Source organism: Paraoerskovia marina (assembly GCF_900105445.1).
Lineage (GTDB): Bacteria > Actinomycetota > Actinomycetes > Actinomycetales > Cellulomonadaceae > Paraoerskovia > Paraoerskovia marina.
Genome location: NZ_LT629776.1, coordinates 1,423,746 through 1,539,088 on the forward strand (window position 1 = coordinate 1,423,746; position 115,343 = coordinate 1,539,088).

Consider the following 115,343-nt stretch of genomic DNA (forward strand, 5'->3'; position numbering starts at 1 on the left):
GCCGACACCCGCGAGAAGTTCTTCGACGTGCGCAAGCGCGCCTTCAAGTTCCCGCCGCTCGGCGACCGTGCCCAGCTCGTGTGCATCCCGACGTCGTCGGGCACCGGCTCCGAGGTGACGCCGTTCGCGGTGATCTCCGACCCGGCCACCGGCTTCAAGTACCCGCTGGCGGACTACGCGCTCACGCCGTCGGTGGCCATCATCGACCCCGTGCTGACGCAGACCATGCCGGCCAAGCTCGCCGCGGACTCCGGCTTCGACGCCCTGACGCACGCGACCGAGGCGTTCGTCTCCGTCTACGCCAACGACTTCACCGACGGCCTGTGCCTGCAGGCCATCAAGATGGTCTTCGAGCACATCGAGACGTCGGTGACGGTCGGCGGTGACGCCACGCTCGCCCGCGAGAAGATGCACAACGCCGCGACGATCGCCGGGATGGCGTTCGCCAACGCGATGCTCGGGATGGTGCACGCCATGGCGCACACCGTCGGGTCGACGTACAACCTCGTGCACGGGCGGACCAACGCCGTCCTTCTGCCGCACGTGATCCGCTACAACGGCGAGATCCCGGCGAAGGCCACGAGCTGGCCCAAGGCCGAGCGGTACGTCGCGCCGGAGCGCTACCAGGAGATCGCCCGCCACCTCGGCCTGCCAGCGTCCACGCCGGACGAGGCGGTCGAGTCCTACGCCCGGGCGGTGGAGGTGCTGCGCTCGAAGGTGGGGATCGAGGCGAGCTTCCGCGAGCAGGGTGTCGACGAGAAGGCGTTCAAGTCGAACCTCGACATGCTGTCCCTGCGGTCGTTCGAGGACCAGTGCGCCCCGGCGAACCCGCGCATCCCGCTGCTCGAGGACATCAAAGACATCCTCGTCGCGGCGTACGACGGGACGTCGCGGGTGGCGGTCCGCGAGGCCCGCAAGGGTTCGGCCGCGACGACCGAGGAGGCGCAGCCGACCCCGGCGAAGAAGAAGTGACGCGATAGCTTCCGCCCACCCGGCGGAAACGGGCGGCCCGGCCGCCCGTCGCGGCCCGACGACGTTCACCCCCCTTCGGCGTCGTCGGGCCGTTCGCGTACCCACGGACGGGTCCTCGACGGCGGACACCGTGCGGCGTATGTCCGGCGGTCGCGCGATGATGGGTCCGTGAGCGAGACGACGAACCCCGCACCGGAACCCGCCGACGGCACGGACGGCGCACAGATGCTCGACGAGCAGTCGGCGCAGCGTCGCTGGGCCGAGCTCGTGGCTCAGGTGGAGGCCGACCAGCGGGCGTACTACGAGGACGACGCACCGACGTCGTCCGACGCGGCGTACGACGCACGCATGCGCGAGCTCGAGGAGCTCGAGACAGCGCATCCGGGCCTCGCGACGCCCGAGTCTCCCACCCAGCGGGTGGGCGGGCAGGTGGCCGCCGGGTTCGCCCCCGTCGAGCATCGCGAGCGGATGCTCTCGCTCGACAACGCGTTCTCCACCGAGGACCTGGCGGCGTGGGCGGTGCGGGTGCACCGTGAGCTGCAGATGGACGACGACGCGCGGGTCGAGTACCTGTGCGAGGTCAAGATCGACGGTCTCGCCATCGCGCTCACGTACGAGAAGGGCCGCCTCGTCCGCGGGGTCACGCGGGGCGACGGTCGGGTCGGCGAGGACGTCACCGCGAACGTCCGCACGATCGCGGGGATCCCGCACCAGCTCGCCGGTGACCCCGGTGGACATCCCGACGTCATCGAGATCCGGGGTGAGATCTTCCTCGGCGTCGACGACTTCGCGGCGCTGAACGAGTCGCTGGTGGCCGCCGGGAACGAGCCGTACGCCAACCCGCGCAACACCGCCGCCGGGTCCCTGCGGCAGAAGGACCCCGCCGTCACGGCGTCCCGCAACCTGCAGATGTACGCGCACGGGGTCGGCGCCGTGCAGTGGGACGCCGGGGACCACGCCGAGCTGGACCGTCAGTCCGCCGCGTACGAGCTCTTCGCCACGTGGGGTGTCCCGGTCTCGCCGCACAACCGCGTCGTCGCCGGGCTCGACGGCGTGAACGAGATGATCGAGCACTACCGGGAGCACCGCCACGACATCGAGCACGAGCTCGACGGCATCGTCGTCAAGGTCGACGAGCTCGCCCACCAGCGCCGGCTCGGGGCGACGAGTCGAGCGCCCCGCTGGGCCATCGCCTACAAGTACCCGCCCGAAGAGGTCAACACCCGTCTGCTGGCCATCCAGATCGGTGTCGGCCGGACCGGGCGCGCCACGCCGTACGCCGTCATGGAGCCGGTCAAGGTCGCGGGCAGCACGGTGCGGCAGGCCACCCTCCACAACCAGGACGTCGTGCGGGCCAAGGGCGTCCGGATCGGCGACGTGGTCGTCCTGCGCAAGGCCGGCGACGTCATCCCGGAGATCCTCGGGCCCGTCGCTGCGCTCGCGGACGACGGGTACCCGCGCGAGGACTTCGTGATGCCGACCGAGTGCCCCGAGTGCGGGACGCCCCTGCGCGCGATGAAGGAGGGCGACGTCGACCTGCGCTGCCCCAACGCCGAGTCCTGCCCGGCCCAGGTGCGCGGACGGGTCGAGCACATCGGCTCGCGGGGAGGTCTCGACATCGAGGCGCTCGGCGAGGTCACGGCCGCGGCCCTGACCCAGCCCCTCGAACCGGCAGAGCCGCCCCTACGCACCGAGGCCGGCCTCTTCGACCTCACCGTCGACCAGCTCGCCCCCATCAAGGTCGTGGTCCGCGACCCGGAGACCGGGCTGCCGCGGCCGTACGAGGGCGTCGGCGAGTCGGCCGAGATCACGATCGCCGACGGGTCGACCCTGGAGGTCAAGGTCGCGCGTCCCTTCCAGAAGAGGCGCAGGCTCTCCAAGGCCGCCGAGACCGCGGCCGTCGAGGCGGGGGAGTCGCTGTACGAGGCCTCGGCGCAGGCGCAGACGCTGATCGACGAGCTCCAGAAGGCCAAGGAGAAGGACCTCTGGCGCGTCCTGGTCAGCCTCAACATCCGGCACGTGGGCCCCGTCGCCGCCCGGGCGCTCGCCGGCTGGTTCGGTTCGGTCGACGCGATCCGGGCTGCTTCCCTCGACGAGCTCGCCGCCGTCGAGGGGGTCGGTCCGACGATCGCCGAGCAGGTGACGGCATGGTTCGAGGTGGGGTGGCACCGGGACATCGTCGACGCCTGGGCGACGGCCGGTGTGAACATGGCGGAGGAGCGAGACGAGTCGACGCCACGCACGCTCGAGGGGGTGACCGTCGTCGTCACCGGGTCGCTGGAGAACTACTCCCGGGACGGGGCCAAGGAGGCGATCATCGCGCGCGGCGGCAAGGCCTCGGGGTCGGTGTCCAAGAAGACGGACTTCGTCGTGGTCGGGGAGAACGCCGGGTCCAAGGAGGCCAAGGCACGCGACCTCGGCCTGACGATCCTCGACGAGGACGGGTTCGCCACGCTCCTCGACGGCGGGCCGTCGGCCCTCGGGTAGGCGGGTGGGTCTGACCAGCGCTCCTCGACGTGCAGCGTGCGGATATTCCGTCACTATTGTGATATGAGCCACCCACCTCGCCTTCTCCGTGCCGTGGTTCTTCGGCGCGTCGCCACCGCCGCCGCACTCAGCCTCGCGCTCGTGGGGCTCGTCCCGGCACCCGCGGCGCTCGCTGCGCCAGGACTCGCCGTCTCGAAGTCGGCGGCGGGCGAGGTGCTCGCCGGGGAACCGATCACGTACACGCTGACGGCGACGAACGACGGCTCGGGAGCAGCGGAGTTCAACGGGAGCTTTCGGGACGAGCTCGCACCCGGGCTGACGTACGTCCCCGGGTCGACCACGCCCGAGGATCTCGGCGACCCGATTGTCGCCACGGACGCCTCGACGGGCCAGCAGACTCTCACCTGGGCCGACGTCGACGACGTGCTCCCCGGCAGCTCGGTCACGATCACGTTCCAGGTGCAGCCGGACCCCGCGGTGTACCCGGCGGGCTCCGTCGTCGCCAACAGCGGCGAGGTGTACACCAGCGAGGACCCGTTCGTCTCCCCGGAGTTCGATGCCGACGGCAACGTCGTCGGCGGTACGTCGGACGCGACGGCCGCTTCACCGTCGACCGCGACGACCGTGACGGGCCTCGTCATCTCCAAGGGGGAGCCCAGTCCCGAGGGTGAGCTCCTGCGGGGCGTCCACGACAACGTGACCGAGTACACGGTCACCGTACGGAGCGCGCCGGCCGCGGGCAGCGAGAACGTGGTCGTGGTCGACCACCTGCCCGCGAACCTCGAGTACCTCGGCTGTGACGGCGGCCCCGACAACACCACCGGCGGCGAGGAGTACCCGGGCTCGGGCCCGCTCGTCCCGCCCGCGCTGTCTCCCTGTGTCGAGCCCGACTCCGTCACCACGGTGATCGACCCGAGCGGGCTTCCTGGCGGTGTCTACACCCGCGTCGAGTGGCAGATTCCGGCGATCGACGCCGGTACCGAGCTTGAGCTCCACTATGCGGCGGGGGTCCCGTTGCGGGAGAACGTCCTGTGGACGGCGGACCCCGCTCCGGAGTCGACGGCGAACCTGGACAACAACACGGGCCCGTCCACGAGGGAGACGGACGCCGAGGCGACCGCGACGAACCTGGTCTCCGTCGAGGGCGACTACCTGGGCGACGTCGCACCGGGTGGCGCGACGAGGCTGGGCGACACTGCGACCGAGACCGTCACGGTCGAGGACGTCCGGATGCGCAAGACGGTGGAGCCCGAGGACTTCACCGCCGGTGAGATCGGCACGTACACGATCGTGATCGACTCCAGCGAGTACGTCTCCGCCGATCCGATCGTCGTGGAGGACGTCGTGCCTGACGGTCTGTGTCCGCTCGGGGACGCCGGGACGAACTACGCCGGCGGTGTCGCCGACTGCGAAGGTGCTGCGACGACGGCACCGTCGACGCCGTACGACTCGGTGGAGCAAAACGCCGACGGGACGTTCGACGTCTCGTTCGCGCCGACGACGCTGGCGGAGAACGACACGCTCACCATCACCTACCAGGTCAGGATGCTCCCCGCCTACCTCGGCACAGGGGTGCCCACGGCGGCTGGCGACTCGTTCACGAACTCTGTCGAGCTGACGGCCACGACGACCCCGGTCGCCGGGACCGGCGAGTCGGGCGAGCAGCAGGTGGCGGACGAGTCCGAGGTGACCATGGCCGCGAGCGGCTTGACGCTGACGAAGACGATGCTCGGCCGCGCCGACTCGGGAGGCGTCTGCTCGACGGATCTGGGTGACTATGCCGAACCGGACGACGTCGACGCGGACCAGCGTGAGTTCCGGCTCGGCGACCGGATCTGCTACGGCCTGCGCGTCCAGTTCTCCGACGAGGCCCAGACCCGGAACGCCGAGCTCGCCGACCTCTTCCCCGCCGGGCAGTCGTACGTCGCCGGGTCGGCGACCCCGGGCGACGGGAACACGGTCGTCGACTACTCCGAGACCGCCGCGCCGGACGGGTCGAAGGTCGTCTTCCTCGTCGGTGAAGAGAGGGACGGAGCGCGATTCGTCGATCGGGGAGCCGTGTTCGAGATCGTGCTGCAGGCGGAGGTGACGACGCCGGCGCCCGGGCCCGGGACGCTCGACGCACCGAACCTGCTCAAGGGGCGGAGCGAGGCGACGGACGGCACGTCGACGACGATTCGCGACAAGGCCGTCGTCCAGATCGACCCGGTTCCTCCCGTCGGCGTCGTCAAGGGGGTCGAGGCGGTGGATGACCCGGCCACCGGTCCCAACGGCCCTGGGTCGGACGTCGACGGATCCGAGGTCGCGGCAGGGTCTGTCGTGACGTTCCGCGTCGACGTGACCCACGAGGGCGTTTCGGGCGGACCCGACGGCTACCCTGTCGGGGCGTTCTCGGTCTGGGACGTGCTCGAGACCGGGATCCGGTGTGTCGACGTCTCGAACGTGGTCCCGGACCCGACGATCGCCGGAACGCCGACCGTCACCTGCACCGACCCGGGCGATTCCGCCCACCCGGATTTCGCGGGTTCTGACTCGTGGAGCCTGCTGCGCGTCGAGTATCCCGTCGACCCGTCGAGCCCTGCGGACCAGCTGGTGGAGCCCGGTGAGACCGTGACCACCCTGTACGACGTGACGATCCCCGACGACGCGGGGGCCGGTCAGCGCTACGACGACACGGCGTACGTCGGGTCCTTCGTCTCGGAGACCAACGTCGACGACTCGTTGGAGGTCCTCTACCCGCAGGAGAACGTCGACCTGTCGGTCGAGGAGGGCGACCAGACCGCACCGTCGGCGTCGGACGGCTCGAACGTCGTCGTCCCGGGGGTCGAGGTCGAGAAGTCGGCCACGACGTCCATCGAGGAGACGAACAACGACCTTCCCTCCCAGGCCACCGTCGGCGAGGAGGTCACGTACGCGTACCGAGCGGTCGTGCCGGCCAACACGACGGTGTACGAGGCTGACCTGCAGGACACTCTTCCGTCGGGTCTCGTGCCGACGGGTGACGCCACGCTCGCGTTCTTCCCCGATGCGGACGGCGACGCCACCGCGCCGGTCCCGGCACCGGTCACGATCGACCCCGCGACGGGGACCGTCGACTTCGGCGACGCCTACCAGAACGCGACGGACGCGGACCAGGCGTTCGAGGTGACGGTCACGGTGCTCGTGACGGACGAGGCGCTCACGGCGTCCCAGAACGGCGTCCCGGTCACGAACACCGCCCGGTTCAGGAGCCTGGAGACGGCGGGTGGCGCAGCCCTGCCCGCCGTCACGGACGACGCACAGGTCGAGCTCCGTCAGCCCCGGCCCACGGTCGAGAAGTCGAACAGCTCCCTCGGGCCCGTGCCGGGTGGCGAGGAGCTCACGTTCACGGTGGTCGCGGGCAACGACGCGACGAGCGCCAACGGCGTGCCGCGGCCGCCTCTGCACGACGGCTTCGTCGTCGACTGCCTCCCGGCCGAGCTGATCTTCGTCGCGTTCCTGGACCCTGCCGGCACCGCGAGCCCGGGGGACGGGGCCAACGGGTGCCCCGTGGGCACCACCCGGCTCGTCTGGTCGGTGGGCACGATCGAGCCCGGAGCGGCGGTCGAGCTCTCCTACACGGCCGTGCTCACCGACGACGCCGTCGCGGGGGCTACCTACACGAACACGGTCGCCTTCTCCGCGGGCACGCTCGACGACGGCAAGTCCGACCCGTTCGCCCCGGACAACCCGGACGAGCGGACCGCGACGGTCACGGACACGTCGAGCGTGACGGTCGCGGGCGCGGGGATCACGAAGACCGTGTCACCGTCGCAGGCCACGATCGGGGAGCGGTTCACCTGGCGGGTCACCGTCGAGGTACCGCCCAACACCTCGTACTACGACGCCGCGATCGTCGACCAGATTCCGGCAGGGATCGACCAGATCGAGCTGGTGCGGGCACTGTGCACGGAGATCGGCCCCGACGGGATCACGTTCTGCGACCTGCGGGGAACTCCGTTGCCCAGCGTCGAGAACGCCGACGGGTCCACCACGGCGGCGTGGTCGTTCGGCGACGTCCTCGGATCAGCCGCGGAGCGCCGGATCACCGTCGTCTACCGCGGTCGACTGGCCGACGAGGACGGCCTGAGCGCCGGTGACCAGGTGGTCAACGACGCCTCGACGGCCTGGAACCTGGACGCCGACGACCCGGACCCCGTCGACGCGAACGGCCCCTTCACGGAGACGGGTCAGACCGCCACCGCGACGGCGTCGGTCGTCGAGCCGGAGATGTCGATCACCAAGTCTGTGAGCAACACCGCGCCCGATCCCACCGAGGAGTTCACCTACACCCTCACTCTGAGCAACGCCGACGGCCCGACCGTGAGCGACGCACACAGCGGGACCGTCGTCGACACGGTCCCGGACGGCGTCGTCGTCGACCCGGCATCGATCACCGCAGGCGGCGAGCTGACGGGAGCAGACCCCGTCAACGGCGGAGGGACGATCACGTGGACACCGTCCGACCTCGCGGGCCCGCTCGGCCCCGGTCAGACGGCGGACCTCCAGTACACCGCCGTCCTCGCGCCCAGCGTCACCCTGACGGGGGACGCCCTGACGAACGAGGCGGCGCTCGAGTCGTACTTCAGCCTGGGGATCGAGGACGAGGGAGGCCGCCAGTACGTCGGCCCGACGACGGACGCCGACGTCGCCCCTGACTTTCCCGAGCTCGACGTCGCCAAGTCCCCGGTCTCCGAGTCGCCGGCGTACATCGGCGAACCGTTCACGTGGAGCGTGACGGTGACGAACGTCGGCGACGCGACGGCGTTCGGAGTCGATGCGGAGGACACCATCCCGTCCGGATGGGACTTCGTCGAAGGAAGCCTGCAGCTCACGGTCGACGACGGTGCGTACCTCGGGGACGTCGAGCCTGACTTCGACGGCGACACGGTCCGCTACGAGGACGTGGCGACGTTGCCGCCCGGGACGAGCGTCACAGCGACCTACGAGCTGGTCCCGACGCCCGACGTCGTGCCGAACGTCGGCAGCGACGTGCCGCAGGTCAACACGGTGGCCGTGACCGGGGAGGACGAGTCCGGCGCTCCGGGCAACGCGGTGGGGCCGTACGAGGCAGATGCATCCGGCGAGACCTATATCGCCAGTGCCGACCTGGTCGCGACCAAGACTCATGACGAGCCTGTCGTGGCGGGCGAGCCGCTGACATGGACCGTCGAGGTGTCGAACGCCGGCCCGGACACGGCTGTCGGGCCGTTCACGGTGCTCGACTCCTTGCCGGACGAGGTCGAGACGGCCGCGGCGACCGGCGACGGGTGGACGTGCCAGACCGATCTGACCACGGAGCCGGCGTCGATCCTCTGCGACCGTGACGTGCCGGGCGAGCTTCTGGCGGTCGGTGAGAGCCTTCCGCCCCTCACGGTCGAGACCGACGTGCCCGCGGACGTGGTCGAGGGCACGGACCTGGTCAACGAGGTGTTCGTCGACTCCCGGACCTACGACCCGGAGGAGGAGAACAACACGGCCACCGATGTCGCGACGGTCTCGGCGGTCGCCGATCTGGAGATCGACAAGGCCCACGCAGGCGACCTCACCGCGGGCACCCTCGGAACGTGGACGGTCGACGTCACTAACCTGGGGCCCTCGGACTCGCAGCCCGTGATCGTCGTCGAGGACACGCTCCCCGCTGGCGTGACGTTCGACAGTGCGACAGGAGACGGGTGGGAGTGCTCGGGTACAGGCCGGGACGTGCGCTGCGAGCGGGACAGCGTCCTGCCTGCGGCCTCGGTGGCACCGCAGATCACGGTGGTCGGGCAGATCGACGAAGCCGCAACCGGCAGCCTCGAGAACACGGCGACCGTGACCCCGACGACGTCGGACCCTGACGGGACGAACAACACCGCGACGGACACCGCCGATCTGCTGACCTCCGCCGATCTGGTGATCGAGAAGTCGCACGAGGGCTCGTTCGTCGCGGGCAGCCAGGGCACCTACACCTTCACGGTCGTGAACGCCGGTCCGTCGACGGCAGCTGCCCCGGTGACCGTCACGGACACGCTCCCGGACGGTCTGCAGTACAGCGCGTCCGGTGGTGGAGAGGGCTCGTGGACCTGCTCCTCCTCGCCTGGGACGGACGGGCTCGACGAGGTCGAGTGCGTCCTCGACGGCGACCTTCCCGTCGGCGCGGAGGTCTCTGTGGACGTCACGGTCGACGTCGACCCCGATCTCGGCGCAGGTGAGTTCGTCAACAGTGCCACCGTCGACTCGTCGACCCCTGACCCGAACGAGGTGAACAACACCGACGTCGACGACACGCAGTACGACTCCGAGGCCGACCTCGCGGTCGTGAAGTCGCACGAGGGTGACGCCGTGGCCGGCACGGAACTCACCTGGACCGTGCAGGTGGAGAACCGCGGGCCGTCCAGCACGGAGGGCCCCCTGACCGTCGCGGACGCGCTGCCCGACGGCGTGACCCTGGTGTCCGCGGGCGGTCCCGGTTGGGGATGTGACGAGAATCCCGAGGCGTTCGTCACGTGCACGAGCGACGAGTCGTTGGCCGCCGGGTCGGACGACAGTCCGACGCTCGCGGAGCCCATCGAGATCACCGTGCTCGTCCTGCCCGACGCGGGACCGTCCACGCTCGAGAACAGGGCAAGCGTCGACGGTGTACTGCCGGACCCTGACGTCACCAACAACACGGACCTCGACCCGGTGACCGTCATCGACGTGACAGATCTGTCCCTGTCGAAGAGCGTCGACGGCCCGGACGAGGTCGTCGCGGGCACGCGTGTCACCTACGAGCTCGAGGTCTCGAACCTCGGACCGTCGGACGCCGACACCGTGCTCGTCGCCGACTACCTGCCGATCGGCATGACACCCGTCTCGGCCACGGGCGAGGGCTGGCGCTGCGTGACGACGGGCCGTAGCTTCGTCTGCCGTACCGACACGATCGCGGCTCCCGTGCCCCCGGCCGATCCGTCGTCGACGACGATCGAGGTCGTCGCGTCGGTCGACTCGGCGATCCCGGCCGGGACCTCGCTCGTCAACACGGCGGGGGTCCAGACGGCGACGTCCGAGGACGATCTGACGAACAACGACGACGACGCGTCCGTCACCGTCGTGGCGTCGGCCGATCTCAGTCTCGTCAAGTCCCACGACGTGGCTCTCGACCCGGCGGTCGCCGGCACCGAGGCGTCGTTCACGATCGACGTCGCGAACGCCGGCCCGTCGGACGCGCAGGGACCGGTCACGGTGACCGACACTCTGCCCGACGGACTGTCCTTCGTCGGCGCGACGGGGCCGTGGGCCTGCGCCGCGAGCGCGGACGGTGCCGAGGTCACGTGTGTGCTCGACGACGACGCCGGTGTGGTCGCCGGGGGGTCTGCGCCGACGCTCGAGGTCGTCGTGGCCGTCGCCGACGACGCAGAGCCGGGCGACTACGTCAACACGGCGACCGTGACCTCCGAGACCGCCGACCTCGACGAGAGTGACAACACGGACACCGACACGGTGCCGGTGGAGCGCCGTGCGGACCTCTCGATCAGCAAGACGCACGACGGCGAGGCGCGGGTCGGTGACGAGCTGACGTTCGAGGTGCTCGTCGCCAACGCGGGGCCGTCCGTCGCGCAGGACGTGACCGTCAGCGACCCGCTGCCGACAGGGGCCTCCTTCGTCGCCGCCGAGGGGGAGGGGTGGGAATGTGCCGAGGTCGAGGGGACGGTCGACTGCTCGTACGTCGGCTCCGGCGACGGGGCTCTTCTCGACCCGGGCGCGACCGCTCCGCCGATCGTCGTGACCGTGGTGCTGGACGCGGAGGCCTATCCGGAGCTCGTCAACGTCGCGACCGCGGCCACTGTGACGCCGGAGCTCGACCTCGACGACAACACGGCGTCCGACACCGTCGACGTCCCGCCCGAGGTGGACCTTGCCGTGGCGAAGAGCCATGACGCCGACTTCGTCGTCGGGGAGCAGGGGGCATGGATGATCACCGTCACGAACCTCGGCCCCACACCCGACCCCGGGCCCGTCGTCGTCACCGACACGTTGCCCGACGGGGTGCAGCTCGTCTCGGCCGAGGGCGACACGGTCGCATGCGAGGCGGACGGGCAGGTGGTGTCGTGCGCCGTCGACGGTGAGCTGGCCGTCGACGACGTCGCCACGATCACCCTGGTGGTCGAGGTGCTGCCCGACGCGTATCCGAGCGTCACCAACGGGGTCACCGTGGAATCGCCGTCCGAGGACGTCGACCTCTCGAACAACTCCGCGACGGACGACGCTCCGGTCGTACCGCGCTCGGTGCTCGACATCTCCAAGATCGTGGTCGGCGAGCCCGACGAGCAGGCGACGTTCTCGATCGTCGTCACGAACGAGGGGCCGAACGCCACCACGGCGCCCGTCGTCGTGACGGACACGATGCCCGACGGGCTGGCCCTCGTGTCAGCCTCGGGGGAGGGCTGGGAGTGCGGTACCGGCGGTGCGACGGCGACCTGTACCTACGCCGACCCGCTCGACGTCGGCGACCGGACACCTCCGATCACGGTCGTGGCGGTTGTCGAGGCGAGCGCAGGAGCTGAGGTGACGAACGTGGCGGCAGCCACGGGCGGAGAGCCGGACGGCGCGTGCCCGGACTGCGATCCGGTCACGGACGACGCGACGTTCACCGTGCCGATCCCGGGTGAGCAGCTGCCGGTGACGGGTGCAGAGGTGCTGCAGCTAGCGCTGCTCGCACTGCTCCTGCTGGCGGCGGGTGCCGCGACGGTGGCGACGACCCGGTCTCGCCCCTCGAGCCGCTAGACCCGTCGGGCCGCGCGCTACGCCGTGCGCGCGGCCCAGAGCATCCCGCGCTCGATGATCGTCCTGACCTCGGGAATCTCCAGCTCTGCCGGACTGTGGCCGATCGTGCAGGCGAACACGTGCCCGCGACCCCAGCTTCTCGTCCAGACGGCCGGGACGGTGACGGGCGAGTGCCACGGCGAGTCCTCGCGCGGCACGTGCGTGGTCGTGGCGAGGACGTCGCTCGCACCGTCGCTGAGCACCCAGTACTGCTCACTGGTGATGGAGATCTGGGAGACGCCCTCGACGATCGGGTGGTCGGACCGGTCGGGGCTGATCTCGACGGTGTGCTCGATGAAGTCGTCGGGGTGAGCGACGAACTGCGCTCCGATCAGGTGCTGGTAGTCGGTCGCGTTGCGGAAGGCGTCGATGAGCCCGCCGTGCCAGCCGGCGAGCCCGGCGCCGTTCTCGACGGCGACGCGCAGTCCGTGCATCTCGTCGGCCAGGATCTCGCCGATGCTCCAGCACTGGACGATCAGGTCGACCGTGCTCATGTACGGCTCGTCCGCATAGACCTCGAGCGAGTCCTCGACCTGGACGTCGAACCCGTGGGCGCGAAGGAACGGGATGAAGAGGTCGGTGGACTCGACGGGGGCGTGGCCCTCCCAGCCGCCGCGGACGACGAGGGCGCGTCGTGTGGTCATGATGCCTCCGACCTCTCGGCAATGAGCGCTTCGACGGCGGACGCCGCCAGGATCTGATCGGTCACCATAGCCGCTGCGCCGATGACTCCGGCCTGGCCCCCCGTGTGGCTCGTGGTGATTCGCAGGTGCTGGGTGGCGAGGGGCAGCGACCGTTGGTAGATCACCTCGCGGATGCCCGCGATGAGGTGCTCGCCGGCCTCCGCGAGGACCCCGCCGACGACGATTCGCGCGGGGTTGAGCAGACTCACGGACGAGGCGAGGACGGCACCGATGTCACGGCCCGCCTGGCGGACCGCCTGGCCGGCGAGCACGTCGCCCGCGCGGACGAGCGCGACGACGTCCGCGGCGGTGGCCGCCTCGGTCCCGGCGTCGCGGAGGCGGGCCGCGATCGCGTGCCCGCCGGCGAGCGCCTCGAGGCAGCCGGTGTTGCCGCAGCGGCACGGGACGGCGTCGGCACCGGGGACGGCGATGTGCCCGATGTCGCCGGCGGCACCCTGGGCGCCGCGTCGGAGCAGGCCGTCCATCACGATGCCCGCGCCGATGCCGGTCGCGACCTTGACGAAGAGGAGGTCCTGCTCGGTGGGGAACGTCGTCCGGTGCTCCCCGAGGGTCATGATGTTGACGTCGTTGTCGACGAGCACGGGCACGGGCAGGTACGTGTGGAGCCGCCCGGGCACGTCGACGTCGTCCCAGCCCGGCATGATCGGCGGGTTCACCGGCCGGCCGCGGGTGTGGTCGACGGGGCCGGGGAGTCCCAGGCCGAGGCCGACGACCTCGTTCACGCGACGCCCGGCGGTCGCGACCAGCTTCTCGGACGTCTCGGCGACCCAGGCGAGCACCGGGTCCGGCCCGTCCGTGATCGCGAGGGGGGCGCTGGTCTCGGCGAGGACGGTCGCGGCGAGGTCGGTGACCGCGAGCCGCGCGTGCGTCGCGCCGAGGTCGATGCCGAGGACGACCCGTGCGGTCGGGTCGAAGGCGAAGTTCGACGGCGGTCGCCCGCCGGTGCTCGTGGACTCACCCGCGGGGGCGAGGAGTCCGAGAGAGACCAGGGCGTCGATGCGGGCGGCGATCGTCGACCGCGACTGCCCGGTCTCGGTGACCAGCCCCGCGCGCGTGCGAGGGACGCCGTCGCGAAACAGCTGGAACATCTCGCCGGCGCCCGTCGGGCGCGGCGGGAACTTCTTCAGCCCTTCCATGAGCACAGTGAATCACGCAACCTTCCGGACGTCGCCACGGTTCTTCAGCGTGACGAGCGTCACGGCTTGGTAACGATGCAAAAGTACCGCATCTTTTGATTGACGAACAGCAGAAGTCACTCTACGTTCGTCATATGGTCACCGCAGACCCCACAGCACCGATGCTGCAGATGCACGGAATCGTGAAGACGTTCCCGGGAGCACGAGCTCTCGACGGCGTCGACCTCGAGGTCCGTCCCGGTGAGGTTCACTGCCTCCTCGGCCAGAACGGCGCCGGAAAGTCCACGCTCATCAAAGTCCTCGCCGGAGCCCACCAACCGAACGAGGGCACGATCCTCGTCGACGGCGAGCCGATCACGATCACAGACCCGGTCACCGCGCTCGGGTATGGCATTGCGACGATGTATCAGGAGCTCGACGTCGTCGACGGACTCTCCGTGGCCGAGAACATCTATCTCGGTCACGAGCTCGCCCGAGGGGGCTTCACCCAGAGGCGGTCCCTGACCCGCCGCACCCGAGAGCTCCTGGAGCGTCTCGGGCACGGCGACCTCTCGCCGCACGCCGAGGTGGGCAACCTCTCGGCCGCCGGCAAGCAGATCGTCTCGATGGCCCGGGCACTCTCGCACGACGCCCGCGTGATCGTCATGGACGAGCCGTCGGCCGTCCTCGACTCCGGCGAGGTGGAGAACCTCTTCCGCGTCGTCCGGGAGCTCACCTCGCAGGGCGTCGCCATCATCTACATCTCTCACCGTCTCGAGGAGATCCGCGAGATCGGCGACCGGATCACCGTCCTCAAGGACGGCAGCACGGTCGCCACGAACCTCGAGGTCGCCGACACCCCGACCGCCGAGCTGATCCGCCTGATGACCGGCAAGGCCGTCGACAACACGTTCCCGGAGCTTCCGGGGGTCCCTGCCGGGGCCGAGCCCCTGCTCGAGGTCGAGAACCTCGAGCTCGCGGACACCTTCTCGGACGTCTCGTTCACCGTGCGAGAGGGCGAGGTCGTGGGCCTCGCAGGGCTCGTCGGCGCCGGCCGCTCGGAGATCCTCGAGACCATCTACGGCGCACGCCGGGCCACCGGCGGCACGGTCCGCGTGGGCGGCAGCCCGCTGCGCACGGGGTCCGTGCCTCGCGCCGTGCGCGCCGGGATCGGTCTGTGCCCGGAGGAGCGCAAGTCGCAGGGCCTCATCCTCGACGAGGCCGTCTACCGCAACATCACGCTGCCGAACTTCGACCGGTTCGCGTCCGGCGGGTTCCTCAACGAGTCGGCCGAGCGGGCGGCGGCCGAGGAGCAGGTGGTCGCGCTCGACGTCCGCCCCACCGACGTCGACCGCACCGTCCGCACCCTCTCCGGTGGCAACCAGCAGAAGGCGATCCTCGGCCGCTGGCTCGTCCAGGGCTGCCGCGTCCTTCTCCTCGATGAGCCCACCCGGGGCGTCGACGTGGGCGCGCGTGCCGAGATCTACGCACTGATCCGCTCCCTCGCGGACGCCGGGGCCGCCGTCGTGGTCGTCTCCAGCGAGATCGAGGAGGTGCTCGGCCTCGCCGACCGCGTCCTCGTCGTCTCGGAGGGACGGATCGTCCACGAAGGCCCCTCGTCATCGATCGACGAGCACGGCGTGCTCGACCTTGTCATGGAAGGAAGTGCCGCATGAGCGGTCAGCAGGAGACCGGACAGGCGGTCTCGGAGACAGAGCAGACGGCGCCCGAGCAGGCTCCGGACGAGACGAGCTCGGGCCACGGCGGCGGGCGCTCGGCCCTGCTGCAAGGATCGATGGGGCGCAACGCAGGACTCGTCCTCGCGCTCCTCGCGCTCGGGGCCGTCGGGTACATCACGGCCGGGGACCGGTTCCTCAACGTCGACAACTTCATGACCATCCTGCGGCTCGCCGCCGTCATCGGCGTCCTCAGCATCGGCATGACCTTCGTGATCACCGGTGGCGGTATCGACCTCTCGGTCGGGTCCGTCATGGGACTGTCCACGGTCTGGGCGTCGACGCTCGCCACCCAGACGATGGCAGAGGACACGCACTGGATCGTCATGGTCCTGACAGCGCTGGCCGTCGGCACGGCCGCCGGGCTGGTCAACGGCGTGCTGATCGCCTACGGCAAGGTCGTCGCGTTCATCGCGACCCTCGCGATGATGGTCGCGGCCCGCGGGCTGGCGGAGATGATCTCGAACCGCCAGACGCAGATCGTCGACGTCGACGGATTCCTCGACTTCTTCCGCGCCGACGTGCTCGGCGTCCCGGTGCTCGTGTGGATGTTCGCCCTCGTCGCCGTCGTCGGCTGGGTGCTGCTCAACCGCACGACGTTCGGCCGCCGCACCGTCGCCGTCGGCGGCAACCCCGAGGCCGCACGGCTCGCCGGCATCAAGGTCCAGCGCCACACCATGTACCTCTACGGGCTCGCCGGATTCACCGCCGGGATCGCCGCCGTGATGATGCTCGCCCGGACCACGGCCGGCACCTCGACCCACGGTCAGCTCTACGAGCTCGACGCCATCGCGGCGGTCGTCGTCGGAGGCACCCTTCTCGCCGGCGGACGCGGCACGATCGTCGGCACCGTCCTCGGGGTCCTGATCTTCACGATGCTCACCAACGTCTTCACCCAGAACAACATGTCCATCTCGGCACAGGCCGTGGCCAAGGGCGTCATCATCGTCGTCGCGGTCCTCCTGCAGCAGCGGTTCGCCGAGCGGAGCAAGCGAAAAGCCTGACCCGCGGGCAGCGCGCCCGCACCAACCCACCACCACACGCTGGACGAATCAAGGGAGATCTCATGTCCGCACGCACCACCACCCGCCGTCGTATCGGTGCCTTCGCCGCCGCGACCGCCGCCACGGCGCTCCTCCTGTCGGGCTGCACCTCGAACGAGCCAGCCGACGAGGGCGACGACTCCGAGGCCAGCTCGGAGGAGGCCGCACCGGTCTCCGCCAACGACGACCTGGGCGACGACGTCGTCATCGGGTTCTCGGCCCCGGCCGCCGACCACGGCTGGATGGGCGCCATCACCAAGAACGCGATCGCGATGGCCGACTCGTTCGACGACGTCGAGCTGCGCCAGGCCGAGGCGACGAACGACGTGAACCTGCAGATCAGCCAGATCGAGCAGTTCATCAACGAGGGCGTCGACGCCATCGTCCTGCTGCCGTTCGACGGCGCAGCGCTCACCGAGGTCGCCATCAAGGCCATGGACGCGGGGATCCCCGTGATCAACGTCGACCGCGAGTTCTCCAGCCCGTTCGCCGCCCGCACCACCGTGCTCGGCGACAACTACGGCATGGGCGTCAGCGCCGGCACGTACATCTGCGAGCAGCTCGGGGACAACCCCGACGCCGTCGTCGCCGAGATCGCCGGCATCGACTCGCTGCCGCTGACCCAGGACCGCAGCCAGGGCTTCGAGGACGCGCTCGCCGAGTGCGGGCTCGACGTCGACAACCGCGTCGCCGCGGACTTCACCGTCCAGGGCGGCGAGTCGGCGACCTCCAACCTGCTGCAGGCCGCACCCGAGATCGACGCGATCTGGAACCACGACGACGACCAGGGTGTCGGCGTCATGGCCGCGATCGAGAACGCCGGGCGTGACGAGTTCTTCATGGTCGGCGGCGCCGGCTCCAAGAACGTCATGGAGGACATCCAGGCGGGCGACACCGTCCTGCAGGCCACGGTCGTCTACCCGTCCACGCAGGCCGGTGACGGCATCGAGCTCGCCCGCCTCATCGCGCAGAACAAGACGATGAGCGACCTCGAGACCGTCGGTGTCCCGCGCCAGGTCCAGCTCTTCGCCCCCGTCGTGACCGCGGACAACGTCGACGAGTACCTGCCGACCGCGTTCGAGTCCTGAGCCGACGACCCTCGACCGGCGGGGAGCCTGGCTCCCCGCCGGTCCGGCTCGCACAACTTCGACGAAAGGACCTTCACATGGGTGACGCACCCGCACGGCTCGGCGTCGGCATGGTCGGCTACTCGTTCATGGGCGCCGCGCACTCGCAGGCATGGCGCACCGCTCCCCGCTTCTTCGACCTCCCGCTCCGTCCGTCGATGACGGCGCTCGCTGGGCGCAACCGTGACAACGTCACGGTTGCGGCCGACAAGCTGGGCTGGGACTCCGTCGAGACCGACTGGCGCACGCTGCTGACCCGGGACGACGTCGACCTGATCGACATCTGCACGCCGGGTGACACGCACGCCGAGATCGCGATCGCCGCCCTCGACGCGGGCAAGCACGTCCTGTGCGAGAAGCCCCTCGCCAACTCGGTCGCCGAGGCCGAGGAGATGGTGGCGGCGGCCGAGCGTGCCGCCGCCCGCGGCGTCCTGTCGATGGTGGGCTTCACCTACCGCCGGGTTCCCGCGATCCAGCTCGCACGTCAGCTGGTGGCCGACGGACGGATCGGCACGGTCCGCCACGTGCGCGCGCAGTACCTGCAGGACTGGCTCTCCGACGCGTCGGCGCCGCTGTCGTGGCGGATGGACAAGGACAAGGCCGGCTCGGGCGCTCTGGGAGACATCGGCGCACACATCATCGACCTCACGCAGTTCATCACCGGCGAGTCGGTCACGGGGGTCTCGGGCATGCTCGAGACGTTCGTGTCGGAGCGTCCTGTCGCCACGGAGTTCGCCGGTCTCGCCGGCAAGGGCGGCGACGAGGTCGGCCCGGTCACCGTCGACGACGCCGCGTGCTTCCTGGCCCGGATGTCGGGCGGTGGGGTCGGTGTCTTCGAGGCGACGAGGTTCGCCCAGGGCCGCAAGAACGCCATCCGCATCGAGATCAACGGGTCCAGGGGATCCGTGGCCTTCGACTTCGAGGACATGAACGTCCTGCACTTCTTCGACGCCGAGGAGCCTGCCGCGACGGCGGGGTTCCGACGGATCGTCGTCACCGAGGCCGACCACGCGTACATCGCGTCCTGGTGGCCGCCGGGCCACGCCCTCGGATACGAGCACGCCTTCACGCACCAGGTCGTCGACCTCGTGGGGGCGGTCGCGGCCGGGGAGCAGCCCGCGCCGTCGTTCGCCGACGGCCTGGCCGTCCAGAAGGTCCTCGACGCAGTCGAGCGCAGCGCCGAGAAGGGCGCCTGGCTCGACGTCTGAGCTCGCGGGCCCAGCCCGTGAACCCTGGTGCGGGGCCGACCGGCCCCGCACCGGTGGTGGCATCCGCCACCACACCGGGACCCCGACGTCCGGGCCGACGTGCGGGTCACTGCGGAGCGCATCGTCATAGCACCACCCAACCGGACCGAAGGAGTTCCTGGTGAGTACAGTGCTCAGAGCACGCTCGCGGACGCTCAGGCGCAGCCTCGCTGCGGCTGTCGCGACCGCGGTCGCACTTCCGCTCTCGGTCGTCGGCGCCCTTGGCGCGCAGGCCGACGAGACAGCTGAACCGATCGTGGAGGCCGTCGACGCGTTCGACGTCATGGTCTTCTCCAAGACGGCGGGCTTCCGCCACGGGTCGATCCCGACCGGGATCGCCGCCATCGAGCAGCTCGGTGAGGACAACGGCTTCACCGTGACGGCGACGGAGGACGCCGGCGCCTTCACCGAGGAGAACCTCGAGCAGTACGAGGCGGTCGTCTTCCTCTCGACGACGGGCGACGTCCTCGACGAGACGCAGCAGGCCGCGTTCGAGGCGTACATCGAGAACGGTGGAGGCTACGCGGGGATCCACGCCGCGTCGGACACCGAGTACGACTGGCCCTGGTACGGCGAGCTCGTCGGTGCCTACTTCGCGGGCCACCCCGCCCAGCAGGACGCGACCATCAAGGTTCACGACCACGCCCACGAGTCCACCGACCACCTGCCCGAGCGGTGGGACCGCTTTGACGAGTGGTACAACTTCCGCGAGGACCCGACCGACGACGTCCACGTGCTCGCCTCGCTCGACGAGTCGACGTACAACCCGGGTGGTACCGCGATGGGTGCCGAGCACCCGATCGCCTGGTGCCAGGCTTTCGACGGCGGGCGCTCCTGGTACACCGGAGGCGGTCACACCGACGCCTCGTTCGCCGAGCCCGACTTCCTCGAGCATCTGCTCGGCGGCATCCAGACCGCCGCGGGCGTCGTGGACAGCGACTGCTCCGCGACCCAGAGCGCCAGCTACGAGGCCGTCCCGCTGGACGACGACACGTCGAACCCGATGATGCTCGACGTCGCCCCCGACGGCACCGTGCTGTACGTGGAACGTGACGGTCGAGTTCGAGTCATCGACCCGGAGACGAACGTGACGACGACGGCGCTGACGCTCGCCGTCACGCAGTCGAACGAGGACGGGCTCACCGGCATCGTGCTCGACCCTGACTTCGGCGACAACGGGTGGGTGTACCTGTTCTGGTCCCCCCGTGACGTGGGTGACGTGGGGCCGCACAACCAGGTCTCACGCTTCACCTATGCCGACGGTTCGATCGACGCCGCCACCGAGGAGAAGGTCCTGACCATCCCGACGCAGCGGGACACCTGCTGCCACGCGGGCGGCGACATGACCTTCGACTCCGCCGGAAACATGTATATCGCCACGGGCGACAACACGAATCCCTTCGAGTCGGCGGGCTACACCCCGATCGACGAGCGCTCCGGTCGCAAGAACTACGACTCGCAGCGCACGTCGGCCAACTCGAACGACCTGCGCGGCAAGATCCTGCGCATCACGCCGCAGGATGACGGCTCGTACACGGTCCCTGAGGGCAACATGTTCGCCCCTGGAACCGAGGACACGCTTCCCGAGATCTACGCGATGGGCTTCCGTAACCCCTTCCGGATCGGCGTGGACCCGCAGACCGATGCCGTGCATGTCGCGGACTACGGTCCTGACGCGGGCTCGGCGAGCGCGTCGCGCGGGCCGGCCGGGACGGTCGAGTGGAACGTGGTGAGCGAGCCGGGCTTCTACGGCTGGCCCTACTGCACGGGCTCGAACAACGACTACGTCGACTACGACTTCGCCACCGGACAGTCCGGCGAGGCCTTTGACTGCGACGCGGGCGTCGTCAACGACTCCCCGAACAACACCGGCATTCAGCAGCTGCCCGGTGCTATCGAGGCGGAGGTCTGGTACGGCTACGCCACGAACCCGCTGTTCCCCGAGATCGGCGGCGGCGGCGCACCGATGGGCGGGCCCGTCTACGAGTTCGACGCCGACCTCGACTCGGCCGTGAAGTGGCCCGAGTACTGGGACGGCAAGGCGTTCTTCGGTGAGTGGAACCAGGGCAAGATGTACTCGTTCCAGCTCACGGGCGACGACCGCGACGACCTCGTGGACATCAACCGTGTACTCCCGGGGATCTTCGACCCGAGTGCCGGCTTCGATCGTCCGATGGACTGGGAGTTCGGCCCGGATGGCGCCATGTACATGGTCGACTGGGGCTCCGGCTTCGGCGGGAACAACGACTCGTCGGGAATCTTCAAGGTCAACTATGTCCAGGGCGACGCGGCTCCGATCGCGCGTGCGTCCGCCGACGTCACCAGCGGCGCAGCACCGCTGACCGTCCAGTTCTCTTCCGAGGGGACCCGTCACCCCGACGGCGACCCGATCACCCTGGAGTGGACGTTCGGTGACGGCTCGGAGCCGAGCTCCGACGCCAACCCGACGCATGTCTACACGGAGAACGGGTCCTATACGGCCCAGCTGACGGCGACCGACAACGACGGCCTCGCAGGGGTCGCCAACGTGACGGTCGTCGTGGGCAACGAGGCGCCGACGGTCTCGATCACCTTCCCGGAGAACGGCGGGTTCTTCGAGTGGGGCGACCAGGTCGCCTATGAGATCGCCGTCGACGACCCGGACGGTGACGTGGACTGTGCCGACGTGCGCCTGTTCACGTCGCTGGGCCACGACTCGCACGCGCATCCGTTCGACGAGCTCAGCGGTTGCGAGGGTGTCATCCAGACGGCACGCGACGAGGGCCACGGCATCGAGTCGAACATCTTCTGGGTGATCGAGGCGACGTACGCCGACGACGGTGGAGACGCGGGTGTCCCGCTCTCCGCGAACGACCTTCAGGTGCTGCAGCCCAAGCTCGTGCAGGCGGAGTTCTTCACCTCGACGGGTCGGCTCGCGGGTTCGACGAGCGGCGGCGACGCCGGCGTCGTGACCGAGGAGACCGGTGACTCCGCCGGCGGTGGGCAGAACATCGGCTTCATCGAGACCGACGACTGGTGGGCCTACGAGCCCGTCAGCCTGACGAACGTCGACGGACTCTCCGTCCGCGCGGCCTCCGGCGCGGGTGGCGGCGACGTCTCGGTGCGCTGGGACGCACCGGACGGTCCCGAGATCGGGACGTTCACCGTGCCCGACACCGGTGACTGGCAGGTCTACGAGGACGTTCCGGTACCACTCACGGACGTGCCCTCGGGCTCGGGGTCGCTGCACTTCGTGCTGCTCTCTGGTGGCATCAACGTCAACTGGTTCGAGATCGACGGACGTGGTGTCACGGCGAACGAGCGTCCTGACGTCACGCTCGATGCGACGCCGCTGGAGGGTCTCGCACCGCTCACGGTCACCGCGTCGGCCACGGCGACCGACCCCGACGGTGCCGCCGAGGACCTCGTCTACGCCTGGGACCTCGGTCTTGGCGACGGGTTCGTCGACGGTTCGCCCGAGCTCGAGCACACGTACACGGAACCGGGCACGTACCGGCTCCAGGTGCGGGTGACCGACGCGGGTGGTGCCTACGCGGTCGAGTACGTGACCGTGACGGTGACACAGGAGACCGTCGAGCCGACCCAGTGCTTCCAGGGTCGCTCTGACGACTTCCTCGGGACGGAGATCGATCCGGACCGCTGGACCGTCCAGGACCAGGACCAGAACCTGTCGGTCTCGGACGGGATCTTGACGATCCCGGCGTCGACGACCGACTTCTACGGAACCGGGAACGTCACGGTGCCGAACCTGGTGCTTCAGGACCTGGAGGACGGTGCGTTCACCGCCACCGCGAAGGTGACGATCCCGGCGAACGCGCAGTACCAGCAGGCCGGTCTCGTGATCTACGGCGATGCGGACAACTACGCGAAGATGGTCATCCAGGGTCGCTCCAACCCCGGTGACCCGGCGACGCGCATCTTCCAGTTCGTCCGTGAGGAGGCTGGTGCTCCGAACGAGGTCGCCGAGTCCAACACGGCGGCGCTGGGGGCGGCATACCCGTCTACGGTGTACGTGCGGTTCGCGAGCTCTGACGGCTCCGACCTGACAGCGTCGTACTCGGCGAACGGCGTGGACTTCACGCAGATGCCGCAGACGAAGTCGCTCGACGGCATCGTCGACCCGCGCATCGGGCTCGTCTCGCTCGCGGGCACGGGGTCTGTCGCTCCGGTCGTGGACGCCGAGTTCGACTGGTTCCACATCACGCCGGACGACTCGGCCTCCGCGACCGGGCCTGACGACGAGTTCGAGGGATCGTCCCTCGACACGTGCCGGTGGACCGGCATCGTCCGCGAGGACCCGGAGGGCTATCGAGTCGCGAATGGTTCGCTGGAGATCGACACGTCGCCCACCGACATCTATCAGGGTGGCAACACGGACGTGCCGAACATCATCCTCCAGGACCAGCCGGAGGGTGACTGGACCGTCGAGACCGTCGTCGACGGCTCGCAGTTCGCTGAGCAGTACCAGCAGGGCGGTCTGATCCTTTATGAGGACGACGACAACTACGTCAAGCTGGACTACGTCACCGACAACGCCGCGGGTTCGCCCGTAGCAGGCCGGATCGAGCTGCGGTCCGAGGTCGCAGGTGCGATCGTAAACCCGCAGCCTGGGGCGACCAATCTGTCGGGCGACGTCTGGTTCCTGCGCCTCACCAAGGAAGGGACGACCTTCACCGGTTCGTACTCGACCGACGGCGAGACGTGGGAGTCGCTCGGCGACTCCGTCGAGAACACTGCGGTGGCCGACGCGAAGGTGGGCCTCTTCGCCCTCGGCGCGTCCGAGTCCACGTCCGTGACGGCGTCGTTCGACCACTTCCGCGTGGTCGGCGACGAGGTCGCCGAGCCGCTCACCGTGACCGGGTCGATCGACCCGGCCACGCCGGACGGTGAGGACGGGGCGTACACGGGCCCGGTCACGGTCTCGATCGACACGACCGGCGGCCCTGAGGGTGAGCTCGTGTACCGCGAGTACAACCTCGACGGCGCAGGCTGGGCCGAGTACACGGCTCCGGTCGAGGTCTCCGATCCGGGGGAGCACACCGTCCAGGTGCGCGCCTCGGCCGGCGACCAGAACGTCGACGGTGCGGATCTGGTGTTCACCATCGCGGACACCGACCCGGTCGTCATGGAGGCCACCCCGGCCGCCACGGTCACCCAGTCCGCGTGCACCGTTGTCGACGGTGCGTTCGACAAGGTGAACGGTGCGGTCGTCGGAACCACCATGGACGGCGTGGCTCGCTACGTCGTCAAGGACGCAGCCGACACGAGTCGGAACGTCCGCGCAGGCGACATGGCTCCGGGCGACTATCTGATCCGCGCATACCCGGCTGAGGGCTACACCCTCGTCCCGGGCGACGGGTGGACGGAGATCTTCCAGGGACGTCTCGAGCTCGCGGTGACCATCGACGCGTTCGACTGCCCGACGGCGACCCCCGTGGTCACCGTCACGCAGCCGACGTGCGAGGTCGACGAGGACGGCGAGAACGTCCGCGCCGGTGGCTCGCTCACCGGCGAGTCGGTCGAGGGCGTCAAGGGCTACGTGGTCCACAACTGGGTGGACGGGGACCTGAACGACGGCAAGCCGTCGGACCTCCAGGACCTTGCTCCCGGCCAGTACCACGTCATCGCGACGCCGGACGCCGACCACCTGCTCGACGTGGACGGCGACTGGAAGATGAGCCCCTCCGGCAAGGCCACCCTGGTGGTGACCATCGACGGGTATGGCTGCGACCGTGTCCCGGCCGTGGACCTCGTCCAGCCGAGCTGTGAGGCCGACGGGACGACGACCGGTGCGCTGAGCCCGGTCGACGTCTCCGGCGTCAAGGGCTACGTCTTCCACAACTGGGTGGACGGCAAGGCCGACGGCAAGCCCGCCGACCTGGGCGCACTCGCGCCGGGTCAGTACCGGGTGATCGCCACGCCGGACGCCGGGACCGAGCTCGAGGTCGAGGGTGACTGGACCCTGAGCCCCTCGGGCAAGGCGGTCGTCATCGTGACCGTCGCGGGGGTGACCTGCGGCTGACTGACCGCGGGGGCCGGGCGTCGGACGCCCGGCCCCCGCATCACCTGCCACCGGGACGTAGCCGGGGTGCCGCGACGCGGTCCCGGCCCGGGGACGGCCGTCGTGGCCGGCACTTCTCGGTGGTATCGCCGGCCTCGCGGTCGGCACCCTCGGCGCAGGACGGTGCGCTCCGCTCCTGCGCCGAGGCCCTGAACACTGACGAACGAGGAGATCTACTGATGAGCACCCAGAGCGTCGCCGCCGGGAGTCCGGCGGTCGCGGTCGGCACGGTCGGCCCGCGGTGGGCATGGCGCGCGTTCGCCCTCCTGGTCACGGCCGTGCTGGCCGTCGCCTGGGCCGCGTCGCCCGCACATGCCCACGGCGGCGACCTCCAGGTCGACATCGGGACGGACGGCGCGGGCGGGATCGACGCCGCCGTCAGCTGGGCGGCCGACGGCCACCCCGTGGAGGAGACGGTCGACCTGATCGTCACCGCCGTGTCGGACGACGGCACCGAGGTCGGCCCGGTCCAGCTGCAGTCCGCGTCCGAGGGCGTGGGCTGGTACAAGTCTGAGCCGGGACTGCTCGGTGAGGGGCACTGGGTCCTGACCTCCGTGGCGACCGTCCCGGCGGAATACTCGGGGACGACCGAGATCGACGTCGCCCCGGTCGTGACGCCAGAGCCTGAAGAGCCGGCACCCGGCCCCGAGACCGAGCTGGCCGCGGACACCTCCGACTCGGCTGCGACCGGGGAGACCGGTAGCGGCACGTCGTGGGGCTGGGTCGCGGTCGGCGTCGCCGCGGTCGTCGCTCTCCTCGCGGTGGGTGCGGTCGTCCTCCTGCGCCGTCGCACGAACGAGTAAGACACCAGAGATCCACCGAGGGAAGGAACGACAATGACTCGACCTATCAGCCTGTTCACCGGCCAGTGGGCCGACCTGCCGCTGGAGGAGGTCGCCGGACTTGCCGCGGGATGGGGGTACGACGGACTGGAGCTCGCCTGCTGGGGAGACCACCTCGACGTCTCGCGCTGGGACGACGACGAGTACGTCCAGGGCCGTCTCGACCTGATGGACCGCCACGGCCTGAAGATCGTGGCGATCTCGAACCACCTGACGGGGCAGGCCGTCTGCGATGACCCGATCGACCGGAGGCATGAGGAGATCCTGTCGCCGGAGGTCTGGGGCGACGGAGATCCGGAGGGCGTTCGCCGACGTGCCGCAGAGGCGCTCAAGGACACGGGTCGGATGGCCGCGAAGCTCGGCGTCAAGACCGTCGTCGGGTTCACCGGGTCGTCGATCTGGAAGACGCTCGCGATGTTCCCGCCCGTCCCGGCGGACATGATCGAGGCCGGCTACCAGGACTTCGCCGACCGGTGGAACCCGATCCTCGACGTCTACGAGGAGGTGGGAGTGCGGTTCGCCCTCGAGGTTCACCCGAGCGAGATCGCCTACGACTACTGGACCGCCAAGCGCACGCTCGAGGCGATCGGACACCGCAGCTCGTTCGGACTCAACTGGGACCCCAGCCACATGGTGTGGCAGGACCTCGACCCCGTCGCGTTCCTCTGGGACTTCCAGGACCACATCTTCCACGTGCACTGCAAGGACACGAAGAAGCGGCTGAACGGGCGCAACGGACGCCTCGGGTCACACCTCGAGTGGGCCGACCCCCGTCGCGGCTGGGACTTCATCTCCACCGGTCACGGCGACGTGCCGTGGGAGGACGCCTTCCGGATGCTCAACGCGATCGGCTACGACGGTCCGTTGTCGGTCGAGTGGGAGGACGCCGGGATGGACCGTCTCGTCGGCGCACCCGAGGGGCTGGAGTTCGTCCGACGCCTCGCGTTCGACGCTCCGGACGCGGCCTTTGACTCGGCCTTCTCGAGCAAGGAGTAAGCGGCCCTCGCCTCCGGCGAGCACGGCAGCCCCACGCGGTCAGTCCAGACGCGTGGGGCTGCCGTCGTCCCGCACCATCACGACGTCCTGATGCGTCTCGCCACCGACGACGTACTCGCGGTGCCCGACGACGTCGAACCCGCCTCGCGCGTAGAACGACTGCGCGCGATGGTTCTCGTGGTTGGTCCCGAGCCAGACGGGGCCGGTCGCGAGCCGCCGGCCGGCGGTGAGAGCCGACATGAGCAGCGTGCTCGCGACCCCGACCCCCTGAGCGTCCGGGTGAACGTAGATCTTGGACAGCTCGACGTCGGCGAGCGGCCGCCCTGCGGGATCCAGGACCGGGCACGGTCCGAGACCCATGAGCGCGTATCCGAGCAGACCGTGCGCTCCGTCGCCCTCGACGACGTACAGCTCGTGCCGCTGACTCCGGATCCAGGCCGCCATCGAGTCGATCCCCAGCTCGGTCTCGACATGACGCTGGACCGCGACGGGGTCCGCCCCGGGCGGGCAGGCCAGGGGGAACGTGAGCGCCGCGAGTGCTGTCAGCGGGACGAGGTCGAGGTCGGTGGCCGCGCGTGTCCTGGCATCCATGGGTCGAGGGTAGTTCGGGCCGGCCCGCGCCGTCCCCGGAGAGGTGGTGGGGGTCACGTCGGGGGGATTTGGTGGTTCGTTGTTCCGGCTGTAATGTTCTGGATGTCAGCCCGACAGGGAGACACGGACAGGAGCTCTTCGGGGCGGATGGCCGGTCCCGGGTGCTGATACCCCTGGTTTCTGAGTCTGGTTGGGTTGTGCCTTGTGTGCGGCTGGCTGGAAGGGGGGCTGGACGCGCGAGATCGGGTCTGGTAGGTTGGAGAGGTTGCCCCGGGTTCGGGTCGCTGAGGTTCGGCGGGTCGGGACGGTGCGTGCTGGTTGTTTGAGAACTCAACAGTGTGCTTGATAGTCAATGCCAAAGTTTTATCTCCTGGCTGGTGACTGTGGCTGCCCGTTCGGGTGGTTTCGGTTGGTGGTTGGGGGTCTTTGGACAACAGTTTTTGAAAACGTTAGTTTTCGAATCTGATTGCCAGATTAATGAGGCCGCGCATCGTTTGGTGTGTGGTGCTTCGTATGGTTGTTTGCTGGCTGGCTCCTTGTGGGTTGGTTGGTTGACGTTGATCATTTACGGAGAGTTTGATCCTGGCTCAGGACGAACGCTGGCGGCGTGCTTAACACATGCAAGTCGAACGGTGAAGCCCAGCTTGCTGGGTGGATCAGTGGCGAACGGGTGAGTAACACGTGAGGAACCTGCCCCTGACTTCGGGATAAGCCTTGGAAACGGGGTCTAATACCGGATATGACACCTTCTCGCATGGGATGGGTGTGGAAAGATTTATCGGTTGGGGATGGTCTCGCGGCCTATCAGCTTGTTGGTGGGGTAATGGCTCACCAAGGCGACGACGGGTAGCCGGCCTGAGAGGGCGACCGGCCACACTGGGACTGAGACACGGCCCAGACTCCTACGGGAGGCAGCAGTGGGGAATATTGCACAATGGGCGCAAGCCTGATGCAGCGACGCCGCGTGAGGGATGAAGGCCTTCGGGTTGTAAACCTCTTTCAGCAGGGAAGAAGCGCAAGTGACGGTACCTGCAGAAGAAGCGCCGGCTAACTACGTGCCAGCAGCCGCGGTAATACGTAGGGCGCAAGCGTTGTCCGGAATTATTGGGCGTAAAGAGCTCGTAGGCGGTTTGTCGCGTCTGGTGTGAAAACTCAAGGCTCAACCTTGGGCGTGCATCGGGTACGGGCAGACTAGAGTGCGGTAGGGGTGACTGGAATTCCTGGTGTAGCGGTGGAATGCGCAGATATCAGGAGGAACACCGATGGCGAAGGCAGGTCACTGGGCCGCAACTGACGCTGAGGAGCGAAAGCATGGGGAGCGAACAGGATTAGATACCCTGGTAGTCCATGCCGTAAACGTTGGGCACTAGGTGTGGGGCTCATTCCACGAGTTCCGTGCCGCAGCAAACGCATTAAGTGCCCCGCCTGGGGAGTACGGCCGCAAGGCTAAAACTCAAAGGAATTGACGGGGGCCCGCACAAGCGGCGGAGCATGCGGATTAATTCGATGCAACGCGAAGAACCTTACCAAGGCTTGACATATACGAGAATCTGCTGGAGACAGCAGCCTCTTTGGACACTCGTATACAGGTGGTGCATGGTTGTCGTCAGCTCGTGTCGTGAGATGTTGGGTTAAGTCCCGCAACGAGCGCAACCCTCGTCCTATGTTGCCAGCACGTGATGGTGGGGACTCATAGGAGACTGCCGGGGTCAACTCGGAGGAAGGTGGGGATGACGTCAAATCATCATGCCCCTTATGTCTTGGGCTTCACGCATGCTACAATGGCCGGTACAAAGGGCTGCGATACCGCAAGGTGGAGCGAATCCCAAAAAGCCGGTCTCAGTTCGGATTGGGGTCTGCAACTCGACCCCATGAAGTCGGAGTCGCTAGTAATCGCAGATCAGCAACGCTGCGGTGAATACGTTCCCGGGCCTTGTACACACCGCCCGTCAAGTCACGAAAGTCGGTAACACCCGAAGCCGGTGGCCTAACCCTTGTGGAGGGAGCCGTCGAAGGTGGGACTGGCGATTGGGACTAAGTCGTAACAAGGTAGCCGTACCGGAAGGTGCGGCTGGATCACCTCCTTTCTAAGGAGCTTTTCTCCCCCCGGTTGGGGGGCAGAGGCCATGGCTCACACCGTTCGCGTGTGGGGGTGGTTGCTCAAGGGTGGAACATTGACGAAGTCGACTAGTTGTCGTGTTGGTGCGAGTACGCCTGGTTGCCGGCCCCTGTTGGGGTTGGTGGTGGGTTGGAAAGTGTTGGTGCGGTGGGTGGTTGGCGTAGAGCACACTGTTGGGTCCCCAGATCATCAGCTCGTTTGGCGGGTTGGTTGTTTGGATACGGGTCACCACGACAGCACACTTTGGTGTGTCGGTAGGGTGGGATCGTCCGTTGCTTGAGAACTGCATAGTGGACGCGAGCATCTTTGAATTAATCGAAGATCTAACGATCTTTGGTTTCTGCAATTTTGTTGTTTTGTTGAAGTTTTTAAGGGCACAGGGTGAATGCCTTGGCACTAGGAGCCGAAGAAGGACGTTGTAGCCTGCGATAAGCCTCGGGGAGTTGGCAAACGAACCGTGATCCGAGGATGTCCGAATGGGGAAACCCCGCCACAGTCATGTGTGGTGACCCGCACCTGAATATATAGGGTGTGTGGAGGGAACGCCGGGAAGTGAAACATCTCAGTACCGGCAGGAAGAGATATTCCGTGAGTAGTGGCGAGCGAAAGCGGATGAGGCCAAACCGTTCGTGTGTGATAGCTGTCAGGCGTTGCACGTTCGGGGTTGTGGGACCTTTCGGATCTGACTGACATCAGGTCAAGGAGTAAGAAAGTCGCGTGATAGTCGAAGGGCATTGAAAGGCCCGGCACAGAGGGTGCAACCCCCGTAGACGAAATCGCGTGGCCTCCTGAAGGGGATCCCAAGTAGCACGGGGCCCGAGAAATCCCGTGTGAATCCGGCAAGACCACTTGCTAAGCCTAAATACTACCTAGTGACCGATAGCGGACAAGTACCGTGAGGGAAAGGTGAAAAGTACCCCGGGAGGGGAGTGAAATAGTACCTGAAACCGTGTGCCTACAATCCGTCGGAGCCTCCCTAGCAGGGGTGACGGCGTGCCTTTTGAAGAATGAGCCTGCGAGTTAGTGCTCAGTGGCGAGGTTAACCCGTGTGGGGAAGCCGTAGCGAAAGCGAGTCCGAATAGGGCGACCATAGTCGCTGGGTCTAGACCCGAAGCGAAGTGATCTAGCCATGGGCAGGTTGAAGCGCGGGTAAGACCGCGTGGAGGACCGAACCCACCAGGGTTGAAAACCTGGGGGATGACCTGTGGTTAGGGGTGAAAGGCCAATCAAACTTCGTGATAGCTGGTTCTCCCCGAAATGCATTTAGGTGCAGCGTCACGTGTTTCTTACCGGAGGTAGAGCTACTGGATGGCTAATGGGCCTCACCAGGTTACTGACGTCAGCCAAACTCCGAATGCCGGTAAGTGAGAGCGTGGCAGTGAGACTGCGGGGGATAAGCTCCGTAGTCGAGAGGGAAACAGCCCAGACCACCAGCTAAGGCCCCTAAGCGTGTGCTAAGTGGGAAAGGATGTGGAGTTGCACAGACAACCAGGAGGTTGGCTTAGAAGCAGCCACCCTTGAAAGAGTGCGTAATAGCTCACTGGTCAAGTGATTCCGCGCCGACAATGTAGCGGGGCTCAAGTACACCGCCGAAGCTGTGGCATTCACACATTCGCCAGGCCTTCGTGGTCCAGGCGTGTGGATGGGTAGGGGAGCGTCGTGTGGGCAGTGAAGTCGCGGAGGAATCCAGCGGTGGAGCCCACACGAGTGAGAATGCAGGCATGAGTAGCGAAAGACGGGTGAGAAACCCGTCCGCCGAATGATCAAGGGTTCCAGGGCCAGGCTAATCCGCCCTGGGTAAGTCGGGACCTAAGGCGAGGCCGACAGGCGTAGTCGATGGACAAGGAGTTGATATTCTCCTACCGGCGAAGAACCGCCCATACCGAACTGAGTGATGCTAACCGCCCAAACCTCCACACCGACCCTTCGGGGTCATCGTGGCGGGGCGCGCGGGACCCGAGCTCGTACTAGGTAAGCGTATTAACAGGGGTGACGCAGGAAGGTAGTTGCGCGTGGCGATGGTTGTCCACGTCTAAGGTCGTAGGGTGTCCGGTAGGCAAATCCGCCGGGCGTGAGCCTGAGAACTGATGGTGAGCACGTATGTGCGAAAGCGATGATCCTATGCTGCCAAGAAAAGCCTCGACGCGAGGTTCTAGCCGCCCGTACCCCAAACCGACTCAGGTGATCAGGTAGAGAATACTAAGGCGATCGAGAGAATCGTGGTTAAGGAACTCGGCAAAATGCCCCCGTAACTTCGGGAGAAGGGGGGCCTGAAACGTCAACCCACTAGCTGGGCGAAGCGTGGAGGGCCGCAGAGACCAGGGAGAAGCGACTGTTTACTAAAAACACAGGTCCGTGCTAAGTCGCAAGACGATGTATACGGACTGACGCCTGCCCGGTGCTGGAAGGTTAAGAGGACGGGTCAGCACTTCGGTGCGAAGCTCAGAATTTAAGCCCCAGTAAACGGCGGTGGTAACTATAACCATCCTAAGGTAGCGAAATTCCTTGTCGGGTAAGTTCCGACCTGCACGAATGGCGTAACGACTTCTCCGCTGTCTCAACCGCGAACTCGGCGAAATTGCACTACGAGTAAAGATGCTCGTTACGCGCAGCAGGACGGAAAGACCCCGGGACCTTTACTATAGCTTGATATTGGTGTTCGGTGCGGCTTGTGTAGGATAGGTGGGAGACTGTGAAACCCGTGCGCCAGCACGGGCGGAGTCAACGTTGAAATACCACTCTGGTCGCTCTGGATTCCTAACCTCGGTCCGTAATCCGGATCAGGGACAGTGTCTGGTGGGTAGTTTAACTGGGGCGGTTGCCTCCCAAAATGTAACGGAGGCGCTCAAAGGTTCCCTCAGCCTGGTTGGCAATCAGGTGTCGAGTGCAAGTGCACAAGGGAGCTTGACTGTGAGACTGACAAGTCGAGCAGGGACGAAAGTCGGAACTAGTGATCCGGCGGTGGCTTGTGGAAGCGCCGTCGCTCAACGGATAAAAGGTACCCCGGGGATAACAGGCTGATCTTGCCCAAGAGTCCATATCGACGGCATGGTTTGGCACCTCGATGTCGGCTCGTCGCATCCTGGGGCTGGAGTAGGTCCCAAGGGTTGGGCTGTTCGCCCATTAAAGCGGTACGCGAGCTGGGTTTAGAACGTCGTGAGACAGTTCGGTCCCTATCCGCTGCGCGCGCAGGAAACTTGAGAAGGGCTGTCCCTAGTACGAGAGGACCGGGACGGACGAACCTCTGGTATGCCAGTTGTCACGCCAGTGGCACGGCTGGTTAGCTACGTTCGGAAGGGATAACCGCTGAAAGCATCTAAGCGGGAAGCCTGCTTCAAGATGAGGTTTCCACACCCCACGGGGTGGAAGGCACCCAGCCAGAACACTGGGTCGATAGGCCGGACGTGGAAGGCAGGACTAAAGACTGCCGCAGCTGACCGGTACTAATCAGCCAACAACTTCACAACCCAACACTTCAATGCTTGCGTCCACTATGCGGTTCCCGAGACACGGGCACCACCAACCCCCACCCGCACACACGCGGACAACCCGGGGGAAGGAAACCCAACATCTCCATAGAGTTACGGCGGTCACAGCGAAGGGGAAACGCCCGGTCCCATTCCGAACCCGGAAGCTAAGCCCTTCAGCGCCGATGGTACTGCCCTGGGAACGGGGTGGGAGAGTAGGACACCGCCGGACAACCATTCACCAAAGGCCCACCCCAACCGGGGTGGGCCTTTGGCATACCCCCACGCCGTCATCTTGGTGGTGCCCGATGCTCTAGGCTCGAGCGGTCGATCGCCCCCAGAGGAGAGTCTGCATGCCCACACATGCCCGCCCGTCGGACCGTGGCCCGCGCCGCGCCGGCTCGGTTGCTTTGAACGTCGTCCGTGGCGGCCTGATGGGGACTGCTGAGACCGTCCCGGGAGTCAGTGGCGGCACGATCGCGCTGATGGTGGGTGTGTACGAGGATCTTCTGACCTCGGCCGGTCACCTGCTCTCGGGACTGCGGATCGCCGCGACCGACGGAGTCCGTGGCCGCGGCCTCGACAGGGCGCGAGAAGACCTCGACCGTGTCCGCTGGGACATCCTCCTTCCGCTCGGCGTCGGCATGGCGATCGCGCTTGTCGTGATGTCAGGAGTGATGGAGGAGGTCGTCACCGAGCACCCCTTCGAGATGAACGCACTCTTCTTCGGTCTGGTGCTCGCCTCGCTCTGGGTGCCGTACTCTTTGTCCGCCGCAGCGGAACCACGCCCCCGGGGCCGTTCCCGTTGGAGCTGGAAGGACGGAGCAGCCGCTGTCGCGGGAGCCGTCGTCGCGCTCGTCGTCGTCGGTCTGCCGGCGGGGGAGGTCGAGCCGACCCCCGTCGTCATCGTCGTCTCGGCGTTCATCGCCGTCACCGCACTGGTTCTCCCAGGACTGTCGGGTTCTTTCCTGCTGCTGACGATGGGGCTGTACGAGTCGACCCTCGGGGCGGTCAACGATCGCGATCTCGGCTACCTCGCACTCTTCGCGCTCGGGGCCGTCCTCGGGCTGGCGTCGATCGTGAAGCTCCTTCAGTGGCTGCTGGAGCACCGTCGACGCGTCACGCTCGCCGTCCTGACAGGTGTCATGGCGGGCAGTCTCCGTGCACTCTGGCCGTGGCAGGACGACGACCGCGGCCTGCAGGCGCCGTCAGAGGACCTCGGAACGGCTGTCGCCTTCGCGGCCGCCGGCTTCGTGGTCGTCGTCGCGCTCATCGTCCTCGAGCGTGTCATCGTCGCCCGGACCGCGTCCACGAGCTGACGCTCCGCCTGGCCGGCGATCGACCGGACAGGCTCTCTCACGCCTCACCCGGGTGGCGAGCGCCCACAGGAGGAGGGCCACCGAGCCGACTGCCAGGATCGGCTGTACGGGCTCAAACCATGCGGCGGCGCCGCTGTACCCGAGCGCCAGCAGCACGAGCTTGTCGCAGACCGGGCACCCGACGGCGAAGAAGGTCACGGTGGCGCCGACCAGACCGCGGCGGTCGGCGGTTCCGTCGACGGCCGGTGGGGGGAGCGACGTAGGTGGCGGCCAACAGTCCGGTGAGCGTCGCACTGGCCACGAGCGCGGGCCACACCCACGACGTCGGAGGGATCTCCCGTCCGAACCACGGCGTGTCGATCAGGTCGGTCGGTATGCCGATCACGAGGACGGTGAGGAGTGCGGTCGCGGTCGCGGTCCACCACCGGCGCGCCGACCACGAAGCAACCTCTCTCCACAGTGGCGGAGACGGCGAGGTGAGCGTGGTCGTGGCCTTGGGGTCCATCGCGCCAGGGTACCCCCTGGGGTATACGGGCAGGAAGTGCTCGACCGGTCGTCGTGGTGTCGCGGGCACGCCCTAGACTGTTCTCATGTCCACCATCTCCCGTGACGAGGTCGCGCGCGTCGCGGCGCTCGCCCGCATCGACCTGAGCCCCGACGAGGTGACGCGCCTGGCCGGTGAGCTCGACGTCATCGTCGACGCGATCGCCCAGGTCAGTGCGGTCGCGACGCCCGAGGTTCCCGCGACGAGCCACCCCCTGCCCCTGACGAACGTCTACCGCGAGGACGTGCCCGAGCCGGCGCTTCCGGTCGAGGACGTGCTGGCGGGTGCCCCCGAGGCGCTCGACGGCCGTTTCCTCGTCCCGCAGATCCTGGGGGAGGACTGATGACCGACCTGACGCGTCTGACGGCCGCGGAGATGGCCGCACGTCTGTCGGCGGGGACCGTGACGAGCGTCGATCTGACGCAGGCACACCTGGATCGCATCGCCGCGGTCGACGGTGACGTCCACGCCTACCTCCACGTCAACGCCGAGGAGGCTCTCACCACCGCCCGCGACGTCGACGCACGTCGTGCCGCGGGCGAGGACCTGCACCCGCTCGCCGGGGTGCCGATCGCGATCAAGGACGTCGTCGTCACGCAGGGCATCCCGACGACCGCTGGCTCGAAGATCCTCGAGGGCTGGGTTCCGCCCTACGACGCGACGCTCGTCGAGCGCGTCCGTGCCGCCGGCATGCCGATCCTGGGCAAGACGAACATGGACGAGTTCGCCATGGGGTCCTCGACCGAGCACTCGGCCTACGGGCCGACGCGCAACCCCTGGGACCTCACCCGGATCCCGGGCGGTTCGGGCGGGGGTTCGGCGGCCGCGGTCGCCGCTTTCGCGGCGCCGCTCGCCGTGGGCACCGACACCGGTGGGTCGATCCGTCAGCCTGGTGCGGTCACCGGGACGGTCGGTGTGAAGCCGACCTACGGGGGCATCTCGCGCTACGGGCTCATCGCCATGGCGTCGTCGCTCGACCAGGCAGGGCCGGTCACCCGGACGGTGCTCGACTCCGCGCTGCTGCACGAGCTGCTCGGCGGTCACGACCCGCGCGACTCGACCTCCATCCCCGAGGCCGTCCCGCCGGTCGTCGACGCCGCACGCCAGGGCGCGTCGGGCGACCTCGCCGGGGTGCGGATCGGCGTCGTGAAGGAGCTGAGCGGAGACGGCTACCAGGCCGGTGTCAGTGCGCGCTTCGAGGAGTCGCTCGAGGTGCTGCGCGGTCTGGGCGCAGAGATCGTCGAGGTCTCGTGCCCGAACTTCGAGTACGCGCTCGGCGCGTACTACCTGATCATGCCGGCGGAGGCGTCGAGCAACCTCGCGAAGTTCGACGGCATGCGGTTCGGTCTGCGGGTCGAGCCCGACGAGGGGCCCGTCACGGCCGAACGTGTCATGTCGGCGACTCGTGGCGCCGGGTTCGGCGACGAGGTCAAGCGCCGCGTCATCCTGGGTACCTATGCGCTCTCGGCGGGCTACTACGACGCGTACTACGGCAGCGCGCAGAAGGTCCGCACCCTGATCCAGCGGGACTTCGACGCGGCGTTCGAGCAGGTCGACGTCCTGGTCTCGCCGACGGCACCGACCACGGCGTTCGAGCTGGGTTCCAAGCTCGACGACCCGCTGGCGATGTACCTGAACGACATCGCGACGATCCCCGCCAACCTCGCAGGGGTTCCGGGCATGTCGCTGCCGAACGGCGTGTCCGACGACGGGCTCCCGGTCGGATTCCAGATCCTCGCACCCGCGAAGCAGGACCACCGGATGTACCGGGTCGGAGCCGCGCTGGAGACGGCGTTGGAGAAGTCATGGGGTGGCCCGCTCCTTGAGCAGGCCCCCGAGCTGGAGGAGAAGGCATGAGCGCCGCAGTTGATCTCGTTCCGTTCGAGGAGGCGCTGAAGCGCTACGACCCGGTCATCGGGCTCGAGGTGCACGTCGAGCTCGGAACTCGCACGAAGATGTTCTGCCCGGCGGAGGTCGAGTTCGGTGGTGAGCCGAACACCCAGGTCACCCCGGTCTCGCTCGGCCTTCCCGGCGCGCTCCCGGTCGTGAACCGGACCGCGGTCGAGTCGGCGATCAAGATCGGTCTCGCGCTCAACTGCCAGATCGCCGAGAGTTGCCGGTTCGCGCGGAAGAACTACTTCTACCCGGACAACCCGAAGAACTTCCAGACGTCGCAGTACGACGAGCCGATCGCCTTCGACGGCTGGCTGGACGTCGAGCTGGAGGACGGAGAGATCTTCCGCGTGGAGATCGAGCGCGCGCACATGGAGGAGGACGCGGGCAAGAACACGCACGTCGGTGGGACGGGCGGCCGGATCCAGGGCGCCGAGTACTCGCTCGTCGACTACAACCGTGCCGGCATCCCGCTCGTCGAGATCGTGACGCGGCCCATCACGGGCGCGGGGGAGCGGGCGCCCGAGGTCGCGCGAGCCTACGTGCACGCGTTGCGCGACATCTTCCGGACGCTCGACGTCTCGGAGGCGCGGATGGAGCGCGGCAACGTACGTGCGGACGTCAACCTGTCGCTGCGCCCCACGCCCGACTCCCCGTTGGGCACCCGGACCGAGACCAAGAACGTCAACTCGTTCCGCTCGATCGAGCGCGCGGTGCGCTACGAGGTGTCGCGCCAGGCGGCCGTGCTGGACACGTCGGGCACGATCGTCCAGGAGACGCGCCACTGGCACGAGGACACCTCGAGCACTTCGTCGGGACGTCCCAAGTCGGACGCCGAGGACTACCGCTACTTCCCGGAGCCCGACCTGGTCCCCGTCGCGCCGAGCCGCGACTGGGTCGAAGAGCTGCGGGCAGCTCTGCCCGAGCTGCCCGCCGAGCGACGTCGTCGGCTCCACGCCGAGTGGGGATACGCCGATGCAGAGATGCGTGACGTCGTCAACGCGGGAGCGCTCGATCTGATCGAGGCGACCGTGGCCGCCGGGACGAGTGCCGCCGGCGCCCGCAAGTGGTGGATGGGTGAGCTCGCCCGCAAGGCCAAGTCCGACGAGGTCGAGCTGGCCGACCTGCCCGTGACCCCGGCGCAGATCTCCGAGCTGCAGGGACTCGTCGACTCGGGTCGGATCAACGACAAGCTGGCCCGGCAGGCGCTCGAGGGCGTCCTCGCCGGCGAGGGTGACCCGACCGCCGTGGTCCAGGCCCGGGGGCTCGAGGTCGTCTCGGACGACGGTCCGCTCCTCGAGGCGATCGACGCCGCGCTCGCCGCGCAGCCGGACATCGCCGACAAGATCCGTGGTGGCAACCTCGGACCGGTGGGGGCGATCATCGGTGCCGTGATGAAGGCGACGCGCGGCCAGGCAGACGCGGGCCGCGTGCGCGAGCTCGTCCTCGAACGAGTGAGCTGAACGGACGATGAGGGGAGTCGCGGTATGACACGGGGGCCTTCGGTGCAGGCGGAGATGGTTCGTCTCCGGCCGATCGAACCGCGAGACGCCGATCGCATGTGGGAGTCCGTCCAGGACCCCGACACGATGCGCCAGACCGGGCGGACACGAGTCTTTGAGCGCCAGGAGATCGACTCTTGGTGCGCCGAGGTCTCGGACATGCCCGGTCGGTTCGACTGGGCGATCACGCCCGGGGCCATCCGGGACGGCGAGCCGGTCAGTGACGAGATGATCGGCGAGATCACCCTCGACAAGATCGACGAGGACGTCCGGTCCGCGAACATCCACATGCTGATGCTCCCGAACTACCGTGGGCGCGGGTACGGCAGCGAGGCGATCTATCAGGTGCTGAAGTTCGCGTTCTCCCCCGAGGGGGCGGACCTGCACCGGGTGGGTCTCGACGTCCTCGCGATCAACCCGCGCGCCGTGATGCTGTACGAGAGCCTCGGATTCCGCGAGGAGGGGCGACTACGCGACGCGTACCGGGACGGTGACGGGTGGTGCGACGGCATCGTCATGAGCATCCTCTCGGATGAGTTCGACGCCATGGAGTAGGCGCAGGGACCGGTCCGCCTGCTACCCGTCGCGCCGTGCGAAGTCCTCGAGCGTCCGTTCGCGCTCGTGCGCGTGGTCGACCATGCGTTCGGGGTAGGCCGGAAGGGCCGGGTCCGGGGCCGCGAACAGGTCGTCCGGAACCTTCCACGGCTCGTGGGCCGACTTCCCGGAGAGGTGGCGCAGCTCGGGGACCCATCGCCGCACGTACGTGCCGTCCGGGTCGAACTTCAGCCCCTGGGTCACGGGGTTGAACACCCGGAAGTACGGGGCGGCGTCCCGCCCGGTGCCGGCGACCCACTGCCAGTTGAGCTGGTTCTGCGCGACGTCGCCGTCGACGAGGTGCCGCATGAAGTGCTCTGCTCCGCGCTGCCACCGCACGTGCAGGTCCTTGACCAGGAACGAGGCCACGACCATGCGGAGCCGGTTGTGCATGCGTCCGGTCGCGAGGAGCTCGCGCATCCCGGCGTCGACGAACGGGAACCCGGTGGTGCCGGTGGCCCAGCGTTCGAGGGCCTCCGACTCCTCGGTTCCCGTGGCCCACGCGTCGTCCGGCACGACACGCTTGAGCGAGCGCGTGCGGGCCGACGGGTGGTGGAACAGGACGTCGGCGTGGAAGTCGCGCCACGCGAGCTGCCGGCGATATGCCGCGACCACCTCCGGAGGAGCAGTGTTCGCGTCGAGCTGCGCGAGATCCCGGAGCATCGTGCGCGGGTGGATCTCGCCCCACTTCAGCGCGGTCGAGAGCCCCGACGTCGCACGACCCGGGACGTCGCGGTCCTCGACGTAGTGGACGAGCTCGTCGGCGAGGAAGTCGTGCCACCGTCCGAGGGCGGCCTTCTCGCCGGCCGGGGGAAGATCCGCAGAGGTCTCGGGCGGCTCGGGCAGCGGGTCGCTGCGCACGTCGGCCCACGGGGAGTCCTGGGGAGCGGCGGCCGGGGCGCGCCACCCGTGATCGAGCCAGGCACGGTGGAACGGTGTGAAGACCTGATACGGGTCGCCGTCGGACTTGCGCACGCGTCCGGGGGAGACGGCATAGGGCGACCCGACCGGGCGGAGCTCGGCCCGAAGGTCGCCGAGGCGCGCTGCGACCTGCTCGTCCCGACGCCGTCCGTACGGTTCGAGGGCCGCGGTCACGTACACCGCCTCGGCGTCGAGCTCGGCGACGAGGGCGGGGACCACCTCGGAGGGGTCGCCCAGGCGGACGACGAGCGCGCCGCCGAGAGCCTCGTCCAGCCGGGCGAGGCTTCGGGCGAGGTGCGAGCGGCGCGGTACCCCGGCCGTCGCCCAGAGCGCGGGATCGAGGACGAAGAGCGGGACGACGTCGGACGCCGCGTCACGGGCTGCGTCCGACGCCGCGGCGAGGGCAGGGTTGTCCGCGACACGCAGGTCTCGACGGAACCAGTGCAACGTCGTCATGCGGTCACGGTACGGCCTCCACGCGAACCTCACAGAAGTCTCGCGCGACGTGCCCTCAGCGCCCGCGCAGTCGCCTCACAGGAATGGCATGATCGCCTTCATGACGGACGACCGCCCCGCGCGAGGCACGACCGGCGCGGAGCCGGACGAGCCGACTTTCTTCGGCCACCCCCGTGGTCTGATGACGCTGTTCACCACGGAGATGTGGGAGCGGTTCAGCTACTACGGGATGCGCGCCATCCTGCTGTACTACCTCACGGACACGGCGGCGAACGGCGGCCTCGGGCTCGACGACGCCACCGGCCTCGCGTTCGTGTCGATCTACGGCACCTCGGTGTACCTGCTGACGATCGTGGGCGGGTGGCTCGCGGACCGCGTCATCGGTGCACGGCGTGCCGTCCTGTACGGCGGTGTGATCATCGCGGCGGGCCACGTCCTGCTGACCATCCCCGGGGTCGGGTTCTCGATGTCGGGAATCGCGTTCGTCGCGCTCGGCACGGGTCTGCTCAAGCCGAACGTCTCGTCGATGGTCGGCGACCTCTACGCGCGCGACGACGACCGCCGCAACGCCGCGTTCACGATCTTCTACATGGGGATCAACATCGGCTCCCTGACGGCGCCGTTCCTCGTCGGCTGGGTGCGCGAGTGGGGCGGGTACCACGCCGGGTTCTCGGTCGCCGCGATCGGCATGGCCATCGCGCTCGTCTTCTACGTCGCCGGCGGAAGGCTACTGCGCGACGCCGGGAAGGACGTCCCGAACCCGATCACCCGTGACGAGGCGCCCGCGCTGGTCCGCGGTGGGCTCCTGCTCCTGCTGGCCGTCGCCGTCGCGATGCTCCTGGGGACGTGGGCAGGTGGTGGCTGGTCGATCGACGCGTTCATCGACGGGATGTCGTACCTCGCGTTCGCCGCGCCGATCTTCTACCTGACGCTGATGTACCGCTCGCCGAAGGTCGAGGACTACGAGCGGCCGCGAGTCCTCGCATACGTCCCGCTGTTCGTCGCCGCCACGTTTTTCTGGATGATCTTCGAGCAGGCGGCGACCACGCTGTCGGAGTTCGCCAAGGACAGCACCGACCTGACGTTCCTCGGCACCGAGGTGAACCCGGAGTTCTTCCAGTCGGTCAATCCCGCGAGCATCATCATCCTCGCCCCGTTGTTCGCGTGGTTCTGGAAGAAGACCAAGGACCAGCCCCCGACGGCCTACAAGTTCGTCATCGGCCTGACCTTCGCGGGACTCTCGTTCCTCTGGCTGGCCGGGGTCATCGTGGTCATGGACGGGGCTGACGCCCCGGCCTGGACGCTGGCGATGGTGTACGTGATCCAGACCCTCGGCGAGCTGTGCCTGTCTCCGGTGGGTCTGGCCGCGACGACCCTGCTCGCGCCGAAGGCGTTCCGCAACCAGGCGATGGCGCTCTGGTTCCTTGCGCCGGCGGCGGGCCAGGCGATCACCGCCCAGCTCGTCCAGGCGACCGAGGGGGCGAGCCAGGTCGCGTACTTCGGGTGGACCGGACTTGTCGCGGTCGGTGTCGCCGTCGTGCTGCTCTTCCTCTCGCCGTGGATCACGCGACACATCCGGCACGCCGATGCGCTGGAGGCCAAGCGGTCCGACGGTGGCGACGAGGCTCCGTCCGCTTTGTGAGCGCAGTGTCCGCCGAATGGCGAGACGGACGTAGGCTCTGCGAGCCGTCGCACGACGGACCCGTACGTCAAAGGAGTTCACCCATGAGCCGCCCTCTGCGCTCTCGGACGTCCACCCACGGTCGCAACATGGCCGGTGCTCGCGCGCTCTGGCGCGCGACCGGCACCGGTGCCGACGACTTCGGCAAACCGATCGTCGCCATCGCGAACTCCTACACGCAGTTCGTCCCGGGGCACGTACACCTCAAGGACATGGGCGACCTGGTCGCCGGAGCCGTCCGCGAGGCCGGCGGCGTCGCGAAGGAGTTCAACACGATCGCCGTCGACGACGGCATCGCGATGGGGCACGCAGGCATGCTGTACTCCCTGCCCAGCCGTGACCTGATCGCCGACTCCGTGGAGTACATGGTCAACGCGCACTGCGCCGACGCGCTCGTCTGCATCTCCAACTGCGACAAGATCACCCCGGGGATGCTCAACGCGGCGCTGCGGCTGAACATCCCCGTCGTGTTCGTCTCGGGAGGCCCGATGGAGGCCGGCAAGGCCGTCGTGGCGGACGGCGTCGCGCGGACGCCGCTGAACCTGGTCAACGCGATCAACTACGCGGCCGACGAGGGCGTCAGCGACGAGGCGCTCGCGCAGGTCGAGGAGAACGCGTGCCCGACGTGCGGCTCGTGCTCGGGGATGTTCACCGCGAACTCGATGAACTGCCTGACCGAGGCTCTCGGGCTCTCCCTGCCCGGGAACGGTTCGACGCTGGCGACCCACGCGGCCCGCAAGGAGCTGTTCCTCGAGGCCGGTCGCACCGTCGTCGACCTGGCCCGTCGGTACTACGACGACGAGGACGACACCGCGTCGCCCCGGGGGATCGCGACGAAGGCGGCGTTCGAGAACGCGATGGCGCTCGACGTCGCGATGGGCGGTTCGACGAACACGGTGCTCCACGTGCTGGCCGCGGCGCAGGAGGGTGAGGTCGACTTCGACCTCACGGACATCGAGCGCATCAGCCGTCAGGTGCCCTGCCTCTCGAAGGTCGCGCCGAACCACCCGAGCTTCCACATGGAGGACGTCCACCGTGCCGGAGGGATCCCGGCGCTGCTGGGCGAGCTCGACCGGGGCGGTCTGCTCAACCGCGACGTGACCTCGATCCACACCCCGACCCTCGGCGCCTGGCTCGACGACTGGGACGTGCGGGGCGGCAAGGCCACGGACCGCGCGGTCGAGCTCTTCCACGCGGCACCGGGTGGTGTGCGGACCACGCAGGCGTTCTCGACGACGAACCGCTGGGAGAGCCTCGACACCGATGCCGCCGAAGGCTGCATCCACGACGTCGAGCACGCCTACACGGTCGACGGAGGGCTCGCGGTGCTACGCGGGAACCTCGCCGAGGACGGCGCCGTGTTCAAGACCGCGGGGGTCGACCCCGACGTCTTCCACTTCACCGGCCGCGCCCTGGTCTGCGAGTCGCAGGACGAGGCCGTCGACAAGATCCTCCGCAAGGAGGTGAAGCCCGGTCACGTCGTCGTGGTGCGCTACGAGGGACCTGCCGGGGGGCCAGGCATGCAGGAGATGCTCTACCCGACGTCGTTCATCAAGGGTCGCGGACTCGGCAAGGTCTGTGCCCTCATCACGGACGGCCGGTTCTCGGGAGGGTCGTCGGGGATCTCCGTCGGACACGTCTCGCCCGAGGCCGCGGCGGGCGGGGTGATCGGCCTGGTCGAGGACGGTGACGAGATCGAGATCGACGTCGACACGCGCGCGATCCGCCTGAACGTGCCCGACGACGTCATCGCCGAACGGCGCGCCAAGATGGAGGCCTCCGAACGGCCGTGGCAGCCCGTCGACCGCGACCGGTACGTCTCCCCGGCGCTGCGGGCCTACGCCGCGATGGCGACGTCCGCCGACAAGGGTGCGGTCCGCGACGTGTCCAGGCTTCCCCAGCGGTAGCGGCACGGTTCGCCCAGTGAGACGGCCCCGGACGCGTATGGCGTTCGGGGCCGTCCCGGTCCACACTCGAACGATGAGCACACCGGACATCAAGCCACGATCCAGGCAGGTCACCGACGGGATCGAGGCCACGGCCTCGCGAGGAATGCTCCGGGCCGTGGGCATGGGCGACGACGACTGGGTCAAGCCGCAGATCGGCGTCGCGAGCTCGTGGAACGAGATCACCCCGTGCAACCTCTCGCTCGACCGGCTCGCCAAGGCCGTGAAGGAGGGCGTGCACGGCGGGGGTGGGTATCCGCTCGAGTTCGGCACGATCTCGGTCTCCGACGGTATCTCGATGGGGCACGAGGGTATGCACTTCTCCCTCGTGAGCCGCGAGGTGATCGCGGACTCGGTCGAGACCGTGATGCAGGCGGAGCGTCTCGACGGCTCCGTGCTCCTCGCCGGTTGCGACAAGTCGCTCCCGGGCATGCTCATGGCGGCCGCCCGACTCGACCTCTCGAGCGTCTTCCTCTATGCCGGCTCGATCATGCCGGGCTGGGTCAAGCTCGAGGACGGCACCGAGAAGGACGTCACGCTGATCGACGCCTTCGAGGCCGTGGGAGCCTGCTCGCGCGGACTCATGAGCAAGGGCGACCTCGACCGGATCGAGCGCGCGATCTGCCCGGGGGAGGGCGCCTGTGGCGGCATGTACACGGCCAACACGATGGCCTCGGTCGCCGAGGCGATGGGCATGTCGCTCCCCGGTTCCGCAGCACCGCCGTCGGCCGACCGACGCCGCGACGCGTTCGCCCGTGCGTCGGGGGAGGCCGTGGTCGAGCTTCTCCGCCGTGGCATCACGGCCCGCGACATCATGACGAAGGAGGCGTTCGAGAACGCGATCGCCGTCGTGATGGCCTTCGGGGGCTCGACGAACGCCGTGCTCCACCTGCTCGCCATCGCCAATGAGGCCGAGGTGGAGCTGACCCTCGCCGACTTCGACCGGGTCGCCGCCAAGGTCCCGCACCTCGGTGACCTCAAGCCGTTCGGTCGGTACGTGATGAACGACGTCGACCGTATCGGCGGGGTCCCGGTGGTGATGAAGGCCCTGCTCGACGCCGGGCTGCTGCACGGTGACTGTCTCACCGTCACGGGCCGGACCGTCGCCGAGAACCTCGCCGACGTCGCACCGCCCGACCCCGACGGCAAGATCCTGCGCGCACTCGACGACCCGATCCACGCGACCGGCGGGATCACGATCCTGCACGGCTCGCTCGCCCCGGACGGTGCCGTCGTGAAGTCGGCCGGGTTCGACGAAGACGTCTTCGAGGGCACCGCCCGGGTCTTCGAGCGCGAACGCGCGGCGCTGGACGCGCTGGAGGACGGGACGATCACCGACGGCGACGTCGTGGTCATCCGGTACGAGGGCCCGAAGGGCGGACCCGGGATGCGGGAGATGCTGGCGATCACCGGAGCGATCAAGGGCGCGGGGCTCGGGAAGTCCGTCCTGCTCCTGACCGACGGAAGGTTCTCGGGCGGGACGACGGGGCTCTGCGTCGGGCACGTGGCGCCCGAGGCGGTCGACGCCGGCCCGATCGCGTTCGTCCGGGACGGAGACCGGATCCGGCTCGACGTCGCGAGCAAGACGCTCGACCTGCTGGTGGACGAGTCCGAGCTCGAGGCTCGCCGCGAGGGCTGGGCGCCGCTCGGCCACGGGTACACGCGCGGGGTGCTCGCCAAGTACTCGCGGCTCGTGCAGTCGGCCTCGACCGGCGCCGTCCTGATGTAGCGGGTGTCACCGGGCTGGTGCACCCTGGCCCCATGGCGGACACGGCGGACACGGCAGACGGACGGATGACGTCCGAGACGTTCTTGGCGGAGGTGGGTACGCCTAACTGGAGCGTCGTCGACGGTCGTGCCCGGGCGGTCTTCGCCACGGGGACGTTCGCGACCGGACTGCACTTCGTCGCGCTCGTCGGGGAGAGGGCAGAGGCCGCGGGACACCACCCCGATCTCGAGCTCCGCTACCCCGAGGTCGTCGTCAGCCTCGTGACGCACGACGTCGGCGGGCTGACCACGAAGGACGTCCGGCTCGCGCAGGAGATCTCCACCGTGGCGGCAGGCCTCGGGATCCAGGCGCGCGCGGCCGGGGCATCTGCCGTCCCGCCCTCGCCGGCCGAAACGTAGATTCCCGACACCTCCGCCGATTTCCTCCCCTATGCTCTCGTCAGCGCCAGGGGGCGCTGACGGAAGATGTCAGGAGGCAGTGTGGCCAACGATCTAGCGATCGAGACCCGGGGACTACGGAAGACCTATCGGAGCCGTCGGGGTGCGTCGGTCGGGGTGCGCAGCCTCGACCTCGAGGTCCCGGTCGGCGGTGTCCACGGGTTCCTCGGGCCGAACGGCTCCGGGAAGACGACCACGATCCGCATGCTGCTCGGGCTGGTGCGTGCCGACGAGGGCGAGATGCGGATCTTCGGGCACGAGGTGCCCGACCGGCTCCCCGCTGTCGTCCGGCGCATCGGCGCGATCGTCGAGCACCCGAAGTTCTACCCGGCGTTCACGGGGCGCAAGAACCTGCAGATCCTGGCGACGGGCATCGGCGTGCCGGTCCGACGCGTCGACGAGGTGCTCGACAGCGTCGGTCTCGGTGACCGGGGCAAGGACGCGTTCCGCAAGTACTCGCTGGGCATGAAGCAGCGGCTCGCGATCGCCGCGACGCTCCTGAAGGACCCGGACCTCCTGATCTTCGACGAGCCGACGAACGGGCTCGACCCCGCGGGGATCCGCGAGATCCGAGAGACCATGCGGGCGCTCGCGGTCGAGGGGAAGACGGTGCTGGTCTCGAGCCACATCCTCGCGGAGGTCGAGCAGGTCGCGGACACGGTGTCGATCGTCTCCGAGGGGACGATCGTCTCGCAGGGGCGCGTCGCAGACCTGCTCAGCAGTCGCACCGCGGCGACCGCACGCGTCCTGGTCGCCGACCCGGCTCGCGCGCTCAACATCCTTCAGGACGCCGGGTTCGTCGTTCGCGGCGACGGCGAGGCCCTGATCGTCGAGGGCGTGGAGAACCCGGCCGACGTCACCCGGACGCTCGCGCTGCAGGGCAGCTACGTCTCGGCGCTCGTCCCGCACAAGGCGGACCTCGAGTCGGTGTTCCTCGAGCTGACCGGCACGGCTGAGCGACAGTCCGGCGAGCCGACCGAGGGGGTGGCCCGATGAGGCTGCTGCGAGCAGAGTCGATGCGCTTCTGGGCGCGGACCCTGATCCGGTGGGCCATGGTGGCAGGACTCGTCGTGGCGGGCCTGGTCGTGCTCGGCTCCTGGACCACGTCCACGCCACCGCCCGACGAGGTCCAGGCGTCGATGCAGGCTGACTTCGACGCCTCCGTGAAGGACTGGGAGGACAACGGCGAGACGTACGTCGCGGACTGTCTCGCGGCCGAAAAGGCGGACGCAGAGGAGCTCGGCGAACCGCTCGACTACGAGTGCGACGAGATGGGTCCGCCCGTATGGGCGGACTACGCGTACTTCGCGACCTTCGCGGGCGAGGGGCTGTCCACGGTGCAGCTCAGTCTGCTCCTCGTCGCGCTGCTCACCCTCGGTGTCGGAGTTACCTTCGTCTCCGCGGAGCACACCTCCGGCGCGATCGGGAACTGGCTGACGTTCGAGCCTCGACGCTCCCGCGTCTACTGGTCGAAGGTCGTGGCCGCAGTCCTCGGCGTCGTGCCCGTCACGGTCGTCATGGTGGGGCTGATCGCCGGAGGCTCGCTGTGGGCGTACGACCACCACGGGGCGCTCGGGCGGTTCGACCTCGACCAGGACCTGCGGCCCTACCTCGAGATGTGGGCCCGTTCCGCGGCGCTCGCGCTCGGACTCGCGGCGTCGGGTGCCGCCCTCGGTTCGCTCCTGCGGCACACGGCGATCGTGATCGGCGTGGTTGCGGGCTGGGCGATCCTCGTCGAGGCCGTCGCGGCGAACGTGTTTGACGCGATCAAGCCATGGACGCTCGTCACCTCGATGAACGCCTGGATCCAGGGAGGGACGGCGGTCTACGTCACCGAGTGCGACGCGACCGACGACAGCGGCATGCTCTGCGACTGGGTCGAGCACCCCGTCTCGCAGACCCAGGGTGGACTGATCCTGACCGCGGTGGTCGTCGCTCTCGTCCTGGTCTCCTGGCTCGTCTTCCGACGGCGCGACGTCGCCTGACCGGTCTCAACCTCGGGCCGGGTGTTCCACGATGTGGGACACCCGGCTCGCCAGGTGACATTCAGAGGGCGGCGGCGTAACGTGTGCGCTGTGCAGACGAACATTCTCGTAGTACTTACTGGGCGCGCAGGCTGAAGCCACCACTCAGGTTTCGTCAGCGCGCTCACCCCTCGAAGAACCCAGTCCGGGTACGAGGGGTTTTTTCATGTCATCACCGAGGGAGATACCGATGGGACAGGTCCCGCACCCCGCACCTCCGCGGTCCGGCGCGCCGTCGCCCGCAGCTTTCGCGAAGCCCGCAGCGCAGCGCGCACGGACCGCCCCGGCACCACTGACGAGCGGAGGCGCCTCCGTGCCGGCCGAGTCGGTCACCGGCGCCCAGTCGATCGTCCGGTCGCTCGAGGAGGTCGGGGCCGACGTCGTCTTCGGCATCCCCGGCGGTGCGATCCTCCCGACCTACGACCCGCTGATGGACTCCTCGCGGATCCGCCACATCCTGGTGCGTCACGAGCAGGGCGGTGGGCACGCGGCGTCCGGCTATGCACACGCCACCGGCAAGGTGGGCGTCACGATGGCGACCTCCGGACCCGGGGCGACGAACCTCGTGACACCGATCGCCGACGCGAACATGGACTCGATCCCGCTCGTGGCCATCACCGGTCAGGTCGCGGCGTCGTCGATCGGCACCGACGCGTTCCAGGAGGCCGACATCGTCGGCATCACCCTCCCGATCACCAAGCACAACTACCTGGTGACGGACCCGGCGGACATTCCGCGCACCATCGCGGAGGCCTTCCACATCGCCCGGTCCGGCCGTCCAGGTCCGGTCCTCGTCGACATCGCGAAGTCCGCGATGCAGGCGCAGACCACGTTCTCGTGGCCGCAGGACCTGAACCTCCCGGGCTACCACCCGGTGACCAAGCCGCACGCGAAGCAGATCAAGGAGGCCGCCCGCCTCCTCGCGACGGCCCGCCGGCCGGTGCTCTACGTCGGCGGCGGGGTGATCCGGGCGGAGGCGTCCGAGCAGCTGCGCCAGCTCGTCGACGCCTCCGGCGCTGCCACGGTCACCACGTTGATGGCTCGCGGCGCCCTGCCGGACAGCCACCCGCAGAACCTCGGCATGCCCGGGATGCACGGGACGGTGCCGGCTGTGGCCGCCCTCCAGAAGGCCGACCTCATCGTCGCGCTCGGCACCCGGTTCGACGACCGCGTGACGGGCCAGCTCTCGACGTTCGCGCCGCACGCGGCGATCGTGCACGCCGACATCGACCCGGCCGAGATCGGCAAGAACAAGGCCGTCGACGTGCCGATCGTCGGTGACCTCAAGGAGGTCATCGCGGACCTGCTCCCGGAGCTCGCCCGCGAGCACGAGTCGAAGGGCCGTCCCGACCTGGGAGCCTGGTGGCGGCAGATCGACGACTGGCGCGAGACCTACCCGCTCGGCTACGCCCAGCCGGACGACGGCCACATGTCACCGCAGTACGTCATCTCCCGCATCGGGGAGCTCTCCGGTCCTGAGTCGATCTACGTCGCCGGGGTCGGGCAGCACCAGATGTGGGCGGCGCAGTTCATCCGCTACGAGCACCCCAAGACCTGGCTCAACTCCGGGGGGCTCGGCACGATGGGCTACTCGGTGCCCGCCGCCATGGGGGCGAAGGTCGGTCGCCCGGACGCCACGGTGTGGTCGATCGACGGCGACGGCTGCTTCCAGATGACCAACCAGGAGCTCGCGACCTGCGCGATCAACGAGATCCCCATCAAGGTCGCCGTGATCAACAACTCGTCGCTCGGCATGGTCCGGCAGTGGCAGACGCTCTTCTACGAGTCGCGGTACTCGAACACGGACCTGCACACCGGGCACGGCACGCGACAGATCCCCGACTTCGTGAAGCTCGCCGACGCGTACGGCTGCGAGGGGATCCGGGTCGAGCACGCGAGCGACGTCGACGCCGCGATCAAGCGAGCGAACGAGATCGACGACCGCCCCGTCGTCGTGGACTTCCGGGTCTCGCGCGACTCGATGGTGTGGCCGATGGTGGCCGCCGGCGTGAGCAACGACGAGATCCAGTACGCACGCGGGATCTCACCCGCGTGGGACCGCGAAGACTGAGACCGAGGGAGACCTGTCATGTCCCGTCACACACTCTCTGTGCTCGTCGAGAACAAGCCCGGCGTGCTCACGCGCGTCGCCGGTCTCTTCGCGCGCCGTGCCTTCAACATCCACTCGCTCGCCGTCGGGCCGACGGAGCACGACGACATCTCGCGCATCACGGTCGTCGTCGACGTCGAGGAGAGCCCGCTCGAGCAGGTGACCAAGCAGCTCAACAAGCTCGTGCACGTCCTCAAGATCGTCGAGCTCGAGCCGTCCTCCTCGGTGCAGCGGGAGATCATGCTCGTCAAGGTCCGCGCGGATGCCGCGTACCGTACGGGTGTGCTCGAGGTCGTCCAGCTCTTCCGCGCCAAGGTCGTTGACGTCGTCCCGGACGCCGTGACGATCGAGGCCACGGGGAACCCCGACAAGCTGGCCGCGCTTCTCGGCGCGCTCGAGCCGTACGGGATCCGCGAGATCGTCAAGTCGGGAACAGTGGCCGTCGGCCGCGGTGCCCGTTCCATCACGGACCGGGCGCTCGAACGCGCCCGGACCGCCTGAGCCACCCCACCAGCAAGGAGATTCACATGGCTGAGATGTTCTACGAGGACGACGCCGACCTGGCCGTGCTCGCCGGCAAGAAGGTCGCCGTCATCGGTTACGGCAGCCAGGGCCACGCCCACGCGCTGAACCTGCGTGACTCGGGCGTCGACGTCGTCGTCGGCCTGCGCGAGGGTTCCTCCTCCAAGGCCAAGGCCGAGGACCAGGGTCTCGCGGTCCTGCCCGTGGGCGAGGCGGTCGCGGCGGCGGACGTCGTCGTCATCCTCGCTCCCGACCAGGCCCAGCGTGACCTGTACGCGAACGAGATCGCCCCGAACCTGAAGGACGGCGCGACCCTGCTCTTCGCGCACGGCTTCAACATCCGCTTCGGCTACATCGAGGCGCCCGAGGGTGTCGACATCGTCATGGTCGCCCCCAAGGGCCCGGGCCACACGGTCCGCCGTGAGTACGAGGCCGGCCGTGGTGTGCCGGTCATCGTCGCGGTCGAGCAGGACGCCTCCGGCAAGGCCTGGGACACCGCGCTCGCGTACGCCAAGGGTGTCGGCGGGCTTCGTGCCGGCGGCATCAAGACCACGTTCACCGAGGAGACCGAGACCGACCTGTTCGGTGAGCAGGCCGTGCTCTGCGGTGGCGCATCGCAGCTCGTCCAGTACGGGTTCGAGACGCTGACCGAGGCCGGCTACCAGCCGGAGATCGCCTACTTCGAGGTCCTCCACGAGCTCAAGCTGATCGTCGACCTGATGATCGAGGGCGGCATCGCCAAGCAGCGCTGGTCCGTCTCCGACACCGCGGAGTACGGCGACTACGTCTCCGGTCCGCGCGTCATCGACCCGAGCGTCAAGGAGAACATGAAGGCCGTTCTCGCCGACATCCAGAACGGTGCTTTCGCCAAGCGATTCATCGACGACCAGGACGCCGGTGGGCCGGAGTTCAAGGCTCTGCGCGAGAAGGGCGAGACCCACCCGATCGAGGTCACGGGCCGCGACCTGCGCAAGATGTACGCCTGGACGCAGGACGTCGACAACGACTACGTCGAGGGCTCGGCCGGACGCTGACCCTCAGGTGTGACGGCCGCCACTCCTGCGGGGTGGCGGCCGTCGCCGTGCCCGGGCAATGATGGCCGGATGGATGAACTCACCGCAGTCGACGCCGAGAACGCCGCCCAGCTCGTCGAGTTCTGGGAGGCAGGGCGGATCAAGGCCGGCCTGGGCCGGACAGGGACGGTGACCGGCTTCGGCAACGAGACCGCGGTGCCGCCGGTGGCCTGGGCGTTCGGCGACGAGCCCGAGATGGCCGACCGGCTGCTGGACCTGGTGCTCGACGGGACGAAGACCGCCACCTCGTCGGCCGTGTGGTCGTACGAGGACGACGGGGAGCCGCTTCCGCAGAAGGGTGACCTGTCGATCATCCTCGACGCGGACGGCGCCCCGCGCGCCCTGATCCGGACCTCCGAGGTCGAGGTGGTCGCGTTCGAGGAGGTCACCGAGGACTTCGCGCGGGCCGAGGGCGAGGGCGACCGCACGTTGGCGTCCTGGCGTGCCGGTCACGAGGAGTTCTTCCGGCGCACGCTCGGCGTCGGGCGTGAGTTCTCGTCCGAGATGCCCGTGCTCTGCGAGCGGTTCACGCTCCTCTACCCGCGCTGAACGGCGCCGCAGCGCGCACTCGCGGTCGCTTCCTCCACCTAGACGTGCGTGAGGAGGCCCTCGCGCACCCGTGCGGCGGCGACGGCCCGAGCCCCGGCGAGCGCCGGTGCGTCCGGGACGAGCGACGGTGCGAGGGGGACCCGGAGCTCTGTGCCTTCGAGCTCACGGTCGATGGCGTCGGCGAGCTCGGCGCCGAGGCAGATGCCGACAGGCCCGCCGATCACGAGGAGCGCGGGCTGCATGACGGCCACCACGGGCCGCAGCACGGAGGCGACCCGGGGTGCCAGCGCCTCGACCACGGTGCGACGGGCGTCCTTGTTCTCCCGCAACCCCGCGAGAACCGCGGGAAGGGTCGTCCCCTCGATCCCGGCGTCGTGCGCCAGCGAGATCACGCGTCGGCCGCCGATGAGGTCCTGGGCGATCGTGGAGTCGTCGAGGTCGGCCACCTCGGCGGCGATCGGGAGGTACCCGATCTCACCGGCCGCGCCGGAGGCCCCGCGGTGGAGATCGTCGCCGATCCAGCTGCCGAGCCCGATGCCCTGCCCGAGCCAGAGCAGCGAGAACGACGACTCGCTCGGCGACGCGTGGTGGTGCTCGGCGATCGCGGCAAGGTTGACGTCGTTCTCGAGAAGAACGGGAATCCGGATCTCGTTCTCGACGAGGTCGCGCAGTCCGGTCCGGGGCCAGCCCGGGAGGTGCCCGACGAGCGAGATGTCGCCCGTCGCCGGGTCCGCCGCGGCCTGCAGGCCGATCACGACGACGCCGACGCGCGACTCGGGGACCCCTGCGTTCGCGCACGCGGCGGTCAGCGCCTGGCGGACGTCCGTCGCCGCGTCGCGGCCCGGGCCGGCGTTGATGCGCGCGCTGCCGAGCTCGCGCCCCGCGACGTCCACCACGGACGCGTCGATACCGTCGGGGTCCACGTCGAGAGCGAGGCCGACGATCACGTCCATGCGGACGCTGTAGGTGACGGCGAGCGGGCCGCGTGCGCCCTGGGCGGTGCCGTGCGGCTCGATGAGACCCGAGCTCTCCAGGCGGGTGACGACCTGGGAGGCGGTGGGCCGGGAGACACCGAGCTCACGGACGATGCCGGACCTGCTCAGCGGGCCGACGTCGAGGAGGATCTCGAGTGCGGCCCGGTCGTTCATGGTCCGGACCGTGCTTGGCATGCCGGACTGACGGTTCGTCGTCACGATGTCCCTTCCGCGTGGTCCGAGGCGCGACCCCCGATGGTCGCGCCGCCGTTCAGACCGGATTCTCGACCTGATCATCGCGTCACACCGGCCGTTTCTCCAAACTGGCAAGGCGGTTGTCCCCGACGCGCCCGGGCAGGTCGGCGCGGGTGGTGTCCGAGAGGCGAGACGGCCGTATCGCCTAGTGGTACCGACGAGTAGCCTCCCGAGCATGACGCGGAACATCGAACTGGCAGTGGTGGCGGGCGACGGCATCGGGACCGAGGTCGTCGACCAGGGGCTCGCAGTCCTCGAGGCCGCGGTCGCGGGGGAGGACGTCGCGATCTCGACGACGCCCTTCGAGCTCGGCGCGAAGCGTTGGCACGCCACGGGCGAGACGCTCACCGACGCGGACCTGGAGTCGATCCGGGCCCACGACGCGATCCTGCTCGGGGCGATCGGAGACCCGACGGTGCCCTCCGGCGTCCTGGAGCGCGGCCTGCTGCTCAAGCTGCGATTCGCGCTGGACCACTACGTCAACCTGCGCCCGGGCAAGCTGTACCCCGGCGTCACGTCACCGCTGGCCGACCCGGGCGACGTCGACTTCGTCGTCGTCCGGGAGGGCACCGAGGGCCCCTACGGCGGCGTCGGGGGTGCGGTGCGTGTGGGGACCCCGCACGAGATCGCGACGGAGGTCTCGGTCAACACGGCGTTCGGCGTCGAGCGAGTCGTCCGCGACGCCTTCGCCCGTGCCCAGGCGCGTCCGCGCCAGCACCTCACGCTCGTCCACAAGCACAACGTGCTCGTCCACGCAGGGCACCTGTGGCGCCGTACCGTCGACGCGATCAACGCCGAGTTCCCGGACGTCACCACGGACTACCTTCACGTCGACGCCGCGACGATCTTCCTCACCACGAACCCGTCGCGTTTCGACGTGATCGTCACGGACAACCTGTTCGGCGACATCATCACCGACCAGGCTGCCGCCATCACCGGCGGCATCGGTCTCGCGGCCTCGGGCAACATCAACCCGGACCGCACGGCCCCGTCGATGTTCGAGCCCGTCCACGGGTCCGCGCCCGACATCGCAGGGCAGGGAAAGGCCGACCCGACAGCGACCGTCCTCTCGGTCGCCATGCTCCTTGACCACCTGGGCCTCTCCGAGGCCTCGGCGCGGGTCGAGGCCGCTGTCGCCGCCGACCTGGTCGAGCGCGGCGGTCGAGTACGGTCGACGGCCGAGGTGGGGCGCGATCTCGCTCAGCGCATCGCGCGCTGACCGCTTCGCGCGACCGTACTCGGCCGTCCGACCCGTCGTCGTCCGTCCATCAGCGCACGGACGTCCGCTGTGGGTGTGCCGGACCGCGAGGTCGTTCTATCGCTGCGGTCGTGGAAAACTACAGGGGTCGTCCGGTGAAAGGCCCTATCGATCATGAGCACCTCGCTTCCGCAGCACCCCCTCTCGCAGTCACTCGAAGATCTCGTCGAGCTCTTCGACGTCCGGCCCTCGGCCGCGCCCATGGCAGACGCCGACCGGGAGCTGGCGCTCGCCGCGCCCCGGTTCGGCACGGTCTTCACGGACCACATGGCGCGCGTGACGTGGAACGCCACCGACGGGTGGTTCGACCGTCGCGTCGAGCCTTACGGTCCGTTGCAGATGGACCCCGCCACGGCCGTCCTGCACTATGCGCAGGAGATCTTCGAGGGGATGAAGGCCTACCGTCACGCTGACGGTTCGGTATGGACCTTCCGCCCCGAGGCGAACGCGCAGCGCTTCGCGCGGTCGGCGCAGCGCCTCGCGCTGCCGTCGCTGTCGATCGACGACTTCATCGCAGCGGTCGCGGCGCTGGTACGGGTCGACGCCGCCTGGGTGCCGTCGGGGGAGGAGTCGAGTCTCTACCTGCGCCCCTTCATGTACGCGTCGGAGCCCTTCCTCGGCGTCCGTCCCAGCCTCGAGGCCGAGTTCCTCGTCATCGCCTCCCCGGTCGGGCCCTACTTCGCCAGCGGCGTGCAGCCCGTCTCGATCTGGATCGAGCGTGACCTGTCGCGCGCCGGTGCCGGCGGTACGGGTGCCGCGAAGTGCGGCGGTAACTACGCGTCGAGCCTGCTCCCGCAGACCATCGCGCAGGAGAACGGCTGCGACCAGGTCTGCTTCCTGGACGCCGCGACGGGCACCGCGCTCGAAGAGCTCGGGGGCATGAACGTCTTCGTCGTCAAGACCGACGGATCGGTCGAGACGCCCGAGCTGACGGGGTCGATCCTCGAGGGCGTGACCCGGTCGTCGATCATCCAGCTCCTCCAGGACGCGGGGCACGAGGTCCGGGAGCGTCGCATCCCGTTGGACGAACTGCTCGAGGGCATCGGCGACGGGTCGGTCGCGGAGATCTTCGCGTGCGGCACCGCGGCGGTCGTGACGCCGATCGGTCGCCTCGCCGGGACGTCCTTCGACCAGACGATCGCCGACGGTGGCGCGGGGTCGGTCACGATGTCGGTCCGTGGCGAGCTCACCGACATCCAGTACGGCCGCGCAGCCGACCGGCACGGGTGGCTGCGTCGGCTCGTCTGACCGCTAGTAACTGCGGCGAGGACGGATCGTCTTCGCCGCAGTTCCGGTCAGGAGCGACCAGACGGCGATGCCGATCAAGAGGTTGAGAGCGGACGTGAACGCGGCCGTGATCGTGTCGTCGGTCCAGGCGAACGGCAGCGACGCCGTCAGTGCAACGACGAGGAACATCAACCAGCCGAAGAACAGTCGTGGTCGCGGTGCGATCAGGGCGAGCAGAACGAGCACCCCGGCCGCGAGGAACGTCAGGAGCGCTCCGGCCACCGCGAACGCACCGGCGTCGGTGCTCGCGCCGAACGGGTTCGGCGGCGCGATGACGTCCAGGTTGAAGACGGACTCCAGGACGACGGTGGCGACATAGCCGACGAGGGCGGCCACGGCGGCCGTCGCAAGCGTCCCGCCGACGAACCGCTTCGCGTCGATGACCGGGGTCGACGGCGTGGACACGAACTCCTCCGGCTCTTGCGTCGGCGCAGGCTGTTGCTGGGGTCCGGCCGACTCGACCGGGTAGCTGGCCGGGGGGTTCTCGTTCGCGGGGACGCGCGGGATTCGGCGGGTGGGCTCTGGACCCTCATCCGGATAGCTCATCGTCTCTCCTTGGCGGTTCGGTGCTCGAACTCGCTGTCATGCCCGCGGGCTGGACGCTCGCGAGGTGGTGGTCCGCAGTGTGGCAGTATGTGGAGCGTGACACACATCGTCTCGCTTATTATCGCCTAGCGCGTCCGATCCAACCGATCGCACGCGCTGACCTCCCGCACCCCGGGGGGTTTTTTTGTGGCCGGACGCCACCCCTGTCCGACCCAGATCCTGGTGCCGCACGACCTCACGAGGGCGACACGGCAGCAAAGGCGAGAAGTACTCGGTCACGGATGCTCCACGGCGTCCGCATCTCGACCCCTAGAGTGGGCTCGCCGAACCCGACGCGGCGCGGCCGTCCATCGCCCCAACGGAGAGTGACACCGATGAACCCGACCTTCGACGTCTACGACACGACGCTCCGCGACGGTGCGCAGCAAGAGGGAATGAACCTCACGGTCGCGGACAAGATCGCGATCGCACCTCTGCTCGACGAGCTGGGCGTCGGGTTCATCGAGGGTGGCTGGCCGGGAGCGATTCCGAAGGACACCGACTTCTTCGGACGGGCGGCCCGGGAGCTGAACCTGAAGAACGCCGTCCTCGCTGCGTTCGGCTCCACCCGACGGGCCGACAAGCGCGCGGGCGACGACCCGCAGGTCCGCGCGCTGCTCGACTCGCAGGCGCCCGTCGTCACGCTCGTCGCCAAGTCCGACGTCCGGCACGTCGAGCGCGCGCTGCGCACGACGCCGGACGAGAACCTGGCGATGATCCGCGACACCGTCGAGTTCCTCACCCGCGAGGGCCGCCGCGTCGTGCTCGACGCCGAGCACTTCTTCGATGGCTACCGATTCGACCCGGCGTACACGCGCTCGGCCGTGGTCGCGGCCGTGGAGGCGGGCGCCGAGGTCGTCACCCTGTGCGACACCAACGGTGGGATGCTGCCGCGACAGGTCACCGCGATCGTCACCGAGCTGCGCGAGGCGCTGGGGCACGGCGAGGACTCGGCATATCGCCTCGGCATGCACGCGCACAACGACTCGGGCTGTGCCGTCGCCAACTCGATCGCCGCCGTCGAGGCGGGGGCGACCCACGTCCAGGGGACGTTGAACGGCTACGGGGAGCGCACCGGGAACGCCGACCTCGTCGCGGTCGTCGCGAACCTCGAGCTCAAGGACGGCCGCACGTTGCTGCGCGGAGGCGGGATCGCCGAGGCGACGCGGATCGCGCACGCGGTCTCCGAGATCACCAACATCTCGCCGTACGGGCGCCAGCCGTACGTCGGTGCGAGCGCGTTCGCGCACAAGGGAGGTCTGCACGCCAGTGCGATCAAGGTCGACCCGGACCTCTACCAGCACATTGACCCGCGCGCCGTCGGCAACGACATGCGCATGCTCATCTCGGACATGGCCGGGCGGGCCTCGATCGAGCTCAAGGGGCGAGAGCTCGGATTCGACCTCACCGGTCAGGGAGAGCTGCTCACCCGGGTCACGACGCGGGTCAAGGACCTCGAGGCGAGCGGGTACACCTACGACGCCGCGGATGCCAGCTTCGAGCTCCTCCTGCGCGAGGAGATCACGGGGGAGCGGCCCGCATTCTTCCGCGTCGAGAGCTGGCGGACGATCGTCGAGCGCGCCGGCTCCCGCGGCGCGGAGGCGACCGCCGAGGCGACGGTCAAGCTGCACGCCGGCGACGAACGCCACGTCAGCACCGGCGAGGGCAACGGGCCCGTCAACGCCCTCGACCACGCTCTCCGTCAGGCGTTGACGGCCGTGTACCCGGAGATCGAGGAGTTCCAGCTCATCGACTTCAAGGTCCGGATCCTCGACACCGACGCCGGGACGGACGCGACCACGCGCGTCCTGATCGAGTCCACCGACGGCAGCACCTCGTGGTCGACGGTCGGCGTCGGCCCGAACCTCATCGAGGCGTCGTGGGAGGCACTGACCGACTCGGCGATCTACGGCTTGATCCACGCGGGCGTCACACCCCGCTAGGCCGCCGGCCGCGTCCGGGAACCGGATGCAGCGACGCTCCGCCCGCTCGCGGTCACGGATGATCCGCGCCAGGATCGACCGATGGGGAGAGTCGGCGGGGCGTTGCGGTGGTTCCGCGACAACGACTGGACGCGTGATCTGACGATCGGCGCGCTCCTCGCTCTGTTCGGGCTCTGGCTGGCGGCGACGATCGAGGACCGTGTGGCCCAGCGTCAGGAGGTCGCCGAGAACACGCGGTGGGTGCGCGAGCTCTCGGTGCGAGACATCACCGACCCCTCACTCGTCGGCATCGACCTGGCCGGGGCCGAGCTCAGCGGCCTCGACATGGCGTGCGGGGACGACTCCGAGGTCGGCGACGACGGGGCTCGTGCCGCGAACGAGCGGTGCTGGGACCTGCGGCTCGTCGACTTCTCCGGCGCCTCGATGGCGGGTGTCGACCTCGCCGGTGCGGACCTGCGCGGGGCGACGTTCGTCGGCAGCGTGCTCGCCGGCGCGGAGCTCGCGAACGCCGTGGGCCCGACGTACAGCGACATGCGCGACGCGGTCCTCGTCGGTGCGACGCTCGACGTCTCCGGACTCGATCTCGTCGACCTGCGCGGGGCTGACCTCAGCGAGGCGGACCTGCGGGGGACGCCGGGCGGGTCGACCTGCTGGGACGAGTCGACGACATGGCCGAGCGGTGCCGACCCGGGGGCCGTCGCGGCCGGCGCGTGTGACGCCGTGGCGCAGGCGCTGCGGATCTCGGAGCAGGACCTCGGGCTGATGCTCGAACCGCTCGACGACTCGGACTGATCGCCCGAGGGTGACCGAGGAGACAGGTCAGCCCCTCGCCGTCGTGCCGACGGGGCAATACGCTGTCGACATGCGCGGAGAGTACAAGGTCCCAGGTGGAAAGCTCGTGGCGGTCGACGTGGAGACGGAGGACGGGCGGCTGGCCCGGGTTGCTGTCAGCGGCGACTTCTTCCTCGAGCCCGACGACGCGCTCGAGGACATCGACGGTGCCCTCCTGGGCATGCCCGAGACCGCGACGGTCGCACAGCTCGCCGGAGCGGTCGAGTCGGTGCTCGGCGACGACGTGACCATGGTCGGGTTCACCCCCGAGGCGGTCGCGATCGCGGTACGTCGCGCGCTCGGGCACGCCACGGACTGGTCCGACCACGTCTTCGAGATCATCCACGACGGCCCGGAGAACCCGGCGATGCAGATGGCGATCGACCAGCTGCTGGCCGAGGAGCTCGACGAGGGACGTCGTGGCCCGACGCTGCGCATCTGGGAGTGGGCGGACCCGACCGTCGTGATCGGCTCGTTCCAGTCGTTGAAGAACGAGGTCGACACGGAGGCTGCCGACCGCCACGGCGTGACGGTCGTCCGCCGCGTCTCGGGCGGTGGCGCGATGTTCATCGAGCCTGGCAACACGATCACGTACTCCCTGACCGTCCCCGGGTCGCTGGTCGAGGGCCTCAGCTTCGAGCGCTCCTACTCGTTCCTGGACGACTGGGTGCTCGGGGCGCTCGCGGACGTCGGTGTCCAGGCGACCTACCAGCCGTTGAACGACATCGCCTCGCCCGCCGGCAAGATCGCGGGTGCCGCGCAGAAGCGGCTTCGAGGAGGAGCGGTGCTGCACCACGTGACGATGGCGTACGACATCGACGCGGACAAGATGCTCGACGTCCTGCGCATCGGTCGGGAGAAGATGAGCGACAAGGGCACCAAGAGCGCCAACAAGCGCGTCGACCCGGTCCGCTCGCAGACCGGGATGGCCCGTGAGGACGTGATCGAGGCGTTCAAGTCGCACTTCCGCGGCCGCTACCGCACGCAGGAGAGCTCGGTGACGCCCGAGGAGCGGGCTCGCGCCGAGGAGCTCGCACGCCTCAAGTTCGCGACGCCCGAGTGGACCGCGCGCGTGCCCTGAGGCGGGGCACCCGTGACCGGGGACGAACGACGCGGTGCCGCGCAGCAGAGGCTGCGCGGCACCGCGTCGTTCTTGCTGTGACAGCCGGTGTCAGCGAACGGGCGCTGCGAGCTTGCGCACCGTCACCGTGTTCTCGTGGATCCGCTGCTCGCCGTGTCCCTCGAACCCGAGGCGGCCGTGGAACCGGAGCGAGCCGGCGTTCATCGGGTCGATGTTGACCTCGCAGGTGACCGCGTCGCGCCCCTCGGCACGGGCGATCTCGAAGATCCGGTCGTAGAACTGCTGCCCGATCCCCAGGCCGCGGGCCTCTTCGCCCAGCACGATCCGGTCGACGTAGTAGTGCGAGAAGTCGCGGTCCTCGAACCAGGTGTAGTTCTCGGCGTCGAAGTCGTCGATGCCGCCGTCGAACGTGACGACGAATCCGAGCGCCTCGTCGGACTCAGGGGCCGCGGCGACGAGGGTGAGGGTGGAGTCCTCGACGAGGCGCGCCATGTCCTCGATCGGGGTGATCGGCACCGCGGGTGCCGATGCGTTGTTGAGCTCGACGATCCGCTCGATGTCATCGGTGCGTGCCGGCCGGAGAACCACGTCGTCGGGTTGCACGGTGCGCCCTGCGATGTCTGCGGTCGTGCTCGTCATCTGGTTCCTCTCCTCAGGCGGATTCGTGCGCACGGGTGAGGTGCGCACGCGGCGCAGGCAGCACGATTGCTACCTGCTCCGCTCCACGGGCCTGGTGCTACCGCGCTGTCAGGCGCTGGAGCCCGCGAGGACGATCGGTGGAGGCTCCGCGCTGGTGCTCGTCGTCCTGCCGGCAGCATCGCGGGGCGAACGTTGATCGCCCATCCTCGCTAGCATAGCGAGAACGATCGCGGACCGACACCGGACCTGGATAGAAGAAGTGTCAATTATTAGTCAAGCCCGATTGATTATTCAGTCCCGGAGGTGTCGCCCCGATCCGCGTCCGCACGCAACATCTCGACGGTGACCGTCCCGCCCTTCGTGACCTGCTCGCCCACGCGCTCGAAACCGAGGCGGTGGTGGAAGCGCAGGGAGCCGGGATTCGGCGGGTCGAGGTTGACCTCGCAGGTCACGACCTCCAGGCCCCGGTCCGCCGCCGCCGCGAACGCAGCCTCGTAGAGCGCGGCGCCCCATCCCTGGTTGCGTGCGTCCTCCGCGACGACGATCCGGTCGACGTAGAGGTGCGACGCCTCGCGCTCCTCGAACCACGCGTAGTTCTCGCTGGCGTAGGCCGCGCCGGGGGTGACGAGAACGAGCAGCGCACGCGGGGTCTCGGGCTCGGCGGGGTCCACGCCGACGAGCGAGGCGTCGGCGACGATGAGCAGGTCACCGATCTCCTCGGCGGACATGGTCGGGACGGCCGGGTAGGCGGCGTTGTTCAGCTCGACGAGAGCTGCGACGTCGGCCTCGGTGGCAGGGCGGAGTGCGGGTCGGTCGCTCATGCGGGGTCTCCTGTGATCGGTGCGGAGGTCGGGGGTGTCGGGCGTGGGCCGAACACGGCCGTCCCGACGCGGACGACGGTCGCGCCCTCGGCGATCGCGAGATCGAGGTCGCGGCTCATCCCCATGGACAGCTCTCGGGCCTCGGACGTTCCGGGGGCACCGGAGGCGTGCACGGCGTCGCGGATCGTGCGCAGTCGCGAGAAGCCGGCTCGGATGACGGCGGCGTCCGCGGTGTTGGCGCCGATCGTCATGAAACCTGTGAGACGCAGGTACGGCAGCGTGGCGACCTCGAGGGCGAGCTGCCTCGCGTCGTCGGCGGCGACACCCGACTTGGACGCCTCGCCGGAGACGTTGACCTGGATCATGACGTCGAGGTCGTGCCCTGAACGCTCGCACCGGGTCGACAGGGCGCGAGCCAGCGCGAGCGAGTCGACGGACTGGATCCCGGACGCCGCGCCGAGAGCGGCGTTGATCTTGTTCTTCTGCAGGTGCCCGATCAGGTGGACCGTCAGCGTCCCGGCCGCGACGAGATCGGCGAGCTCGGGCGCCTTCACCGTGAGCTCCTGGACCCGGTTCTCGCCGATCAACGTGGCCCCGGCCTCGACGGCCTCCCGGACGGCGTCGGCGTCCTGCGTCTTGGTCGCCACGAGGACCCGGATCTCGGCGGGGTCGCGGCCGGCGTCGCGGGCGGCCCCCTCGACGCGCGCGTGGACCTGGTCGAGACGGTCGGCTACGGAAGACACGTGCCGAGTGTAGGTGCCCCGGGGTGTCATCATGGACGTGTGCGCACACTGTTGAACATCATCTGGCTGCTCTTCGGCGGGGTCTGGCTCGCGCTGGGCTACGTGGTCGCGGGGATCGTCTGCTGCATCCTGATCGTGACCATCCCGTTCGGGATCGCCTCGTTCCGCATCGCCGGATACGCCCTGTGGCCCTTCGGTCGCACCGTCGTCGACAAGCCGACCTCGGGGGCGTGGTCGACGATCGGCAACGTCATCTGGTTCCTCGTCGCGGGGATCTGGCTGGCCATCAGCCACGTGCTGACCTCGATCCCGATGTTCCTGTCGATCATCGGGATCCCGCTCGGGATCGCCAACCTGAAGATGATCCCGGTCTCGCTGCTCCCGCTCGGCAAGGACATCGTCCCGGTCGACGCGCCGTACCAGGCGTACACGCCTCCGGCAGGGCAGTACCCGCAGAACCCGCAGTACCCGACACGCTGACCGCCCGCTGATCAGACGCTGGCCGGTACCGGCGCGGCGCTCAGGACGACGTGTCGGAGCGGGCGATCGGCGCGACCACGGCGTTCGTCAGGTGGGCGAGGTCAGTCGGGGAGAGGCCGATGTCCAGTCCGCGCCGCCCGCCGGAGACGTAGACGGTCTCGTGCTCGCGGGTGCTCTCGTCGATCACCGTGCTGTGCGGGTGCCGTTGTCCGAGCGGCGAGATCCCCCCGACGACGTAGCCCGTCGCGCGCTCGGCGTCGGCAGGGTCGGCCATGGTCGCCTTCTTGGCCCCGACCGCGTGGGCGAGGGCCTTGAGGTCCAGGGATCCGGTGACGGGCACGACCGCGACGACGAGGTGGCCGTCCACGCTCGCCATGAGCGTCTTCAGGACGCAGGCAGGGTCCGCGCCGATCGCGGCCGCCGCCTCGAGCCCGTACCCGAGCGTGCTCGACGGGTCGTGCTCGTACGGATGCAGCGTGTGTCGAACACCCGCGCGGTCGAGCGCCGTGACGGCGGGAGTCCCTGCGTGCGGCATCTGCTTCTTCTTGCTCACGTGCCGATCATGCCGTGGCCGGGCGGCCCGTGCGACCGCGTCACATCGGCCCGACGGACTCCACGCGCAGCACGACCTCGCCGTCCTCGTCGCTCGCCGGGAGGTCGACGACGGCGGTGATCGCCCAGTCGTGGTCGCCGTCGGGGTCGTCGAGGATCTGCCGGACCCACCACGTCCCGCGTTCGACGGGCGTCCCGGCCGGTGTCGTGCCCGACTCGAGGATGTGGATCATCGACGTCGCGCGAGCCTGGGGGCCGATGCCGATCGCGTCGTCGCCCTGTGCCTCGAAGAGCGGGTCGAGGGCCTCGCCCCACGCGTTGGCGTCCCAGGCGTCCGTGCCGTCGAGCTCGGCGAGCGCCTCGTACCGCTCGTTCGCGGCGAGCTCGACCCTGCGGAAGAGCGCGTTGCGGACGAGTCGGCGGAACGCGCGCGGGTTGCCCGTCACCGGGCGCACCGGCTCGTCGGTGTCCGCACCGGCGAGCGGGGTGTCTCCGGTCGCGCCGTCCGCGTCGTCGTCGACGGGGTTCGCCAGGCGCTCCCACTCGTCGAGCAGGGAGGAGTCCGTGCCGCGGACGAGCTCGCCGAGCCACTCGGTGACCTCGTGGACGTCCTCGGTGCGGTGCTCCTCCGAGACGGTCTGCCGCATCGTGCGGTAGGCGTCCGCGAGGTAGCGCAGCACCACGCCCTCGGTGCGCTCGAGCCCGTAGACGGAGACGAACTCGCCGAACGTCATGGCGCGCTCGAGCATGTCGCGGACGACGGACTTCGGCGAGAGCTCGGCGTCCGCCACCCAGGGGTTGGCCTTCTTGTAGGTCTGGAAGGCAGGCTCGAGGAGCTCGGCCAGCGGCTTGGGCCATGTGACCTCGTCGAGCAGTTCCATGCGCTCCTCGTACTCGATGCCCTCGGCCTTCATCGCGGCCACGGCCTCGCCGCGTGCCTGGTGCTGCTGACCGATCAGCACCTGGCGCGGGTCCGAGAGCGTGGACTCGAGGACGGAGACGACGTCGAGCGCATGGGTCGGGGACTCGACGTCGAGCAGGTCGAGGGCAGCCAGAGCGAACGGGGACAACGGCTGGTTGAGGGCGAAGTCGCGCGGCAGGTCGACGACGAGCCGGACCTCGGGCCTCTCCCCGCGCGGGTGCGTCGGGTCTGCGACGCGGTAGCGCTCGACGATCCCGGCGATCCGCAACGACCGGTAGATCCGGAAGACCTGGCGCACGTGCCGGTCGCGCTGGGCCTCGGTGTCGTGGTTGGCGGTCAGGAGGTGGCGCATCGCGGCGATCGGGTCGCGTGCCTCGCGTCCGGTGAACGGGTCCTCCACGCCACGGGCGAGGACGTTGAGGACCATCGCGTGGCTGACCGTGAAGTGGCTCGTCAGGGGTTCCGGGTCGGCGTCGCGGAGTCGCTCGAACGTCGCGTCCGTCCAGTTCACCGCGCCCTGGGGTGCCTTCTTGCGCACGAGCTTCTTGAGCTTCTTCGGGTCGTCGCCCGCCTTGGCGACGAGCCTGCGGTTCTCGATGACGTGCTCGGGCGCCATCACGAGCACCTCGCCGAGGGTGTCGAACCCGGCGCGTCCGGCGCGACCGGCGATCTGGTGGAACTCGCGCGCCGTGAGGTGCCGCATCCGCTCGCCGTCGAACTTCACGAGGCTGGTGAGCAGGACGGTCCGGATCGGCACGTTGATGCCGACCCCGAGCGTGTCCGTCCCGCAGACCACCTTGAGCAGACCCGCCTGGGTCAGACGCTCGACGACGCGCCGGTACTTCGGGAGCATTCCCGCGTGGTGGACGCCCACGCCGTGGCGCAGGAACTTGCTGAGCGTCTTGCCGAACCCGGTCCCGAACCGGAAGTCGCCGAGCTCGGCGGCGATCGCGTCCTTCTGCTCGCGGGTGCAGAGCTTGGTGCTCAGCAGCGACTGGGCGCGGTCGATCGCGTCCTTCTGCGTGAAGTGGACGACGTAGACGGGCGCCCGGTGGGTCGTGACCAGCTCCTCGATGACCTCGCCGACAGGGTCGAGGACGTAGGAGAACGTGAGGGGCACGGGGCGGTCGGCGCTCGTGACCTCGGCGACGGGCCTGCCGGTGCGCTCGGTGAGGTCCTCGACGAACATCGAGGTGTCGCCCAACGTGGCCGACATGAGCACAAACTGCGCCTGCGGCAGCTCGAGGAGGGGGACCTGCCACGCCCAGCCGCGCTGCGGGTCCGCGTAGAAGTGGAACTCGTCCATGACCACCTGGCCGACGTCGGCCTGGTCGCCGTCGCGCAGGGCGATGTTCGCGAGGATCTCGGCCGTGCAGCAGATGATGGGAGCACCCGGGTTGACCGACGAGTCGCCGGTCATCATCCCGACGTTCTCCGAGCCGAACGCCGAGACGAGGTCGAAGAACTTCTCGCTGACCAGGGCCTTGAGCGGGGCCGTGTAGAACGTCCGACCGGTCCGCCGGTTGCGGTGCGCGGCCAGGGCGGCAAAGTGTGCCGCGACCGCGACGAGCGACTTCCCCGACCCCGTCGGTGTCGCCAGGATGACGTGCGAGCCGGAGACGATCTCCATCACGGCCTCGTCCTGGTGCGGGTAGAGGTCGATGCCCCGGGCCTCCGCCCAGCCGGTGAAGCCCAGGTACAGCTCGTCGGGGTCGGGTCGCATGCCGATCACCTGCTCGGGCAGGTGACTGGCCAGGCTGGCGGGGCGGGGCGTCGTCGTCATCGCCGCCCATCCTCCCACCTGGCGGGGACACGGACGGCGCGGACGAGCGCGAAGCGCTGCTCTGCCCTAGCGTCGCCTGCACGGCTGGACGCACACGGCGTCACCACCCGAGACAGGAGGCACTCCGTGGAGGCGTTCCAGGAGGCGGTCATCGACCCGCTGAGCAACCTGCTGTACTCCTATGTCCTGATCTACGTGCTGCTCGGCGCGGGCGTGTACTTCACGATCCGGACGCGATTCGTCCAGGTGCGCCTCTTCGGCCTCATGCTGCGTGTGGTCGGCGGATCCACGGACGACGCCAAGGACGGGATCTCGTCCTTCCAGGCGTTCGCCGTCGGCCTGGCCTCGCGCGTCGGCACCGGGAACATCGCCGGAGTCGCGGTCGCGCTGACGCTCGGTGGCCCGGGTGCGATCTTCTGGATGTGGATGGTGGCGCTGGTGGGGATGGCCACGGCGTTCGTCGAGGCCACGCTCGGCCAGATGTACAAGGTGCGCTCCGACGACGGGTCGTTCCGCGGGGGCCCCGCCTACTACATCCAGCGCGGTCTCGGGTCGCGGAGATGGGGGATGGTCTTCGCCGTCCTCCTCATCTTCGCGTTCGGGTTCGCCTTCAACATGGTCCAGGCCAACACGATCTCCGACGTCCTCGGTGCCGCGGGCGGTGTCTCCCCGGCGTGGACGGCGGTTCTGCTGATGATCATCGTCGCGCCCATCCTCTACGGCGGCATCCGGCGCATCGCGACGTTCGCCGGCTACGTGCTGCCGTTCATGGCCGGTGCCTACCTCCTGCTCGCCCTCGTCGTCGTCGTGACGAACCTCGGTGCTGTCCCCGAGGTGTTCCGCCAGATCGTCGACGGGGCGTTCGGGCTCGACGAGGCGCTCGCCGGAACGGCCGGTGGAGTTCTCGCCGCCGTCCTCAACGGCGTGAAGCGAGGGCTCTTCTCCAACGAGGCCGGGATGGGGTCCGCCCCCAACGCCGCGGCCACCGCCACGGTGAGCCACCCCGCCAAGCAGGGCCTGGTCCAGTCGCTCGGCGTCTTCGTCGACACGATCGTGGTCTGCTCGGCCACGGCCTTCATCATCCTGATCGCGGGCCCGTCGGTGTACCAGCCGGGCGTCACGGGGGAGGCCGCCGGGGCGTCGCTGACCCAGGCTGCGGTCGCCGCAGAGCTCGGCACGTGGACCACCTGGCCCATGACGATCCTCGTCTTCGTCTTCGCGTTCTCCTCGATCCTCGGCAACTACTCCTACGCCGAGGGGAACCTGACGTTCCTGGGCGTCCGGGGCCGGGCACTGACCGGGCTCCGCACGCTCGTCCTCGCCAGCGTGGGTGTCGGGGCGCTGGCCACGCTCACCACCGCGTGGGCGCTCGCGGACGTCGCGATGGCGTTCATGGCCCTCGTCAACCTCGTCGCGATCGTCCTGCTCGGCCGATGGGCGATCGGGGCGCTGAAGGACTACGAGTCGATGCGCCGCCGCGGCGTCGACGAGCAGTTCGTCGGGGTCGGGAACCCGAACCTTCCGGGGGACCTGCCCGGGGACGTCTGGACGCCCTCGGAGTCCTCGACGGGCAGCTCGTCTAGCTGAGGTCCCAGAGCAGGCGGTAGTAGGAGATCTTCGCGGGGTCGGGGGCGAGCCCGTAGCCGGCGTACAGCGCGTCCTCGTACCCCTCGCCGTAGTTCCACCCCGTGCTCCAGGCCGCGACGGCCAGGTCCGCCCAGCGGTCCGCCACGCCCAGGGTCCCGAGGTCGACGTGCCCGGCGAGCGCGCCGTCGTCGTGGAGCAGGGTGTTGGGCAGGCACGCGTCGCCGTGGCAGACGACGAGGTCGAGCGGAGGCGGGGAGGCGAGGAGCGAGAGTGCCTCGCCGATGCTGTACCCGCGGTGCTCCGGTGCCCACAGCGCGCGGGAGTCTCCGCGGTCGACGCGCGTCCGGGCGTTGGCGACCCTCGCCGCGATCGACCATTCCGTCGGGCACGCCTCGACGGGCAGCGAGTCGTGGAAGGTGCGCAGCCCCCGTCCGACGGCGCGCGCAGCCGCCTCGGGGTCGGCGAGCCAGCGCTCGGCGACGGCACTGGACCCGGGAAGCGTCCGCGTGACCATCCAGGACCCCTCGGGCGAGGATGCCTGCCCGACGACCTCGGGCACCGCCACATGCGGGGCCGCCCAGGAGATCCGGTCGGCCTCGACCGTGACGTCGATCCCCGAGGATGCGGGGGCCCACTTGACGTGGTGCGCGCCCGCTCGGAACGTGAGCACGCCGGTGGTGCCCTGCCAGACCGGCACCACGTCGTCGGTCGCGACCCCGAGCAGGGTGAGCAGGGACGTCACGTGGGGCGGGAGAGCGACCCGCCCGGAAGGTGGGCCCGCGATGACCGTCATGAGCGCAAGTGTGGCGTATGGGTCAGATCAACGGAAGTCGGTCGCAGACCTCGACGAGCCGTACCCGGAGCGCCTGCCCTCGTTCGGCGAACTCGCGCTGGGAGCGCACGTACTCGGCCTTGCCCGACGCCGTCTCGATCGGTACGGCGTCGAGCCCGTAGGACGACACGTCGTACGGGGACGCGCGCATGTCGAGGTAGCGGATGTCCCGTGCCAGCTCGAAGCAGTCCAGGAGCAGGCCCCCCGGGACGGCGGGGGAGAGCTTCGTCGCCCACTTGTACAGGTCCATCCCGGCGTGCAGGCACCCGGCTTGCTCCGTCGCCGGCTGGTTCTCCCGGGTGGGGCGCCACTGGTTGTGGTCGCGGGCCTCGGGCGTGAAGAAGCGGAACGCGTCGAAGTGGGAGCACCGGACGGGGTGCTGCTCCAAGACCGCGTCGGTGCCCTCGTGACCGAGCCTCAGCGGGAGCGGGTGCCGCTGGTCGCGACCCGCGGCGCGGTCCTTGTAGACCATCGCCCACTCGTGCAGGCCGAAGCAGCCGAAGTGGCCGGGTCGCCCGGCCGTCGCGACGAGCAGTGCCCTGACGCGGTGGACGGTCCCGCCGCGCTCGGCGACGAACGCGTCCGCGTCGAGCGCGACCGTCGCGTCGGGCAGGCGCGCGTACCAGCGCCACGTGCTGCGATCGGCGAGGTCGGTCTCTGCCGCGCCGGTCCCGTCACCGGCGAGAGCTCTGCCGACGCCCGGGTGCCACCGGCGCAGGTGGCTCACGCGGGTGGGGTAGTAGGAGAACAGGAAGTCCTCGATCGCGTGCTTCTCGCCGCGGTCGCGGGACGCTCGCCAGGTGGCTGTCAGCGCGTCGGCGCGTCTCGCGTGGTCGGCCGCGGCGGGCTGCCAGGCCGCGGCCGGAACCACGGCGGTGGTCGAGGGGAGCATGCCTCCAGCCTAGGACGATGTCAGCGTCGGCCGGTGTCGTCGTCGATCTCGAAGTACAGGTGCGCGTGGGCCGCGCATCCCGGGTTGAAGGACGCCCCGCACCCCGGGCACGACGTCACGCCGCGGTACTCGGGGACCGTCATCGTCCGGCCGCACACGCCGCACCGGGCGGCCGGCTCGTCGAACCGGTCGGCAGGACGCGGAACGGCGGTGTGGTCCGCGGTCTCCTCGTGGCACGCGTGGCACGGGAACCAGGCGTCGCAGCACACGAGGTGCAGAGCGACGACGTCGAGGGGCCCGCCGTGGTGGACGCATCGGCTCTGGTCGTCGACGACGGCACCGCGGACAGTCGGAGCTGGTCGAGTTGTCAGAAGAGCGCGACCTTCTCGGGGCGGGGGAAGATCTCGTCCAGGCGCGCGGCGTCGTCGCTCGGTCGCCACGTCGACGCCGCCGCGTTCTGGGCGATCTGCTCGGGCGTGGTCGCCCCTGCGATGACCGAGGCGACGGCGGGCTGCGCGAGGAGCCAGCCGAAGGCGACCTGGAGCTCGGTGACGTCCCGCTCGACGCAGAATTGGTGGAGCTGGTCGAGCTGCTCCCACGGTGCGGTCTCGAGCAGTCCGGGCTTGTTCCGCACGAGGCGGCTGTCCTCGGGCCGGTTGCCGCTCGTGTACTTGCCGGTCAGCAGGCCGTTGGCGAGCGGGAAGTAGGGAAGCACGCCGATGCCGTACGCCTGCGCCGCGGGCAGCACCTCGAGCTCGGCACGGCGGTCGAGAAGGTTGTAGTGGTTCTGGGCCGAGACGAACCGGGTGGTGCCCTGCGACCGGGCGACGTGCTCGGCGTCGGCGATCTGCCACCCGGCGCGGTTGGAGTGCCCGACGTACCGGACCTTGCCCTGACGGACGAGGTCGTCGAGGGCGGAGAGCGTCTCGTCGACGGGAGTCTCGTCGTCGGGGGTGTGGAACTGATAGAGGTCGATGTAGTCGGTGCCCAGGCGGCGCAGCGAGCCCTCGACCGCCTTGGCGATGTAGCGGCGGGATCCTCGGGCGCGAAAGTCCGGCCCGTTCAGACCGCGGGTCGGCATCCCGAACTTCGTCGCGACGACGACCTCGTCGCGGTGCGCACCCAGGGCGCGACCCAGGAACTCTTCGCTGAGCCCCGCGCGGGCGCCGTAGTTGTCGGCCGTGTCGAAGAACGTGACACCGGCGTCGAGCGCACCGTGCACGACGTCGCGACTTCCCTCGAACGTCGAGGTCACGGCATTGGTCCGGCCCAGGTTGTTGCAGCCGAGACCGACTCCGGTGACGGCCAGGCCCGAGCGGCCCAGCCTGTTCAGGTCGAGCCGGGGGGCGGGGTTCGTCGAGGTTGCGTGCGCCGTCATGATCCGACGATAGCGTCGCTCGGCGGAGGGCATGACTGGCACTCGCTCAGCATGCGAGAACGGGCCTGCGTTCGGGAGGCGTCGCCATACTGTAAGGACATGACCAACTCTTCCGCCGAGCCGCTCGACGCCCCCACCGGGGCTCGCGGCAGCACTCCGAGCAAGGAGTCCGAGTCCTACACGCACGGGCACCACGAGTCCGTCCTGCGCTCCCACCGATGGCGGACCGCGGAGAACTCTGCCGGCTTCCTGCTGCCGCACCTGACGGAGCAGGCCGCGGTTCTCGACGTCGGCTGCGGCCCCGGCACGGTCACGGTCGACCTCGCGCGGCACGTCCCCGGGGGGAGCGTCGTCGGCGTCGACGCGTCCGAGAAGGTGCTCACGGCAGCACGGGAGCACGCGGCGGACACCGAGGTCTCGAACGTCGAGTTCCGGCGGGCCGACGCCTACCACCTCCCGTTCGAGGACGACACGTTCGACGTCGTCTACGCCCACCAGGTGCTCCAGCACCTGTCCAACCCCGTCGCCGCGCTGCGCGAGATGCGCAGGGTCGCGAAGCCTGGTGCGTACGTCGCGGTCCGGGAGTCGGACTACGCGGCGATGACCTGGTACCCGGACTCCCACGGGCTCACGGAGTGGAACGAGCTCTACCACGAGGTCACGCGCGCCTACGGCTTCGAGGCGGACGCGGGCCGGAGGCTGCTCTCCTGGGTCCAGGAGGCGGGCTTTCCCGCCGAGACGATCACGCCCTCGGCGGGTGTCTGGAGCTACTCGACCGCGGCCGACCGTCGCTGGTGGGGCGGACTCTGGGCCGAGCGGTGCATCGAGTCGAACTTTGCCGTCCAGGCCAAGGAGTCCGGGCTCGCCGACGACGTCGCGCTCGAGCAGCTCGCGCAGGACTGGCTGCACTGGGCCGAGGAGCCCGCGGGGTGGTTCGCCGTGCTGCACGGCGAGGTGCTCGCCCGCGCCTGAGCATGACCGCGCGTCACGGGGGATAACCTGGTTCCGTGCGCATCGCGAGATTTACCACTGGAGACGACCCCCGCTACGCCTTCGTGCAGGAGGAGGGCGACAAGACCTTCCTTGCCGTCCTGAGCGGTGACCCGCTGTACCAGCCGGCGATGCCGACGGGGGAGCGGATCGAGCTCGGCGACGGTGTGCGCCTGCTCGCCCCCGTCATTCCCCGGTCCAAGGTGGTCGGCGTCGGCCGCAACTATGCCGACCACGCCAAGGAGATGGGCAACGACCTCCCGCAGCGGCCGCTGATCTTCTTCAAGCCCAACACGGCCGTCGTGGGCCCCGACGACCCGATCGTGCTTCCTGACTTCACGCAGGAGGTCTCGTACGAGGCCGAGCTCGCCGTCGTCATCGGGCGGCTCGCGAAGAACGTCGATCCCAAGGACGCGCTCACGTACGTCCTCGGCTACACGGTGGCCAACGACGTCACCGCCCGGGACGCGCAGCGCGGCGACGGGCAGTGGGCACGCGCCAAGGGCTTCGACTCGGCCTGCCCGCTCGGACCGTGGATCGACACGGACCTCGACCCGGACGACGTCGGCGTCTCGTCACGGGTGAACGGCACTCCTCGCCAGGACGGCCGGACGCGCGACATGATCTTCGACATTCCCTATCTGATCTCGTACATCTCCGAGGCGTTCACGCTGCTTCCCGGCGACGTCATCCTGACCGGTACCCCCGCGGGAGTCGGACCGATCGTCGAGGGGGACCGCGTCGAGTGCGAGGTCGAGGGCCTCGGCGTGCTCGCGAACCCGGTGGTGCGCCGCTAACGACGCACCACCGGGTCGGCTCGCACTCCTGCCGCCTCACGGCAGGGTACGTCCGGGGCTCGAGCTCAGTGGTCGTGCCCGGCCCCGCCGGCAGGAGCATTCACGGCCACGGCCTGGGCAGGCGCGACGCCCGGTGCGAACTCCCCGCTGACTGTCCACGTCTCCGTGTCGACGGCGACGATGCGCTGCCCGGCAGGATCCGTGACATATGCCGTATGTCCGACGACGGCGAGTGTCGGCGCGACCTGACCGTGGCCCTCGGGGATCGTGTAGGCATCGATCGCCTCGACCGTGCCGAGCGTTTCGCCCGTCTCCGGGTCGATGCCGACGAGCACGCCGTCGAGACGCAGCGTGAGTGCGGACCCGTCCTCGCCGCGAGCGATGGGACGGTATGCACCGCCGACGTCAGCGGTCGTGAGAGTTGCGTTCGCCAGATTGAGGAGCGAGAGAGTGGTTTCGCCGAAGTTCCCGACGATCACGTCCGAGGCCTGCGAGGCGTAGAGGCTGCCGACGCGGTCGTCGCCCGAACCTTCAGGGTTCGGGACGAGCGAGGCCCCTTCGGTGGTGACGAGCAGCACCCCGTCTGCGCACCCGAATGCGACGGTGTCGTCGTGCGTGGCCTCACCGTGCAGCATGGGGCAGTTCTCGTGCCGGGCGACCTCTTCGCCGTCGGCGTCGCGCACGGCGACGGTGTCGGCGAGCGGCGAGTCGCCGGTGACCTCGCTGACGAGTGTCCCGTCGCCGAACGGGACGACCACTCCGTGGTGCACGGTGCCCGAGTCGACGGTGGTGGTGTCGAGCAGGTCGTCGACGAGCCCGGCGTCGTCGAAGACCTCGGCAGTGCCGGTGCCGTCGAAGTACACGGCGGTGCGGCCGTCGTGGCTGACGACGTGGACGGGTCTGTCCCCGGAGAGCTGCAGTTCCCGGAGCGCGGGCTCCTGGACGTAGAAGTGGTCGTGGTCACCGTGCGATTGGCCGTACGTGCCGGTGTCGAGCGCTGTGATCGTGCCCTCTTCCGCTTGGGTGAGATAGACGTGGCGGTCGTCGGACGCGACGGCGAGCCGGGGCCGTTCTGTGGTGTCGAACCGGGCGATCTCCGCGAGTTCGTCGGCGGGGTCGAGGACGACGACGCCACCGTCGTGGGCGACGACGAGCCGGGCCTGTGGCTCGTCGGACTCGGTCGCGGCGGTGGTCGGGTCCGACGACGCCGCGACCCCGGTGGTGTCGTCGGCGCAGCCCGTGAGCGCCACGACGGAGAGGGCGAGGAGGGCGGCCGTCTTCTTTGTAGTGAGAATCATTCGCATGAGGAGGATCTAAGCAGAAGTCGAGAACGAATCGCAATAGTGCGACGTGAGCAGCGGTGAGCGGTCGATAGACTGCGCCGTGTGATCCCTGCACCCGGTACCGCTCCCGTCCGTGTCCGCTTCTGCCCCTCGCCGACGGGCACCCCGCACGTCGGGCTGATCCGGACCGCCCTGTTCAACTGGGCGTACGCACGTCACACCGGCGGTGCCTTCGTCTTCCGGATCGAGGACACGGACGCGTCGCGCGACTCTCAGGAGAGCTACGAGCAGCTGCTCGAGGCGCTGCGCTGGCTCGGGCTCGACTGGGACGAAGGCCCCGAGGTCGGTGGCCCGCACGCCCCGTACCGGCAGTCGGAGCGCGGTGACCTCTACCAGGACGTCATCCGTCGGCTCGTGGAGGGCGGCTATGCCTACGAGTCGTTCACGACGCCGGAGGAGACGGCGGCCCGCAACGCCGCCCGGGGGATCAAGACCCAGGGCTACGACGGGTTCGACCGCGACCTGACGGACGAGCAGAAGGCGGCCTTCCGTGCCGAGGGGCGGACCCCGATCCTCCGTCTGCGGATGCCGGACGAGGACATCACGTTCACCGACGTGATCCGTGGAGAGATCACCTTCAAGGCCGGTACCGTCCCGGACTTCGCGATCGTGCGGACCGACGGCAGCCCCCTGTACACGCTCGTCAACCCGGTCGACGACGCGCTGATGAAGATCACGCACGTGCTGCGCGGCGAGGACCTGCTCTCCTCGACACCTCGTCAGATCGCCCTCTACCAGGCGCTCGTCGCGATCGGTGTCGCGGACGACGTCCCCGAGTTCGGCCACATGCCGTACGTCATGGGCGAGGGCAACAAGAAGCTCTCGAAGCGCGACCCCGAGTCGAACCTCTTCCTGCACCGGGACAACGGTTTCACGCCGGAGGGTCTGCTCAACTACCTCGCACTTCTCGGGTGGTCCATCTCGCCGGACCACGACATCTTCACCGTTACGGAGCTGGTCGAGGCCTTCGACATCCACGACGTCGTCGCCAACCCCGCCCGGTTCGACATCAAGAAGGCCGAGTCGATCAACGCCACGCACGTGCGGCGTCTCGAGGCGGACGACTTCCGCGACCGGCTCGTGCCCTACCTGCACGCGGCCGGAGTCGTTCCCGCGGACTCGTTCGCGGACCTCGGCGCGCGCGACCAGGAGGTCCTCACGGCGGCCGCACCGCTCACGCAGGAGCGCATGACGCTGCTCGGTGAAGCAGTGGGGATGCTCGGCTTCCTCTTCACCGACGACGCCGACCTCGTCGTTGAGGACGACGCCCGCAAGGCTCTCAAGGAGTCGGCGGCCGAGGTCGTCGACGCCGCGGTCGCGGCTCTGGACGGTCTGGACGACTTCACCGCCGAGCCGATCCAGACGGCGCTGAACGCCGCGATCGTCGAGGGCCTCGAGATGAAGCCGCGCCTCGCGTTCACGCCGCTTCGCGTCGCGGTCAGCGGCCGCCGCGTCTCCCCGCCCCTCTTCGAGTCGATGGAGATCCTGGGCAAGGACTCCACGCTCGCGCGGCTCCGCAGCCTCCGTTCGACGCTGTGATCTCGCGGTGAGGCGGGGCTTCGACGAGGTCGAGGCCGTCGTCTTCGATCTCGACGACACCCTCGTCGACACGAAGGTCGCCTTCGCGGCCGCGATCGGTGCGGTGGCGACGACGTATCTGCCGCACCTTCCGGCCGACCGTCACCCGGAGGTCGTCGCGACGTGGCGTGCGGACGTCTCAGGGAGGTACCGCGCCTACACGCGCGGGGAGCTGTCGTTCGACGCGCAGCGGATGCTCCGGGCGAACGAGCTCCAGCTCGCGTTCGGCGGCGTCGAGCTCGACGACGCCGCGTACGCGCGGTGGCGGGACGCCTACTCCGCGGCGTTCCGTGGTGCATGGGTGGCGCACGACGACGCGGCGCCGGCCCTGCAGGAGCTCGTCCGGCGGGGATTCCGGGTGGGTGTGCTGACGAACGCCGCCCGCGAGATGCAGGTCGAGAAGATCGCGCGGACCGGCCTGGCGGACCTGGTGCCGCTCCTCGTGGCCGTCGACGACCTGGGGGTGGGCAAGCCTGACCCTCGCGTCTTTCAGGAGGCGTGCCGACTGCTGGGGACCGAGCACGCCCGGACGGTCTACGTCGGGGACGAGCTCGACGTCGACGCCCGGGGTGCGATCGCCGCAGGGCTCCACGGCGTCTGGATCGACCGTCCCGGGGCCCGGCGCGGCGGGCCGCACCCGGAGGATCCGGAGGCGGCCCGCGCGTCGGGCGTGACGGTGATCTCCTCGCTGGCCGACCTGACGGACGCCCTGCGACGGTAGGCGCGGCTAGGGCGTCGAGCAGGGTGCTCCGTCGAGCCAGAACTGCTCAGGGGTCGCCGAGGCGAGCGAGCCCGGATCGCCGACGAAGCCGATCGTGACCCGCTGGCCAGGTCGGATCGTGGCGTTCCAGGACATGCTCCGCGCGGTGACGTGCGACGCCTCCTGGGACCAGCCGGCGCTCCAGGCCTGTCGTGTCACCGACTGGTCGGCGCTCCAGGACCACATCAGCCTGGACCAGGTCAGGGGAGACGTCCCGGTGTTCGTGACCCAGATCTGGTTGGTCGATCCGCCCGGCCAGGTGCCGTGCTCGACGAACTCGACGTCGCAGCTCGGTTCCGCCGTCGGCGCTCCCTGGTCCTGGTCCGCGAGGAACGACGCGACCCAGGAGAGCGCCGAGTTCCAGTTCACCGTGATCTCGTTCGAGGCCCACGACTGGATGTCGTCCACGTAGCAGAACTGGGGTGCGCAGCCGTCCGTCATGAGGGCGGCGAGCGTCGGGTCCCACGTCGGGCTGTCCGAGTTCGGTCCACCGGCGACCGACCCTGCCGGCGGGTGCGGGAGCTCGGCGTTCAGCTGGGCCGAGAACCACCGGCTGTGCTGGTTCTGGGAGTAGACGTCGCCGTACCCGGTGACGTAGCTGAGGTTGAGGGCGTTGCGGCCCAGCAGGTAGTCGGCGCTCTCGACGACCGCGTCGCGGTACGCGTCGTCACCGCTGACGTCGTACGCGGCACCGAGGACGACCATCGTGTTGAGGACGCTGGAGTTCGAGCCCCAGACGAACGTGCCGTCCTCGGCGCCCGCGTAGGTCATCCCGTAGGCCTGGTCCGCCTGGACGGCCGCGATCTCGTCGGCCCCGGCGAGCAACGTGGCCACGACGTCGTCGCGTCCCGTGTAGTCGTTCGGCACCGTCGCGAGGTCCATCACGGCCAGCGCGCCGACGGATCCCCAGCTGAAGCCCTCCACGTCGACCGAGGTCGCCAGGACGTCGTCGTGCTCGAGGAGGTACTCCTCGAACGCCTGCTCGCCGGTCGTGAGGAACAGCTCTGCCGCGGCCCAGACGAACTCGTCCGAGACGTCGTCGTCGTCGTACGGGCCGCCGCCGTTGTTGCCGTCCGCCGCCGGGGCGAACAGGTCGGGGTGCTCGAGGGCGGCGCTCCATGCCGTACGGGCGTCGTCGAGCAGCGCGGCGGCGTACTCCGCGTCGTACGGGGCGAAGAGGCGGGCACCCTGGGCAGCCGTCGCCGCGAGATTCAGCGTCGCGGCGGTCGAGGGGCGGTGCAGGTATCGGGTCTGCCCGTCCCGGTGGGGCAGGAGCGGCAGCCCCGTCCAGCCGTAGTCGTGCACCTTGTGGTGCGCCATCCCGGCGAGCTCCTCCCCGTCCGGCACCATCATCGACTGCATGAACTCGAGCTCCCAGCGTGCCTCGTCCAGGACGTCCGGCACCGCGTTGCCGGTCTCGGGCACGGCGAGCGTCCCGTCCTCGAGCGCGCCCGCGTCCGTGCTGGCCGCCGTCTTGGTGCGCTCGTAGGTCTGCAGGAGCTGCGCGGTCGCGATACCGCCGTTGACGACGTACTTGCCGTGGTCGCCCGCGTCGTACCAGCCGCCGACGACGTCGAGCGTGTAGTCGCAGGTCCACGGCTCGCCGTACGCCGCCACTGACTCCTCGACGGGTTGGCACGCGACGTCCCGGTCGCCCTGGTTCGTGTCCGGGCCGCCCGCAGCGCTGACGTGGCCGGCCGGGCGCGCGTAGTCTGCGCCGCCGATCTCCGCGTCGATCTCGATCCCGGAGCGTGCCAGGTAGAAGTAGTTCAGTGCGTCGGTCCGCAGGCTCTCGTACGCATCGGTCCCGATCTCGAACGGGTATGACGTCTCACCGTCCGCCGTGAGCGTGTACGTGCCCGGGACGGAGACCTCGGAGAAGTCGATCGTGTGGACCTCTTGGTCCGACGACGGGTCGAGTCCTGACGGCACGGTCGTCCCCTCGGCCGCGGTGGCGCCTGACCCGTCGACGAGGCTCCAGGTGAGCGCGTCGGCAGCGTCGGTGACGACCGTCGCGCGCTTCGGGCCGTGGGCCAGGTAGCCGACCTGGTTCACGCGGACCCGTGGGCCCGTCTCCGGGACGTACGGTTCCGGCGTCGTCCCGCTGAGGAGCGACACGGAGTCGAGGCAGAACGTCCACGGCTCCGCGGCCCCGCCGATCTGGAAGGCGACCTGGGTCTGCGTACGGTCACCGCCGGCGTCGGAGACCGAGAACGAGGTTGCGCCGGGCATGCCGGACGTCTCGCCGTACACCGTGTACGGGTCGACCTGCAGGCCGACCAGGGCGCGCACCGGCCCCGCTCCCGTCCCCTCGTACGCGAGCGCGTAGTCACCGGGGGCGAGCGTCAGGTCGTTGTACCCGACGATGACGTCCCACGGGTCCTCGGTCCCGCCGCGAACCTCGATGCACCAGGAGCCGTCGACGACGTCGTTCGGCAGGGACGGGTCCGAGACGAACCACGGTGCGGTGCCGTCCTCGAACGTCGTCGTCGCCAGGAGCTCGGTGCCGGCGGGGGTCACGGCGACGTCGTCGGCACAGAAGGTCCACGCGTCCGCGGACCCGCCCACCTGGAAGGCGAGCTGAAGGTCGTCGGTCTCCTCCTCGACCGTGAACGCGACCTCGTGGGTCACGAACCCGTCCGCGCCGGCGACGGCGGAGGTCACGCTCGCGGCCTCGGCGTACGTCACCGGGTCCTGGACGATGCCCTTGACCGGACCGGTGCCGGACGCGGCGAAGGTGAAGACGTAGTCGCCGGCGGGCAGGTCCAGTCCGTCCTGGCCGACGATCGCGTCCCACGGGTTGCTGGTCCCGGCAGGGACGTCGCCGCACAGCGCGCCGTCGACCACGTCGACGGGCAGGTTGGCGGTCGACCACCATCCGCCGTCGAGACCGGCCGAGAAGTCGCCGTTGACGACGTCGGCGCTCGCGGGAGCGATGGTGGCGAGGGCGAGAGCGGCCGACGTGATGGCCGCTCTCGCCAGGCGTGTTCTCTGTCTGCGGTGCACGGGAACCTCTCAGTCGTCGTTGACTCGGGCACACGCAGCGTGGAAGCGCTCCCATCCGTGCGGGGGTGGAGGCGTGCAACTGCGTGATGTGACGAAGGTTACAGCAACGGTCGGCGTGCGGGAATGGCTGCGGGGCTGGACCGTTGTGCCGGGTACGTGTCCGTCACACCATCGAAGGAGTCTTCGTGCGCTACATCGATCTTGGTCTCAAGAAGCCGCTGTCCGTCATCGGGGTAGGGACGTGGCAGTTCGGGTCGAAGGAGTGGGGGTACGGGGACGGGTACGCGACCGACCAGGCACGGCGCATCGTCGAGCGAGCGCTGGACCTGGGCGTGACGCTCTTCGACACTGCTGAGATGTACGGCTTCGGCCGGTCCGAGCGGATCCTCGGCGAGGCGCTCGGGGATCGTCGCGACGAGGCGCTCGTCGCCTCGAAGATCTTCCCGGTGTGGCCGACGGGCTCCGTGACCCAGCAGCGCGCGGTCGCGAGTGCCGACCGGCTCGGGGTGCAGCAGATGGATCTCTACCAGGTGCACCAGCCGAACCCGGTGATCCGGGACGGCTCGACCATGCCGGGGATGGCCAGCCTGCGCCGCACGGGTCTCGTCGACGCCGTCGGGGTGAGCAACTACTCGTTGGACCGCTGGCAGAAGGCCGACTCCGCTCTCGGTGCCCCCGTCCTCTCCAACCAGGTGCAGTACAGCCTGGTGCACCGGGACCCCGAGGCAGACCTGATCCCGTTTGCCCAGGCGAACGACCGGCTCGTCATCGCGTACAGCCCGCTGGCGCAGGGGCTCCTGTCGGGCAAGTACGACGCGTCGAACCGGCCTCGCTCCGGGGTGCGTCGCGTGAACCCGCTCTTCACGCGGGAGAACCTGGACCGGGTGCGGCCGTTGCTCGACGTGCTCCGTGACGTCGCGGACGCCCACGACGTCACGTCCTCGCAGGTCGCCCTCGCATGGATCGTCTCGCGGCCGAACGTGGCGGCCATCCCCGGGGCGTCGAGCGTCGAACAGCTCGAGAAGAACGTCGAGGCCGGCGAGCTCGACCTCGCGACGGACGAGGTCCGCGCGCTCGACGAGGTCTCGGCCGCCTTCACCCCGACCTCCGGGTGGCGCAGCGCGCGGGACGTCGCGATCTCGCGCTGACCGCTGCCGGGCTAGGCGAGGAGCAGGACGGCGAGAAGCCCGGTGACGGTGACGACGCAGGCCGACAGGAACCCCAGCAGGAGGACCTTGCGGCCCGTCCGGAGCAGATGCGGCAGGTCGACGTTGAGCCCCATCGCGAACATCGAGGCGACGAACAGCACGTTCGTCGTGGTCACGATGACCGTGATCCACGAGTCGGGGAGGATTCCCGTGCTCCGGATCAGCACCGCGATCACGAACCCGATCACGAACCCGGGGATCGGGACGCGACGCCTCGAGCCGGTCGTGTCCGTGCCCGGGTGACGGCGCGCCGCGACGATCCCGGCGCCGGTGACGAGGGGGGCGAGGAGGGCGACTCGGGCCAGCTTGGCGACGGTCGCCGTCGCGAGAGCGGTGGTCGAGATGGTTCCTGCCGCCGCGACGACCTGGGCGACCTCCTGGGTGCTGACGCCGATCCAGAGGCCGGCCATGTGGTCGTTCAGGGACATCAGGTCGGCGAGCCAGGGGAGCACCACGATCGCGAGCGAGCCGTAGATCGTCACGAGCGCGAGGGCTCCGGCCATCGCGTCGTCGTTCTCCTCGGCCTGCTCCGGCGACGAGGCGTCGTCCACGACCCCCTTCATCGCGGAGGCGGCCGCCGCGCCGCAGATCGAGAACCCGGTGGCCACGAGCAGTCCCGTGACCCGCGGGAGCTTGAGGAGTCGGGCGATCGCCAGTGTCGCGGTGAAGGTGACCGTGACGGTCACCAGCACGATGGCCAGCCCCTCCCAGCCCAGGGCGAGCAGGTCGGGGATCGAGAGCTGGATGCCGAGGAGGATCACCGCGAGACGCAGCACCTTGGTGGCGACCCAGTCGGTGCCGGGCCGGGTCGAGCCGATGATCTCCCCGCGGCGACCGGACGGGTTGGAGCGGGCGCCGAGCGCCGAGCCGACGATCGCCCCGACGGCGAGCGCGATCACCATGGGGGAGACCGTGGGGGCGAACCGTGCGACAGAGATCACCGCGAGCGAGGCGACGGCGACGGCAAGGATCCCGAGGGTGCGGGACGGTGTGCGGGGGGCGGCGTCCAGGTGTGCGGGGCCGGGGCGGGTCGTCTGAGCCATGATCCCAGCCTGTGTGAGGCGGCGGTCGTCCGGAAGGCCCAGGTTCCTACCGAGGTATAGCCTAGCTCTATGGCAAGCACTCGGGGCGAGAGGGTCTCGCTGGGAACGCTCGAGCTCCTCGTCGAGATGGACTCGCACGGGTCGATCAGTGCCGCGGCCCGGGCGCTCGGTGTCAGTCAGCCGACGGCGTCCGCCGGGCTGCGCCGTCTGGAGCGGACGCTCGGTCTCGAGCTGATCCTCCGTACCACCCGGGGCGCGCGGCTGACCGAGACCGGACACGCGACGGCGGCGTGGGCCCGGGAGGTCATCGCGGCCTCCGACCGTTTTGAGACCGGTGTCGCAGCGCTCCGTGCCGCACCGAAGGCGCGCGTGACGATCGCGGCCAGCCTCACGATCGCCGAGTACCTGGCGCCGCGGTGGCTCGCGACCCTCGCGGTCGACACGGACGGACCCGAGGTGGAGCTCGTCGTCCGCAACTCACGTCGCGTGATGGAGATGGTGCTGGCGGAAGACGCCGAGATCGGCTTCGTCGAGAGTGCGACGGTGCGGCGCGGCCTGCGCAGCCGGGTGGTCGCCCAGGACGAGCTCGTCGCCGTCGTCGCTCCCGGCCACCCGTGGGAGCGACGTCGCTCGATCACCCCGACCGAGCTGATCTCGGGCGGGCTGGTCGTCCGCGAGGAGGGCTCCGGCAGTCGTCAGATCCTCGAGCGCGCGCTCCAGGCCGTGGGGGAGGAGCTGCCGAGCCGGCTGCCGTCGCTCGGGTCGACCGCGGCGCTCGCCACGGCGGTGCGGCACGGGGGCTCGGTGGCGGTTCTCTCGTCGCTGACGGTGGCCGACGACCTGACCCGCGGCGCCCTCGTACGCGTCCCGGTCCCGGCCCTCGACCTCGGCCGGAGGCTTCGCGTCGTCTGGAAGGACGGGGTGGAGCTCAGCGGTCCGACGCGCCGGATCGCCGCCGTGGCCGCCGCCTGAGAACGACCCGTCCGCGATTCGTGGTGTCGCTGCTCACAGGGGGAGGCGTGCATTTGGTTGCGGGTCCCGACTCCGGTAATGTTCACGCTCGGTGAGACCGCCCGAGGGTGCCTGGAGGATTGGGCATATCGGGCTAGTCGGACCATTGGGGTATGGTGTAATCGGCAGCACGACTGGTTCTGGTCCAGTTAGTCTAGGTTCGAGTCCTGGTACCCCAGCGTAGAGCGCTGGCGCATCCACCGCGGTGGATGGGTTAGAGTTCTCTCCGGCGCGACGTCCTCGGACGTCGAACCATTAGGCCCCCATCGTCTAGCGGCCTAGGACGCCGCCCTCTCACGGCGGTAACACGGGTTCAAATCCCGTTGGGGGTACGACCGCACCACCTCGGTGGTGCGTCTCCCGGTTCGTCCGGGAAGTTCTGGCCCCCATCGTCTAGCGGCCTAGGACGCCGCCCTCTCACGGCGGTAACACGGGTTCAAATCCCGTTGGGGGTACCAACAAGAGCCCGACCGGCAGGCGCCGGTCGGGCTCTTCTTCGTTGCGCCCAAGGGTACTGGTCGAGCTCCTCAAGAATGCTGGTCGAGCTGCCCCACGCTGGTCGAGCCTGTCGAGACCTGGTGCCGCGTCTCGACAGGCTCGACGGGCGTCTGCACCTCGACGGGCGCCTGTGCCTCGACGGGCGTCCGTATCTCGACGGGCTCGGGCGACTCAGGGCCCCGGCGGGTACGACGGGGGCTGCTCGCCCGGGACGCTCGTCTGCAAGGGCTGCGTGGCCGCGCCGGAGTAGCTGTCCCAGCGCGAGGGCGGCGGCGGGGGCGGGGGTGCGGCGTCCCCGGACGCGGGGCCGTCGCCTGCGACTGCGTCCGACGGGAGCTGGTCCTCTTCGGGAACCTTCGTTCCCGGGCCGCCGTTACCGAAGAGCGTGTCGCAGAGCTTCTGGTAGGTGGCGTCGGGGTCGGCCACCCATTCGACCTTGCGGAGCGCCTGCTCCTGGCCGGCCGACTCCATGAGAAACGTCCCGTACCCGAGCACCCGCCCGGGGACGGAGCGTGAGTAGTTCATGTCCGTGACCTTGCGCATCGGCATCATGGCGACCTTGCGGATGATGAGCCCGTAGACGAGCAGGACGCGCTTGTCGGTCGCGACGAAGATGTCGGCGCGCCACTCGAGGCACCGCCAGGCGGCGCGCGCCGCGGCGAGGAGCCACAGGACCCAGAGCCCTTGGGCGAGCGGACCGACGGTCGGCTCGAGCCAGGCGACGAGCATCGCGGCGACAGGGAGTGCGACGACCGCCAGGCCGACGGGCCCGGCCACCGACGCCCAGTGTCGGCGCGCGGCGATGACGACACGCTCGTCGCGCAGGACGTACGGCCTGACCGACGCGGGGACGTCCTCGGGCCTCATGTCATGCCAGCAGCGTCGAGAAGAACGTGCCGAGGCTGGCGAAGCCCTGGGCGATGACGTTCCACACGCCGCGCAGGACGCCGGCGGCCTGGTCCGGGCTCGTGACGATCGCGTAGATCACGAAACCGACGATGAGCCAGACCACGAGCAGCTTGACCTTGTGCGGCATACGGATGAGCTCCTCGGTCGAATGGGCAGAGGGCACCACGAACGGCACCAGTCATCGGCAGTGTAGCCATTCGGGCGAACCAGGCATCGTGCTGTCCTGGGCGTGTCGCGAGGCGGCGCCCTTACTCGCCGGAGCGGCGCAGAACCTCCGTCAGGCGGTTCGCCGCTGCGACGACCGAGCCCGAGTGCAGGCGACCTGGCTGGCGCGACAGCCGTTCCACCGGTCCGGAGATCGAGACGGCGGCCACGACACGACCGGACGGGCCGCGCACCGGGGCCGAGACCGAGGCGACCCCGACCTCACGCTCGCTGACGGACTGCGCCCAGCCGCGACGTCGGACGCCGGAGAGGATGGTCGCCGTGAAGCGGGCCTCGCGGAGCCCGCGGTGCAGGCGGTCCGGCTCCTCCCAGGCGAGGAGCACCTGGGCCGCGGAGCCGGCGTGCATCGTGAGCGTCGCGCCGACCGGGATCGAGTCGCGGAGCCCGATGGGGCGTTCGGCCGCGGCCACGCAGATGCGGTGGTCGCCCTGCCGTCGGTACAGCTGTGCGCTCTCGCCGGTGTGGTCCCGCAGTGCCGTCAGCACCGGGTTCGCGGCGGCCAGCAGGCGGTCCTCGCCGGCTGCGGTGGCGAGCTCGTTCAGGCGTGGCCCGAGGACGAAGCGTCCCTGCATGTCACGCGCGACGAGCCGGTGGTGCTCGAGTGCGACGGCCAGTCGATGGGCGGTCGGCCGGGCAAGCCCGGTCGATGTGACCAGCTGCGCGAGGGTCGCGGGTCCGGACTCCAGGGCGCCCAACACGGACGCTGCCTTGTCCAGGACGCCGACTCCGCTAGTATTGTCCATAGGTCGATATTAGCGTCTCGCCTCGTGAGATGCTAGCCGGGCTTCCGGCGAGTCGACGTGACCACCGTGTCGGGCCGCGCACAGCAAGTATCTCGCGGGCCCGGCAGCCACGCAGGTAGGAGAGGAACACCATGGCCGGGACGCTGGCGGAGAAGGTCTGGGACGCACACCTCGTGCGTCGCGGGAGCGACGGAGCACCAGACCTGCTGTACATCGATCTGCACCTGCTGCACGAGGTGACGAGCCCGCAGGCCTTCGAGGGACTGCGTCTGGCCGGGCGTGGGCTCCGTCGTCCGGACCTCACGATCGCGACGGAGGACCACAACACCCCGACGCTCGACATCGACCTGCCGATCGCCGACCTCACCAGCCGCACGCAGATCGACACCCTCCGCAACAACGCGCGCGAGTTCGGCGTGCGGATCCACTCGCTCGGCGACGCCGACCAGGGCATCGTCCACCAGGTCGGTCCGCAGCTCGGCCTGACCCAGCCTGGCCTGACGGTCGTGTGCGGCGACTCTCACACGTCGACCCACGGCGCGTTCGGTGCGCTCGCCTTCGGGATCGGCACGTCCGAGGTCGAGCACGTCATGGCCACGCAGACGCTCCCGCTGGCCCCGTTCAAGACCATGGCGATCAACGTCGACGGCGCGCTGCCCCCGGGCGCGACGAGCAAGGACATCATCCTGGCGATCATCGCCAAGATCGGCACCGGCGGCGGGCAGGGATACGTCCTCGAGTACCGCGGCGAGGCGATCCGCAAGCTGTCGATGGAAGCCCGCATGACCATCTGCAACATGTCGATCGAGGCCGGTGCCCGCGCCGGTCTGATCGCGCCGGACGAGACGACCTTCGAGTACCTGAAGGGCCGCCCGCATGCCCCGGAGGGCGCGGACTGGGACGCGGCGCTGGAGTACTGGAAGACGTTGCGGACGGACGACGACGCGGTCTTCGACACCGAGGTCCACCTCTCGGCGTCCGACCTCGAGCCGTTCGTCACGTGGGGCACGAACCCCGGCCAGGGGCTGCCGCTCTCTGCGAACGTCCCCGTCCCGGCCGAGATCGCGGACGAGGGCGAGCGGGTCACCGCCGAGCACGCCATCGAGTACATGGGGCTGACCGCCGGTCAGCCGCTGCGCGAGATCGCGATCGACACGGTCTTCATCGGCTCGTGCACCAACGGTCGGATCGAGGACCTGCGCTCGGTCGCCAAGGTCCTGCAGGGGCGGCGCAAGGCGGAGACGCTGCGCGTGCTCGTGGTCCCGGCCTCCGCACGCGTCCGGCTGCAGGCCGAGGCCGAGGGGCTGGACCAGATCTTCGTCGACTTCGGTGCGGAGTGGCGCAACGCGGGCTGCTCGATGTGCCTGGGCATGAACCCCGACCAGCTGGCGCCCGGCGAACGGTCCGCCTCGACGTCGAACCGCAACTTCGAGGGGCGTCAGGGCAAGGGCGGGCGGACCCACCTCGTCTCACCTCTCGTCGCGGCCGCGACGGCGATCCGGGGCACGCTCTCCTCGCTCGAGGACCTCGACCTGGGCGACGACGTCGACATCACGACCTTCGACGGCACGCCGCTGGCCCCGCTCGACCCGCGCGTCCCGCTGCAGGTCTGAGTCCACGCCGCCGATCGAGCACCCCTCTCACGTTCAGGAGCACCTCATGGAGAAGTTCACCACCCACACCGGTGTCGGCGTCCCGCTGCGTCGGACCAACGTCGACACCGACCAGATCATCCCGGCCGTCTACCTCAAGCGCGTGACCCGCACCGGGTTCGAGGACGCGCTCTTCGCCGCCTGGCGCGGTGACGAGTCGTTCGTGCTCAACCAGCCCGCCTACTCGAGCGGATCGGTCCTCGTCGCGGGCCCCGACTTCGGGACCGGCTCGTCCCGCGAGCATGCGGTCTGGGCGCTCAAGGACTACGGGTTCAAGGTCGTCCTCGCCTCGCGCTTCGCGGACATCTTCCGCGGCAATTCCGGTAAGCAGGGTCTGCTCGCCGGTATCGTCGCCCAGGAGGACGTCGAGCTCCTCTGGAAGATCCTGGAGACGAACCCGGGCACCGAGCTCACCGTGAACCTCGTCGAGCGGACCGTCGCGGCCGACGACGTTGTCGTGCGCTTCGAGGTCGACGACTACACCCGCTGGCGTCTGATGGAGGGCCTCGACGACATCGGCCTGACCCTCCAGCACGAGGAGGAGATCACCACGTTCGAGGCCACGCGCGCGTCGTGGCGCCCGAAGACGCTTCCCGCCAAGCACCTCCCGCCCGTCGAGATCGAGGCGGCTCGCCCCGCCTGATCGACGCCGGTCCCGGCACGAGAGGCCCGTCCGCGCTGCGGGCGGGCCTCTCGTCGTTCTGACGACCACCCGGTTGATCGTGCTGACAGGCCGTCGAGTCCGCTGGGTACACTCGCACCCGTGCTGACCGAGCAGACGACGAACGGCGCTCGCGCGCTCGCGATCTCGTCGACCGTTCTGGCAGCCGGGACCGGGGCTCACGTCATGGGTGGCGGGGCTCTCCCGTCGCTCCTGGCACTGGCCGCGCTCGCGTCCTTGACCCTCGCCGTCGCGAGTGCGCTCGCGCGCCTGAGGCCGCGTCTCGCAGTTCTCGGTCCGGTCATGGTCGCGTCGCAGTACGCGTTGCACCACGCGTTCATGTACCTCGGAACGGGGAGCACGAGCTCCGCGACGGGCGCTGCTCACGCGCACCACGGGGCTGCGGTGGACCTCGGGACGATGACCGCGACGGCCGCCGGGCACGATCACACCACGTCCGCCCTCATGACGGTCACGCACGCGGTCGCCGCGCTCGTCGCCGCTCTTCTCATCACCTCCAGCGACAGAGCGGGCCGCGCCGCCGCACGGTGGTGGAGCGCGCTCGTTCCTGCGGTGCCCGCGGTCTCTCCTCTTCCGGCACGACTCCGCGCGGTTCTCCCGCGCGGTCCGCAGGTGCCTGCGCTCACCCCTGCCTTCCGCCGCTGCGTGCAACGCAGAGGGCCCCCAGAGCTCCACGCCGCCTGACCACGTCGGGCACGTCTCGCCCGCACCAGCGTGGGCGCATCGAGTCTTCTGGAACCCCTCTGACCACATGGAGCACGACTATGTCTCGCACGACCCTGAACAACCGCACCAGCACGACCTCCCGCAGCCTGGCCGTCGTCGGTCTCGTCGCCGCCGCCGGACTGCTCGCCGGCTGCGCCGACGACGGCGCGGACGCCGCGGCGTCGGACGCGGAGACGGCCACCACCGCCGAGGCCGACGCGCTCGCCGTCACGGACCCCTGGACGAAGGCCACGGACACCGGCATGACGGCAGCGTTCGGTGAGATCGAGAACGACGGTGACGCCGACGTCCGCATCGTCTCTGCCACGACCGACGCCAGCCCCACCGCGGAGCTGCACACCATGGCCGAGGGGGAGGACGGCGACATGGTGATGACCGAGGTCGAGGACGGGTTCCTCGTCCCGGCCGGAGGTTCGATCACGCTCGAGCCGGGCGGGGACCACGTCATGATCATGGGTGTCACCGAGGCGATCGAGCCGGGTGCCGACGTCAACGTCACCCTCACGCTCGACGACGGGTCGACCCTCGACGTCGTCGCGCCGGCCCGGTCGTACTCGGGCGCCAACGAGTCGTACGACGAGGACTCGGGCGACGACGCGGACATGGACCACGGCGACATGGACATGGACGCCGACGCATCATGAGCCGGGAAGGACTGAACCGTCGGTCCTTCCTCACGGGTGGCGCCGCCGCGATCGGCGGCGCCGCCCTGGCGCTGGGTGGACGGGCCGTCTGGGACGAGGAGCCCGTCCCGATGCCCGCGCCCGACGCCGTCGGGCAGGCCACCGAGGAGTTCCGCGGAATCCGCCAGGCCGGTGTGTCGACACGACCCCAGGCCTTCGCGTCGTTCGTCGCGCTGGACCTGAGGTCGGACGTCGACCACGACGCACTCGTCCGGCTCATGAGGATCTGGACGGACGACATCGAGCGGCTCTCGCAGGGCCGCGCTCCGCTCGCCGACACCGAGCCCGAGCTCGGCGCGGTCCCGGCACGGCTCACGGTCACGGTCGGCTACGGCCCGGCGGTCTTCCGCGCCGCAGGGCTCGAGCGACTCGCACCCGCCTGGCTGCGCCCGCTGCCGGCGTTCACCGTCGACCGGCTCGAGGATCGTTGGAACGACGGCGACGTCGTCCTCCAGGTCTGCGCCGACGACGAGACCACCGTCGCCCACGCGGTGCGGCTCCTGGTCAAGGACGCACGCACGTTCGTCACCGTCCGGTGGTTGCAGCGCGGGTTCCGGAGCACCCCGGGGAGCACGCCCCCGGGGACCACGATGCGCAACCTCATGGGTCAGGTCGACGGGACGAGGAACCCTGACCTGGGCGTCGAGCCCGAGCTCGTGTGGCAGCCGGACGGTGCCTCGGACGCACTCGCGGGCAGCACCTCGCTCGTCGTCCGCCGGATCGCGATGAACCTCGACACCTGGGACGAGCTGGACCGCGACGGTCGTGAGAAGGCCGTCGGCCGGCGCCTCGACACGGGAGCGCCGCTGACCGGGAGAAAGGAGCACGACGTCCCGGACCTCGACGCCGTCGACGCGAACGGTCTCACCGTCATCGCCCCGTTCGCCCACGTACGACGGGCGCGAGACGACGAGCACCCCGAACAGCGGTTCCTCCGTCGGGGGTACAACTACGACGAGGCCCCGGCACCGGGCGAGCTGTCGTCGTCCGGACTGATCTTCGCCACCTACCAGGCGGACGTGGACACCCAGTTCGTACCCATCCAACGGCGGCTCGACGAGCTCGACCTGCTCAACGAGTGGACCACCCCGATCGGCTCGGCCGTCTTCTTCGTCCCCGGCGGCGCGCGGGCGGGTGAGTATCTCGGGCAGCGGCTCCTCGAGTCGTAGGCCGCGTACGAGGCCTGTGGCGCTCGAGGCGTGGATAATCGTCCGAGTCACACACCCGATCGATGAGGACAGGTCATGAGCGACGTGCTGTACGTAGACGGCGGGACACCGCTGAACGGGTCGATCCGGGTGCGGGGGGCGAAGAACTTCGTCTCGAAGGCGATGGTCGCCGCGCTGCTCGGGGAGTCGCCGAGCGAGCTGCGGAACGTCCCGGACATCCGCGACGTCGCCGTCGTGACCGGTCTGCTGTCCCTGCACGGGGTCAAGGTGGACGCGGACTCGGAGGCCGGCACGTTGTCGATGGACCCGACGGACGTCGAGTCCGCGCACGTGGCGGACATCGACGCGCACGCCGGGGCGAGTCGTATCCCGATCCTGTTCTGCGGGCCGTTGCTGCACCGTCTGGGCGAGGCGTTCATCCCCGACCTGGGCGGATGTCGCATCGGCGACCGGCCCATCGACTACCACCTGGAGATCCTGCGGCAGTTCGGTGCGGTCGTGGAGAAGCGGGAGGCGGGGATCCACATCACCGCTCCGCAGCGGTTGCGGGGCACCAAGATCTCGCTGCCGTACCCCTCGGTGGGGGCGACCGAGCAGCTGTTGCTGACGGCCGTGCGCGCCGAGGGCGTGACCGAGCTGTCGAACGCCGCGATCGAGCCCGAGATCATGGACCTGATCGCCGTGCTGCAGAAGATGGGCGCGATCATCTCCGTCGACACCGACCGGGTCATCCGGATCGAGGGGGTCGACCGGCTCGAGGGCTACCGCCACACCGCGCTGGGTGACCGGATCGAGGCGGCGTCGTGGGCGTCGGCAGCGCTGGCCACCGGTGGTGACGTGTTCGTCGCGGGGGTCGGGCAGCCGGGGATGATGACGTTCCTCAACGTGTTCCGGAAGGTCGGCGGGCAGTTCGACGTCCGCGACGACGGGATCCGGTTCTGGCACCCGGGAGGCCGGCTGCGGTCGATCGTGCTGGAGACCGAGGTGCACCCGGGTTTCATGACCGACTGGCAGCAGCCCCTCGTCGTCGCCCTGACTCAGGCGACCGGCGTGTCGATCGTGCACGAGACGGTCTACGAGAACCGGTTCGGCTTCACCGAGGCGCTGCGCGGGATGGGCGCCACGATCCAGGTGTACCGCGAGTGCCTCGGCGGAGGGACCTGCCGGTTCGGGCAGCGGAACTTCAAGCACTCGGCCGTCGTCTCGGGTCCGACGCCGCTGCACGCCGCGGACATCGAGGTTCCCGACCTGCGGGGCGGCTTCTCGCACCTGATCGCGGCCCTGGCGGCGACCGGTACCTCCACCGTGCGCGGGATCGACCTGATCGACCGCGGGTACGAGCACTTCCAGGACAAGCTCGAGGCGCTCGGCGCCAACGTCTCCCGCGGCAGCCTGTAGGCTCTGCGCCCGTGACTTCCGCCCGCCCCGTGAACCGCACGTACCGTGCGGCAGCGGTGTTCCTGCGCCCGATCCTGTCGTCCATGACCCGCCGCGACTGGCAGGGCTCGGAGCACCTCGCCGGGTCCGACGGCGTGATCGTGGCCGCGAACCACGTGACGCAGTTCGACCCGCTCACCCTGGCCCACTTCCTCTACGACCAGGGCCGCGCCCCGGCGATCATGGCCAAGCACTCCCTGTGGGACGTGCCGGTGCTGGGCACGATCCTGACGAACACCGGGATGATCCCGGTCCGCCGCGGATCCTCTGCTGCGTTGGAGTCGTTGGAGACGGCGTCCGACCGCCTGGCGGAGGGACGGTGCGTCGCGGTCTTCCCCGAGGGGACGGTCACCCGTGACCCCGACCTGTGGCCCATGGTCGGCAAGACCGGGACGGCGCGCCTCGCGCTGATGTCGGCAGCGCCCGTGGTTCCCGTCGCGCAGTTCGGCGCGCACCAGATCCTTCCGGCGTACTCGAAGAAGTTCCGTCCCTTCCCGCGCAAGGACGTCTCCGTCCACGCGGGGCCGCCCGTGGACCTGGACGACCTGCGCGACCGGCCGGTGGACGGTCTCGTCCTGAAGGACGCCACGGCCCGCATCATGAAGGCGATCACCGACCTGGAGGCAGGCATCCGCGGTGAGACGCCCCCCGAACCATTCGACCCGCGCGCGGCGCGTTTCACGGAGGACAGATGACGACGACGGTAGCGGTACTCGGTGCGGGCAGCTGGGGGACGACGTTCGCGGCCGTGCTCGCGGACGCGGGCTGCGACGTCCGGCTCTGGGGTCGTGACGAGACCACCGTCGCCGAGATCAACGCCGACCGACGGAACACGCGCCGACTGCCCGGTATCGATCTCCCGCAGGGGATCCACGCGACCACCGACGTCGTCGCGGCTCTCGCGGACGCCTCGATCGTCGTCATCGCGATCCCTTCCCAGTCGGCTCGCGCCACGCTGGCGCCGCTCGCCGAGCACGTCGCCGAGGGCGCCGTCGCCGTGTCGTTGATGAAGGGCGTCGAGCTCGGCACGGACCTGCGGATGAGCGAGGTGGTGGCCGAGGCCCTGCAGATCCCCGCCGAGCGCGTCGCGGTCGTCTCCGGGCCGAACCTGGCACGCGAGATCGCGGACCACCAGCCCACGGCCACGGTCGTGGCGGCGCCGGACCCTGCGGTGGCGCGGGTCGTCGCGGACGCGTGCACGACGGCGTACTTCCGCCCGTACACCAACGCCGACGTCATCGGTGTCGAGCTCTGCGGCGCCGTGAAGAACGTGATCGCGCTCGCCGTCGGCATGGCCCAGGGGCGTGGCTTCGGGTTCAACACGACCGCCACGGTCATCACGCGCGGACTCGTGGAGATCACCCGCCTGGGCAAGGCCCTGGGCGCCGACGAGCGGACCTTCGCCGGACTCGCCGGCATGGGAGACCTCGTCGCGACCTGCTCGAGCCCGCTCTCGCGCAACCACACCCTCGGCAAGAACATCGGTCGGGGCATGACGCTCGCGGAGGCGGTCGAGGCCACCGGTGGCACCGCGGAGGGCGTGAAGTCCTGCCGGTCCGTGCTGGAGCTCGCCACGAAGACAGGGATCGAGATGCCCATCGTCGAGGGCGTGGCAGCGGTTCTCGGTGACGGACTCGGCGTCGACGAGATGGCGCGGGCACTGCTCTCTCGCCCGCAGAAGGACGAGACGACCGACACCCGCGCCTGAGGGGGCGGTCAGCCGTCCCGCAGGTCGATGACCACCCGGGTCGGGTCCTTGAGGGAGAACACCCGGAACGGCACCTCGGCGTCGACGCCGACGAACACCTGCGTCTGGCCCTCGAAGATGTGGTCGTAGCGCACCTCCTCGAGGACGGCCGTCCCGGCGGCCGCGACCCGGTCGGGGCCTGGATACTCCTCCTGACCGGAGTCCATCGGGTAGGCCGAGCCGGTCACGGTGACCTGCAGGATCGCCTCGCCCTCGACGTCGAGCTCGACACCGCTGCCGTCCTGGACGGCGCTGTCGACGTACTCGGCGCGCCAACCCGGGGTCCCGGTCCCGCCGAGGTCGAGGACGACGCGGTCGTAGCCGTCGTGGACGCCGACACGGATGTCCGTCACGGTGAGGGCGGCGTCACCGCTCGCGTCGCTCGTGTCGACCGCCGTCGTCGCAGGGAACGGGACGTCGGAGTCGTCGTCCTCGGTCGTCGCGTCGTCCGTCGGCGCGTCCTGCTCGGTCTCGTCCGCGTCCTGGGTCGTCGGCGCGGGCTCCGTGTCCTCGGCGACCGACGACGTGGCGGTGCCCGTCGCGGTCGGTTCGGGCGCGGCCTGGTCGTCGGAGCATCCCGAGGCCGCCAGCACGGCACCGGTCAGGGCGACGGCGGCGGCGAGTCGGGCCGTTCGTGGGTGGTGCACGGGTGTCCCTTCGCGGCAGTTTGTCGGGATCGGTCTGCCGGCAGGGTCCCAGCATGCCCGGCTTCTCGATGTTCTGCCTGTCGCTCGTCGCCGAGTCAGGCGGGCGCCCCGTCTGACGACTCCAGGGGAACCCGGTCCAGGGCCCGACGCAGGTCGGCCCAGAGATCCTCGACGTCCTCGATGCCGACGCTCATCCGGATCAGGTCGTCGGGCACGGTCGTCGACTCCGTGGGGAACCGACGTCTGCGCTCCAGGCATGACTCGACCCCGCCGAGGCTCGTCGCGGGGACCCAGAGGCGTACGGCGTCGACGAGAGCGTCGGCGACCTCCCGGCCGCCCCGGGGTCGCAGGCCGATGATCGACCCGAACCCGTGCATGTCCCGCGCGGCGCGGGCATGGCCGGGGTCCGACTCGAGGCCGGGGTGGCGCACCTCGAGCACGGCCGGGTGCTTCTCGAGACGTCGTGCCAGCTCCAGGGCTGTCGCCTGGGAGCGCTCGACGCGCAGCGCCAGCGTGCGTACACCGCGCAGGGCGAGCCAGACCTCCCACGGCCCGGGGATGGCTCCGTGCAGCGTCCGGTACCCACGGACCCGGCGGGCGAGCTCCGGCTCGTCCGTCACGACCGCGCCGAGGACGACGTCGGAGTGCCCGGCGAGGTACTTCGTCACCGAGTGCACGACGAGGTCGGCGCCGAGGGTCAGCGGCTGCTGGCCGAGCGGCGTCGCGAACGTGTTGTCGACCGCCGTCAGCACGCCGCGCTGCCGTGCCGCGTCGAGCAGGGCCGGGAGGTCTGCGACCTCCAGCATCGGGTTGGTCGGCGACTCGAGGATCGCGAGGTCGGCACCGTCGAGGGCGGCCACCACCTGGTCCGTGTCCGCGACGTCGACCCGGCGGACCGTGACGTCGGCGCGGGCAGCGAGGTCGTCGGCGAACCCGAGGGTCACCTGGTACGCGTGGCGCGGGACGACGACGACACCCCCGACGGGGACGAACGAGAAGACCGACGCGATGGCGGCCATGCCCGACGCGAAGACGACTCCCGGCTCGCTCGCGCGTTCGAGCGCCGCGATCGTCTCCTCGAACGGGTGCCACGTCTCGGTGTCCATCCGGGTGTAGAGCGGCTCACCGGGCTGCGGGACGCCGTGCGACACGTAGGTCGAGGAGAGGACGACCGGCGGGTTCACGGGACTGCCCTGCTCACGTGGCGGTCGGCCGCCGCTGACGGCGACCGTGGCGGCGGTGTACGAGGACTCGTCGGGGTGCGTCGGCATGGAGCCAGGGTACGACCGCAGAGGCGCCGGAGGACATCTCGTGTCTCGGCAGGACGGTTCCGGTCGGGTAGTCTCGGCCCCGATGTCCAGCCACTCTGAGCCCCCGCGCAAGCCCCGAGTCCTCGTCCTCTTCGGAGGGCGTTCGGGCGAGCATGCCATCTCCTGCGCCACCGCGGCCGGAGTCCTCCAGGCGATCGACCGCGACCGCTACGAGGTGCTCCCCGTGGGGATCACCCGCGCGGGCAAGTGGGTCCGGGCGGTGGACGATCCTGACGCGTGGAAGCTCGGCGAAGGCCGGCTGCCCGAGGTGCTCGACGCCGCCGAGGAGATCTCGATCCCGCTGGCGGCGGGCGACGACGTCGTGCGCCTCGCCGACGGCGAGACGCCGCCCCGGCAGCTCGGTGCCGTCGACGTGGTCTTTCCCCTGCTCCACGGCCCCTTCGGCGAGGACGGCACGGTCCAGGGCCTGCTCGAGCTGGCCGACCTCCGCTACGTCGGCGCCGGCGTGCTCGCGTCGGCGGTCGGGATGGACAAGCACTTCATGAAGCTCGTCCTTGCGGGCTCCGACCTGCCCGTCGGGCCGTACGTCGTCATCCGGCCGGGGGAGTGGGAGCGGTCGCCGCAGACGTGGACGGACACCGTCGCGGGCCTCGGCCTCCCCGTCTTCGTGAAGCCGGCGCGCGCCGGGTCGAGTCTCGGGATCAGTCGGGTGGACGACCTGGCACAGCTCCCGGCCGCCGTCGCCGCCGCGCAGGAGCACGACCCGAAGGTGATCGTCGAGGCCGGGATCGTCGGACGGGAGATCGAGTGCGCCGTTCTCGGTGCCCGTCCCGGAGAACGCCCGCGTGCGTCCCTGCCGGGGGAGATCGTCGTGACCTCCGACGAGCACAGCTTCTACGACTTCGAGTCGAAGTATCTCGACGAGTCGGGCGTCACGCTGGCATGCCCGGCGGACCTGCCCGAGCACGTGACCGCCGAGATCAGGGAGCTGGCCGTGCGGACCTTCGAGGCGGTCGGTGCCGAGGGCCTCTCCCGGGTCGACGTCTTCGTGACCCCGGACGAGCGCGTGATCGTGAACGAGATCAACACGATGCCTGGCTTCACACCGTTCTCGATGTACCCGCGCATGTGGGAGCGGACGGGGATCTCCTACCCCGAGCTCGTCGACGAGCTGCTCACGCTCGCCCTGGAACGCCCGACCGGTCTGCGCTGACGCGCTCGCCGGGACTACTCCTCGGCGTCGGGGGCAGCGGTCTTGACGTCCTCGAGCCCGACGCACGTGCGCGTGGCCGGTGCCTCGGAGACGGCGCGGTTGAGGTCGGCGACGAACGAGGTCGACCGGTCCTCGGTGATCGCCGGCGGTACCTGGACCTCGACGGCCGGGTCACGGCCGTAGGTCACGAAGGTCCACGTGCCCTCGTCGTCCGGGGCGGCGAGCCAGTCGACGTCTCCGGAGGAGCTCTCGACCGTCAGGCACGGGGCTTCCGCCGTCGGTCCGGGCGGCTCCACGCCGCAGCGGAGCGTGATGGCCGCTCCGGGCTCGCCCCAGGCCGTCGTCGCCTGGCTGTTGGTAGGTACCTGGGGAAGGCCGGCGAGCTCGTCCGGGACGGAGAGCACGATGCTGGCGCAGACCGGGTCGGTGGCGTCCTCCGCCGCGGGGACACCGATCGTGGGCGCGCATCCGGTGAGGACGACGCCGCTCGTCGCGACGAGCAGGACGGCGGCGGCCGAGCGTCGCGACGGACGGGCGACGGGGTGGTGGGCGTGCACGGCTCCACCGTATCCGCCCGGAAGCGTCGACCCGTACGCGGACTAGGGTGACGTGCGTGACGGGAGAGCGAGCGGACCAGACGCAGACGGTGGCCCAGACGTCGGAGGAGGAGCTGCTCCGCCAGATCTTCCCGCTGCTGCCGCCCGGGCGGGCGACGATCGTCCCGCCGGGCGACGACGCCGCGGTCGTCGCCGCGCCGGACGGACGGTTCGTGGTCAGCACGGACGTCCTGGTCGAGGACAGGCACTTCCGTCGACGCTGGTCGAGCGGCGAGGATGTCGGACGGCGCGCCGCGGCCCAGAACCTCGCCGACGTCGCGGCGATGGGAGCCCGCCCGACGGCGTTGGTCGTCTCCTTGGTGACGCCCGCCGACCTGCCGGTGGAGTGGGTGCTGGGCGTCGCGCGCGGCCTGGCTGCCGGGTGTGGCCCCGTGGGTGCGGCCGTGGTCGGCGGCGACCTCTCGTCCGGGCCGGTCGTGGTCGTGTCCGTGACCGTGCACGGCACGCTCGAGGGCCGCGCACCGGTGCTGCGCTCGGGCGCCCGGGCGGGCGACGTCCTCGCGTACGCGGGCGTCCGCGGCCGCTCTGCCGCGGGCCTCGCGCTCCTGGAGGCGGGCGTCGTCGGCCCCGACGACGCCCGGACCGCCGGATACCTGCGTCCCGAGCCGCCCCTTGCGGCGGGTCCGGTCGCCGCGGACGCCGGTGCGACGGCGATGCTCGACGTCTCGGACGGGCTGCTGCGCGACGCCGCGCGGATCGCGCGTGCCAGTGACGTGGCGATCGACGTGCGGTACGGGGCGTTCGACGCGGACGTGGCGGCGTTGCAGCCCGCTGCACGTGACCTCACCCTGATCGCCCAGACGGACGCGGACGCGGCCGGGGTCGCGTCGCGGACGGATGCTCTGGTGCGGGACTGGATCCTGGCGGGCGGAGAGGACCACGGACTGCTCGCGACGTTCCCCGAGGGCGCTGTCCCCGCACCGTTCGTCCAGGTCGGACGGGTCACGGCGGGCGAGGGGGTGACCGTGGACGGTCTTCCGCCCGGGGGGTCGGCGACAGGCTGGGACCACTACGGCAGCCGCTGAGCGACCCCGGGGTCAGTTGCGACGGAAGCGCAGCTGGGTGAGGTCCTTGCCGCCGATCTCCTCGCGCTTCTCGACGCCGTCCGGTGCGAAGCCGTGGCGTCGGTAGAAGTGCTGGGCGCGGTCGTTGTCCGCGATCGTCCAGAGCGTCACCGTGGCGTCGGCGTCGACGTCGGAGAGAACGGTGCGCATGAGGTCCCTGGCCACGCCGCGGCCCCAGGCCTCCGGGTCGAGGTAGATCGCGTAGATCTCCTGGTCACGGGGCTCGGCGTCCTCGTCCCGGCCGGGACCGACGACGACGAAGCCCAGCGTCCGGCCGTCCGCGAGAGCGACCCAGGTGCGGCTCGGGTGGTCCTCGCCCAGGTAGCGGGCGAAGAACTCGGTGCGGTGGTCGACATCGAGCGAGGCGAGGTAGTCGTCCGCGACGATCCCGGCGTAGGCGTACCGCCAGGAGGTCACGTTCACCGTCGCGATCTCCGCAGCGTCGTCCGGCTGGGCACGGCGGATCTTGACCTCGCTGATGTCGTTCATACGGCCGATTATCCCACCTGGGAGGCGGCCTGGCCATGCCACCGACGGCGAGCGGTGCACGAACCTCGCCGGGACGACAAAAGCCCGCCGGGAGATCCCGACGGGCCTTGTGCTGTGCGGTGGGCGTCAGACGCGACGCGTCACCTTGCCGGCCTTGAGGCACGACGTGCACACGTTGACACGCTTGGGGGCACCGGCCACCACGGCGCGGACGCGCTGGATGTTCGGGTTCCAACGGCGCTTCGTGCGGATGTGCGAGTGCGAGATGCTGTGCCCGAAGCTCGGGCCCTTGCCGCAGACGTCGCAGTTGGCAGCCACGGTTACTCCTGATCGTCGTGCACGTGCCGCGGCTCGAGGCAGCGACAACGTCCTTCAAATGGTCTGGGGGAGGCCCGGCGCAGGCCAGGCAACCTGCTTAGAGTAGCCGACCGGGGCCGAGGACTCAAGTCCGGCTCGTGCGCGATGAGCGCACTAACCTGACACAGGCAATGCAGTGCGGTGCAACGATACGGGAGATCCGACGGATGGATGACGCCCCCTGGACAGATCAGGGCGCAGGCACGGTGGACGTCGCCCTCGTGGACGCGTGGGTCCGTCTGTCGGTCGACGAGCTGACCGCGGTCCGTCCACGCCTGGACGCGCTGAACGTGTTCCCGGTCGCCGACGCCGACACCGGGACGAACATGCTGCTCACGATGCGCGCGGGCAGCGACGCGTCGCACGGTGCGGATCTGTCGACCGTCCTCACGACGCTCGCCCGGGGCGCGCTGCTCGGGGCCCGGGGGAACTCCGGTGTGATCTTGGCCGCATACCTGGGCGGGATCGCCCTGCACCTCGGCTCGGCAGAGGGAGCGAGCGCGACAGACCTCGCCGACGCACTCGCCGCCGGGGCCGTCGCCGCCCGGGACGCCGTGGCCGACCCCGTGCCCGGGACCGCGCTGACCGCCGCCGACGCCGCCGCCTCCGCGGCCAGGGCGTGCGCCGGCGAGGTCGACAGGGCCCAAACCGTCCGCGGCGTCGCCACGGTCGCCGCCGACGCGGCCGACCGCGCCGTCGAGGAGTCGAGCTCGCTCCTCGCGGTCCTGCGGGACGCCGACGTTCCCGACGCGGGCGCCGCGGGTATCGCCGCCGTCCTCGGAGCGCTCGCGCGGGCGGCCGGCGCCTCTCGGCCCCGGGCCGAGACGGAGCTCCCCCACCACGAGGTCGACCGACCGAGCGGTGGCCCGGAGTTTGAGGTGATGCTCGTCGTGCGGGCCGCACCGGAGGCCCCGCCCGAGGTCGACGTCGCCGCAGGGCTGCGGCAGGCCCTGACCGAGTGCGGCGACTCCGTGGCGGTCGTCGCCGGTCCGGGGCACTGGCAGGGTCACGTGCACACGGACCGCCCGCTCCGTGCGCTCGCCGCCGCACAGGAGGTGGCGGATTCCGCCGGCGCCGAGATGCGCCAGATGTGCGTCCACTCGCTCGACCTGCCCGGTCACCACGCGGGTGCACTCTCCGAACCGGCGGTTCCGGGAAGCCTGGGCGTCGTCGTCGTCACCGCCTCCCCGGGCCTGGTCACGGACTACGCCCGGGCGGGCGCCGTCGTGCTCGTCAGTCCCGGAGACCTGGAGCAGAGCGAGCTCGACCGGGCTCTGGCAGAGGCCGGCGGCGCGACGACGGTCGTGCTCCCCGCCGTCGCCGCCGGGCCGGACCTCGACGTCCGCGGAGCGACGGTCGTGCCCGCGCCCACGGACCTGCACGCCGTCGCGGCCCTCGCGGCGGTCCAGGTCGCGGATGGCCCTGTCCTCGACGCGATGGTGCACGCCGCTGCCTCGGTGCGGGCGACCCGGGTCGAGCCCGGGGACGACGTCACCGTGACTGTCGGAGGGGTGATGCACCCTGGGATCGAGGTCCTGACCCTGCTGCACGCCGACGGATGCACACCCGCGGACCTGCGTGCCGTGACCGACGTGGTCGAGGCCGCCAGCCCGGGTGTCGAGATCGTCGTCCTCGCCTCCGGGAGGCCCGGACGAACGATCGAGGTGGGAGTCGAGTGACCGACCGACTGACAGAACCCCTGTCCGCCGTCCTGGGAGCACGCAGTGCCGCCCCGCTGGCGAAGATGGGCATCGAGACGGTCTCCGACCTGCTCGGGCACTATCCGCGGCGCTACGGCGACCCGGGGCGGGTCAGCGACCTCGCAGCGCTCGCGATCGGCGAGCACGTCACGGTGATGGCCCGGGTCGCGCGGGCCACGGTTCGCCAGATGAGGTCCCGTGGAGGCGCGATGCTCCAGGCGGTCGTCACGGACGGCACGCACAACCTCTCGCTGACGTTCTTCGCGAAGCGCGCGGGAGTCCTGCGGCACCACGAGGACCGGCTCCGGCCCGGCCGGATGGGGCTGTTCACGGGCGTCGTCGGCGACTACCGGGGGGAGCGGCAGCTCACGCACCCGGACTACCTCATCGTCGGGGTCGACGCCGACGACGAGGAGTCCGCGCTCGTCGAGGCAACCAGACCGATCCCGATCTACCCGGCGAGCGCGAGCGCCCCGAGCTGGCGCATCCAGCGCGCGGTGCGCACCGTCCTGGACCCGCTCACGGAGGACGACGTCCCGGACCCCGTCCCGCAGGGCGTGCGGCACGGGCACGGCTGGGGCAGCAGGCTCGAGGCGCTGCGCGACGTCCACGAGCCGTACGACGAGAGGCAGTGGCGCCGCGGTCGGGATCGTCTGCGGCACGAGGAGGCCTTCGTCCTGCAGGCGGCGCTCGCACAGCGCCGCGCCGCCACGGCGGCGGAGGAGGCGACGTCGCGGCCTCCGCGAGGCGGCGAGGCACCCGGCCTCCTGGCGGCCTTCGACGCCGCGCTCCCGTTCGTCCTGACCGCCGGGCAGCAGGAGGTCGGGGCCCAGATCGCGGAGGATCTCGCGCGGCACCGACCCATGCAGCGGCTCCTGCAGGGCGAGGTGGGGTCGGGCAAGACCGTCGTCGCGCTGCGCGCGATGCTGCAGGTCGTCGACGCCGGCGGTCAGGCCGCACTTCTGGCCCCGACAGAGGTCCTCGCCGCGCAGCACGCCCGGACCCTGCGGGGACTGCTCGGACCGCTCGCCGAGGCAGGCATGCTCGGCGGTGCCGAGAGCTCGACCCGGGTGGCGCTGCTGACCGGTTCCCTCGGTGCGGCGGCCCGTAAGGAGGCTCTGCTCGACGCCGCGAGCGGTGCGGCCGGGATCGTCGTCGGCACCCACGCGCTCCTCGGCGACCAGGTCCGGTTCGCGGACCTCGGCCTCGTCGTCGTCGACGAGCAGCACCGGTTCGGTGTCGAGCAGAGGGACGCGCTCCGTGCGAAGGCCCGCACCACGCCGCACCTGCTCGTCATGACGGCGACGCCGATCCCGCGCACGGTCGCGATGACGGTCTTCGGCGACCTCGAGACGTCCACGCTGTCCGAGGTCCCGGCCGGCAGGTCTCCCGTCACGACGGTCGTCGTCCCCGCCGCGAACGAGACGTGGACCGCGCGGATGTGGGGTCGGATCCGCGAGGAGGTCGACGCCGGGCGTCGCGCCTACGTGGTATGTGCGCGCATCGACCCGGACGAGTCCGCCGACGTCACGGCCGAGCCCGAGGGGGACGTCGATCTCGTGGACCTCCTGGAGGCGGGCGACCCGGGCGCGAGCGCGGCCCCGCTCCGGGCGGTCGTCGAGGTCGCAGCGGAGCTGGAGCAGGTGCCCGCGCTGGCGGGCGTCGGGGTCGGGATGCTCCACGGGCGGATGTCGCCTGCCGAGAAGGACCGCGCGATGGCCGACTTCGCGTCCGGGGCCGTTCCCGTCCTGGTCTCCACGACGGTGGTCGAGGTCGGCGTGGACGTTCCCGCGGCCACGGTGATGGTCGTGTTCGACGCCGACCGGTTCGGTCTCTCGCAGCTGCACCAGCTCCGAGGACGCGTCGGTCGAGGGTCCGACCCCGGCCTGTGCCTGCTCGTCTCGACGGCGCAGCCGGGGACTCCCGCAGCCGTCCGCGTCGAGACGATGGCGGAGACGACGGACGGGTTCCGCCTGGCCTCGGTCGACCTCGAGCTGCGCAGCGAGGGCGACGTTCTCGGCGCCGCGCAGTCCGGGCGGGGGAGCTCCCTCAAGCTGCTCCGCGTGGTCAAGGACGCTCCGGTGATCGAGCAGGCGCGTCACGACGCCAGCGCCGTCGTCGAGGAGGACCCCACGCTGGCCCGGCACCCCGACCTTGCCGCGGCGATCGCGCAGCAGCTGGACCCGCAGCGCGAGGAGTTCCTCGATCGCGCGTAGCCGCTGTCCGGCCCGGTGCGCCGGGCTCGTCGGCCGGTCGATACGCTCGGGGCATGACGAGGATCGTTGCCGGTGAATTTGGTGGCCGCACCCTGCACGTCCCACCGCGGGGGACCCGCCCGACGAGCGACCGGGTGCGCGAGGCGATCTTCTCGCGGCTCGAGCACCACGGCGTCCTGGCCGACGCCCGGGTGCTCGACCTCTACTCGGGCTCGGGCGCCCTCGGTCTCGAGGCGGTCAGCCGCGGCGCCGCGCACGCCACGCTCGTGGACGCCGCGCGTTCCGCCGTGGAGATGGGCCGTCGCAACGCCCAGGAGCTCGGCGCGACCGCAGTCGTGGCCGTGCACGAGAAGGCCGAACGATTCGTCGCCACCGCGCCCGCCGAGCCGTGGGACGTCGTCTTCTGCGACCCGCCCTACGACGTGCGCGGCGAGACGGTCGACGCGCTGCTCGCGGCCCTGGACGAGACCGGTGCGCTCACCGACGACACGCTCGTCGTGGTCGAGCGCTCGAGCCGGAGCGCCGCGCCGGCATGGCCCGCGGGGTGGGAGGCCGACGTGAGCAAGGCGTACGGCGAGACGACCGTGCACTACGCGTTCGCCGGGCCGGCGAGGGACGCCTAGACACGCCTTCGCAGGCCTCGCCGCAGCGCCCGGTGTACTAGCGTGGAGCCGTGACCACCGCCGTCTGCCCCGGGTCGTTCGACCCCTTCACCCTCGGACACCTCGACGTCGTCCGGCGTGCCCGCTCCGTGGTCGACGACGTCGTCGTCGCAGTGGCCCGGAACGCCTCGAAGTCGGCGCTGCTCGACGCCGAGACGCGCCTGGAGATCGTGCGGGACGCACTGTCAGAGGCCGGGCTGGACGACGTGCGCGCGGCGCTCGTCCCCGGTCTGCTCGTGGACTTCTGCACCGAGATCGGTGCGACCGTCGTCGTCAAGGGTCTGCGCGGCGGCGCGGACCTCGACGCCGAGCTGCCGATGTCGCACATGAACCGTCACCTCGCGGGCGTCGAGACCGTATTCGTCACGGCCGACCCCGCCCTCGCGCACGTCTCGTCCTCGTTGGTCAAGGACGTCGCACGATTCGACGGACCCATCGACGACCTCGTCCCCGCCGGGGTCGGCAGCGTCGTCCGGGCCGCATTGCAGTCATCCAAGGGAGCATGACCATGTCTGAGCAACCGACCGACCGCCGGCACCAGGGCGCCGAGATCCCACCTGGCGTCGGGGCGCTCCTCGACGAGCTCGTGACGATGGTCGAGAACGCGCGGACCATGCCGATGTCGTCCTCCGTCCTCGTCCACCGGGGCGAGGCCCTGGGCCTGATCGACGAGATCCGCGACGGGCTCCCGGACGAGATCGAGCGGGCGGACGAGACTCTCAAGGAGGCCGAGCAGGCGCTCGCGGACGCGAACCGGGACGCCGAGGACATCGTGCGGACGGCCCGGGCCCGGGCGATCGAGCTGGTGCAGGCCGAGCAGGTCGTCGTGCAGGCGCGCTCGCAGGCCCACGAGATCGTCGAGGAGGCGGAGGCGACCGCCGCGGAGCTGCGCGCGGACGCGGACGACTACTGCGACCGGCGACTCGCGGACTTCGAGATCGACCTGGGCAAGATCCTGTCCCAGGTCCAGGCGGGCCGGGCCCGGTTGGCGCAGCGGCGCGACGACGTGTGACGCCTCTCTCGTCGCACCCGGCGTCGACGATGGCGTAGGATTGTGCGTTGGCCCGGTGTACTCGCCTGGGTCAGGCGCCCCGCGGCGCCGAACTCCCACCCTTGAGAGACCAGGACTTCACTGTGGACCGCCACCCGACGCTCGACCCTCGGTCGCCGTTCGTGCTCGACATGCACGATCTCGCGCGCCGTCCCGGGTCCATGCTGACGGTCGAGCGCGCCCTGGAGGCCCCGGCCGATCTGGGTTCTGCGCTCGTCGGGGTCCCCGAGGGATCTCCTGTGGCACTTGACGTGCGCATGGAGGCCGTGATGGAGGGTGTCCTGGTCTCCGGGACCGCCCGCACCATGATGGTCGGCGAGTGCGGGCGATGCCTGGATCAGTTCAGCCGCGAGATCGTCGCGGACATTCAAGAGTTGTTCGTCTACCCGGACCGCGCCAACGTGGCGGAGGAGACCGGGGACGACGACGAAGACCTGCGCGAGCTCGACGGTGATCTTGCCGACATCGAGCCCGTGCTTCGGGATGCTGTGGTCACTGCACTACCATTCCAACCGTTGTGCTCGCCGGACTGTGCCGGCCTCTGCTCCGAGTGCGGGGCGCGGCTTGAGGACGATCCGGACCACGCGCACGAGATACTCGACCCCCGGTGGTCGGCACTTCAGAGCATGTTCGAGGACTCGAACGTGTCCGACAAGACGAAAGAGAGCTAGCCGTGGCTGTTCCGAAGCGCAAGATGTCGCGCAGCAACACCCGTGCGCGCCGTTCGCAGTGGAAGACGTCCGCCGCGACCCTCGCCACCTGCCCGCAGTGCAAGGGCAACAAGCTGTCGCACGCAGCCTGCCCGACCTGTGGCTCGTACAAGGGTCGCCAGTACGCCGAGGCGCTGCGCACCGAGCACGCGGGCTGACGCCTGTGGCGCCGGCTGCGACCGGTCTTCTCGAGAAGCTCGGGGTCCATCTGGACCCCGAGCTTCTCGTGCTTGCCTTGACCCACCGGTCCTTCGCATTCGAGAACGGCGGCATCCCCACCAACGAGCGCCTGGAGTTCCTGGGCGACTCAGTCCTGGGGATCGTCGTCACCGAGGAGCTGTACCGCGCTCACCCCGACCTGCCGGAGGGTGACCTGGCCAAGATGCGTGCCGCGACGGTCTCGCAGAAGTCGCTGGCTGCCGTCGCGCGTGAGCTGGAGCTGGGGCAATACATCCTGCTCGGCATCGGCGAGCGTCGGACGCGGGGCTTCGACAAGGACTCGATCCTCTCGGACACGGTCGAGGCGCTCCTCGGGGCGGTGTACCTCACCCACGGCATCGAGACGTCTCGTGAGCTCGTGCTCCGCCTGGTGCGCGGAACGCTGGACCGCGCCGCCGACCTGGGCGCGGGCCTGGACTGGAAGACGTCGCTGCAGGAGGCCGCCGCACTCCGGGGCCGGAGCGCACCGGTCTACGAGATCGAGGCCGAGGGGCCCGACCACGCGCGGGTGTTCACGGCCTCGGTGCTGCTCGACGGGGAGGTCCGTGGGACCGGCACGGGCACCGCGAAGAAGCATGCCGAGCAGGGTGCTGCCGAGGCCGCGTACCGCGCGCTGACGGCGGACGAGCCGCTCGGTACCGACCGGTAGCCGGAGCGCTGCCCGATGCCTGAGCTCCCCGAGGTCGAGACCGTCCGCGACGGCCTCGCGCGGCACGTCCTCGGCCGCACCGTGGCCGCGGTCGAGGTGCTGCGCGACTACAGCGTCCGCCGTCACGACGGCGGGCCCACCGGCTTAGCCGACCAGCTCGTCGGGTCACGGCTCGACGCCGCGGTCCGGCGCGGCAAGTACCTGTGGGTGCTGCTGGGCGACCCCGCCGGCGCGGCGCGCGGCGACGACGGCCCTGCCGCCGCGCTGACCGCGCACCTCGGGATGTCCGGGCAGCTCCTCGTCCGCTCCGGGGACGCGGTCGCCGACCGTGCACCTCATCTGCGGGTCCGGCTCGTGCTCGACGACGGCAGCGCGCTCGACTTCGTGGACCAGCGCACGTTCGGGCACCTGGCGGTGACCGACCTGGTCCCGACCGTCGACGGACTGCCCGCCGGCCTCGGGTCGCCCGTCCCCGCACTTCCTGCCCCCGTCGCGCACATCGCCCGCGACCTGCTCGACCCCGCGCTCGACCGGGCCGAGACCGCTCGGGCGATCCGGCGCCGTCGGACGGGCGTCAAACGCGCGATCCTCGACCAGACCGTCGTCTCGGGCGTCGGCAACATCTACGCCGACGAGGCGCTCTGGCGCGCGGGACTGCACTACGCGCGCGCCACGGACCGGCTCCGCCAGACCGACGCCCTGCGGCTCCTCGACGCGGCGGACGAGGTCATGCGCGAGGCGCTGGCTCAGGGTGGCACCAGCTTCGACGCGCTGTACGTGAACGTGAACGGCGCGTCCGGGTACTTCGACCGCTCGCTCGCGGTCTACGGGCAGGAGGGGCGGCCGTGCCCACGGTGCGGGGACCTCGTCCGTCGCGACTCGTTCATGAACCGGTCGGCGTTCACGTGCCCGACCTGCCAGCGCCGACCGCGCGCCGGACGCTGGTAGTGCCGAGGCTCTACCGGGCCGACTCCTGGGCCAGCGCCCACGCATAGTCCGCGTTCGACGCGGCGACCGCTGCCTGCGTCCCCCGCGCGGCGACGTTCGCCGGGCCGGTCGGGTCGGCGCGCAGGGCGATCACCTCGTCGGCCTGCTCCAGGCCGGTCAGCCGGTGCGTGGCCACGACGATCCCGCGACCGCCGCGGTGCGACTCGTCGACGAGGACGCGAAGCAGCGCGTCGGCGGTGGCAGGGTCGAGGTGCTCGGTGGGCTCGTCGACGAGGAGGTACCGCGCGGGGGACAGGAGCGCACGGGCGATCAGGAGGCGGCGACGTTCTCCGCCCGAGACGGTCGCCCCGTCCGGGCCGAGGAGCGTGTCGAGCCCCCGGGGCAGAGCGTCGACCCATTCCGTCAGACCCACGCGGTCCAGGACGGCGTGGGCGTCGGCCTCGGTGACGTCGCCCCGTGCGACCCGGAGGTTCTCGAGGATGGTCGTGGCGAAGACGTGGCCGTCCTCGGCGACCATGAGAACTTCTGGGTGTCGTCCGGCGAGGTCGAGCCCGTCGACGCCCACGGTGCCGTCCACGGGCGGGATCAACCCGGCGAGGGTGGCCAGCAGTGTCGACTTGCCGACGCCGGAGGGCCCGACCAGGCCGACCGTGCGCCCGGGCGCGAGCGTGAGGTCCGCCGTGACGACGGGGTGTCCGTCCCAGCCGGCGACGAGCGCCGTCGTGCGGATGCCCTCGTCGGTGGAGCCGGTGGAGTCGGTGGAGTCCGTGGCCTCGGTCGCTGACCGCGACTCGGACGGACGCGCCTCCGCTGTCTCGTCGAGCAGCTCCAGGAGCCGGGACGCGGCCTTCCGCGAGCGCCGTACCTGGACCGCGGCGGCCGGCAGGAGCCCGACCCCCTCGAACGCGGCGAGCGGCGTCAGGACGACGACGGCGAGCTCCACCGGTGCGAGCGTCCCTGCGGCGACCGCGGGGATGCCGAGTGCCAGTGCGCCGACGACGGCGAGACCCACGGCGATCGTCTGCAGGGCGGCGGCGACCGCGGCGGTGCGCGCGCCCTCGTCGGCAGCGGCGGTGAGGTCGCGATCCGTCCGGGCGAGGCCACGCATCCGTGGTTCGAGGCTCCCGTCGACCTGTGCGGGACCGGCGTTCTCGAGCAGCTCGACGGTCCGGGCGGCCATCTCCGCGCGGGCGGTGGAGGAGCGCTCCTCGGTGATCGCGGCCGCGCGGGCCGAGAGCCAGGGCGCGAGCCCGCCGGCCAGCAGGAGGCAGAGGAGGAGGATGACGCCGGCGGACGGGAGGAACACCCCGACGATCCCGACCGCGAGCAGCGAGACGCACGCGGCGACGCCGGCGGGGATGACGGCGCGCACGACGACGTCACCGACGTCGTCGACGTCGGTGCCCACGCGCGCGAGCAGGTCACCGCGTCGCACCTGGGCGAGCGCGGCCCCGGGGCCCTCGGCCAGGTTCTCGTAGAGCCGCGCCCGCAGTGACGTCATGCCGCGCAGGGCCACGTCGTGGGAGGCGAGCCGTTCGAGGTAGCGGGCGACGCCCCGGCCGATGCCGAAGGTCCGCACGGCGACCGTGGCGACCGACAGCTCGAGCACGGGCGGCATCTGTGAGGCGCGGGCGATCAGCCAGGCGGCGACGGCGGCGAGGCCCACCGCGCTCCCGAGGGCGAGGAAGCCCCGGGCGACGGCGACCGCGACCCGGAGCTTGCGGACCTCGAGCAGGGGGGCGATCCGGACGAGCGGGTCGGCGGCGATCCGGGCGCGCAGCGATGTCATGCGTGAGCCTTCGCGGAGACGTGCACGACGTCGTCGGCGAGCGCGACGACGGCCGTGCGGTGGGCGATGACGACGACGGTGCGGCCCTGCTCGCGAAGCGTGGCCAGCGCGGCCAGCACACCTTCCTCGCCGCGTGCGTCGAGGTGGGCGGTCGGTTCGTCCAGCACCACGAGCGGGGTGCTGCGGTCGAGGAGCGCGGCGGTGAGGGCGAGTCGTTGCCGCTGGCCGACGCTCAGGCCTGCCCCGGCGCGTCCGACGGCGGAGGCCCAGCCGTCGGGGAGGTCGCGGACCACCGCGTCCAGGCCGGTCGCACGGGCCGCCTCGGCCACGTCGTCGTCGGACGCGTCGGTGGCGCCGCGGGCGATGTCGAGGATCGTGCCCGGGCCGACGAGCGGGCGCTGCGGCAGCCACGTGATCTGCCGCCACCACGACTCCGGCTCCAGGTCTGAGACGTCGACCGGCCCGTCGGAGCCGGCCCCCGTCACGGTGACCGCGCCGGCGTCGGCCGGATGCAGCCCCAGCATCGTGAGCGCCGTCGTCGACTTGCCCGAGCCGCTCGGCCCGACCAGTGCGACGACACGTCCGTCGCACGTCACCTGCGCGTCGAGACCCGCCGGAGCGTCCGTCGCACGGTCGCCGGCGCGGACCGTCAGCCCGTCGAACCGGATGATCGCCCCCCGCAGGTCGGGCGCCGGCGTGGTCCCTCTGGGGGGGACGGGCTCGTCGAGGACGGCGAAGGCGCGGTCGGCAGCGGCGAGGCCGTCGGTGGACGCGTGGAACTGGGCGCCGACCTGCCGGAGCGGGAGGTAGACCTCGGGGGCGAGGATCAGGACGGCGAGCCCCGCCTCCAGGGTGATCACGTCGCCGTGGACGAGTCGTAGACCGATGCCGACGGCGACGAGGGCGACCGCGAGCGTGGTCAGCAGCTCGAGCACCATGCCGGACAGGAACGCGATCCGCAGGGTGCCCATCGTGGCCCGGCGGTTCGCGTCGCCGAGGGCCCGGACACGTGCTCGCGGTCCGCGCTCGCGGCCGTAGGCACGCAGGGTCGGCAGTCCGGTCAGCAGGTCGAGCACCTGGTTGCCGAGCTGCTGGACGACGACGAGACGCCGTTCGGACGTTCCCGCGGTCATCTGCCCCACGAGGATCATGAAGATCGGGACCAACGGGATCGTCCCGGCGATGACGGCGGCCGAGACCCAGTCGAGCCCCAGGACGACGAGCAGCGTCGCCGGGGTCACCGTGACGGCGAGCAGGAGCTGGGGCAGGTACCGCACGAAGTACGGTTCGAGCGCGTCGAGCCCCCGCGTCGTCAGGGTGGCGACGTCGGCGCCCTCGCCACCTGCGAGCCGCCGCGGTCCGAGCCGCACGGCGTGGGCGACCACCGACTCGCGCAGCTCGGCGATCGTCCGCGCCGCGGCCCGCACCGCGAAGCGCTCCTGGGCCCAGCTTGCCGCCGAGCGCAGCGTGACGACGAGGACGAGCAGCCCGACGGACGTCCCGGCGGCCCCCAGGGTCGTCAGGTCGCCCTGGATCGCGGGTGCGAGGACCGCGGCGATCAGCAGTGCCTGGGCGACCACGAGAGCCGCTGTCAGGACACCGAACACGGCCGTCAGGACGACGTACCCGCGTGCCGCACGGGCGTGCCGCAGCAGGCGTGGGTCGAGCGGCTTCACCCGCGCGACGCCTCGTCGTCGTCGGCGGGGGAGAGGTCGACCTTCGTGCCGCCGGAGTCGGGGCCGAAGGCATTCGCCTTCACCTTGTCCCACGTCAGCCCCACGGGCTCGGGGATGTCCGCGGTCGAGAGGCGGCGGCGGAAGACCCAGTAGGTCCACGCCTGGTAGGCGACGATGACCGGCACCGTGATCAGGGCGACCCACGACATCACCATCAGCGTGTAGTCGCTCGAGGACGCGTTGTCGATGGTGAGCGAGTTCGCCGGGTCCGTCGCGGGCATGACGTCGGGGAACATCGAGCCGAAGATCAGCACGACGGCGCAGACGATCGCGCCGGCGGAGAGGGTGAAGGCCCAGCCCTCGCGTCCTCGGGCGTTCATGAGGACGACGCCGATCAGGCACGCCGCCGCGACGACGACGACGGCCCAGGTCCAGGGCACCGAATAGGCGATCTGTGCCCAGACGGCCCAGACGGCGGTGAGGGCCGTTGCCGCGATCGAGGAGTAGGTCGCGGCCGCCCGCGCCTTGGTCCGGATCTCACCGTCGGACTTGAGTGCCAGGTAGACCGCACCGTGCATCAGGAAGAGGCTCGCGGTCACGAGGCCGCCCAGCAGGGCGAACGGCGAGAGCAGGGAGAAGAAGCCGCCGGTGAACTGGTGGTCGGCGTCGAGCTCGACGCCGCGCACGAGGTTGGCGAACGCCACGCCCCACAGGACGGCCGGCACCCACGAGCCGACGATGATCGCGCGGTCCGCGGTGCGGGCCCAGCCGGCGCTCGCGATCTTGCCTCGCCACTCGAAGGCGACGACGCGGACGATCAGGGCGAGCAGGATGATCAGGAGCGGGATGTAGAAGCCGGAGAACAGGGTGGCGTACCACTCGGGGAACGCCGCGAACGTCGCGCCGCCGGCGGTGAGCAGCCAGACCTCGTTGCCGTCCCAGACAGGTCCGATGGTGTTGATGAGGACTCGGCGCTCCTTGTCCTTGCGCCCGAGGATCGGCAGGAGCATGCCGACGCCGAAGTCGAAGCCCTCCAGGACGAGGTAGCCCGTCCAGAGCACTGCGATGAGGAGGAACCAGAGTGTGGGGAGGTCCATGATGTCGTCTCCTTCGTGGCCGCGTCAGTACGCGAAGGACAGGGGGCGGTCGGCGTCGTCGTCCTGCGCCTCGGGCGACTCGTCCCGCACCGTGTCGGGGACGCCCTCGAGGGCGTAGCGCCGCATGAGGCGGAACCACACGACGGCAAGCACGGCGTACAGGAGCGTGAAGGCGACCATCGACGCGATCACCATGCCGGGGCTGACGACGGTGGACACACCGCGCTCGGTCAGCAGCCGGACGGCGTCGATCCCCGTCGGGTTTGGCGCGACCACCCAGGGCTGGCGTCCCATCTCGGTGAAGATCCAGCCGAACGACGCGGCGAGGAAGGGTGCCGGGATGGCGACCATCGCGAGCCGGGAGAACCACACCTTGTCGGTGACACGTCCCTTGCGCGTGAGCCACAGGGCGCTGAGCGCCAGCGCGACCGAGAACACGGCGAGCCCGATCATGAGGCGGAAGCTCCAGTAGGTGACGAAGAGGTTCGGGGTGTACTCGACCGGCTCGCCGTCGAGGGTGGTGTCCCCGTAGCGCTCCGTCATCTGCTCCTGGACGTCGTTGACGCCGGGCAGGTAGCTGTCGGGGCCCGTGAAGCTCCCCGTCCCGAGGTAGCTCGCGAGGTAGGGGATCTCCAGGACGTGGCTGACGCCGTCGCACGAGTTGGAGAGGTCGCCGATCGTCAGGAGCGAGAACGACGCGGCCTCCTCGCCGTCGCACAGCGCCTCGGCCGAGGACATCTTTCCGGGCTGCTGCTCGTACATGATCTTGCCCTGGATGTCACCGGAGATCCCGACGCCGATGCCGGCCACGAGCATCGTGATCACGCCGAGCGTCATGCCCGGACGGTAGACGTCGCGGGCGAGCTCGACGTTCTCCGGCCGCCGGGTGCGCACGAGCCGGACCATCCACCAGGCGCAGATGGCGGTGACGAACCCGCCGGCGGTCAGGAAGGCGGCCGTCACGGTGTGCGGGAAGGCCGCGAGGAGCGTGTTGTTGGAGAGGACGGCCCAGATGTCGACGAGCTCGGCGCGCCCGGTCTCCTCGTTGTAGATCGTCCCGACGGGGTGCTGCATCCACGAGTTCGCCGCGAGGATGAAGTAGGCGGAGAGGTTGACCGCGATGGCGACCGCCCAGATGCACGCCAGGTGGACCTTCTTGTTGAGCCGGTCCCACCCGAAGATCCAGAGTCCGAGGAACGTGGACTCCACGAAGAACGCGGCGAGCGCCTCCATCGCGAGGGGGGCGCCGAAGACGTCACCGACGAACCGGGAGTACTCGGACCAGTTCATCCCGAACTGGAACTCCTGGACGATGCCCGTCGCCACGCCGATCGCGAAGTTGATCAGGAGGAGCTTGCCGAAGAACTTCGTCAGGCGCAGCCAGCGGTCGTTGCCGGTGCGCACCCAGGCCGTCTGCATGATCGCGACGAGGGGCGCGAGACCGATCGTGAGCGGCACGAAGATGAAGTGGTACACGGTCACGATGCCGAACTGCCATCGCGCGAGGTCCAGCGCTTCCATGGGTGCTCCAGGTGTGTCGATGTAGTGAAGACGCTATGGGCACTCTGCACGTCTGTCTCGGGATAGGAAACGCCATCGAGACGTTTCGTGAAGGACTTCACAAGGATTCGGGGCTTGACGTGACATCCGCGCCGGACGTGTCATGTCCGCCCGGGGCGTGTGTCCTGTGCGATACTTCGAAGTGGACTGGGGCACCCACATCGCCCCGTGACCACGTGATCGTCTGCGCCACCGCGACGGTTGCGCCGCTGCACGAGATGAATGGCTCGAGTGGCTGGGCGCGCCCGCAGGAACGGTGACGACGACCGCCGCCAACGACTTCCGTTGCCGGGCACCGCGCTTCGTCGCGCGACCCGAGCAGCGACTGACCGCCTGATGGGTGTACGAGATGTGGGGTACACCGAGAGGGCCTACAGGAGCACCCGCGTGACGCTCGAGAACAGCGAATCCACTCCCGAATCAACACCGGCAAAGCGCCCGCGTCGTCGTGTGACGCGCGAGGCAGGCACCCCGGTCGCCGGGAAGCCGGTGGATCTCTCCGCCGCGTCGGCCCCGACCGCGACGCCGCCGGCGACCGCTCCGACCGTGACCACCGAGGTGGCCGACACCACCCCGACCGCCGCGCCGCGCCGCCGTCGTGCCGCCACCCGCACCGCCGGAAGCCCGACGGCCTCCGCGAGCACCGAGACCTCGGTGAACGTCGACGACGCGAGCGCGTCGACGACCGCCGACGCCGCCTCGACCGAGGCGCCCGCCGCCAAGGCACCCGCCAAGAAGGCCCCCGCGAAGAAGTCCGCGGCCGGCAAGGCGCCGGCCAAGAAGGCGCCGGCGAAGAGGACTGCGGCCAAGAAGACCGACGAGCCTGCCGAGACGCCGGAGGCCGACTCCGACGCGCCCGCGGCTGAGCCGAAGAAGGCCACGGCCCGGAAGGCTCCGGCGAAGAAGGCGCCGGCCAAGAATGCCCCCGCGAAGAAGTCCGCGGACGACGCCTCCGCGAGCACGAGGTCGGCCGAGGCAGAGAGCGCACCGACCACAGCTCCGGCAACTCCGCGCCTCGCCGGGACGGCACTGCTGTTCCAGGCACCCGAACCGACGCGCCGACCGCGCCGCGTGACCAAGACCGCGCCGACGGCGACGCCCGCCGCCCCGGAGTTCGCCGGGCCGACGGCGACGTCGACGCCGTCGGAGGCGCCAGAGAAGTCCTCCGCGCCGACCAAGGCCACGGCTCGTCGGGGCAACGCGACCACGCCGACGGCGTCCGGGTCGACGGATGCGCCCGAGACGTCGGCGCCGTCCGGGTCTGACACGACCGAGGCTGCGTCGCCCCAGGCATCCGAGAAGCCGGCCAAGCGGGGCACGCGCAAGCGTGCCGCGAGCCGACCTGCCGGGAGCCCGACGGCGGCTTCCGGGTCCGAGAAGGCCGCGGGTGCGCCCGAGACGAAGGCCGAGGCTGACGCCGGTGCGCCGGTGGTAGAGGCCGAGGCAGCGCCGTCGACCGCGACCGACGAGGCGCCGGTCGAGCTCAGCCGTGACGAGGCTGCGGCGGTGGCCGAGGTCGAGACGATCGAGGCCGAGCTCGTCGCCGAGGGGATCGAGGTGCCGTCCGAGGAGTTCGAGCCCGAGGTCGAGGACGAGGAGCTCGTCGAGCGGCCCCGTCGTCGCCGCCGCCGCGGTGGTCGCGGTCGTCGACGTGGCCCCGGGGGCGACGCCGACGGCTCCGGCGACAAGGAGTCGGACGACGACACGTCGCAGGAGCGGACCGACGAGGACGCCGACGCCACGTCG

At 70.1% G+C, this 115,343-nt stretch carries 88 protein-coding genes, 3 tRNA genes and 3 rRNA genes (2 of these 94 cut by a window edge); 64 read left to right on the plus strand and 30 right to left on the minus strand.

Annotated elements, in window-relative coordinates:
* The 3 genes from adhE to BLU20_RS06390 all read left to right on the plus strand — a co-directional run.
* Window positions 1-972: the 3' portion of a bifunctional acetaldehyde-CoA/alcohol dehydrogenase gene (adhE, locus tag BLU20_RS06380; RefSeq protein ID WP_083372001.1), read on the plus strand. The gene continues 1,731 nt to the left of window position 1, outside the view; the window shows 972 of its 2,703 coding nt (coding positions 1,732-2,703); its start codon lies beyond the left edge, outside the window; the stop codon is at window positions 970-972.
* 225 nt (window positions 973-1,197) lie between these two features.
* Window positions 1,198-3,459, plus strand: coding sequence for an NAD-dependent DNA ligase LigA (ligA, locus tag BLU20_RS06385; protein ID WP_083372946.1), 2,262 nt, complete (start codon window positions 1,198-1,200; stop codon window positions 3,457-3,459).
* 63 nt (window positions 3,460-3,522) lie between these two features.
* Entirely contained in the window at window positions 3,523-12,225 is an 8,703-nt protein-coding gene (locus tag BLU20_RS06390; RefSeq protein ID WP_083372002.1) for an isopeptide-forming domain-containing fimbrial protein, read from the plus strand.
* Between the two features lie 17 nt (window positions 12,226-12,242).
* Here the strand turns inward: BLU20_RS06390 and BLU20_RS06395 are convergent, their stop codons facing one another.
* Both BLU20_RS06395 and BLU20_RS06400 read right to left on the minus strand, forming a co-directional pair.
* Window positions 12,243-12,908, minus strand: coding sequence for a ThuA domain-containing protein (locus BLU20_RS06395; RefSeq protein ID WP_083372003.1), 666 nt, complete (start codon window positions 12,906-12,908; stop codon window positions 12,243-12,245).
* Window positions 12,905-14,104, minus strand: coding sequence for an ROK family protein (locus BLU20_RS06400; RefSeq protein WP_083372004.1), 1,200 nt, complete (start codon window positions 14,102-14,104; stop codon window positions 12,905-12,907). The genes BLU20_RS06395 and BLU20_RS06400 overlap by 4 nt, the downstream gene beginning before the upstream one ends.
* A 134-nt stretch (window positions 14,105-14,238) precedes the next feature.
* On the opposite strand from BLU20_RS06400, the gene BLU20_RS06405 reads away from it, so the two are divergent.
* From BLU20_RS06405 to BLU20_RS06435, 7 genes are all read left to right on the plus strand, one after another.
* Window positions 14,239-15,759 carry a sugar ABC transporter ATP-binding protein gene (locus BLU20_RS06405; protein WP_083372005.1) on the plus strand — a complete coding sequence of 507 codons (1,521 nt, stop codon included), beginning with the start codon at window positions 14,239-14,241 and terminating at the stop codon, window positions 15,757-15,759.
* Window positions 15,756-16,823: an ABC transporter permease gene (locus BLU20_RS06410; protein ID WP_083372006.1), complete on the plus strand. Its 1,068-nt coding sequence runs from the start codon at window positions 15,756-15,758 to the stop codon at window positions 16,821-16,823. Before BLU20_RS06405 ends, BLU20_RS06410 begins: the two co-directional genes overlap by 4 nt.
* 62 nt (window positions 16,824-16,885) lie before the next feature.
* Window positions 16,886-17,950, plus strand: a complete 1,065-nt coding sequence (locus tag BLU20_RS06415) for a substrate-binding domain-containing protein (RefSeq protein ID WP_083372007.1) — start codon at window positions 16,886-16,888, stop codon at window positions 17,948-17,950.
* A gap of 77 nt (window positions 17,951-18,027) precedes the next feature.
* A complete protein-coding gene (locus tag BLU20_RS06420; protein WP_083372008.1) occupies window positions 18,028-19,197 on the plus strand; it encodes a Gfo/Idh/MocA family protein in 1,170 nt (389 codons plus the stop codon).
* Between the two features lie 160 nt (window positions 19,198-19,357).
* Complete coding sequence (locus BLU20_RS06425) at window positions 19,358-25,258, plus strand: ThuA domain-containing protein (protein WP_231959325.1); 5,901 nt, start codon at window positions 19,358-19,360, stop codon at window positions 25,256-25,258.
* Between the two features lie 218 nt (window positions 25,259-25,476).
* Window positions 25,477-26,100: a hypothetical protein gene (locus tag BLU20_RS06430; protein WP_083372010.1), complete on the plus strand. Its 624-nt coding sequence runs from the start codon at window positions 25,477-25,479 to the stop codon at window positions 26,098-26,100.
* A gap of 33 nt (window positions 26,101-26,133) precedes the next feature.
* Window positions 26,134-27,135 (plus strand): sugar phosphate isomerase/epimerase family protein, encoded by a 1,002-nt coding sequence (locus tag BLU20_RS06435; protein WP_029253243.1) that lies wholly within the window; start codon window positions 26,134-26,136, stop codon window positions 27,133-27,135.
* A gap of 39 nt (window positions 27,136-27,174) precedes the next feature.
* Here the strand turns inward: BLU20_RS06435 and BLU20_RS06440 are convergent, their stop codons facing one another.
* The gene (locus tag BLU20_RS06440; protein ID WP_083372011.1) at window positions 27,175-27,726 is read right to left on the minus strand and encodes a GNAT family N-acetyltransferase; all 552 of its coding nucleotides are present in this window, start codon (window positions 27,724-27,726) and stop codon (window positions 27,175-27,177) included.
* Between the two features lie 564 nt (window positions 27,727-28,290).
* On the opposite strand from BLU20_RS06440, the gene BLU20_RS06445 reads away from it, so the two are divergent.
* The 8 genes from BLU20_RS06445 to BLU20_RS06485 all read left to right on the plus strand — a co-directional run bounded on the left by BLU20_RS06445 (window position 28,291) and on the right by BLU20_RS06485 (window position 39,125).
* Window positions 28,291-29,813, plus strand: a 16S ribosomal RNA gene (locus tag BLU20_RS06445).
* Window positions 29,814-30,202: 389 nt separating this feature from the next.
* Window positions 30,203-33,312 (plus strand): 23S ribosomal RNA (locus BLU20_RS06450).
* Between the two features lie 115 nt (window positions 33,313-33,427).
* Window positions 33,428-33,544 (plus strand): 5S ribosomal RNA (gene rrf, locus BLU20_RS06455).
* Together the 16S, 23S and 5S rRNA genes form the textbook arrangement of a ribosomal RNA operon.
* A 121-nt stretch (window positions 33,545-33,665) precedes the next feature.
* Entirely contained in the window at window positions 33,666-34,631 is a 966-nt protein-coding gene (locus tag BLU20_RS06460) for a DUF368 domain-containing protein (protein ID WP_052367152.1), read from the plus strand.
* Between the two features lie 590 nt (window positions 34,632-35,221).
* Entirely contained in the window at window positions 35,222-35,518 is a 297-nt protein-coding gene (gene gatC / locus BLU20_RS06470; protein WP_029253708.1) for an Asp-tRNA(Asn)/Glu-tRNA(Gln) amidotransferase subunit GatC, read from the plus strand.
* Entirely contained in the window at window positions 35,518-37,032 is a 1,515-nt protein-coding gene (gatA, locus tag BLU20_RS06475) for an Asp-tRNA(Asn)/Glu-tRNA(Gln) amidotransferase subunit GatA (RefSeq protein ID WP_083372012.1), read from the plus strand. The genes gatC and gatA overlap by 1 nt, the downstream gene beginning before the upstream one ends.
* On the plus strand, window positions 37,029-38,531 hold the full coding sequence (gene gatB / locus BLU20_RS06480) for an Asp-tRNA(Asn)/Glu-tRNA(Gln) amidotransferase subunit GatB (RefSeq protein WP_083372013.1): 1,503 nt from the start codon (window positions 37,029-37,031) through the stop codon (window positions 38,529-38,531). Before gatA ends, gatB begins: the two co-directional genes overlap by 4 nt.
* A gap of 54 nt (window positions 38,532-38,585) precedes the next feature.
* Window positions 38,586-39,125, plus strand: coding sequence for a GNAT family N-acetyltransferase (locus tag BLU20_RS06485; protein WP_331713079.1), 540 nt, complete (start codon window positions 38,586-38,588; stop codon window positions 39,123-39,125).
* Between the two features lie 21 nt (window positions 39,126-39,146).
* On the opposite strand, the gene BLU20_RS06490 is transcribed toward BLU20_RS06485, so the two are convergent.
* Entirely contained in the window at window positions 39,147-40,541 is a 1,395-nt protein-coding gene (locus tag BLU20_RS06490; protein ID WP_083372015.1) for a cryptochrome/photolyase family protein, read from the minus strand.
* Between the two features lie 100 nt (window positions 40,542-40,641).
* On the opposite strand from BLU20_RS06490, the gene BLU20_RS06495 reads away from it, so the two are divergent.
* The 10 genes from BLU20_RS06495 to BLU20_RS06540 all read left to right on the plus strand — a co-directional run bounded on the left by BLU20_RS06495 (window position 40,642) and on the right by BLU20_RS06540 (window position 52,612).
* Complete coding sequence (locus tag BLU20_RS06495; RefSeq protein ID WP_197675424.1) at window positions 40,642-42,183, plus strand: peptide MFS transporter; 1,542 nt, start codon at window positions 40,642-40,644, stop codon at window positions 42,181-42,183.
* Window positions 42,184-42,266: 83 nt separating this feature from the next.
* Entirely contained in the window at window positions 42,267-44,129 is a 1,863-nt protein-coding gene (gene ilvD, locus BLU20_RS06500; protein ID WP_029253714.1) for a dihydroxy-acid dehydratase, read from the plus strand.
* 37 nt (window positions 44,130-44,166) lie between these two features.
* Complete coding sequence (gene ilvD / locus BLU20_RS06505) at window positions 44,167-45,897, plus strand: dihydroxy-acid dehydratase (protein ID WP_197675441.1); 1,731 nt, start codon at window positions 44,167-44,169, stop codon at window positions 45,895-45,897.
* 32 nt (window positions 45,898-45,929) lie between these two features.
* A complete protein-coding gene (locus BLU20_RS06510; protein ID WP_083372017.1) occupies window positions 45,930-46,295 on the plus strand; it encodes a 4a-hydroxytetrahydrobiopterin dehydratase in 366 nt (121 codons plus the stop codon).
* A gap of 66 nt (window positions 46,296-46,361) precedes the next feature.
* Window positions 46,362-47,330, plus strand: a complete 969-nt coding sequence (locus BLU20_RS06515) for an ABC transporter ATP-binding protein (protein ID WP_043110031.1) — start codon at window positions 46,362-46,364, stop codon at window positions 47,328-47,330.
* Window positions 47,327-48,319 carry a hypothetical protein gene (locus tag BLU20_RS06520; protein WP_083372018.1) on the plus strand — a complete coding sequence of 331 codons (993 nt, stop codon included), beginning with the start codon at window positions 47,327-47,329 and terminating at the stop codon, window positions 48,317-48,319. Before BLU20_RS06515 ends, BLU20_RS06520 begins: the two co-directional genes overlap by 4 nt.
* 229 nt (window positions 48,320-48,548) lie before the next feature.
* A complete protein-coding gene (locus BLU20_RS06525; RefSeq protein ID WP_029253719.1) occupies window positions 48,549-50,429 on the plus strand; it encodes an acetolactate synthase large subunit in 1,881 nt (626 codons plus the stop codon).
* Window positions 50,430-50,447: 18 nt separating this feature from the next.
* The gene (gene ilvN / locus BLU20_RS06530; RefSeq protein WP_029253720.1) at window positions 50,448-50,969 is read left to right on the plus strand and encodes an acetolactate synthase small subunit; all 522 of its coding nucleotides are present in this window, start codon (window positions 50,448-50,450) and stop codon (window positions 50,967-50,969) included.
* Window positions 50,970-50,995: 26 nt separating this feature from the next.
* Window positions 50,996-52,024, plus strand: a complete 1,029-nt coding sequence (gene ilvC / locus BLU20_RS06535; protein ID WP_029253721.1) for a ketol-acid reductoisomerase — start codon at window positions 50,996-50,998, stop codon at window positions 52,022-52,024.
* 69 nt (window positions 52,025-52,093) lie between these two features.
* A complete protein-coding gene (locus BLU20_RS06540) occupies window positions 52,094-52,612 on the plus strand; it encodes an ASCH domain-containing protein (protein ID WP_083372019.1) in 519 nt (172 codons plus the stop codon).
* 38 nt (window positions 52,613-52,650) lie between these two features.
* Here BLU20_RS06540 and BLU20_RS06545 read toward each other — a convergent pair whose 3' ends face one another.
* Complete coding sequence (locus BLU20_RS06545; protein WP_172829037.1) at window positions 52,651-53,760, minus strand: ROK family transcriptional regulator; 1,110 nt, start codon at window positions 53,758-53,760, stop codon at window positions 52,651-52,653.
* Window positions 53,761-54,016: 256 nt separating this feature from the next.
* Between BLU20_RS06545 and BLU20_RS06550 the strand changes: the two genes are divergently transcribed.
* Together BLU20_RS06550 and BLU20_RS06555 are read left to right on the plus strand one after the other, a co-directional pair.
* Window positions 54,017-55,060 (plus strand): 3-isopropylmalate dehydrogenase, encoded by a 1,044-nt coding sequence (locus BLU20_RS06550; RefSeq protein WP_083372021.1) that lies wholly within the window; start codon window positions 54,017-54,019, stop codon window positions 55,058-55,060.
* Between the two features lie 153 nt (window positions 55,061-55,213).
* Entirely contained in the window at window positions 55,214-56,347 is a 1,134-nt protein-coding gene (locus tag BLU20_RS06555; protein WP_029253725.1) for a branched-chain amino acid aminotransferase, read from the plus strand.
* A 3-nt stretch (window positions 56,348-56,350) separates the two neighbouring features.
* Here BLU20_RS06555 and BLU20_RS06560 read toward each other — a convergent pair whose 3' ends face one another.
* Window positions 56,351-56,932: a DUF6069 family protein gene (locus BLU20_RS06560; RefSeq protein WP_083372022.1), complete on the minus strand. Its 582-nt coding sequence runs from the start codon at window positions 56,930-56,932 to the stop codon at window positions 56,351-56,353.
* A 374-nt stretch (window positions 56,933-57,306) separates the two neighbouring features.
* Between BLU20_RS06560 and cimA the strand changes: the two genes are divergently transcribed.
* The 3 genes from cimA (at window position 57,307) to BLU20_RS06575 (ending at window position 60,826) form a co-directional block, all read left to right on the plus strand.
* The gene (gene cimA, locus BLU20_RS06565; protein ID WP_083372023.1) at window positions 57,307-58,914 is read left to right on the plus strand and encodes a citramalate synthase; all 1,608 of its coding nucleotides are present in this window, start codon (window positions 57,307-57,309) and stop codon (window positions 58,912-58,914) included.
* An 81-nt stretch (window positions 58,915-58,995) separates the two neighbouring features.
* Window positions 58,996-59,706 carry a pentapeptide repeat-containing protein gene (locus tag BLU20_RS06570; protein ID WP_083372024.1) on the plus strand — a complete coding sequence of 237 codons (711 nt, stop codon included), beginning with the start codon at window positions 58,996-58,998 and terminating at the stop codon, window positions 59,704-59,706.
* A gap of 70 nt (window positions 59,707-59,776) precedes the next feature.
* Entirely contained in the window at window positions 59,777-60,826 is a 1,050-nt protein-coding gene (locus BLU20_RS06575; protein ID WP_083372948.1) for a lipoate--protein ligase family protein, read from the plus strand.
* A 90-nt stretch (window positions 60,827-60,916) separates the two neighbouring features.
* Here BLU20_RS06575 and BLU20_RS06580 read toward each other — a convergent pair whose 3' ends face one another.
* From BLU20_RS06580 to BLU20_RS06590, 3 genes are all read right to left on the minus strand, one after another.
* Entirely contained in the window at window positions 60,917-61,465 is a 549-nt protein-coding gene (locus BLU20_RS06580) for a GNAT family N-acetyltransferase (RefSeq protein ID WP_083372025.1), read from the minus strand.
* A gap of 287 nt (window positions 61,466-61,752) precedes the next feature.
* On the minus strand, window positions 61,753-62,286 hold the full coding sequence (locus BLU20_RS06585; RefSeq protein WP_083372026.1) for a GNAT family N-acetyltransferase: 534 nt from the start codon (window positions 62,284-62,286) through the stop codon (window positions 61,753-61,755).
* Window positions 62,283-63,059 (minus strand): YggS family pyridoxal phosphate-dependent enzyme, encoded by a 777-nt coding sequence (locus tag BLU20_RS06590; protein ID WP_083372949.1) that lies wholly within the window; start codon window positions 63,057-63,059, stop codon window positions 62,283-62,285. The genes BLU20_RS06585 and BLU20_RS06590 overlap by 4 nt, the downstream gene beginning before the upstream one ends.
* A 9-nt stretch (window positions 63,060-63,068) precedes the next feature.
* Between BLU20_RS06590 and BLU20_RS06595 the strand changes: the two genes are divergently transcribed.
* Window positions 63,069-63,509 (plus strand): YccF domain-containing protein, encoded by a 441-nt coding sequence (locus tag BLU20_RS06595; protein ID WP_083372027.1) that lies wholly within the window; start codon window positions 63,069-63,071, stop codon window positions 63,507-63,509.
* 40 nt (window positions 63,510-63,549) lie between these two features.
* On the opposite strand, the gene ybaK is transcribed toward BLU20_RS06595, so the two are convergent.
* The gene (gene ybaK, locus BLU20_RS06600) at window positions 63,550-64,062 is read right to left on the minus strand and encodes a Cys-tRNA(Pro) deacylase (protein WP_407946474.1); all 513 of its coding nucleotides are present in this window, start codon (window positions 64,060-64,062) and stop codon (window positions 63,550-63,552) included.
* A 40-nt stretch (window positions 64,063-64,102) separates the two neighbouring features.
* Window positions 64,103-66,766 carry a DEAD/DEAH box helicase gene (locus BLU20_RS06605; protein WP_083372028.1) on the minus strand — a complete coding sequence of 888 codons (2,664 nt, stop codon included), beginning with the start codon at window positions 66,764-66,766 and terminating at the stop codon, window positions 64,103-64,105.
* Between the two features lie 126 nt (window positions 66,767-66,892).
* On the opposite strand from BLU20_RS06605, the gene BLU20_RS06610 reads away from it, so the two are divergent.
* The gene (locus BLU20_RS06610) at window positions 66,893-68,353 is read left to right on the plus strand and encodes an alanine/glycine:cation symporter family protein (RefSeq protein ID WP_083372029.1); all 1,461 of its coding nucleotides are present in this window, start codon (window positions 66,893-66,895) and stop codon (window positions 68,351-68,353) included.
* On the opposite strand, the gene BLU20_RS06615 is transcribed toward BLU20_RS06610, so the two are convergent.
* From BLU20_RS06615 to BLU20_RS06630, 4 genes are read right to left on the minus strand one after another with little or no spacing between them, the layout of a single operon-like run.
* Window positions 68,346-69,146 (minus strand): aminoglycoside 3'-phosphotransferase, encoded by an 801-nt coding sequence (locus tag BLU20_RS06615; RefSeq protein WP_083372030.1) that lies wholly within the window; start codon window positions 69,144-69,146, stop codon window positions 68,346-68,348. The two genes, BLU20_RS06610 and BLU20_RS06615, sit on opposite strands and share 8 nt — an antisense overlap.
* Window positions 69,147-69,168: 22 nt before the next feature.
* Window positions 69,169-70,077, minus strand: coding sequence for a 3-methyladenine DNA glycosylase (locus BLU20_RS06620; protein ID WP_083372031.1), 909 nt, complete (start codon window positions 70,075-70,077; stop codon window positions 69,169-69,171).
* Window positions 70,078-70,097: 20 nt separating this feature from the next.
* The gene (locus BLU20_RS14290; protein WP_269457179.1) at window positions 70,098-70,517 is read right to left on the minus strand and encodes a CHY zinc finger protein; all 420 of its coding nucleotides are present in this window, start codon (window positions 70,515-70,517) and stop codon (window positions 70,098-70,100) included.
* Complete coding sequence (locus tag BLU20_RS06630) at window positions 70,445-71,455, minus strand: aldo/keto reductase (RefSeq protein WP_083372032.1); 1,011 nt, start codon at window positions 71,453-71,455, stop codon at window positions 70,445-70,447. Before BLU20_RS06630 ends, BLU20_RS14290 begins: the two co-directional genes overlap by 73 nt.
* Window positions 71,456-71,554: 99 nt before the next feature.
* On the opposite strand from BLU20_RS06630, the gene BLU20_RS06635 reads away from it, so the two are divergent.
* On the plus strand, window positions 71,555-72,427 hold the full coding sequence (locus BLU20_RS06635; protein ID WP_083372033.1) for a methyltransferase domain-containing protein: 873 nt from the start codon (window positions 71,555-71,557) through the stop codon (window positions 72,425-72,427).
* A gap of 35 nt (window positions 72,428-72,462) precedes the next feature.
* Window positions 72,463-73,242 carry a fumarylacetoacetate hydrolase family protein gene (locus BLU20_RS06640; protein WP_029253744.1) on the plus strand — a complete coding sequence of 260 codons (780 nt, stop codon included), beginning with the start codon at window positions 72,463-72,465 and terminating at the stop codon, window positions 73,240-73,242.
* 65 nt (window positions 73,243-73,307) lie between these two features.
* Here BLU20_RS06640 and BLU20_RS06645 read toward each other — a convergent pair whose 3' ends face one another.
* A complete protein-coding gene (locus BLU20_RS06645; protein ID WP_083372034.1) occupies window positions 73,308-74,540 on the minus strand; it encodes a hypothetical protein in 1,233 nt (410 codons plus the stop codon).
* 87 nt (window positions 74,541-74,627) lie between these two features.
* Here BLU20_RS06645 and gltX point away from each other — a divergent pair, with 87 nt between their 5' ends.
* Window positions 74,628-76,124 carry a glutamate--tRNA ligase gene (gene gltX, locus BLU20_RS06650; protein ID WP_172829038.1) on the plus strand — a complete coding sequence of 499 codons (1,497 nt, stop codon included), beginning with the start codon at window positions 74,628-74,630 and terminating at the stop codon, window positions 76,122-76,124.
* 7 nt (window positions 76,125-76,131) lie between these two features.
* Window positions 76,132-76,884 carry an HAD family hydrolase gene (locus BLU20_RS06655; RefSeq protein ID WP_083372036.1) on the plus strand — a complete coding sequence of 251 codons (753 nt, stop codon included), beginning with the start codon at window positions 76,132-76,134 and terminating at the stop codon, window positions 76,882-76,884.
* 6 nt (window positions 76,885-76,890) lie between these two features.
* Here BLU20_RS06655 and BLU20_RS06660 read toward each other — a convergent pair whose 3' ends face one another.
* Window positions 76,891-79,929, minus strand: coding sequence for a glycoside hydrolase family 9 protein (locus BLU20_RS06660; RefSeq protein WP_157270356.1), 3,039 nt, complete (start codon window positions 79,927-79,929; stop codon window positions 76,891-76,893).
* A gap of 185 nt (window positions 79,930-80,114) precedes the next feature.
* On the opposite strand from BLU20_RS06660, the gene BLU20_RS06665 reads away from it, so the two are divergent.
* Window positions 80,115-81,077, plus strand: a complete 963-nt coding sequence (locus BLU20_RS06665; protein WP_043110035.1) for an aldo/keto reductase — start codon at window positions 80,115-80,117, stop codon at window positions 81,075-81,077.
* A gap of 11 nt (window positions 81,078-81,088) precedes the next feature.
* On the opposite strand, the gene BLU20_RS06670 is transcribed toward BLU20_RS06665, so the two are convergent.
* Window positions 81,089-82,180 (minus strand): YeiH family protein, encoded by a 1,092-nt coding sequence (locus tag BLU20_RS06670; protein WP_083372037.1) that lies wholly within the window; start codon window positions 82,178-82,180, stop codon window positions 81,089-81,091.
* Window positions 82,181-82,249: 69 nt separating this feature from the next.
* Here BLU20_RS06670 and BLU20_RS06675 point away from each other — a divergent pair, with 69 nt between their 5' ends.
* The 4 genes from BLU20_RS06675 to BLU20_RS06690 all read left to right on the plus strand — a co-directional run bounded on the left by BLU20_RS06675 (window position 82,250) and on the right by BLU20_RS06690 (window position 83,649).
* On the plus strand, window positions 82,250-83,152 hold the full coding sequence (locus BLU20_RS06675) for a LysR family transcriptional regulator (protein ID WP_083372038.1): 903 nt from the start codon (window positions 82,250-82,252) through the stop codon (window positions 83,150-83,152).
* Between the two features lie 146 nt (window positions 83,153-83,298).
* Window positions 83,299-83,370, plus strand: a tRNA-Gln gene (locus BLU20_RS06680).
* 80 nt (window positions 83,371-83,450) lie between these two features.
* A tRNA-Glu gene (locus BLU20_RS06685) sits at window positions 83,451-83,523 on the plus strand.
* 50 nt (window positions 83,524-83,573) lie between these two features.
* Window positions 83,574-83,649, plus strand: a tRNA-Glu gene (locus BLU20_RS06690).
* Between the two features lie 211 nt (window positions 83,650-83,860).
* Here the strand turns inward: BLU20_RS06690 and BLU20_RS06695 are convergent.
* From BLU20_RS06695 to BLU20_RS06705, 3 genes are all read right to left on the minus strand, one after another.
* Entirely contained in the window at window positions 83,861-84,556 is a 696-nt protein-coding gene (locus tag BLU20_RS06695; RefSeq protein WP_083372039.1) for a PH domain-containing protein, read from the minus strand.
* A 1-nt stretch (window position 84,557) separates the two neighbouring features.
* Window positions 84,558-84,761 carry a hypothetical protein gene (locus tag BLU20_RS06700; protein WP_157270358.1) on the minus strand — a complete coding sequence of 68 codons (204 nt, stop codon included), beginning with the start codon at window positions 84,759-84,761 and terminating at the stop codon, window positions 84,558-84,560.
* Between the two features lie 85 nt (window positions 84,762-84,846).
* Window positions 84,847-85,566, minus strand: a complete 720-nt coding sequence (locus BLU20_RS06705; protein WP_029253753.1) for an IclR family transcriptional regulator — start codon at window positions 85,564-85,566, stop codon at window positions 84,847-84,849.
* 131 nt (window positions 85,567-85,697) lie between these two features.
* Between BLU20_RS06705 and leuC the strand changes: the two genes are divergently transcribed.
* From leuC to BLU20_RS06745, 8 genes are all read left to right on the plus strand, one after another.
* Window positions 85,698-87,179 (plus strand): 3-isopropylmalate dehydratase large subunit, encoded by a 1,482-nt coding sequence (gene leuC, locus BLU20_RS06710; protein WP_029253754.1) that lies wholly within the window; start codon window positions 85,698-85,700, stop codon window positions 87,177-87,179.
* 46 nt (window positions 87,180-87,225) lie between these two features.
* A complete protein-coding gene (gene leuD / locus BLU20_RS06715; protein WP_029253755.1) occupies window positions 87,226-87,861 on the plus strand; it encodes a 3-isopropylmalate dehydratase small subunit in 636 nt (211 codons plus the stop codon).
* Window positions 87,862-87,981: 120 nt separating this feature from the next.
* Window positions 87,982-88,584 carry a hypothetical protein gene (locus BLU20_RS06720; RefSeq protein ID WP_083372040.1) on the plus strand — a complete coding sequence of 201 codons (603 nt, stop codon included), beginning with the start codon at window positions 87,982-87,984 and terminating at the stop codon, window positions 88,582-88,584.
* A gap of 80 nt (window positions 88,585-88,664) precedes the next feature.
* Window positions 88,665-89,270 carry a copper chaperone PCu(A)C gene (locus BLU20_RS06725; RefSeq protein WP_083372041.1) on the plus strand — a complete coding sequence of 202 codons (606 nt, stop codon included), beginning with the start codon at window positions 88,665-88,667 and terminating at the stop codon, window positions 89,268-89,270.
* Window positions 89,267-90,478: a Dyp-type peroxidase gene (locus BLU20_RS06730; protein WP_083372042.1), complete on the plus strand. Its 1,212-nt coding sequence runs from the start codon at window positions 89,267-89,269 to the stop codon at window positions 90,476-90,478. The genes BLU20_RS06725 and BLU20_RS06730 overlap by 4 nt, the downstream gene beginning before the upstream one ends.
* A gap of 75 nt (window positions 90,479-90,553) precedes the next feature.
* Window positions 90,554-91,876, plus strand: coding sequence for a UDP-N-acetylglucosamine 1-carboxyvinyltransferase (gene murA, locus BLU20_RS06735; RefSeq protein WP_029253759.1), 1,323 nt, complete (start codon window positions 90,554-90,556; stop codon window positions 91,874-91,876).
* A gap of 11 nt (window positions 91,877-91,887) precedes the next feature.
* On the plus strand, window positions 91,888-92,610 hold the full coding sequence (locus BLU20_RS06740; RefSeq protein WP_231959130.1) for a lysophospholipid acyltransferase family protein: 723 nt from the start codon (window positions 91,888-91,890) through the stop codon (window positions 92,608-92,610).
* Window positions 92,607-93,623, plus strand: a complete 1,017-nt coding sequence (locus BLU20_RS06745) for an NAD(P)H-dependent glycerol-3-phosphate dehydrogenase (protein WP_083372043.1) — start codon at window positions 92,607-92,609, stop codon at window positions 93,621-93,623. The genes BLU20_RS06740 and BLU20_RS06745 overlap by 4 nt, the downstream gene beginning before the upstream one ends.
* 8 nt (window positions 93,624-93,631) lie before the next feature.
* Here BLU20_RS06745 and BLU20_RS06750 read toward each other — a convergent pair whose 3' ends face one another.
* Together BLU20_RS06750 and BLU20_RS06755 are read right to left on the minus strand one after the other, a co-directional pair.
* On the minus strand, window positions 93,632-94,309 hold the full coding sequence (locus BLU20_RS06750; protein ID WP_083372044.1) for an AMIN-like domain-containing (lipo)protein: 678 nt from the start codon (window positions 94,307-94,309) through the stop codon (window positions 93,632-93,634).
* 95 nt (window positions 94,310-94,404) lie between these two features.
* A complete protein-coding gene (locus BLU20_RS06755; protein WP_083372045.1) occupies window positions 94,405-95,580 on the minus strand; it encodes a trans-sulfuration enzyme family protein in 1,176 nt (391 codons plus the stop codon).
* 82 nt (window positions 95,581-95,662) lie between these two features.
* Here BLU20_RS06755 and BLU20_RS06760 point away from each other — a divergent pair, with 82 nt between their 5' ends.
* Window positions 95,663-96,793: a D-alanine--D-alanine ligase family protein gene (locus BLU20_RS06760; protein WP_083372046.1), complete on the plus strand. Its 1,131-nt coding sequence runs from the start codon at window positions 95,663-95,665 to the stop codon at window positions 96,791-96,793.
* A 14-nt stretch (window positions 96,794-96,807) separates the two neighbouring features.
* Here the strand turns inward: BLU20_RS06760 and BLU20_RS06765 are convergent, their stop codons facing one another.
* Window positions 96,808-97,350, minus strand: a complete 543-nt coding sequence (locus tag BLU20_RS06765) for a DUF3515 family protein (RefSeq protein WP_231959131.1) — start codon at window positions 97,348-97,350, stop codon at window positions 96,808-96,810.
* A 56-nt stretch (window positions 97,351-97,406) separates the two neighbouring features.
* On the opposite strand from BLU20_RS06765, the gene BLU20_RS06770 reads away from it, so the two are divergent.
* A complete protein-coding gene (locus tag BLU20_RS06770) occupies window positions 97,407-98,435 on the plus strand; it encodes a thiamine-phosphate kinase (protein WP_083372955.1) in 1,029 nt (342 codons plus the stop codon).
* A gap of 12 nt (window positions 98,436-98,447) precedes the next feature.
* Here BLU20_RS06770 and BLU20_RS06775 read toward each other — a convergent pair whose 3' ends face one another.
* A complete protein-coding gene (locus BLU20_RS06775) occupies window positions 98,448-98,963 on the minus strand; it encodes a GNAT family N-acetyltransferase (RefSeq protein WP_029253767.1) in 516 nt (171 codons plus the stop codon).
* 126 nt (window positions 98,964-99,089) lie between these two features.
* Entirely contained in the window at window positions 99,090-99,281 is a 192-nt protein-coding gene (gene rpmB / locus BLU20_RS06780) for a 50S ribosomal protein L28 (RefSeq protein ID WP_029253768.1), read from the minus strand.
* 206 nt (window positions 99,282-99,487) lie between these two features.
* Between rpmB and BLU20_RS06785 the strand changes: the two genes are divergently transcribed.
* From BLU20_RS06785 to mutM, 9 genes are all read left to right on the plus strand, one after another.
* Complete coding sequence (locus BLU20_RS06785; RefSeq protein ID WP_172829039.1) at window positions 99,488-100,999, plus strand: DAK2 domain-containing protein; 1,512 nt, start codon at window positions 99,488-99,490, stop codon at window positions 100,997-100,999.
* Entirely contained in the window at window positions 100,996-103,236 is a 2,241-nt protein-coding gene (locus BLU20_RS06790; protein WP_172828957.1) for an ATP-dependent DNA helicase RecG, read from the plus strand. The genes BLU20_RS06785 and BLU20_RS06790 overlap by 4 nt, the downstream gene beginning before the upstream one ends.
* A 53-nt stretch (window positions 103,237-103,289) precedes the next feature.
* Window positions 103,290-103,859, plus strand: a complete 570-nt coding sequence (gene rsmD, locus BLU20_RS06795) for a 16S rRNA (guanine(966)-N(2))-methyltransferase RsmD (protein WP_083372049.1) — start codon at window positions 103,290-103,292, stop codon at window positions 103,857-103,859.
* A 50-nt stretch (window positions 103,860-103,909) separates the two neighbouring features.
* The gene (gene coaD, locus BLU20_RS06800) at window positions 103,910-104,404 is read left to right on the plus strand and encodes a pantetheine-phosphate adenylyltransferase (RefSeq protein ID WP_083372050.1); all 495 of its coding nucleotides are present in this window, start codon (window positions 103,910-103,912) and stop codon (window positions 104,402-104,404) included.
* A 2-nt stretch (window positions 104,405-104,406) separates the two neighbouring features.
* A complete protein-coding gene (locus BLU20_RS06805) occupies window positions 104,407-104,910 on the plus strand; it encodes an ATP synthase subunit B family protein (RefSeq protein ID WP_052367163.1) in 504 nt (167 codons plus the stop codon).
* 200 nt (window positions 104,911-105,110) lie between these two features.
* Window positions 105,111-105,620: a YceD family protein gene (locus tag BLU20_RS06810; RefSeq protein ID WP_231959132.1), complete on the plus strand. Its 510-nt coding sequence runs from the start codon at window positions 105,111-105,113 to the stop codon at window positions 105,618-105,620.
* Between the two features lie 2 nt (window positions 105,621-105,622).
* The gene (gene rpmF / locus BLU20_RS06815; RefSeq protein ID WP_029253775.1) at window positions 105,623-105,817 is read left to right on the plus strand and encodes a 50S ribosomal protein L32; all 195 of its coding nucleotides are present in this window, start codon (window positions 105,623-105,625) and stop codon (window positions 105,815-105,817) included.
* Window positions 105,818-105,822: 5 nt separating this feature from the next.
* Window positions 105,823-106,527, plus strand: a complete 705-nt coding sequence (gene rnc, locus BLU20_RS06820; RefSeq protein ID WP_083372051.1) for a ribonuclease III — start codon at window positions 105,823-105,825, stop codon at window positions 106,525-106,527.
* A 15-nt stretch (window positions 106,528-106,542) separates the two neighbouring features.
* Window positions 106,543-107,475 (plus strand): bifunctional DNA-formamidopyrimidine glycosylase/DNA-(apurinic or apyrimidinic site) lyase, encoded by a 933-nt coding sequence (gene mutM, locus BLU20_RS06825; RefSeq protein ID WP_083372052.1) that lies wholly within the window; start codon window positions 106,543-106,545, stop codon window positions 107,473-107,475.
* A 10-nt stretch (window positions 107,476-107,485) separates the two neighbouring features.
* Here the strand turns inward: mutM and cydC are convergent, their stop codons facing one another.
* Genes cydC through BLU20_RS06845 form a run of 4 tightly spaced genes read right to left on the minus strand, consistent with a single transcriptional unit; the run spans window position 107,486 to window position 113,558 of the window.
* On the minus strand, window positions 107,486-109,264 hold the full coding sequence (gene cydC, locus BLU20_RS06830; RefSeq protein WP_083372053.1) for a thiol reductant ABC exporter subunit CydC: 1,779 nt from the start codon (window positions 109,262-109,264) through the stop codon (window positions 107,486-107,488).
* Entirely contained in the window at window positions 109,261-110,940 is a 1,680-nt protein-coding gene (gene cydD / locus BLU20_RS06835; RefSeq protein ID WP_083372054.1) for a thiol reductant ABC exporter subunit CydD, read from the minus strand. Before cydD ends, cydC begins: the two co-directional genes overlap by 4 nt.
* Window positions 110,937-112,037: a cytochrome d ubiquinol oxidase subunit II gene (gene cydB, locus BLU20_RS06840; protein WP_083372055.1), complete on the minus strand. Its 1,101-nt coding sequence runs from the start codon at window positions 112,035-112,037 to the stop codon at window positions 110,937-110,939. Before cydB ends, cydD begins: the two co-directional genes overlap by 4 nt.
* Before the next feature lie 24 nt (window positions 112,038-112,061).
* Window positions 112,062-113,558 (minus strand): cytochrome ubiquinol oxidase subunit I, encoded by a 1,497-nt coding sequence (locus BLU20_RS06845; protein ID WP_083372056.1) that lies wholly within the window; start codon window positions 113,556-113,558, stop codon window positions 112,062-112,064.
* 489 nt (window positions 113,559-114,047) lie between these two features.
* Between BLU20_RS06845 and BLU20_RS06850 the strand changes: the two genes are divergently transcribed.
* Window positions 114,048-115,343: the 5' portion of an Rne/Rng family ribonuclease gene (locus BLU20_RS06850; protein WP_331713046.1), read on the plus strand. It continues 2,238 nt past the right edge of the window; the window shows 1,296 of its 3,534 coding nt (coding positions 1-1,296); it begins with the start codon at window positions 114,048-114,050; its stop codon lies beyond the right edge, outside the window.

Excerpts from the sequence above, each read along its gene's own strand:
- BLU20_RS06525 (WP_029253719.1), top strand. The coding sequence starts at position 48,549 with ATGGGACAGGTCCCGCACCCCGCACCTCCGCGGTCCGGCGCGCCGTCG.
- BLU20_RS06560 (WP_083372022.1), bottom strand. The coding sequence starts at position 56,932 with ATGAGCTATCCGGATGAGGGTCCAGAGCCCACCCGCCGAATCCCGCGC.
- BLU20_RS06570 (WP_083372024.1), top strand. The coding sequence starts at position 58,996 with ATGGGGAGAGTCGGCGGGGCGTTGCGGTGGTTCCGCGACAACGACTGG.
- BLU20_RS06490 (WP_083372015.1), bottom strand. The coding sequence starts at position 40,541 with ATGACGACGTTGCACTGGTTCCGTCGAGACCTGCGTGTCGCGGACAAC.
- cydC (WP_083372053.1), bottom strand. The coding sequence starts at position 109,264 with ATGACATCGCTGCGCGCCCGGATCGCCGCCGACCCGCTCGTCCGGATC.
- BLU20_RS06435 (WP_029253243.1), top strand. The coding sequence starts at position 26,134 with ATGACTCGACCTATCAGCCTGTTCACCGGCCAGTGGGCCGACCTGCCG.
- BLU20_RS06430 (WP_083372010.1), top strand. The coding sequence starts at position 25,477 with ATGAGCACCCAGAGCGTCGCCGCCGGGAGTCCGGCGGTCGCGGTCGGC.
- leuD (WP_029253755.1), top strand. The coding sequence starts at position 87,226 with ATGGAGAAGTTCACCACCCACACCGGTGTCGGCGTCCCGCTGCGTCGG.
- BLU20_RS06630 (WP_083372032.1), bottom strand. The coding sequence starts at position 71,455 with ATGACGGCGCACGCAACCTCGACGAACCCCGCCCCCCGGCTCGACCTG.
- BLU20_RS06810 (WP_231959132.1), top strand. The coding sequence starts at position 105,111 with ATGCTGACGGTCGAGCGCGCCCTGGAGGCCCCGGCCGATCTGGGTTCT.
- BLU20_RS06620 (WP_083372031.1), bottom strand. The coding sequence starts at position 70,077 with ATGCTCCCCTCGACCACCGCCGTGGTTCCGGCCGCGGCCTGGCAGCCC.
- gatB (WP_083372013.1), top strand. The coding sequence starts at position 37,029 with ATGAGCGCCGCAGTTGATCTCGTTCCGTTCGAGGAGGCGCTGAAGCGC.
- BLU20_RS06760 (WP_083372046.1), top strand. The coding sequence starts at position 95,663 with ATGTCCAGCCACTCTGAGCCCCCGCGCAAGCCCCGAGTCCTCGTCCTC.
- BLU20_RS06440 (WP_083372011.1), bottom strand. The coding sequence starts at position 27,726 with ATGGATGCCAGGACACGCGCGGCCACCGACCTCGACCTCGTCCCGCTG.
- leuC (WP_029253754.1), top strand. The coding sequence starts at position 85,698 with ATGGCCGGGACGCTGGCGGAGAAGGTCTGGGACGCACACCTCGTGCGT.
- BLU20_RS06615 (WP_083372030.1), bottom strand. The coding sequence starts at position 69,146 with ATGACGGTCATCGCGGGCCCACCTTCCGGGCGGGTCGCTCTCCCGCCC.
- BLU20_RS06745 (WP_083372043.1), top strand. The coding sequence starts at position 92,607 with ATGACGACGACGGTAGCGGTACTCGGTGCGGGCAGCTGGGGGACGACG.
- cimA (WP_083372023.1), top strand. The coding sequence starts at position 57,307 with ATGAACCCGACCTTCGACGTCTACGACACGACGCTCCGCGACGGTGCG.
- BLU20_RS06585 (WP_083372026.1), bottom strand. The coding sequence starts at position 62,286 with ATGAGCGACCGACCCGCACTCCGCCCTGCCACCGAGGCCGACGTCGCA.
- BLU20_RS06635 (WP_083372033.1), top strand. The coding sequence starts at position 71,555 with ATGACCAACTCTTCCGCCGAGCCGCTCGACGCCCCCACCGGGGCTCGC.
- BLU20_RS06420 (WP_083372008.1), top strand. The coding sequence starts at position 18,028 with ATGGGTGACGCACCCGCACGGCTCGGCGTCGGCATGGTCGGCTACTCG.
- BLU20_RS06555 (WP_029253725.1), top strand. The coding sequence starts at position 55,214 with ATGAGCACCTCGCTTCCGCAGCACCCCCTCTCGCAGTCACTCGAAGAT.
- BLU20_RS06400 (WP_083372004.1), bottom strand. The coding sequence starts at position 14,104 with ATGGAAGGGCTGAAGAAGTTCCCGCCGCGCCCGACGGGCGCCGGCGAG.
- gatC (WP_029253708.1), top strand. The coding sequence starts at position 35,222 with ATGTCCACCATCTCCCGTGACGAGGTCGCGCGCGTCGCGGCGCTCGCC.
- BLU20_RS06675 (WP_083372038.1), top strand. The coding sequence starts at position 82,250 with ATGGCAAGCACTCGGGGCGAGAGGGTCTCGCTGGGAACGCTCGAGCTC.
- BLU20_RS06545 (WP_172829037.1), bottom strand. The coding sequence starts at position 53,760 with ATGAACGACCGGGCCGCACTCGAGATCCTCCTCGACGTCGGCCCGCTG.
- BLU20_RS06590 (WP_083372949.1), bottom strand. The coding sequence starts at position 63,059 with ATGACACCCCGGGGCACCTACACTCGGCACGTGTCTTCCGTAGCCGAC.
- BLU20_RS06510 (WP_083372017.1), top strand. The coding sequence starts at position 45,930 with ATGGCGGACACGGCGGACACGGCAGACGGACGGATGACGTCCGAGACG.
- BLU20_RS06415 (WP_083372007.1), top strand. The coding sequence starts at position 16,886 with ATGTCCGCACGCACCACCACCCGCCGTCGTATCGGTGCCTTCGCCGCC.
- BLU20_RS06785 (WP_172829039.1), top strand. The coding sequence starts at position 99,488 with ATGGATGACGCCCCCTGGACAGATCAGGGCGCAGGCACGGTGGACGTC.
- BLU20_RS06410 (WP_083372006.1), top strand. The coding sequence starts at position 15,756 with ATGAGCGGTCAGCAGGAGACCGGACAGGCGGTCTCGGAGACAGAGCAG.
- BLU20_RS06775 (WP_029253767.1), bottom strand. The coding sequence starts at position 98,963 with ATGAACGACATCAGCGAGGTCAAGATCCGCCGTGCCCAGCCGGACGAC.
- BLU20_RS06580 (WP_083372025.1), bottom strand. The coding sequence starts at position 61,465 with ATGACGAGCACGACCGCAGACATCGCAGGGCGCACCGTGCAACCCGAC.
- BLU20_RS06670 (WP_083372037.1), bottom strand. The coding sequence starts at position 82,180 with ATGGCTCAGACGACCCGCCCCGGCCCCGCACACCTGGACGCCGCCCCC.
- BLU20_RS06405 (WP_083372005.1), top strand. The coding sequence starts at position 14,239 with ATGGTCACCGCAGACCCCACAGCACCGATGCTGCAGATGCACGGAATC.
- BLU20_RS06805 (WP_052367163.1), top strand. The coding sequence starts at position 104,407 with ATGTCTGAGCAACCGACCGACCGCCGGCACCAGGGCGCCGAGATCCCA.
- BLU20_RS06520 (WP_083372018.1), top strand. The coding sequence starts at position 47,327 with ATGAGGCTGCTGCGAGCAGAGTCGATGCGCTTCTGGGCGCGGACCCTG.
- ilvD (WP_197675441.1), top strand. The coding sequence starts at position 44,167 with ATGGCGTTCGGGGCCGTCCCGGTCCACACTCGAACGATGAGCACACCG.
- ligA (WP_083372946.1), top strand. The coding sequence starts at position 1,198 with ATGCTCGACGAGCAGTCGGCGCAGCGTCGCTGGGCCGAGCTCGTGGCT.
- BLU20_RS06460 (WP_052367152.1), top strand. The coding sequence starts at position 33,666 with ATGCCCACACATGCCCGCCCGTCGGACCGTGGCCCGCGCCGCGCCGGC.
- BLU20_RS06495 (WP_197675424.1), top strand. The coding sequence starts at position 40,642 with ATGACGGACGACCGCCCCGCGCGAGGCACGACCGGCGCGGAGCCGGAC.
- BLU20_RS06485 (WP_331713079.1), top strand. The coding sequence starts at position 38,586 with ATGGTTCGTCTCCGGCCGATCGAACCGCGAGACGCCGATCGCATGTGG.
- mutM (WP_083372052.1), top strand. The coding sequence starts at position 106,543 with ATGCCTGAGCTCCCCGAGGTCGAGACCGTCCGCGACGGCCTCGCGCGG.
- ilvC (WP_029253721.1), top strand. The coding sequence starts at position 50,996 with ATGGCTGAGATGTTCTACGAGGACGACGCCGACCTGGCCGTGCTCGCC.
- rsmD (WP_083372049.1), top strand. The coding sequence starts at position 103,290 with ATGACGAGGATCGTTGCCGGTGAATTTGGTGGCCGCACCCTGCACGTC.
- BLU20_RS06845 (WP_083372056.1), bottom strand. The coding sequence starts at position 113,558 with ATGGAAGCGCTGGACCTCGCGCGATGGCAGTTCGGCATCGTGACCGTG.
- ilvD (WP_029253714.1), top strand. The coding sequence starts at position 42,267 with ATGAGCCGCCCTCTGCGCTCTCGGACGTCCACCCACGGTCGCAACATG.
- BLU20_RS06605 (WP_083372028.1), bottom strand. The coding sequence starts at position 66,766 with ATGACGACGACGCCCCGCCCCGCCAGCCTGGCCAGTCACCTGCCCGAG.
- BLU20_RS06695 (WP_083372039.1), bottom strand. The coding sequence starts at position 84,556 with ATGAGGCCCGAGGACGTCCCCGCGTCGGTCAGGCCGTACGTCCTGCGC.
- gatA (WP_083372012.1), top strand. The coding sequence starts at position 35,518 with ATGACCGACCTGACGCGTCTGACGGCCGCGGAGATGGCCGCACGTCTG.
- BLU20_RS06730 (WP_083372042.1), top strand. The coding sequence starts at position 89,267 with ATGAGCCGGGAAGGACTGAACCGTCGGTCCTTCCTCACGGGTGGCGCC.
- BLU20_RS06575 (WP_083372948.1), top strand. The coding sequence starts at position 59,777 with ATGCGCGGAGAGTACAAGGTCCCAGGTGGAAAGCTCGTGGCGGTCGAC.
- BLU20_RS06390 (WP_083372002.1), top strand. The coding sequence starts at position 3,523 with ATGAGCCACCCACCTCGCCTTCTCCGTGCCGTGGTTCTTCGGCGCGTC.
- BLU20_RS06550 (WP_083372021.1), top strand. The coding sequence starts at position 54,017 with ATGACGCGGAACATCGAACTGGCAGTGGTGGCGGGCGACGGCATCGGG.
- cydB (WP_083372055.1), bottom strand. The coding sequence starts at position 112,037 with ATGGACCTCCCCACACTCTGGTTCCTCCTCATCGCAGTGCTCTGGACG.
- BLU20_RS06705 (WP_029253753.1), bottom strand. The coding sequence starts at position 85,566 with ATGGACAATACTAGCGGAGTCGGCGTCCTGGACAAGGCAGCGTCCGTG.
- ilvN (WP_029253720.1), top strand. The coding sequence starts at position 50,448 with ATGTCCCGTCACACACTCTCTGTGCTCGTCGAGAACAAGCCCGGCGTG.
- BLU20_RS06540 (WP_083372019.1), top strand. The coding sequence starts at position 52,094 with ATGGATGAACTCACCGCAGTCGACGCCGAGAACGCCGCCCAGCTCGTC.
- BLU20_RS06755 (WP_083372045.1), bottom strand. The coding sequence starts at position 95,580 with ATGCCGACGCACCCCGACGAGTCCTCGTACACCGCCGCCACGGTCGCC.
- BLU20_RS06515 (WP_043110031.1), top strand. The coding sequence starts at position 46,362 with ATGTCAGGAGGCAGTGTGGCCAACGATCTAGCGATCGAGACCCGGGGA.
- BLU20_RS06645 (WP_083372034.1), bottom strand. The coding sequence starts at position 74,540 with ATGATTCTCACTACAAAGAAGACGGCCGCCCTCCTCGCCCTCTCCGTC.
- murA (WP_029253759.1), top strand. The coding sequence starts at position 90,554 with ATGAGCGACGTGCTGTACGTAGACGGCGGGACACCGCTGAACGGGTCG.
- BLU20_RS06395 (WP_083372003.1), bottom strand. The coding sequence starts at position 12,908 with ATGACCACACGACGCGCCCTCGTCGTCCGCGGCGGCTGGGAGGGCCAC.
- BLU20_RS06725 (WP_083372041.1), top strand. The coding sequence starts at position 88,665 with ATGTCTCGCACGACCCTGAACAACCGCACCAGCACGACCTCCCGCAGC.